Annotated in this window: 74 protein-coding genes, 1 tRNA gene and 1 pseudogene; 63 read left to right on the forward strand and 13 right to left on the reverse strand. The window is 47.8% G+C overall.

Annotated elements, in window-relative coordinates; genetic code table 11:
* From ACR0QT_RS07925 to ACR0QT_RS07940, 4 genes are all read left to right on the forward strand, one after another.
* Nucleotides 1-451, forward strand: a 451-nt coding sequence (locus ACR0QT_RS07925; RefSeq protein ID WP_432630281.1) for a MarR family winged helix-turn-helix transcriptional regulator, incomplete at its 5' end; no start/stop codon positions are given.
* 94 nt (nucleotides 452-545) lie between these two features.
* Nucleotides 546-1,901 (forward strand): MATE family efflux transporter, encoded by a 1,356-nt coding sequence (locus tag ACR0QT_RS07930; RefSeq protein ID WP_432630282.1) that lies wholly within the window; start codon nucleotides 546-548, stop codon nucleotides 1,899-1,901.
* Between the two features lie 14 nt (nucleotides 1,902-1,915).
* Nucleotides 1,916-2,779: an aldo/keto reductase gene (locus ACR0QT_RS07935; protein ID WP_432630283.1), complete on the forward strand. Its 864-nt coding sequence runs from the start codon at nucleotides 1,916-1,918 to the stop codon at nucleotides 2,777-2,779.
* A gap of 15 nt (nucleotides 2,780-2,794) precedes the next feature.
* A complete protein-coding gene (locus ACR0QT_RS07940; protein WP_432630284.1) occupies nucleotides 2,795-3,595 on the forward strand; it encodes an SDR family NAD(P)-dependent oxidoreductase in 801 nt (266 codons plus the stop codon).
* Nucleotides 3,596-3,683: 88 nt separating this feature from the next.
* Here ACR0QT_RS07940 and ACR0QT_RS07945 read toward each other — a convergent pair whose 3' ends face one another.
* On the reverse strand, nucleotides 3,684-3,920 hold the full coding sequence (locus ACR0QT_RS07945) for a DUF6061 family protein (protein WP_432630348.1): 237 nt from the start codon (nucleotides 3,918-3,920) through the stop codon (nucleotides 3,684-3,686).
* A 278-nt stretch (nucleotides 3,921-4,198) separates the two neighbouring features.
* Here ACR0QT_RS07945 and ACR0QT_RS07950 point away from each other — a divergent pair, with 278 nt between their 5' ends.
* Nucleotides 4,199-4,645 carry a GNAT family N-acetyltransferase gene (locus ACR0QT_RS07950; RefSeq protein WP_432630285.1) on the forward strand — a complete coding sequence of 149 codons (447 nt, stop codon included), beginning with the start codon at nucleotides 4,199-4,201 and terminating at the stop codon, nucleotides 4,643-4,645.
* A 117-nt stretch (nucleotides 4,646-4,762) separates the two neighbouring features.
* Here the strand turns inward: ACR0QT_RS07950 and ACR0QT_RS07955 are convergent, their stop codons facing one another.
* Nucleotides 4,763-5,818 carry a Gfo/Idh/MocA family protein gene (locus tag ACR0QT_RS07955; RefSeq protein WP_432630286.1) on the reverse strand — a complete coding sequence of 352 codons (1,056 nt, stop codon included), beginning with the start codon at nucleotides 5,816-5,818 and terminating at the stop codon, nucleotides 4,763-4,765.
* Nucleotides 5,819-6,077: 259 nt separating this feature from the next.
* On the opposite strand from ACR0QT_RS07955, the gene spoIIIAA reads away from it, so the two are divergent.
* From spoIIIAA to ACR0QT_RS07990, 7 genes are all read left to right on the forward strand, one after another.
* Entirely contained in the window at nucleotides 6,078-7,067 is a 990-nt protein-coding gene (gene spoIIIAA, locus ACR0QT_RS07960) for a stage III sporulation protein AA (protein ID WP_432630287.1), read from the forward strand.
* Between the two features lie 105 nt (nucleotides 7,068-7,172).
* Nucleotides 7,173-7,730 carry a stage III sporulation protein AB gene (locus ACR0QT_RS07965; protein ID WP_432630288.1) on the forward strand — a complete coding sequence of 186 codons (558 nt, stop codon included), beginning with the start codon at nucleotides 7,173-7,175 and terminating at the stop codon, nucleotides 7,728-7,730.
* 35 nt (nucleotides 7,731-7,765) lie between these two features.
* Nucleotides 7,766-7,960, forward strand: coding sequence for a stage III sporulation protein AC (spoIIIAC, locus tag ACR0QT_RS07970; RefSeq protein WP_432630289.1), 195 nt, complete (start codon nucleotides 7,766-7,768; stop codon nucleotides 7,958-7,960).
* A 21-nt stretch (nucleotides 7,961-7,981) separates the two neighbouring features.
* On the forward strand, nucleotides 7,982-8,368 hold the full coding sequence (locus ACR0QT_RS07975) for a SpoIIIAC/SpoIIIAD family protein (protein ID WP_432630290.1): 387 nt from the start codon (nucleotides 7,982-7,984) through the stop codon (nucleotides 8,366-8,368).
* Between the two features lie 47 nt (nucleotides 8,369-8,415).
* Nucleotides 8,416-9,633, forward strand: a complete 1,218-nt coding sequence (locus ACR0QT_RS07980) for a stage III sporulation protein AE (RefSeq protein ID WP_432630291.1) — start codon at nucleotides 8,416-8,418, stop codon at nucleotides 9,631-9,633.
* A gap of 29 nt (nucleotides 9,634-9,662) precedes the next feature.
* Nucleotides 9,663-10,466: a stage III sporulation protein AF gene (locus tag ACR0QT_RS07985; RefSeq protein ID WP_432630292.1), complete on the forward strand. Its 804-nt coding sequence runs from the start codon at nucleotides 9,663-9,665 to the stop codon at nucleotides 10,464-10,466.
* Entirely contained in the window at nucleotides 10,432-11,106 is a 675-nt protein-coding gene (locus tag ACR0QT_RS07990) for a stage III sporulation protein AG (RefSeq protein ID WP_432630293.1), read from the forward strand. The genes ACR0QT_RS07985 and ACR0QT_RS07990 overlap by 35 nt, the downstream gene beginning before the upstream one ends.
* Nucleotides 11,107-11,278: 172 nt before the next feature.
* Here ACR0QT_RS07990 and ACR0QT_RS07995 read toward each other — a convergent pair whose 3' ends face one another.
* From ACR0QT_RS07995 to ACR0QT_RS08020, 6 genes are all read right to left on the reverse strand, one after another.
* Nucleotides 11,279-11,686, reverse strand: coding sequence for a PTS sugar transporter subunit IIA (locus ACR0QT_RS07995; protein ID WP_432630294.1), 408 nt, complete (start codon nucleotides 11,684-11,686; stop codon nucleotides 11,279-11,281).
* Between the two features lie 149 nt (nucleotides 11,687-11,835).
* Nucleotides 11,836-13,059: a hypothetical protein gene (locus ACR0QT_RS08000; protein ID WP_432630295.1), complete on the reverse strand. Its 1,224-nt coding sequence runs from the start codon at nucleotides 13,057-13,059 to the stop codon at nucleotides 11,836-11,838.
* Between the two features lie 294 nt (nucleotides 13,060-13,353).
* Nucleotides 13,354-14,187 carry a PTS system mannose/fructose/sorbose family transporter subunit IID gene (locus ACR0QT_RS08005; protein WP_308450369.1) on the reverse strand — a complete coding sequence of 278 codons (834 nt, stop codon included), beginning with the start codon at nucleotides 14,185-14,187 and terminating at the stop codon, nucleotides 13,354-13,356.
* Nucleotides 14,180-14,950 (reverse strand): PTS mannose/fructose/sorbose/N-acetylgalactosamine transporter subunit IIC, encoded by a 771-nt coding sequence (locus tag ACR0QT_RS08010; RefSeq protein WP_432630296.1) that lies wholly within the window; start codon nucleotides 14,948-14,950, stop codon nucleotides 14,180-14,182. Before ACR0QT_RS08010 ends, ACR0QT_RS08005 begins: the two co-directional genes overlap by 8 nt.
* 18 nt (nucleotides 14,951-14,968) lie before the next feature.
* A complete protein-coding gene (locus ACR0QT_RS08015) occupies nucleotides 14,969-15,454 on the reverse strand; it encodes a PTS system mannose/fructose/N-acetylgalactosamine-transporter subunit IIB (RefSeq protein ID WP_432630297.1) in 486 nt (161 codons plus the stop codon).
* A 9-nt stretch (nucleotides 15,455-15,463) separates the two neighbouring features.
* On the reverse strand, nucleotides 15,464-18,232 hold the full coding sequence (locus ACR0QT_RS08020) for a PRD domain-containing protein (RefSeq protein WP_432630298.1): 2,769 nt from the start codon (nucleotides 18,230-18,232) through the stop codon (nucleotides 15,464-15,466).
* 343 nt (nucleotides 18,233-18,575) lie between these two features.
* On the opposite strand from ACR0QT_RS08020, the gene ACR0QT_RS08025 reads away from it, so the two are divergent.
* The 3 genes from ACR0QT_RS08025 to ACR0QT_RS08035 are packed head-to-tail and all read left to right on the forward strand — an operon-like array spanning nucleotide 18,576 to nucleotide 20,726.
* A complete protein-coding gene (locus ACR0QT_RS08025) occupies nucleotides 18,576-19,436 on the forward strand; it encodes a Cof-type HAD-IIB family hydrolase (RefSeq protein ID WP_432630299.1) in 861 nt (286 codons plus the stop codon).
* 15 nt (nucleotides 19,437-19,451) lie between these two features.
* Entirely contained in the window at nucleotides 19,452-20,306 is an 855-nt protein-coding gene (locus tag ACR0QT_RS08030; protein ID WP_432630300.1) for a histidinol-phosphatase HisJ family protein, read from the forward strand.
* 51 nt (nucleotides 20,307-20,357) lie between these two features.
* Complete coding sequence (locus ACR0QT_RS08035; protein WP_432630301.1) at nucleotides 20,358-20,726, forward strand: ACT domain-containing protein; 369 nt, start codon at nucleotides 20,358-20,360, stop codon at nucleotides 20,724-20,726.
* Between the two features lie 105 nt (nucleotides 20,727-20,831).
* On the opposite strand, the gene ACR0QT_RS08040 is transcribed toward ACR0QT_RS08035, so the two are convergent.
* Entirely contained in the window at nucleotides 20,832-22,580 is a 1,749-nt protein-coding gene (locus tag ACR0QT_RS08040; protein WP_432630302.1) for an ABC transporter ATP-binding protein, read from the reverse strand.
* 266 nt (nucleotides 22,581-22,846) lie between these two features.
* Here ACR0QT_RS08040 and ACR0QT_RS08045 point away from each other — a divergent pair, with 266 nt between their 5' ends.
* From ACR0QT_RS08045 to ACR0QT_RS08065, 5 genes are all read left to right on the forward strand, one after another.
* Nucleotides 22,847-23,794 carry a helix-turn-helix domain-containing protein gene (locus ACR0QT_RS08045; protein ID WP_432630303.1) on the forward strand — a complete coding sequence of 316 codons (948 nt, stop codon included), beginning with the start codon at nucleotides 22,847-22,849 and terminating at the stop codon, nucleotides 23,792-23,794.
* Between the two features lie 65 nt (nucleotides 23,795-23,859).
* On the forward strand, nucleotides 23,860-24,516 hold the full coding sequence (locus tag ACR0QT_RS08050) for a DNA-3-methyladenine glycosylase family protein (RefSeq protein WP_432630304.1): 657 nt from the start codon (nucleotides 23,860-23,862) through the stop codon (nucleotides 24,514-24,516).
* A gap of 99 nt (nucleotides 24,517-24,615) precedes the next feature.
* Nucleotides 24,616-25,506 (forward strand): SpoIIIAH-like family protein, encoded by an 891-nt coding sequence (locus tag ACR0QT_RS08055; RefSeq protein WP_432630305.1) that lies wholly within the window; start codon nucleotides 24,616-24,618, stop codon nucleotides 25,504-25,506.
* 57 nt (nucleotides 25,507-25,563) lie between these two features.
* Complete coding sequence (locus tag ACR0QT_RS08060) at nucleotides 25,564-25,998, forward strand: Asp23/Gls24 family envelope stress response protein (protein WP_432630306.1); 435 nt, start codon at nucleotides 25,564-25,566, stop codon at nucleotides 25,996-25,998.
* Between the two features lie 563 nt (nucleotides 25,999-26,561).
* Nucleotides 26,562-27,380 (forward strand): hypothetical protein, encoded by an 819-nt coding sequence (locus ACR0QT_RS08065; protein ID WP_432630307.1) that lies wholly within the window; start codon nucleotides 26,562-26,564, stop codon nucleotides 27,378-27,380.
* A 113-nt stretch (nucleotides 27,381-27,493) separates the two neighbouring features.
* Here the strand turns inward: ACR0QT_RS08065 and ACR0QT_RS08070 are convergent, their stop codons facing one another.
* Entirely contained in the window at nucleotides 27,494-27,922 is a 429-nt protein-coding gene (locus ACR0QT_RS08070; RefSeq protein WP_432630308.1) for a DMT family transporter, read from the reverse strand.
* A 214-nt stretch (nucleotides 27,923-28,136) separates the two neighbouring features.
* Between ACR0QT_RS08070 and nusB the strand changes: the two genes are divergently transcribed.
* The 9 genes from nusB to recN all read left to right on the forward strand — a co-directional run bounded on the left by nusB (nucleotide 28,137) and on the right by recN (nucleotide 37,323).
* Nucleotides 28,137-28,595, forward strand: a complete 459-nt coding sequence (gene nusB, locus ACR0QT_RS08075; protein ID WP_177977680.1) for a transcription antitermination factor NusB — start codon at nucleotides 28,137-28,139, stop codon at nucleotides 28,593-28,595.
* A gap of 214 nt (nucleotides 28,596-28,809) precedes the next feature.
* Nucleotides 28,810-30,048: an exodeoxyribonuclease VII large subunit gene (gene xseA, locus ACR0QT_RS08080; RefSeq protein WP_432630309.1), complete on the forward strand. Its 1,239-nt coding sequence runs from the start codon at nucleotides 28,810-28,812 to the stop codon at nucleotides 30,046-30,048.
* 50 nt (nucleotides 30,049-30,098) lie between these two features.
* On the forward strand, nucleotides 30,099-30,329 hold the full coding sequence (gene xseB / locus ACR0QT_RS08085) for an exodeoxyribonuclease VII small subunit (RefSeq protein WP_432630310.1): 231 nt from the start codon (nucleotides 30,099-30,101) through the stop codon (nucleotides 30,327-30,329).
* Complete coding sequence (locus tag ACR0QT_RS08090; protein ID WP_432630349.1) at nucleotides 30,322-31,221, forward strand: polyprenyl synthetase family protein; 900 nt, start codon at nucleotides 30,322-30,324, stop codon at nucleotides 31,219-31,221. The genes xseB and ACR0QT_RS08090 overlap by 8 nt, the downstream gene beginning before the upstream one ends.
* Nucleotides 31,222-31,263: 42 nt before the next feature.
* Nucleotides 31,264-33,156 (forward strand): 1-deoxy-D-xylulose-5-phosphate synthase, encoded by a 1,893-nt coding sequence (gene dxs, locus ACR0QT_RS08095; protein WP_432630311.1) that lies wholly within the window; start codon nucleotides 31,264-31,266, stop codon nucleotides 33,154-33,156.
* A 179-nt stretch (nucleotides 33,157-33,335) separates the two neighbouring features.
* The gene (locus ACR0QT_RS08100; RefSeq protein WP_432630312.1) at nucleotides 33,336-34,145 is read left to right on the forward strand and encodes a TlyA family RNA methyltransferase; all 810 of its coding nucleotides are present in this window, start codon (nucleotides 33,336-33,338) and stop codon (nucleotides 34,143-34,145) included.
* 42 nt (nucleotides 34,146-34,187) lie between these two features.
* Nucleotides 34,188-35,051, forward strand: a complete 864-nt coding sequence (locus ACR0QT_RS08105; protein ID WP_432630313.1) for an NAD(+)/NADH kinase — start codon at nucleotides 34,188-34,190, stop codon at nucleotides 35,049-35,051.
* 118 nt (nucleotides 35,052-35,169) lie between these two features.
* Entirely contained in the window at nucleotides 35,170-35,622 is a 453-nt protein-coding gene (argR, locus tag ACR0QT_RS08110; RefSeq protein ID WP_432630314.1) for an arginine repressor, read from the forward strand.
* Nucleotides 35,623-35,646: 24 nt separating this feature from the next.
* Entirely contained in the window at nucleotides 35,647-37,323 is a 1,677-nt protein-coding gene (gene recN, locus ACR0QT_RS08115) for a DNA repair protein RecN (RefSeq protein ID WP_432630315.1), read from the forward strand.
* A 97-nt stretch (nucleotides 37,324-37,420) separates the two neighbouring features.
* On the opposite strand, the gene spoIVB is transcribed toward recN, so the two are convergent.
* Together spoIVB and ACR0QT_RS08125 are read right to left on the reverse strand one after the other, a co-directional pair.
* Entirely contained in the window at nucleotides 37,421-38,836 is a 1,416-nt protein-coding gene (gene spoIVB, locus ACR0QT_RS08120; protein ID WP_432630316.1) for a SpoIVB peptidase, read from the reverse strand.
* 454 nt (nucleotides 38,837-39,290) lie between these two features.
* Complete coding sequence (locus ACR0QT_RS08125; protein ID WP_432630317.1) at nucleotides 39,291-40,058, reverse strand: ABC transporter ATP-binding protein; 768 nt, start codon at nucleotides 40,056-40,058, stop codon at nucleotides 39,291-39,293.
* Between the two features lie 262 nt (nucleotides 40,059-40,320).
* On the opposite strand from ACR0QT_RS08125, the gene rimP reads away from it, so the two are divergent.
* The 28 genes and pseudogenes from rimP (at nucleotide 40,321) to ACR0QT_RS08265 (ending at nucleotide 74,932) form a co-directional block, all read left to right on the forward strand.
* Nucleotides 40,321-40,785 (forward strand): ribosome maturation factor RimP, encoded by a 465-nt coding sequence (gene rimP, locus ACR0QT_RS08130; protein WP_432630318.1) that lies wholly within the window; start codon nucleotides 40,321-40,323, stop codon nucleotides 40,783-40,785.
* A 238-nt stretch (nucleotides 40,786-41,023) separates the two neighbouring features.
* Nucleotides 41,024-42,202, forward strand: a complete 1,179-nt coding sequence (gene nusA, locus ACR0QT_RS08135; protein ID WP_432630319.1) for a transcription termination factor NusA — start codon at nucleotides 41,024-41,026, stop codon at nucleotides 42,200-42,202.
* A 60-nt stretch (nucleotides 42,203-42,262) separates the two neighbouring features.
* A complete protein-coding gene (gene rnpM, locus ACR0QT_RS08140; protein WP_432628787.1) occupies nucleotides 42,263-42,532 on the forward strand; it encodes an RNase P modulator RnpM in 270 nt (89 codons plus the stop codon).
* Entirely contained in the window at nucleotides 42,525-42,848 is a 324-nt protein-coding gene (locus ACR0QT_RS08145; protein WP_432630320.1) for a L7Ae/L30e/S12e/Gadd45 family ribosomal protein, read from the forward strand. Before rnpM ends, ACR0QT_RS08145 begins: the two co-directional genes overlap by 8 nt.
* Nucleotides 42,849-42,892: 44 nt before the next feature.
* Nucleotides 42,893-45,883, forward strand: a complete 2,991-nt coding sequence (gene infB, locus ACR0QT_RS08150; RefSeq protein ID WP_432630321.1) for a translation initiation factor IF-2 — start codon at nucleotides 42,893-42,895, stop codon at nucleotides 45,881-45,883.
* Nucleotides 45,884-46,065: 182 nt separating this feature from the next.
* Entirely contained in the window at nucleotides 46,066-46,434 is a 369-nt protein-coding gene (rbfA, locus tag ACR0QT_RS08155) for a 30S ribosome-binding factor RbfA (protein ID WP_177976807.1), read from the forward strand.
* A gap of 58 nt (nucleotides 46,435-46,492) precedes the next feature.
* Nucleotides 46,493-47,452 (forward strand): DHH family phosphoesterase, encoded by a 960-nt coding sequence (locus ACR0QT_RS08160; protein WP_432630322.1) that lies wholly within the window; start codon nucleotides 46,493-46,495, stop codon nucleotides 47,450-47,452.
* Nucleotides 47,449-48,447 (forward strand): tRNA pseudouridine(55) synthase TruB, encoded by a 999-nt coding sequence (gene truB / locus ACR0QT_RS08165; protein WP_432630323.1) that lies wholly within the window; start codon nucleotides 47,449-47,451, stop codon nucleotides 48,445-48,447. Before ACR0QT_RS08160 ends, truB begins: the two co-directional genes overlap by 4 nt.
* 5 nt (nucleotides 48,448-48,452) lie before the next feature.
* A complete protein-coding gene (locus ACR0QT_RS08170) occupies nucleotides 48,453-49,445 on the forward strand; it encodes a bifunctional riboflavin kinase/FAD synthetase (RefSeq protein WP_432630324.1) in 993 nt (330 codons plus the stop codon).
* 539 nt (nucleotides 49,446-49,984) lie between these two features.
* On the forward strand, nucleotides 49,985-51,166 hold the full coding sequence (gene nifS / locus ACR0QT_RS08175; protein WP_432630325.1) for a cysteine desulfurase NifS: 1,182 nt from the start codon (nucleotides 49,985-49,987) through the stop codon (nucleotides 51,164-51,166).
* Between the two features lie 695 nt (nucleotides 51,167-51,861).
* A complete protein-coding gene (gene mnmA / locus ACR0QT_RS08180; RefSeq protein WP_432630326.1) occupies nucleotides 51,862-52,938 on the forward strand; it encodes a tRNA 2-thiouridine(34) synthase MnmA in 1,077 nt (358 codons plus the stop codon).
* Nucleotides 52,935-54,182, forward strand: a complete 1,248-nt coding sequence (locus ACR0QT_RS08185) for an N-acetylmuramoyl-L-alanine amidase (RefSeq protein ID WP_432630327.1) — start codon at nucleotides 52,935-52,937, stop codon at nucleotides 54,180-54,182. The genes mnmA and ACR0QT_RS08185 overlap by 4 nt, the downstream gene beginning before the upstream one ends.
* A gap of 278 nt (nucleotides 54,183-54,460) precedes the next feature.
* Nucleotides 54,461-55,795: an enolase C-terminal domain-like protein gene (locus tag ACR0QT_RS08190; protein ID WP_432630328.1), complete on the forward strand. Its 1,335-nt coding sequence runs from the start codon at nucleotides 54,461-54,463 to the stop codon at nucleotides 55,793-55,795.
* 388 nt (nucleotides 55,796-56,183) lie between these two features.
* On the forward strand, nucleotides 56,184-56,903 hold the full coding sequence (locus tag ACR0QT_RS08195) for a GntR family transcriptional regulator (RefSeq protein ID WP_432630329.1): 720 nt from the start codon (nucleotides 56,184-56,186) through the stop codon (nucleotides 56,901-56,903).
* 556 nt (nucleotides 56,904-57,459) lie between these two features.
* Nucleotides 57,460-58,857 carry a glycoside hydrolase family 1 protein gene (locus ACR0QT_RS08200; RefSeq protein WP_432630330.1) on the forward strand — a complete coding sequence of 466 codons (1,398 nt, stop codon included), beginning with the start codon at nucleotides 57,460-57,462 and terminating at the stop codon, nucleotides 58,855-58,857.
* A gap of 81 nt (nucleotides 58,858-58,938) precedes the next feature.
* Nucleotides 58,939-60,246: a PTS sugar transporter subunit IIC gene (locus ACR0QT_RS08205; protein ID WP_432630331.1), complete on the forward strand. Its 1,308-nt coding sequence runs from the start codon at nucleotides 58,939-58,941 to the stop codon at nucleotides 60,244-60,246.
* Nucleotides 60,247-60,376: 130 nt separating this feature from the next.
* Nucleotides 60,377-60,676: a PTS sugar transporter subunit IIB gene (locus tag ACR0QT_RS08210; RefSeq protein WP_432630332.1), complete on the forward strand. Its 300-nt coding sequence runs from the start codon at nucleotides 60,377-60,379 to the stop codon at nucleotides 60,674-60,676.
* Complete coding sequence (locus ACR0QT_RS08215) at nucleotides 60,676-60,996, forward strand: PTS lactose/cellobiose transporter subunit IIA (protein ID WP_432630333.1); 321 nt, start codon at nucleotides 60,676-60,678, stop codon at nucleotides 60,994-60,996. Before ACR0QT_RS08210 ends, ACR0QT_RS08215 begins: the two co-directional genes overlap by 1 nt.
* A gap of 67 nt (nucleotides 60,997-61,063) precedes the next feature.
* Nucleotides 61,064-61,151: transfer RNA gene (locus ACR0QT_RS08220), tRNA-Ser, on the forward strand.
* Nucleotides 61,152-61,255: 104 nt separating this feature from the next.
* Nucleotides 61,256-62,038 (forward strand): HAD family hydrolase, encoded by a 783-nt coding sequence (locus tag ACR0QT_RS08225; RefSeq protein WP_432630334.1) that lies wholly within the window; start codon nucleotides 61,256-61,258, stop codon nucleotides 62,036-62,038.
* Between the two features lie 107 nt (nucleotides 62,039-62,145).
* Nucleotides 62,146-63,135, forward strand: a complete 990-nt coding sequence (locus tag ACR0QT_RS08230; RefSeq protein ID WP_432630335.1) for a peptidylprolyl isomerase — start codon at nucleotides 62,146-62,148, stop codon at nucleotides 63,133-63,135.
* Nucleotides 63,136-63,326: 191 nt separating this feature from the next.
* Nucleotides 63,327-63,827, forward strand: a complete 501-nt coding sequence (locus ACR0QT_RS08235) for a DUF5721 family protein (protein ID WP_432630336.1) — start codon at nucleotides 63,327-63,329, stop codon at nucleotides 63,825-63,827.
* A 273-nt stretch (nucleotides 63,828-64,100) separates the two neighbouring features.
* Nucleotides 64,101-66,101, forward strand: a complete 2,001-nt coding sequence (htpG, locus tag ACR0QT_RS08240; protein WP_432630337.1) for a molecular chaperone HtpG — start codon at nucleotides 64,101-64,103, stop codon at nucleotides 66,099-66,101.
* Between the two features lie 469 nt (nucleotides 66,102-66,570).
* A complete protein-coding gene (gene aroE / locus ACR0QT_RS08245) occupies nucleotides 66,571-67,437 on the forward strand; it encodes a shikimate dehydrogenase (protein ID WP_432630338.1) in 867 nt (288 codons plus the stop codon).
* A 590-nt stretch (nucleotides 67,438-68,027) separates the two neighbouring features.
* Nucleotides 68,028-69,554 carry a WYL domain-containing protein gene (locus ACR0QT_RS08250; RefSeq protein ID WP_432630339.1) on the forward strand — a complete coding sequence of 509 codons (1,527 nt, stop codon included), beginning with the start codon at nucleotides 68,028-68,030 and terminating at the stop codon, nucleotides 69,552-69,554.
* On the forward strand, nucleotides 69,541-70,581 hold the full coding sequence (locus ACR0QT_RS08255) for a WYL domain-containing protein (protein ID WP_432630340.1): 1,041 nt from the start codon (nucleotides 69,541-69,543) through the stop codon (nucleotides 70,579-70,581). Before ACR0QT_RS08250 ends, ACR0QT_RS08255 begins: the two co-directional genes overlap by 14 nt.
* 157 nt (nucleotides 70,582-70,738) lie before the next feature.
* Nucleotides 70,739-71,944 (forward strand): annotated as a pseudogene (locus ACR0QT_RS08260) (RtcB family protein); the annotation flags it as partial.
* A gap of 534 nt (nucleotides 71,945-72,478) precedes the next feature.
* Nucleotides 72,479-74,932: an ATP-binding protein gene (locus tag ACR0QT_RS08265; protein WP_432630341.1), complete on the forward strand. Its 2,454-nt coding sequence runs from the start codon at nucleotides 72,479-72,481 to the stop codon at nucleotides 74,930-74,932.
* Between the two features lie 140 nt (nucleotides 74,933-75,072).
* Here ACR0QT_RS08265 and ACR0QT_RS08270 read toward each other — a convergent pair whose 3' ends face one another.
* A complete protein-coding gene (locus ACR0QT_RS08270; protein WP_432630342.1) occupies nucleotides 75,073-76,431 on the reverse strand; it encodes a hypothetical protein in 1,359 nt (452 codons plus the stop codon).
* A 401-nt stretch (nucleotides 76,432-76,832) separates the two neighbouring features.
* Here ACR0QT_RS08270 and ACR0QT_RS08275 point away from each other — a divergent pair, with 401 nt between their 5' ends.
* The 6 genes from ACR0QT_RS08275 to ACR0QT_RS08300 all read left to right on the forward strand — a co-directional run bounded on the left by ACR0QT_RS08275 (nucleotide 76,833) and on the right by ACR0QT_RS08300 (nucleotide 82,336).
* Nucleotides 76,833-77,207: a hypothetical protein gene (locus ACR0QT_RS08275; RefSeq protein WP_432630343.1), complete on the forward strand. Its 375-nt coding sequence runs from the start codon at nucleotides 76,833-76,835 to the stop codon at nucleotides 77,205-77,207.
* A 42-nt stretch (nucleotides 77,208-77,249) separates the two neighbouring features.
* Nucleotides 77,250-77,924, forward strand: coding sequence for a hypothetical protein (locus ACR0QT_RS08280; protein WP_432630344.1), 675 nt, complete (start codon nucleotides 77,250-77,252; stop codon nucleotides 77,922-77,924).
* Between the two features lie 253 nt (nucleotides 77,925-78,177).
* The gene (argS, locus tag ACR0QT_RS08285) at nucleotides 78,178-79,950 is read left to right on the forward strand and encodes an arginine--tRNA ligase (RefSeq protein WP_432630345.1); all 1,773 of its coding nucleotides are present in this window, start codon (nucleotides 78,178-78,180) and stop codon (nucleotides 79,948-79,950) included.
* Between the two features lie 199 nt (nucleotides 79,951-80,149).
* Nucleotides 80,150-80,704: a biotin transporter BioY gene (locus ACR0QT_RS08290; protein WP_432630350.1), complete on the forward strand. Its 555-nt coding sequence runs from the start codon at nucleotides 80,150-80,152 to the stop codon at nucleotides 80,702-80,704.
* 310 nt (nucleotides 80,705-81,014) lie between these two features.
* Nucleotides 81,015-81,926: an AEC family transporter gene (locus tag ACR0QT_RS08295; RefSeq protein ID WP_432630346.1), complete on the forward strand. Its 912-nt coding sequence runs from the start codon at nucleotides 81,015-81,017 to the stop codon at nucleotides 81,924-81,926.
* 230 nt (nucleotides 81,927-82,156) lie between these two features.
* Nucleotides 82,157-82,336, forward strand: coding sequence for a hypothetical protein (locus ACR0QT_RS08300; RefSeq protein ID WP_432630347.1), 180 nt, complete (start codon nucleotides 82,157-82,159; stop codon nucleotides 82,334-82,336).
* Nucleotides 82,337-82,456 lie beyond the last annotated feature (120 nt).

An 82,456-nucleotide genomic window follows, 5' to 3' on the forward strand; every position in this document is an offset into this window, starting at 1 on the left:
GGAGAATATGATAATGGACACAATTAAGGAGCAGATTGATACATTTGTGACAGAATGGCAGGCAATCACAATGGCATACAGTGATTATGCCAGATCCATAGGAATTAATTATACAAGTTTACAGGTATTAAAATATATAACAACCATAGAGTGCTGCACACAGAAGGACATCTGTGAACGTTCTTTTTTGCCCAAGCAGACTGTTAATTCCATTATTACCGGTTTTTACAAAAAAGGTTTTGTGGAATTGAGGGAGTTAAAGGAAGACCGGAGAACAAAAAGCATCCATTTAACGGAAACAGGACAAAAATATCTTGATTCTTTTTTTCCGCATATAGATGAGTCAGAATATCAGGCAATGGCTTCTTTAAGTGAAAAAGAACGGGAAAACCTGATTCACTGTATTCATTCTTATGGAGAAAAATTTCGTGAAATGCTAATGAAAGAATAATAAGATTTACAGACTGCATACCGGAAAATTTTCGGTATGCAAAAAATACTTTATATAGTCCGAAAATAGTACAATCTGAAATAAGGAGAAAATGATGGAGCATCCATTAGGGAGAGAAAAATTATCAAAACTGATTATTCAGTATTCTATTCCAAGTATTATATCGTTTGTTGTAAATTCACTGTATAACATGGTGGATCAGGTATTTATCGGGCAAGGAGTCGGGTATCTTGGAAATGCAGCAACTAATGTTATCATGCCATTGACGACGATTATGCTTGCACTTGGGCTTATGATCGGAGACGGAGCTGCTGCATTTATGAGCCTGAATCTTGGACAGGGAAATAAAGAGGAGGCAAGGAAAAGTGTAGGAAATATGTGTGTACTTACACTGATTGCAGGAATTCTTCTGATGACATTATTTGAACTGTTTCTTCGCCCATTGGCTTTGATGTTTGGTGCAACAGAAACTGTTATGCCGTATGCATTAAATTACGGAAGGACTATCGTTTTAGGATTTCCTTTTTATGCAGTAAGTATTGCATTTGCCAGTATCATCCGTGCAGATGGACGACCAAACGAAACAATGCGTGGGCTTTTAATCGGCTGTATCACAAACATAATTCTTGATCCTGTATTTATTTTTACTTTCCATATGGGTGTGCAGGGGGCAGCTCTGGCAACAATTATCGGACAATTTTTGAATACTGTTTATTTTGTGGTATGTATTTTCAGATTTAAAACATTTGACCTGAAAGCCGAAGATATAAAACTGGACAGAAAAATCAGTACAAAGATCATTACATTGGGAACATCCAGTTTTATTACACAGATTGCAGTCGTGCTGGTGATCGGTGTTATGAATAATCTGTTAGTAAGCTATGGCGGACAGTCAAAATATGGTGCAGACATTCCGCTGGCTACGTTTGGAATTACTATGAAAGTATGTCAGTTAGCTTTTGGGATTGCTCTTGGAATTGCAACGAGTGTCCAGCCAATCTACGGATTTAACTATGGATGCGGACAATATGGCAGAGTAAAAAAGACATTTAGAATTACAATGTTTACAAGTGTTGTAGTTATGCTTCTTGCACTGGTGATATTTCAGATTTTTCCGCAGAATATCACTGCATTATTTGGACAGGAATCTGATTTGTATATGGAATTTGCCGTTAAATCATTCCGTATATTTTTATTGGCGTGTTTCTTGCAGCCAGTTGCATCGGTCACAGGAATCTTTTTTCAAGCTATAGGGAAGCCGGTACTTTCTGCTGTCTGTTCTATGTCAAGGCAGATTGTTTTTATGATCCCGTCAATGATCCTGTTAGGAACACTTTCAGGAATTGAAGGGATTCTTTGGGCAGGACCTGTTGCGGATACCTTTTCCGCTGTGATTGCAGGAGCAATGCTTATGCTGTTCTGGAAAAAAATATTCAAAGAAAAAGTATAAATATGGAGGTATCTATGAAAAATTATATTTTAAACAATGGAAATGGAATCCCTGCGTTGGGACTTGGTGTATGGCAGGTAAATGATGCAGTACAATGTAAAGATGTAGTCAGTTTTGCATTAAGAAACGGTTATCGTCTGATTGATACTGCAACTGTTTATCAGAATGAAGCTGCTGTCGGAGAGGGAATAATGGATTCCGGTATTCCGAGAGAGGAAATTTTTGTGTGCTCGAAGCTCTGGATACAGGATATGGGATATCAGGCTACAAAGGATGCCATTGACAGACTGCTTAAGAGAATGAAACTGGATTATCTGGATATGTATCTAATCCACCATCCGTTAGGTGACTATGTAGGAAGCTGGGCTGCAATGGAAGAAGCTGTAAAAGCGGGGAAAATTATAAACATTGGTGTAGCAAATTTTGGCAAGAAGCAGTTGACTGAACTGATTGAGAACAGCAGTACTGTTCCGGCGATTGATCAGATGGAAATACATCCTCTTTGTCAGCAAAGATATCTAAGAGAATTTTTAAAAGAAAAAGGAATTGCACTGGAAGCATGGAGCCCTCTCGGAAGCGGAAACAGTGCAGTCCTCGAAGATGCAGATATTTTGTCAATGGCAAAGAAATATAGTAAAAATGCCGGTCAGATCGTTTTGCGGTGGCATATACAGGAAGGCGTGATTGCCATTCCGAAATCAGTTCATCAGGAACGATTGGTTTCTAATATAGATGTCTGGGATTTTGAACTGACGGAGCAGGAAATGAACATCATTAGAAATAAGGATACAGGGAAAAATATCCTTGGATATGATCTGGAGCATCCGGAACAGGGAGAATGGACAGATTTCCTCTTAAATCTTAAAGTAGAAAGCTAAAGGAGCGTAAGGAGTATGAGTACAATTTTTATTGTTGGTTCCTCATCAGGAATAGGAAAGGCAACCGCTAAATTATTTGCAGAAAAAGGATGGACAGTAATTGCTACCATGCGTTCACCGGAAAAAGAAACAGAATTAACATCTTATGAAAATGTGTTCATCTACCCGCTTGATGTAACAAAGCCGGAAGTAATTGAGAATACAGTGTCAGAAGTGCTTGGAAAATATGATGTGGATGTGTTGTTCAACAATGCAGGTTATGGAATGAAATCACGTTTTGAAGATATGACGGAAGAAGCAATGCAGAGGTCTTTAAATACGAACCTGCTTGGAATGATTCGTGTAACGCAGAAATTTATTCCATATTTTAAAGCAAAGAAAAGCGGAATGATTTTGACAACCACTTCTCTTGCCGGTGAAATGGGACTGGTGTTGGATGGCATCTATGCAGCAGACAAATGGGCTGTTACCGGAGTATGCGAGATGCTCTATCATGAACTTTATCCGTTTGGTATTCAGGTAAAAACCATCGTTCCGGGAGTAGTTAAGACCGGATTTAAGATGGAGATGTCAGAAATGCCGGGGTTTGATAATCTGATAAAAAATCAGACAGAAATGTTAATGCCGGACATGGATGATCTGGAATTACCAGAGGAAGTGGCACAGGATATTTATCATGCTGTAACCGATAAGGATAGTGATCGTATGTGTTATGTGACAGGAAAAATCACAAAAGAACTGTACCAGAAACGACAGGAACTTGGGGATGAAGAATTCCGTAAATATATTCGTTCATCCCTGATGAAGAATAAATGATTAACCAAAAATCAAATCAGATGATAATAGATTTTTAGAAGTAATAACAGCGTGGAAATTCATAAAAATGAAATCCACGCTGTTAGACTTACAGTTCAAGTGAATCCTCCGCATCTACCCACATCTGCAAATTTCCATCAAGATACAATCTTGCATATTCAAGTGGCTCATCAATGGCGAGTGCGTTTAATGCACAGTCTGATCCTGGTGTGGTTTTTAAGTCCTTCTCAGCTTCCCAACAGTCAATGCGGAGCATATAGCCAACAGAGGTGTAAACATCAATGCTGTTTCGCTGTGGATTGTATTCTGCAAATATTGTTCTCATCATATCCTATCTCCTTATCATTCAATCAATCATCGGTTACAAAAATCAGAAGCATTTCAATCAGTTCACCATGTCATTTTCATTTTGTGTTATAATGTGTTATCAGATTTTTTTGGTCTCCGCTGCCGCTTCGGTCGGCACAGAGCAGATGTCCACTGGACATCTTGTGCCCTTGTATTTGCCCTTATCAGAGTTCGTAAACACTGATGGGACGATATAACAGCTATTAAATCTCTTAAAACAGGTGAAATCTCAATCGGAATTTGCGAGGATAAAAAATGTGGCTTCGAGAATATAAGACCGCTGATTGTGATCAGTTGGCGGAACTGTTTTATAATACGGTTCATAGCATAAATGCAAAGGATTATGCGGAAGAACAGTTAAATGTCTGGGCAACAGGCAGGGTAGATTTACAGGAGTGGAATCTTTCTTTTCTAAAGCATAAAACGATTGTTGCTATCAAGAATGATGAGATAGTTGGTTTTGGAGATATCGATGATTCAGGTTATTTAGATAGATTATTTGTCCACAAGGACTATCAGGGAATGGGAGTTGCGTCTGCAATTTGCAATGAACTGGAAAGTTCTGTGCAGGGAAAGACTATCACAACCCATGCATCTATTACGGCAAAGCCATTTTTTCAACAGCGAGGATATCGAGCTGTGAAAGAACAGAAAGTTATTCGGCAGGGAATTGCTTTGACGAATTATGTAATGGAGAAGTAGACAACTTCCAGTTTATGGAATTACTTAAGATATAAAAACATGCAGGGATTTTTGCAATGAGAGATTGCATTGTCCCTGCATGTTTTTGTTTTTTTATTCCAATCTAATTCCCAATCCCTAATCCCAATTTTCGCCTGGATATTTCATTCCCCAGTCTTTTCTGAGTCTGGTCATGATCTCCATAACGTCTCTGGTGTATGCAAGATGCATCTCATCTTCTTCATTCTGCTTGTTCTGCTCATTATTTTTATCAGCAGAGTTTTTATCGACACCATTTTTATTCGCGCAGGTTTTGTTTTTCACTGCCTCTTCCATATCTGTCATCTCATAGTACAGGGCATTGGCGGTGTCTCCGCAGGCGAGTTCTGTCTGTTTTCCGGTCTCGGCGTCAACGAGGACAGCCTTGCTCGCACGCGGATATTCCATGATCTCGATATAACCCTTTTCACAGCTGATCATCGCGCGTTTTGGCTGTTTGGAATGCATCGAGAGTGCGACGGTTGCCATCTGTCCGAGACGGTTCTTTAAGAGGATCGTCGCCTGCTCATCCGAGCCGGTCGGGGACGGCTTCCACTGGCTTACGATCTCATCCGGTGTCTCGTCCATGAAACTTCTGACAATCGACAGTGCATAGACTCCGATATCGAGCATTGCACCGCCGGCAAGATCCATGTTAAAGAAACGGTTGTTCATGTTGTATTCCTTGAAACTTCCGAAATTCATTGTGATGATCTGAACCTTTCCGAGATCTCCGTTTTTCACGATTTCCCAGAGCTTCTTGTAAATTGGCATGTGCCAGATCGTCATTGCCTCTGCGAGAACCAGATTTTTCTTCTTCGCGAGATCGATCATCTCCTCAAGCTCCCGACTGTTCAAGGTGATAGACTTTTCGACGAGGAGATGTTTGCCGTGCTCAAGTGCCTTTTTCATGAATGCGTAGTGAGTATTGTGTGGACTTGTGAGGTAGATGATGTCCACGTTCTCATCCTCAAACATGTCATCGATCTGGTCATACACTTTTTGGATTTGATATTTTTCTGCAAAGTCAACAGCCTTCTGGTGCGTCCGGTTTGCGACCGCATATAAAGACTTTCCCATTTTTTGCAGTGCCTGTGCCATCTCGTTTGCGATAACACCAGTGCCGAGCACTGCCCAGTTTAAATCGTCATGCATAAAAATTTCCTCCGTCCTGAATCCATTTTTTAACAATTTTTTTCTGCGAGTTTCGAGTTTCAAGTTTCCCGGTTGTTTCTTGCTTGGTCGTTTGTGGGAAATCCCCTCAGTGATTCCATTACCATTATAAAAAGTCGTGGATTTTCCGTCAATATTCCTTTTCAATCCTTCTCAAAACATTCGCACATTCGCGCATCCACATATAATTGCGCATAATTTATGGTGGCTGTCTCATATATTCTAGCAGGAGGAGATGGACATGGTAAGGCGGGAGGAAACGTTGCTGAAAATGTTTCCGGAGGAGATTCGGAAGCGGATTGTGAAGATCCCGGAATGGTTTGAGCAGGTTCAGGAGATTCGGCTTCGGACGGGAGGTCCGCTTCTGATTCAGTATGGAAACCGCGAGTTTTTTGTCCGGTCAGATGGGGGCGGACTTTGCAGGGAGCAGAGGGAGGCTTATCTGGTCTCACAAAAGCAGATTCGGGAGACGCTCGAGCACATGGCTTCCTACTCACTCTACGCATTTGAGGAGGAAATTCGTCAGGGATATCTGACGATTCCAGGGGGACACCGCATTGGGATTGCGGGGAAGACGATTGTCCAGAGTGGGGAGATTCGGAGTATGAAGTTTCTCTCGTTTCTCAATATTCGTCTCGCTCATGAAGTTTTGGGATGCGCCGATGAAGTTCTGCCGTATCTGTTTGATCATGATCAGGGGAAACGAAAACTCTGCAATGCGATGATTCTGTCCCCACCTCGATGCGGAAAGACGACGCTTTTGCGGGATCTTGTGCGACAGATTTCTGATGGGAGTTCGCAGATAGAGGGGATGACGGTCGGGCTTGTGGATGAGCGTTCCGAGATTGCCTCCTGCTATCAGGGAGTTCCGCAGAACGATGTCGGAATTCGCACCGATGTCTTGGATGCATGCCCGAAGGCGCACGGGATGATGATGCTGATCCGCACGATGGCACCGCAGGTCGTGGCGGTGGATGAGATTGGAAGCAGGATGGATATGGAGGCTGTGGAGTATGCGATGAACTGCGGGTGTCGCGTGATTGCAACGGTGCATGGAAACGGGATGGAGGACATTCGCAAAAAGCCGGTTCTCGATCGGATGATTCAGGAAAAATGGTTTGACCGTTATCTGATTTTGAAACACACGATAACAGATGGAATGACGGCAAGGGTGTGTGATGCAGAGGGAAATCCGATCGGGAGGGCATCTCTCACAGTCAGGGCAGGATGATTTGGCACAACCTAGATGGTTTCGCAGGAAAATTTGAAGAGATTTTGAAGAGATGGAGAATTAATTTCTTTTCCGTTTCTTGTCGGAGAAGGAGGTATAAGGCGGATGAGCAGTAAAACCATTCTTCTGGGACTTCGGTGTCTCGGCGCTGTGCTTGTGGTTCTCGGGGCATCTGGATTTGGAATCAGTATGGCAGTCCAGTATACGAAGCGTCTCTCGCAGTTGGAACAGCTTCGCAGGATGATTTTTTTGCTCAAGGGTCAGATTGTCTATGCGAATGCCTCGCTTCCGGAAGCCTTTGAAGCCGTTGGAAAGCGAGAACAGGGACCGCTCAGTGCTTTGTTTCTGCGTGTGGCAGAGCAGGCAGAGACGCTCGAAGAAGAGAATTTTTCTGCGGTCTGGGAGCAGGAGATCGGGAAAATGGAAGAGAAAAATGGAAGGGAACAAAGCGCACTCAGCAGATCGGACAGGCAGTCGCTTGCCGGGCTTGGGCGTCATCTGGGATTTCTTGACCGCGAGATGCAGGAGAGAAATCTTCTTTTGTATCTGGAGGAACTCGATGAGCAGATCGCACAGCTGAGAGGACATCGCCAGGAGACCTGTCGCCTGTATACAAGTCTTGGGGTGATGGGAGGAATTTTTCTTGCGGTGATTTTGATTTGAAATAATTTATCTGGGGACGGGAGGCAGGATGCCAAATGGGGGTAAATCTGATTTTTAAAATAGCAGCGGTTGGAATTCTTGTCTCCGTTGTCTGTCAGGTCTTAAAGCACAGCGGGCGTGAGGAACAGGCATTTCTGACGAGTCTCGCGGGGCTGATTCTGGTACTGTTTTGGATGGTTCCCTATATCTATGAATTGTTTGAGACGATCAAAGATCTGTTTTCTCTATGATTTGGAAGGGGATGGGCGGGTATGACAATCATAACGATCGGAATTGCCGGAATCACAGCGGTATTGCTTGCAGTCCAGATGAAAGGTGTGAAGGGCGAATATGCGATGTATCTGGCGGTTGCGACCGGATGCTTCCTGTTCTTTTATGGGATTACGAAACTTCAGACCGTTCTCGATGCCCTGCGCCGGGTGCAGGATTTCATCCAGATCAGCCCGCTTTATTTAGCGACTCTGCTCAAGATGACGGGGATCAGCTATGTGGCGGAGTTCTCTTCGGGAATCTGCCGGGATGCCGGATACGGGGCGATTGGAAAGCAGATTGAGATCTTCGGAAAGCTCTCGATTTTGGCGGTCAGTATGCCGATTGTGCTCGCCCTTCTTGAGACTTTGGAGCGTTTTTTGTCATGAGAGTGTGGACGGCATTGAGAACGATATTGCGGAAGTTTTTTCTCTTTTTGAGCTGTTTGGTTTTCTTTGGTTTCTCGGTCGGAATCGTCTCGGTGCGGGCAGGATGTTATGGAGCAGTAGATTATGGGGCGGTAGATTATGGGATGGAGCGTGTCTGTGAGAGGGCTTATGAGACAGGAGCTATCGGGCAAATCGATCAGAATGAGGATCTGGCGGAGCAGTGGCAGGAGATCGATCAATTTCTAAGGCGGGAAAAGCTGTCAGGGTCGGGAAATGGCGCGTTCAGTTTTTCGGAGCTGATGAAAACGATTCTTGCGGGAGACAGCAGGGCGACGGGCAGGATGCTGATCGATGCCTTAAAGCAGGGGATTGTCGGAAATCTCGATGAGGACTGGAGACTTGCAGGTCAGCTTCTCGGACTTGGAATTGTCGGGGCAGTGTTTGTCACGTTTTCCAATATCTTTTCGGAAAATCAGATTTCCGATACCGGATTTTTCATGACCTATCTTTTGATGTTTGCGCTACTTGTGACGTCGTTTCTTGAGAGCGTGCGCTTTGCCGGTCAGGTCTTGGAACAGCAGATTGAATTTATGAAGGTGCTGATGCCGGCGTGTCTGATGGCGACGGCATGGGCGGGGAGCGGGATTACGGCAGTCGCCTGGTATGAGGTGGTATTTTTTTTGATTGCGGTGGTTTCGTGGCTGTACCAGCGTTTATTTCTGCCTCTTGTGCAGATGTATCTGTTGATCAAGCTGGCGGGAAATCTGGGAAAGGAAGCGATGGTTTCCAAAATGACAGATTTGATGAAGTCAGGAGTTCATCTCGGGGTGACGTCTCTGTTTGCGATGGTGATCGGGTTTCAGCTGATTCAGGGCATGGTCCTGCCCTATGCGGATGCCGTGAAAACTGCCGGTGTGTGGAAGATGATTCAGGTGATTCCGGGGATCGGAAATGGGGTGGAAGCGACGGCAAAACTCGTGCTGGGATCGGGAGTTCTGATCAAGAATACGATGGGAGCAGTTGCAATTTTTCTGCTGATTTTGATTAGTTTAAGTCCGATCATTCGCCTTGGAATTCTGTTTTTTTCCTATCGCCTGATTTCGGCAATTTTGGAGCCGATCGCCGATCGTCGCCTGACCGGATGCATCGGCACAGCGGGGGATGCGCAGAAAATGTTGTTGGAAATGCTCTTATCCGCAGTAGTCCTCTTTATTCTCACGATTGCGCTGATCTGTGCCGGGACAAATGCGACGTATCTCGCGTAGTAAGTTTGTGTGAATGGGAAAAAGGGGGGATGATCACGGAAGGGCTGATGCAGGCAGTTTTTGGGTGGATACGCAATCTGACCGGCTTTTTCCTGTTTATGTCTGTGATGGATCATCTGATGCCGGAAAAAGCCTATGCATCGTACATAAAGTTTTTTTCGGGCATGGTTTTTATTCTTCTCGTCTTGCAACCGATCACGGGAAAGCAAAAGTTGGAAGAGCGAATCGCGCAGTACTATGAGAGCAATCTTTTTCGCTATGAGACGGGAGAGTTGAAGCAGAATCTTCTCGGAATAGAGGAAAAGCGAAGAAGTCAGATCGCAAATCAGTATGAGACGGCACTTGGACAGGAAATCGTGAAAATGGCTCAGGCTGATGGATTTGAGGTAAACAGTTGTCAGGTAGAGATCAACCAGAATACGGACTCGGAGCAGTTCGGAGAGGTGACGGGAGTCAGGGTGGAGGTTTGTTCGGTTTTGCCTGCACAGAGTGTAGAAAGTTCCCGGACGGGGACCGGACAGAATGGCAGTAGTTCCAAAACAACGGAGAGTTTGAAGGGGACTTCGGAGAGCACAAAGAAGGAAAGTGCAACAAGTGAAACGGAGATTCAGATTCCAAAGATTATAATAGAAAACCAAAATGAAAATCCAAATAAAACACAAGGGCAAAGTCAGAACACAATTCAGGGGGAAACTCAGGCGGAGGAGGACACAGCAAGGGCAGTCTCCGGTCCGGTTTATCAGAAGATTGGAGAGCTGAGAAGCAGAATATCATGGTATTGTGGGGTGGAGGAGCAGAATGTGGAAATCGGAGTTGTGGAAGCGGAAAGATAAATGGCTGTTTGTGCTGACGATCGGGGCGATTCTCTGTATTCTCGCAATTCCATCCGGAAAGCAGGCGGGAAAGAGTCAAAATAGCGTGTCGGAGAGTTTCGCGAAAAGCTTGTTTCTGAAAAATGAGAGTTCGGGTTCGGCGGAGCTGGGGAATGGCGGAAATGCGACAGGGGCAGGAGTAGGAGCTTTTGGCGAGACTGGAGTGGAGGATGGTCTTGCCGTGTCCTCGAGTTCTGTCACACGAACTTACGAACAACAGCTTGAGACGAGGGTCAAAAACATTTTAAAAAATGTGGATGGGGTGGGAAAAGTCGATGTGATGATTGCGCTGTATGCCTCGTCGGAAAAAGTGATCCGCAGTGACACAAACAGCAGTGGTTCGCTGACCGAGGAGACGGATTCTTCGGGCGGAACGAGGAGAAGCGAGAGCAGTGCGTACAGCACGACAACCGTCATGGAGGACAGCAATGGAAACTCAGCTCCAGTCATTGAAAAAGAGGTCTATCCGGAGATCTCGGGGATTGTGATCAGCGCTGAGGGCGGGGATGACCCGAAGGTGCGCTCCGAGATTTCAACGGCGATGGAAGCACTGTTTGGACTGCCTGCGCACAAGATCAAAGTCTTGAAGCGAGCCGGATAAAAAATTGCAAAGTATAAAGTATAAAAGAATAAAAGAAAAGAATAAAACAAAAAAGTAAAATAGTTACAAAAAACCGCTTTCCGGAAAATTTTCAGAATGCGAAGTTTCCAGAGAGCGGTTTAAAGGGTTGGGTTTTGGGATTGATTATCTTGTTGAGACGAGGACGATAATCTTATTCATCCTCCTCGCTTGCCGTAGCATGGTACTCATTTACATAAATCAGATGGCTTCTTGACTCTTCCACGATGTTTCGCACGGTTTCCGCGGTCAGAGGTGTGTCCTGAGGCTGTAATACCAGACTCAGAGCACAGGGAAGGTTGATTCCACAGATCAGGTGGCGGTGGTCATTTACATACGGGCAGAACTGCTGGTTCACACTGCCACCTAACATGTCTGTCATGATGACGACTTCGTCTTCCGGATCAAAGGAATCAAAGAGATCCTTGATCTGGGTGGGGAGATCGGTGTCGTCCATATAGGCACTGATGTCGATGATGCCGTCCATAGAAGTAAGAAAATTTAAGGTGTCTTTCAGACCGTGGGCCAGTAAATGATGGGAGGCGATAATATATTTTCTCATAGCGCTTCTCCTTGTAATTCGTAATGATATTCAAATAATATTTATAAATTTATAATATTAATATTTAAAATCTTTCAAATAATCCTAAAGATAATACTTAAAAGCATGCAATTACATTCAATTATTATAACGGAAAAATCGGGGGATTGTTACAGGGATTGAATCAAATGATCCACATAAAGTTCCGCCTCTCTCTGTGGGAATGGGGTCTGCATGCTTTCATAGCCCTTGCCGAATTCCTCTTTCTCTACGATGTAACCGGCACTGTAATTTGCGTAGCCCCAGACAATGCGCATAGGAGCATCAAAATGTTTTTTGATTTCCATTCCGAATGTGGAGAACAGCTCTCCCGGGACTGTGATGATTTCCAGATCGCCGAGGTGGAAGATTACGGAGCGAAGTGTGACGTTGACACCGCCCGATGCAATCTTTCTCTTTAAATGGCGGACACCGGACCAGAGCAGTTTCTTGTCATCCTCGGTCACTGCGTTAGCCAGTTTCTCTTCATCCTCTGCAAGCTGTGCCTTCATCGCTTCAAGGTCGTAAGTCTGATGGATCGTGTATTCGGTGGTTTTTACGGATTCTACTTTTAATTCCATCGGAGTTTCGGTTTCTGCGAAGACATCGACCTGCTTCATGATCTCATCGCGGACACGCCAAAGTTCCTTTTCGTCGTTTCCTTTGCGGTACTGGCGGTTACCCATATCTCCGCAAGCGCCCTGCATCGTGATGAAGATCGTGTTGTATTTCGCGTCGAGTGCTTTTCCGACATTTCCGAGAAGGTCAGAGCTGATCTTCATGTTGTGGATACCAAGGACGGTTGGGTGACAGGTGAACTGGAACATGCCGGCAACCACATGGTTTTCATTGCGGAAGAGGATCATGTTGATGTCCTTATCGCTTGGCTTGTCGAGGTAATTGCGGTTGCCATAGACGCCGTCTACCGTGCCTTTTACCATATAAGGCGTTACCTCCAAGAAGCCACGGTCGAAACATTCGTCCACAGCGTCAAAAAGCTGTTTCATCACCAGCTCGCGGTAAACTGCCTTGCGGTGATTTCGGTCTTCTCCCTCATCCTCAAAGCTGATGTCAGGACCGGAGTGTGTGTGGATCGTTCCGATGATGATATTTTCTCTTGGAACAGAGTATTTTCCGGCGAGAACCGTGCGGGCATAATCCGAGATCGGTTCCTCCAACCGGCAAAGATCCAACGTGGACCATATAAAAATCTCCCCGTCAATGCGAAGAACCAAAGTTCTGCAATAAAGTTCGTCTAAAACTCCAATCGATTTTCCGGTTCTCATCGCGTAACCGCGCATGTACATGGGAAACGGCGGTGTGATGACGCGTTTTGCTGTGCTTACTTCAACCATATGATAAATCTCCCCTCAGTGCCTGAGTGATCGTTCAGGTCAAATTTAATTTGTTGATCGTTGTGTTTGTATCCGTTGATTCTTGAAATGTGATTTTTGATGAATGAAAAAACGGCTCTGCCTGCCGGATAAAGACAGGGCAGAACCGTCATTTACAGATTGCTTGTAACGTGTCGATCGTTTCGTCTGTTAAGCCAAAATCGCAAAATTGTTTGTTTCGTCTGTTAAGCCAAAATCGCAAAATTGTCTGTTTTGTCTGTTAAGCCAAAATCACAAAATTGTCTGTTTTGTCCGTTAAGCCAGAATTCCGAGTGCAGAGCAGATCATGGAGAAGACGATCACGATGAGGATCAGGGTGGTGATCTTCATGCCTTTCTTTCCAAGGAGCTTGTACAGAACAAGGACAGTAGCGACAGAGATCATGGAAGGCATGATCTTGTCTAACAGATCTGCAACTGCCAGATTGACATCGCCCATCTGGAATGCCAGAGGTGTCTTTGCCGTTACAACCGTAGCGGACAGAGCACCGACAACGGTCAGACCGAGAACAGAAGCAGCATCTGTGATGCGAGCCAGTTTTCCGCCGACTTTGGTGATGAGTTTGGTACCTTCGCGGTATCCGATCCACATCAACTGGGTACGGATGCCGATGAAGATAAGGTTTACAATGAGCCACAGGATGACACCGATCGGGTTGCCTTCAAGAGCCATATATCCTGCGATCGAGCCCATGATCGTCGGAAGCAGTGTCCAGAACAGGGTATCACCGATACCTGCCAAAGGTCCCATCAAGCTGACCTTGATGTTCTGTACCGCATCGAGGGAGGAGATTCCCTCCTTATCTTCGAGAGCCAGGGTAGCACCGAGAACGATGTTTGCGAGCCACGGCATCGTGTTGAAGTATTTGAAATGGTTGTTCAATGCTTCAACGTACTCGTCATCATCCTTGTAGATCTTGCGCAGGAGAGGTCCAATACCGAAGACAACGGCGGGAGCGAGCTGGGTATCGTAGTTAAAGGTTGTTACTGCCATTAAGGACCAGCGGATGGCACCTTTCACACAGTCTTTTTTCGTTAAAACGGGAGCTTTCTCCATTCCTTCATTCTTTTCCATAATCTCATTATTCATCTTCAAGTCCTCCTGCAAATCCTACATTTTCCTTTGCTTCCTCATCCATATAGAACTTGTAAGCCAGTGCGACACCAAGGAAGGCGATACCAAGAATCGGAACACCCATGTATGCGCTGAGTACAAAGCCGATCAGAATGTAGTTGAAGTATTTCTTTGCCGGCATGTAGTGGAGCAACATTGCGATACCAAGACCCGGAAGAAGTTTTCCGGCTACCGACAGACCACCTGTTACCCATGCCGGAAGGACATCCAGAATCGCCTGAACAAGAGGAGCACCGGCAGTCAGAGCAACTGCGGTCGGGAATGCCATGAAGACAGCTACCATGATCGGGCAGAGATAGAGGATGGCGTACATTTTGCCAAACTGTTTCTCATTTGCATATTTCTGAGATTTCTGTGCGATGAAGGAGTTGCAGATCTTGTATAAAACGTCCATCTGCACACCGAGCATACCAACCGGAAGACCAATCGTCATACCAACTTCCGGTCCCTGTCCGGTTGTCTTTGCGAACGCGCAGGCGATAATCGTTGCAACGCCGTAATCCGGTACCGAAGAACCACCAAGAGCAGCAACACCCAGGGACATCAGGGTGAACGTACCACCGATGTAAAGACCACTGTTCATATCACCGAGGATCAGTCCACACAGGAAACCGACGATAACAGGTCTTGCGTGTGTCAGAGACAATCCACGACGGTCGACGTTGATCTCAGCAGCCACCAGGACAAGCAGTACAATTTGTAAAGCGCTTAATTGCATAACAATTCCCCCCTTTTGTTATTTTAAAAATTCATCCATCGAAATTACCGCGTCAGCAGGTACATACTGTGCATAAATCTTGGTTCCAGTCGCCTTTAATTTTTTGTAAGCCTCGATGTCATCCGGCTTTGCAAAGGCTCTCTGGGAGATCTTTACAGCTTCCTCGCCTTCCGCAGGTTTTACGGTTCCGCCGACTACCAGCTCCGGAACCTTTACACCGATCTCTGTGAGCTTAACCAGAGTTTCCGGTTTCTTGACCAGAACGAAGACCGTGTGATCGTTGTACTTTCCGGCTTTGAAGTTGTTCAACGCGGTTTCTTCGGTGATAATGGAGATTGCCATTCCGGTAGGTCTGGCAAGCTTCATACTTGCTTTGGTCAGCTCGTTGTTGGCAACCGTGTCATCGATGATCATGATGCGCTGTGCGCCAGAACGACCAGCCCACTGTGTTGCCACAATGCCGTGAAGAAGGCGGTTGTCAATTCTTGCAAGTACAATACCCATATTTCCCTCCTATTCGTCCTCGCGGACGACCGGACTTTCAGCTTGTCCGGAAAGCTTATTTTTTGAATTCAGATGTATGTAATCGTAAATGTAAGCGATCTCACTCACAGGAAGAGCCACCCGGTAGTGGCGGGAGATATCCTGAAAGCTGTCTCTTACCTGTCCGATAAATTCGGCGTGTTTTTCTTCAAAGTCTTTTAAATCCTGATAATTGTCAATCGGAGTCTTTGTGACCAGACGCTCCACCAGACAACACAGGTGGACGTAAAGTCCGATCATAATTCGTCCCGCAATCTTTCTTCCGGTGATTTTCTGGAGCCGTCCAACTGCCTGTTCCACTTCGTCTAAAAGTTTGTCCGGATTCAGGATCGTGATGGACTCCACGACATTCTGCAAAGAGAAATTCTTTACCAGATTTTGATTGAAGACTTCCATCTGTTCTTCGTTCAGATACTCGGAAAAAATGTTGGTCAGCTTTTCCGCGGAATTCATCGAGATGATGTCCTCCAGGGAGATAAAGGGGATTCCTTCGATCTCCGGATTGAAAACTCCGATGATGCATTTTACATGGTACTGTTGGAAGATCTCATCGTGACTGCCGTTTTTCACCAGTCGGTAATAATCGTAAGCCACAAATTTTAGCGGGATCACAGTCTCGGAAGTTTTCAGGATCAGTTCTTTCAACTTCTCGGTCGTGTCTATGCCGTTTTCTCCGCTGAAGATCACGGCGTCTTCCTTCTGCACGTTGTGGATGATGCGATAGGTGCAGACATTGCTTTCGCTGGCGCGTTTTAGAATATCTTCCAATTTCTGGTTTCCACAGATGCCGAGACCAATGTCGACGGCGAGGGCAGTGGAAATGTTGTTGATGATGCCAATGTTTAAATTCCTTAAGTCACGCATCTGACTGTGAATCTGCTCCAAAGAACCCATATCTACCAGAAGGATGATGTCCTGACAGGTGATAAATCGTTCAATGTGTTTTTCTAACAGATCGGTGATGTCGCTCATCTGCATGTCGAGTGGCATGTCGATCGCGTCAAAGACTTTTCTGCCGATGATCTGATTGGCGGCGTCCGCGATACTCGAAGCGGTTGCATAGCCGTGGCTTAAAATGATACCGGCTGCGGAAAGTCCCTGAATTTTCTGGTTCTGATTTTTGATATCCAAGAGCAGGAACAGTTGATTTAAACTGTCTGTCTCAATATCCAGATTCAGTTTGATCAGGTTTACGATCCTGGAACAGATGACTGCCTCTTTTTCGAGGACGGTGCTGACTGCCTGAAACATTTCCTCGATCTCATCGTGATTTTGTTTCATCCAGTTGTCAATCAGGTGATCGCCCTGAAGCTGGATGTAAAGGCAACGGGCAAGCAGGTGACTGTATTTTTTGGAAAGGCTGATGCCATACATTTCGCCCACATTTTCAAAAATCTGATTGATCAACTGTTCATAAGTGGAGATCTTAATGTTTACCAGTTTCTGTCCGTAGATCAAGTAGTCATAGTAGTCGTTTAACTCTTTCCGAAATTCACTCATCAGACCATCAAAGTTGATGGCATCCTGACGGTAATCTTCAAAGGCATCCAACATGATCTGGAAAAACTGTACGGTCTGTCCAAGCGAGGTGTCCCGACTGTAACTGTTTAAATGGATCATCCGTTTGTCTTTGTCCTTGACTTCCAGTTTTAAGGAAGAGAGCATGTATTCCGGAAGGTGGTAGCTGTAAATTGCGATCCCATCGTTGCTTTTTTCCAGATAAGCTCCGGCACAACTGCTGGTAACGCAGGTCTTTAATTCGTCGATGTTGTTTTCGTAGGAAAATTCCAGCATGCAATGGAAGGCGTTCTGGCTGATGCTGACGTCAACTCCCATGCGCCGTCCTTCTGCTTTCAAAAAGGAGACGAGCATTTCCTCTTTCTCATCGCCGGTGCGTTCATGTAAGCTGGGAACAGGGATCACAATGGGGATCATCCTTGCAAGTGGCTTATAAAGCGTTTCTCCGGGTGATTTTGTGGTGGAGAAAACCAGTCTTGCATTGGATTCAAAAATATGTTCTTCATCGTGATAACTTTTGTACTGTCCCGAGATCAGGTAAAAATAAATCAGTTCCTGACCTGAAAATGGAAGACGGTCAATCTCATCAAAAAACAGGATACCGTCTTTGGCTTTTGCGAGCCAACCTTTCCCATCTGCTCCGCCACAGAGGGCAAGAGCGAATTTTTCTTCGTTCTGAGCGTATTCCGAGCAGTCTACGGTAAGGTAGGGCGGGAGAGAAGTTGCACCCGCAGTTCCAATAACCCGTTCGTTTACTGCGTATTCATACATCAGCCGGGAAAGAAAGGCCTTTCCGGTTCCACCAGCGCCGTAAAACAGGGCTGGAAGACCATTTGGTGGATATTTGATTGCTGCCTTGCACTGCTCGATACAAGAACTTAAACTCAGGTAATAACCGATGGCTTTCTGAAAATCTCTTTTCTTTTCATCGCTTCGGCACTTACGCTGAAACTCATCCATGCCGGAGAATACGCAGGTTTCCAGAGTAACCTGGGTCTCGCGTTCAACATTTTTCTTGTGAAAGAAATAAACAGGGCGGGAGTTGACCTTGATGGCCCGCTCTTCTTTTACCAACTCATTCAGATACTGACTGGCTAAATTACGGGAAATGTTCAGAGATTCGCTGATGTGATTCGCCGTAAAATATTTCAGATCTTTCAGAGTAAAACCCCGACTTATTTTTTCCAAGTAAAGATATAATTCCTCTTTGGTGCTGAGCATGTACATGATTCTCCTGTTTGTAAATTTGAGCTTGTTTCTTCGCGCGTTTTCTTGTCTACCTGATTACAAGCATTATTATACAAAAAATCTTTTTTAATGGAATAGGTTTTGGATGATTTCGCCAGTTGTGGCGGGGTTTCGTCAGTAGGGAGACATAAAATGGGGGTGTGGAGAAAGCAGAGGAAAGGAGTTCGACACTAGGATTGACACTTTTAGGAGTGGGAGTTGTGGTATACTGGAACTACGAGAAGTGGGAAGTTGGAGAATTGGACAGAAGAAAATGAAACAGAAAAGTAACGGAAAAAACGTATTAGCTAGTGTATGAAATGAGGAGGAAAGGATTATGCAGAGTGAGAAACAAGAGATTCGTCTGGTAGCCGTAGATTTGGATGGAACGCTTCTCCATGAGGACAAGAGCATATCGGATTATACATTAAAGGTATTGAGAAATATCGTGAAAAAAGGTGTGATCCTGGTGCCGGCGTCCGGTAGACCGCTCGAAGGAATGAAGAAGGCGGTGTTAAATCAGATCGATGGCATCAAATATGCGATCTGCTCCAATGGTGCGATGCTGATGGATGTGCCGGAGGAGAGATGCATCTGTGAAGCTGGAATTCCGACTGAAAAAGCGGTAGAAGCGCTTGCGTTTCTGGAGCAGTTTCCAACCGCGGTGTATGCACATACCGATCAGGGAACATTTCGGGAAGTGGGCTGGGAAAAGACGGGTTTATCAGAAAAATACCCTTATATAAAATTCAGTGACGGAAATGTCGAAAATCTGAGGGAGTTCTTGAAGACCAGTGGGGTGAAAGTACTGAAAATGGGGGCGTTTGCCCTGGAAGATGGACTGGCACAGAAGATTTTGGCAAAGGGAAGTCCGACTCCCGGAATCGTATTTTTGCGGACCGGCGACGGAATTGTGGAGGTAAATTCCGTCGATGCCTCAAAAGGAAATGCACTGCGCACACTTTGCAAAAAATTAAAAATAAGTATGGAAAATGTGCTCGCAATAGGCGATAATGAAAATGATATTTCGATGCTCCAGTCAGCCGGTGTTTCGGTCGCAATGGGAAATGCCGAGGAGGATGTGAAGCAGGTCGCAAAGTATGTGACTGGAAACAATGAGGAGGATGGAGCAGGGCATTTTCTCGATGAGTGGGTGCTGAATAACGGGGGAAAAGATGAGTATGGAGGAAATCTGTGATTACGGGAGGATAAAATGATGAGGGCTGATTATCATGTACATACGGAATACAGTGATGATTCCGCCTACGAGATGGAGCAGGTTGTCCGGGATGCGATTGAGAGAGGCATTGACGAGCTCTGCTTTACGGATCATGTGGACTATGGAATCAAGAGGGACTGGGATGAGCCGGGGGAGTTGATTTATCGTGTGGGCGGATCGGGGGAGCCGGACGCAATGGTTCTGAACAATGTGGATTATCCGAAATATGTTGCGCAGATTCGGGAGCTTCAGAAAAAATACGGGGACAAGATTTCCATAAAACTGGGATTGGAATTTGGCATGCAGGCGCACACGATTGATCGGTATGAGAAGTTGTTCGCGAGGTATCCGTTTGATTTTATCATTCTTTTCGTTCATGAGGTTGAGGACAAAGAATTCTGGAATCAGGATTTCCAGAAAGGCAGATCTCAGCAGGAATACAATGAGCGGTATTATGAGGAATTGCTGTATCTGGTCAAGCATTATCACAATTACAGCATTTTGGGTCATGTGGATCTGATCACAAGATACGACAACGCGGGCGTTTATCCGTTTGAGAAAGTAAAACCTGTGATCACAGAGATCTTAAAGACAGTGATTGCGGATGGAAAGGGAATTGAGGTCAATACTTCCAGCCACAGATATGGGCTCAAGGATCTGACGCCGTCGCGTGACATTTTGAGATTGTATCATGAACTTGGCGGGCGGATTATCACGATCGGAAGTGACAGCCACAAGCCGGAACATCTCGGCGCGTATATTGACGATACAAAACAGGAATTGCGGGCACTTGGGTTTACGGAGTTTTGTACGTTTGATCAGATGAAGCCGGTTTATCATCCGCTGTAAAAATTGCAGAGTGAATTTGGAAATTTGCGGGAAATTTGGAGGAGACCTGTGATGGAGATAAAAAAGATTGAGCATGACTTTTCGGTGTGCAAGGTGAAGGATTATTCCCTTGTAAATCTGGATGCACCGTACTGTTTTATCGAAAAGACGGAGGAAGAAAATTCTCTGGTCTGCATGACGGAAAATGTGCCGTCCAATACGGTTGAGCGCGATGATGGATGGAGGGCATTTCGAATTCAGGGAATCCTTGATTTTTCGTTGATCGGAATTCTGGCAAAGATTGCGGGAATTTTGGCAGAGAATCAAATCTCTATTTTTGCAGTTTCAACTTACAATACCGATTATGTTTTTATTAAGAAAGAGAATTATGAGAAGGCGCTGGAGGTTCTTGCGCATGAGGGTTATACGATTGTGGGATAAGAATCCGTATCGGAGCATTTGAAAATTTCAGTTTGATTAAAAAATATTGCGGAAGTGCCAGTAGCACTTCCGCAAATTTGTATGACTCATTTTGAGCAGATCAGGTTACTCTTTCAAAAGCTGACTGTGCACGAGGGCAGAGTATTCGCCATCCTTTTGCATCAGTTCTTCGTGTGCGCCAAGCTCGGTGATTCTGCCGTTGTCGATCACGGCGATGCGGTCAGCATTCTTGACTGTCGACAGGCGGTGGGCGATGACGATCGTGGTGCGTCCCGCGGAGAGCTTTTCAAATGTCTTTTGGATCTTTGCCTCGGTTACGCTGTCGAGGGCGCTGGTTGCCTCATCGAGAATCAGGACGGGTGGATTTTTCAGGAAAATCCGCGCGATCGAGATGCGCTGTTTCTGTCCGCCGGAGAGCAGGACACCGCGCTCACCGACATTTGTGTCAAAGCCCTGTGGCATTGCACAGATATCGTCATAAATTTCAGCCAGTTTGGCTGCCTCAATGATCTCTTCCATCGTCGCGTCGAGTCTGCCGTAGCGGATATTTTCTGCGATCGTGTCCGCAAAGAGAAAGACATCCTGAGAGACGACGCCGACGTTCTGGTGCAGGGATTCCTGTGTGACCGTGCGGACGTCCTGTCCGTCGATGCGAATAGCACCGTCTGTCACATCATAGAAACGTGGGATCAACTGGCTTAAAGTCGTCTTTCCACCGCCCGAGGAGCCGACGAAGGCAACCATCTCACCCGGAGCGATATTCAGCGTGACATCGTGGAGAATATCGCGTCCCGGCTGGTAGGCGAAGGAGATATGATTGATCTCGATTTTGCCTTTGACATCCGTCAGAGCTTTGGCATTCGGGGCATCGGTCAGAGACGGCTCGGTTCGCATCAGCTCGACGAAACGGTGTAGACCGGCAGTGCCGTTTGCGATCAACTCACTCGTCACAGCGAGACGACGAATCGGGCTGACAAATGTTGTGATATACAGGCTGAATGTGATGAGGTCAATTGTGTTGAGTTCACCCCTCATGATCAGCGCACCGCCGATTGCGATGACAACGACGGAGAGCGTGCAGAGGAAAAATTCCATCACGGAGTTGAAGCGTCCCATTGCCTGATGATACTCATATTTTGCATTTTTGTAACTGCCATTTGCAGAATCAAACTTGTGAAGTTCGGCATTTTCATTTGCAAATGCTTTTGCAGTGCGGATGCCGGAAAGACCGGACTCAAAGTCGGTGTTGATGCTTGCGGTCGTCTTTTTGACCCGTCGGGAGGCATTTCTCATTCCGGCTTTACAGCGCCAGACGACAGCCAGAAAGACAGGAACCATGATTGCGATGACAAGAGCAAGTCGCCACTGAATTGTGAACATGATGATCAGTGCGCCGATGATCGTCACGAAGGAGACGAAGATGTCTTCCGGACCGTGGTGGGCAAGTTCTGTGATGTCAAACAGATCGGCGGTCAGACGGCTCATGAGCTGACCGACGCGGTTGTTGTCAAAATAGTCAAAACTCAGACTCTGGATGTGGCGGAACAGGTCGCGCCGGATATCGGTTTCGACGAGGACGCCGAAATTGTGTCCCCAGTACCAGATGATGTAAGTAAATACCGATCGCAGAACGTAGGCGCAGAGGACAGCGATCATCACGAACCAGAATGTCTGCCATGCTTTCTGCGGGAGCAGGGTGTACATGCACCAGCGGGACACAGCAGGGAACGTCAGGTCAATCAACGCGATCCCGAGCGCACAGAGCATGTCCAGTAAGAAAAGTTTGATGTGTGGTTTGAAGTAGGACAGAAAAATCTGAAATTCTGTCTTGTTTTGAAAATCTTTTGTGTTCATACAAATCCCCTTTTTGAAAATGAAATTGATTTTTATGCCCGGCATATCACGTAACTGTCTTTGCAAGATCGGATAGTGGAAGATCTGTGCTTGATGCTTGACGGCTTTTCTTTTTTGCAATATGATTTTATCATATAAAAATTAGAATTTATATCGAATTATTCTCATATTTTATCATTATATCGTCAATTAAAATAAAATTTTGGAAGATCATTGTCCGCGAAATGCGAGAAGCCAAAAACGTCGGGAGGTGTACAGGAAGAAAAATGGAAGGGATACATGGGAACAAGACTTTTGCAAAACCGGAAATGGAACAGAAAAATCGGGAGCAGAAAATTAAGGAGCGGGACAATATTTTAAACTCGGTCAATCTAAATGCAGGGACAGACTTCCCGTATCTGGTGTTAAATGTTGTTGACCAGAACAGTGTTCCGCGCAAGCCGGGTTTTCGCGTTTTTCACTGGCATGAAGATTTTCAGTTTATCATTGTGCATCGCGGAAAAATTGAATTTGACACGATCGATACCTCCGTTTCTCTGAATGTGGGAGAAGGTGTGTTTATCAACAAGAATGTTGTGCATCGCGTCCGCCAGAATGGACCCTGCCATTATCACAGCATCCTGTTTCCAGATTATTTTCTCAAATTTTATTTTGATTTTCCGGGGCGGGGACTTGTGGACAGCGTTATCACAAACGACAGTCTTCCGTTTGTTGTCTTTCAGCCTTCTGTTTTGTGGCAGAAGGAAATTCTTGAAAGGCTTCGGTCACTGTTAGAACTGAAAACGGACAGCGAATTTTATGCATATGAAGTGATGGTACAGTTGACAACGATCTGGCTGACTCTGCGGAAAAATCTTTCCCTGCCCGCGGGGGAGAGTCCTCATCCACTCAACGTTCGGATGCAACAGTTTTTGCATTACATTGCCCTGAATTATGCACAGGAGATCTCGCTTGAAGCTCTCGCTCAGAGCGCGAATGTCAGCAAATCGGAGTGTCTGCGCTGTTTTAGGGTCAGTCTCGGGACAACGCCGTATCAGTATTTGATTGAATTTCGGCTTGCGCGGGCGGGAGAACTTCTGTGCAGTACGGATTTGCCCATCGGGGAGATTTCCGAGGAGGTTGGATTCCATCAGGTCAGCCATTTTGGGAAATGCTTTAAAGAAAAGACGGGATGCACACCGAAAGAGTACCGAAAAAAGAAACGAACAGAATAAAAAAATAAGAGAACATAAGAGAAAAGAAGAGAGAAGAAGAGGAAAAGCGGATAGGAGGAAAAAACGTGTATTTCTTATACGGAGAGACGGAAATCGCATATTTAAAGAGAAAAGATAAAAAACTGGCGGAGGTGATGGAGCGAATTGGTCATATCGAGAGGGTGACAGATACAGATTTGTTTTCTTCCGTCGTTCATCATATCGTCGGACAGCAGATTTCGAGCAAGGCGCAGGCAACAATCTGGAAGCGACTCCAAGATACGTTGGGAGAAATAAATGCGGAGACGATTTCTGCGAGAGAATGTTCGGAATTGCAAGCGCTTGGGATGAGTTTTCGCAAGGCAGAGTACATCAAAGAATTTGCGGACAAGGTGCAAAGCGGTGAGTTTGACTTGCAGAATGTGGAGCAGATGTCCGATGCGGACGCGATCGAAGCCTTGTCCTCTCTGCGAGGGATCGGAGTGTGGACAGCGGAGATGATTTTATTATTCTGTCTGCAACGTCCCGATGTATTTAGCTTTGATGATCTTGCGATTCAGAGAGGACTTCGCATGGTTTACCATCACCGAAAGATTGACCGGAAACTGTTTGAGAAATATCGCAGACGGTTCCATCCTTATTGTAGTGTCGCAAGTCTTTATTTCTGGGCGGTTGCAGGTGGTGCGATTCCCGACATGAAGGATTATGCGCCAAAGAAGAGTGGGAAAGATGCAAAGAGATAGAAAAACTAGAGAAAAATAGAAGAAAAAGGATTCGGCATAAAATAAAATCAATCGCATAGAATAAAAGTGTCAAAGCGGGTGGAATAAAGGAGTGGCGTCATGAAGTTGAAGAAACCGGAAATACGTCCGCAGAAGGATGGGGACGGAAAAGTCAAACGAATGTTCCGCAGAAATCAGATGATTATCACGACACTTGCGATCATGATTGCGGCAGCCGGATACTTAAACTATGCGGGGAAGCGGGAGCTTGAGGCGAGCACGAACACAGGAAATCAGATTTATCAGGCGGGAAGCCTTGATATTTCAGACGAAGATCTGCTTGCGGAGAATCAGCTCGCGGGGGACAAGAACAGGCAGGATGGGCAAAATGTGGCAGACGGGACGATGCTCGGACAGACAGGAAATGAGAATGGTCTGACGGACAATCAGGTAAGTGGCGACAATCTGCAACCGCAGGCGGAGGGAAGTCTTCTTCAGGCGGAAGCAGGGGGAGAGCAGGCTGACGGGAGCGGAAATTCGGGTGCAGATCCTGACACTGCGGGAACTCAGCTTGCCGAGATTGACAGCTGGGACGCGGAGGAGAGCGGACTTGAAAATCCCGGGGAAGCCGTGCTCACAAGCGGAATCACGGTGTCGGACTACATAGCCGGGGTGCAGATGAATCGCGAGCAGATCCGTGCGAAGAACAAGGAGACGCTCAACAGCATCATCAACAACGCCAATATCGCAGAATCGGCAAAGCAGGAAGCGATTCAGAATATGATTCAGATGACGGCGATTGCGGAGAAGGAAAATGCGACGGAGACGCTTCTTCAGGCGAGGGGATTTTCTGACCCGGTTGTGAGCATCACGGATGGAAAGGTGGACGTTGTGATCAATGCGCCGTCGATCACCGACCAGCAGAGGGCGCAGATCGAGGACATTGTGAAACGCAAGACGGAAATTCCGGTGGACGGGATTGTGATTACGCTGATGAAGCTCGAAGAGTAGGTAAAAAACAGCCCTTTGCAAAACTGCCGTCATTTGCTATAATAACAGCAGAACGAAATGCAGAATACAACTCTGAATGTACAGAGTGATCGAGGAGGGATAAACGTGGCAGAACTGGAAGGAAGAAATACTCACAAGGTATATGAGAAGGATAAAATCGGAGAAGTTCGCATCGCGGATGAGGTGGTTGCGATCATCGCAGGTCTGGCAGCGACAGAGGTAGAGGGTGTTGACTCGATGGCAGGCAACATCACGAATGAGCTTGTCGGAAAGCTTGGCATGAAGAACCTGTCAAAAGGTGTGAAGGTGGATGTGACGGAGGAGCATGTGTCCGTAGATCTTTCCCTGAATCTGAAGTACGGATACAACATTCCGGATGTCAGCGAGCGTGTGCAGGATCGCGTGAAGTCTGCGATTGAAAACATGACTGGTCTGACTGTTCTGGATGTCAACATTCGGATCGCAGGTGTGAATCTGGCAGAGGAAAAGTAAGCAAAAAGAAACGTAAGTTTTGCTGATTTTGCTGAGAATCAAACCGAGTTTTATAATTTGAGATTTGTTTTGTGTGGAGTCTGGCATTTGCCGGGCTCCTGTTTTTATCTTCTGTTTCTGATATTTTTTATACTCTTTTTCTTGAGTCTTTTTCTGGTATTGCTTTTCTTTTTGTATTGTTTTTCTTTTTCCTTGTCCTATTTTTTTCCATTTCCTTGTTCTTTTGCCTTTATCCCATTGCTTTTGTTTTTTTCTTTTCACATTTTCTTTTGTCTTTTTTGTTCCCTCTCTCTTTGCATGGGTGTTAATTGAAAAGTTGCCAAGTTGCACACAGAAAAGACACACAAAAAACACCGTTTGCAAATATTTTTTTCATAAAATGATGGAGTTGAGTCGTTCAGAGTTATTTATGCGACAGAAAAATAAAAGCATGAATAAAAATAAGAAGTGTGCAAATGTAAATGGATAAGCGTGTGGATAAGCATGTGGTCGGATAAGAGAGTGAGAGGAGAGAAAACTATGAATTTGAGACGAGTGATTTTGAGAAGGCAGTTTCCGGTCTGATGGCATCGGAGTATGTCGACTATATCAACAGTCTGGGACTCAAAGATCCGCAGACCGGAGAAACGCTGACACTCGGAGAGGACGGACGCAGTGGAAGTTTTTATGAGTATATGGAAAAACAGGTGGAGGACTCTGCAACGAAGTATCTGACGAAACTTGCGGATGGTTCCCTCTCTGCGACCTACTCGGTGGATGATTATCTGAACGGAAATTATACGAAGGTTGGACGAGGCAAAAGACCGGGAGAAGCCGGAAACGAGGAAGCGGGCACCGATCTGAGCAGTTTCTTAAGCTGGGATGGCACAACGGCAACGATTTCGAGTCTTGATGACTATCTGAGTGCGTACAATCCGAGAATGAAGACCGTGATGGCATTTGATAATCTGGAGATGACGGAAAATTCCGGTGAAAATCTGGAGTTTGGAGATGCCGATCACCAGTATATGCACTTTGATTCTTACATGTCAGGAGTTCTCGAGAAGCTGAAAGAGAGTTTCCCGAGCGAGTATGAACAGTATGCCGAAGCGTACTCGGCTGTGGACGGGGATCAGGATCTTGCAGAGCGCAAGAAACTGCTGAACCCATTGACCTACATCGGCAATCAGGAGACAGATGCGGATACTGCCAAATATATTCGAATTCGAGTCGGCACACAGGATGCGGACACCTCCCTGTCAATCTCCGCCGAGCTTGCACTTGCCCTTGAAAATCACACCGATGCACAGGTTGATTATGCCCTCGTCTGGGATCAGCCTCACGGCGATGCCGATTACGACGGAGAGCTGATCGAGTGGATTGATCAGATTTGCCAGAAGTGAGAGTCAGGTACGGAGCCTTCATGAACGGACGGGGCGTGACTTGGTACCCTGATTGGAAGATTGATGGTGTAGAAAACTGGCACGTAACAAATTGATATTATATTTAATTTATATTATAAATGAAAAATCACAATCCCCGCGATTGCGATTCCGGCGCCGAGGAGTCGGCGCCATTCAAACGGAACTTTTTCCACGCCAAAGAGTCCAAAAAGCTCGATCCCGTAGGAGACGAGAATCTGAGTCACCACGATTGTGAGCGTCGCGCGGGCGGGACCGAGACGGTCCATGCCTTTTACGACGCTCCAGGTGATAAATGCCCCGAGGACACCGCCGATCAGCAGGTACCAGGGGCGAATCTGAAAAAGAGAAGAGAACGGAGCACGGTCTCCGAACAACCAGAACAGAGCGCAGGTCGCAAGCGCCGTCAGCTGAACCCAGACGGCACAGAGCCAGACCCCGCTCTGTTTTGTCGCTTCGGTGTTTAAGACACCCTGCAAGCTCATCAGTGCGCCAGAGAGAAGCGCAATCAAAAATCCCCACATCACAAAGACCTCCAAATGGATTTCCAAAATACAGGAAATAAAAAGATATTGGAAAAATTGAGTCATTTATTTGCCAAATCCGGGAAATAAACAGTAACAGTATGCGAAAATCAGGAAAATTTTATACGAAAACCACCCATTGAGTATCTGAAAAAAATGTGATATGATAATATCCAACTATGCAGATATGTATGTGCCAGGAGGAAAAGGAAGAATGACCAGAAGAGAAATGCGGGAACACTGTTTTAAAATGTTATTTGGGGTAGATTTTTACCCGGCAGAGGAGACCGCAAAGCAGGTAGAACAGTATTTCGGTTCACCTGATGAAGATGATACAACAGCAGATGGAACCTTGGAGATTGTTCACCAGGTGGAGATGGCAGACAAGGACAGAGAGTTCCTGATTGCCCGCGTGGAGGAGATCGCACCGATGATTCCACAGCTTGATGAGGAGATCAATAAAGTTGCTCAGGGATGGAACACAAAGCGTATGGGTCATGTGGAGCTGACGATTCTGCGTCAGGCAGTCTACGAGATGCGCTATGACAGCGATGTGCCGGATAAGGTAGCAATCAATGAGGCAGTTGAGCTTGCAAAGAAGTTCGGTGGAAACGATTCCCCGGCTTTCATCAACGGTGTGCTTGCAAGACTGGTGAAAGAGCAGGCAAACTAAAAACTCAGAGTGGATGTCCCCCTCCTTTATAGGTAGGGATATCACAAGATTTCTCAGGAGGGGAGACAATCCACTTCTGAGTTATACGCTCCGCGAGCATGCGCAGTGATTTTGATGGGAAGATGTCAGCAGAGCTGACCAAAATCACGCGCCAAGTCTCCGCGAGCGTCGACTTGAACTCTAAGACCGGAAGGGATAGCAAAGGGCGATTGAGATGGCGAGTGTTTATTCCGTTGCACAGGTAAATTCTTATATAAAAAATATGTTTGCACAGGATTTTGTCATGAACAGGATTTCTGTTCGCGGAGAGATTTCCAACTGCAAATACCATCCGTCCGGACACATCTATTTTACGATGAAGGACGGGGGAGGAACTCTGAGTGCCGTGATGTTTGCCGGAATGCGCGGAGGGCTTTCTTTCCGGCTGGAGGAAGGGCAGAGCGTGGTCGTGACCGGAGCCGTGGATGTGTATGAGCGGGACGGGACGTATCAGCTGTATGCAAAGAAAATAGAACTCGACGGGCGGGGCGATCTCTATGAGCGCTTCTGCCGTTTGCGCGAGGAACTCGAAGAAATGGGGATGTTTGCTAAAGAGTACAAACGCCCCATTCCGCGTTACGCGCAGAAAATCGGGATTGTGACCGCGAGCACGGGCGCGGCGATTCGCGATATCATGAATATCACGGCGCGCAGAAATCCGTTTGTTCAGCTGATTCTCTATCCGGCTCTTGTGCAGGGAGAGGGTGCCGTGGCGAGCATCTGCGCAGGTATCCGCACACTCGATGAGATGGGACTTGACGTTTTGATTGTCGGGCGTGGAGGTGGCTCGATCGAGGATCTCTGGGCATTCAATGAGGAGAAAGTCGCGAGGGCGATTTTTGAATGTCAGACACCGGTGATCTCGGCGGTTGGTCATGAGACGGATGTGACGATCGCGGACTATGTGGCAGATCTTCGTGCGCCGACTCCATCAGCGGCCGCAGAGCTTGCGGTATTTGAATGGAATCGCTTTGAGAGCGATTGTCAGGCATATGAGAAATCGCTGGTGCGCGCAATGAGTCAGCAGATTCAGAACCGTCGAAATTATTTAAGTTGGTGTCGGACGCGCCTTCTCGTTCAAGATCCGCACTTCAAGCTCAGCGAAAAACGGCGGAGACTTGCAGAGATGGAAGGCAAATTAAACACGGCGATGGAGAAACGCTTCACCGAGGCGAAACATCGCCTTGCGCTTGCAAGTGGAAGGCTTCAGGGACTCTCTCCACTCGAGAAGATCAGCAAGGGCTTTGGCTTCCTGACCGATCAGAATGAGCACCGGATTGAGAGTGTTTCTGATGTCAAAGTGGGAGATCCGATCACGATCCGAGTCCTTGATGGACGGGTTAAGGCGGTTGTCACCGATGTCAGTGATCCTATCGATGTCAGGGAAAATGAAGCGCCGGTCAGAGAGGACTGAGAAAACTGTCATGGGGAGAAATGGCAAGAAAGGGAGGCTTAGGAGGAAAGATGAAGAAAAAATCGTCCGAGGAAGCATTCGAGGAGTTGACCGTGGAACAGGCATTTTCACAGCTTGAACAGGTTTTGCAGAAGCTGGAGGATTCAGATACATCGCTTGAGGAGGCATTTACCTTCTATGAGAAGGGAATCCGGCTTTTGAAGGGCTGTACGGAGAAATTAGATCGCGTGGAAAAACAGATGATTGTTCTTCGGGGAGGAATGGAAGATGGAAATGAATGACAAAGAGATGTTGAAAGCGGAGCTCAAGAAGCGCACAGCTGAGGTAGAGGCAGTTGTGGAAGCGTTTCTTCCGGAGGAGACCGGGCATCAGAAAACGATTTTTGAGGCAATGAATTACAGCGTGCGTGCCGGTGGAAAGCGCCTGCGCCCGATGCTGATGGAGGAAACCTATCGCCTTTTTGGCGGAAATGGAGAGGAGATCCGTCCGTTTATGGCAGCCATGGAGATGATTCACACCTCCTCCCTGATTCATGACGATCTTCCATGTATGGACAATGACACGCTCAGAAGAGGTCTTCCGACGACGTGGGTGAAGTTCGGATATGACATGGCAGTTCTCGCCGGAGATGCCCTGCTGATCTATGCGATTGAGACGGCTTCCAAGGCATTTGAGAAGACGACCCGCCCGGATCTTGTCGGACGTGCGATCGGAATTCTCTCACAGAAGACGGGAATCTACGGAATGATCGGCGGTCAGGTTGTCGATGTCGAGCTGACCGGAAAGCCGATTCCACAGGAAAAACTCGATTTCATTTACCGGTTGAAGACGGGCGCCCTTCTCGAGGCATCGATGATGATCGGTGCTGTGCTTGCGGGAGCAAATGAGGAGGAGATCGCACTCACGGAGCAGATCGCGTCGGCAGTAGGTCTGGCATTCCAGATTCAGGATGACATTCTGGATGTGACGAGCACGGCAGAACAGCTTGGCAAGCCGGTTCTCAGTGATGAGAAGAACAATAAGACGACGTATGTGACTCTCGTCGGAATTGAGCAGGCACACAAGGATGTGCAGGAAATCTCGGAGCGCGCAGTACAGCTTCTTGAGAAACTGCCGGGGAAGAATCCATTCCTCGCAGGTCTGATCGAGATGCTTGTCACGAGAGAAAAGTAATTAAGAGGAATAAGAGATGTACGGAAGGGCACAGGAAGAGTTATGATTCTGGAACGGATAGAAGGACCATGGGATGTAAAGAAACTGACTCCGGAGCAGATGAAGACGCTCGCAGCAGAGATTCGCCAGTTCCTGATTGAGAAGATCAGTGTGACGGGCGGACATCTGGCGTCGAATCTCGGAGTCGTGGAGCTGACCATTGCCCTGTATCGGGCTTTTGACCTGCCGAAGGATAAGGTAATCTGGGATGTGGGTCATCAGTCCTATACGCACAAGATTCTGAGCGGACGCAAGGAGATGTTCGATGAACTGCGTCAGTATGGAGGAATGAGCGGATTTCCGAAACGCAAGGAGAGCCCGTATGATTCCTTTGATACGGGACACAGTTCGACTTCGATCTCAGCGGGGTTGGGAATTGCTCAGGGCCGGGATCTTCTGGGGGAAACTTACTCGGTTGTCTCTGTGATCGGAGACGGAGCACTCACCGGAGGAATGGCTTATGAGGCGCTGAACAACGCAGCGCATTTGAACAAGAATTTTATTATTGTACTGAACGACAACAACATGTCGATCTCGGAGAATGTCGGAGGAATGTCGAAGTACTTGAGCGGACTTCGCTCGGGAACCGGATACAACCGATTGAAGAAGCAGGTGTCGAACACGCTTCTGAAGGTTCCGGTTGTCGGGGAGGGACTTGTCGACAAGATCAGCCGGACGAAGAACAGCATCAAGCAGTTGATGATTCCGGGTATGCTCTTTGAGAACATGGGAATCACCTACCTTGGACCGGTCGACGGTCACGACATTTCGGAGATGACGAAGATTTTCAAGGAAGCAAAGAAGATGGACCACGCGGTTTTGATCCATGTCCTGACGAAGAAGGGAAAGGGATACAGACCGGCGGAGGAGAATCCATCGCGCTTTCACGGAGTTGAGCCGTTTGATATCAAGACCGGAAAAGCACTTCGCACGAAGCAGTTTCCGACCTACACGGATGTCTTTTCGGGGGAGCTTTGTCGGCTTGCCGAGAAGAATCCGAAAATTGTCGCTGTGACGGCGGCAATGCCGGACGGTACGGGACTGACGGCATTTCGGAAGGCGTATCCGAAACGGTTTTTTGATGTGGGAATTGCGGAACAGCATGCGGTGACTTCGGCGGCTGGAATGGCGGCAGCGGGTTTAAAGCCTGTCGTGGCGGTCTATTCGTCGTTCATGCAACGCGCATTTGACCAGATTCTTCATGATGTGTGTATTCAGGATCTGCCGGTTGTCTTTGCGCTTGACCGCGCAGGACTTGTCGGAAGCGACGGTGAGACCCATCAGGGAATCTTTGATTTGTCTTATCTGACTTGCATTCCGAATATGAGCGTGCTTGCACCGAAGAATCTGTGGGAGCTTGAGCGGGATTTGCAGTTTGCGATGACGTATGACCGTCCGATTGCGATCCGTTATCCGAGAGGACAGGCGTACCGCGGACTCGAGGAATTCGACTCGCCGATCGAGTACGGAAAGGGCGAGATTCTGATGCAGGGCGAGGAGATTGCACTTCTCGCAGTCGGAAGTATGGTCAGCACCGCGGAGCATATCAGAAATAAGCTCGGCGAGGAGGGCTGGAACTGCACCCTCGCAAACGGTCGTTTTATTAAACCGATCGATAAGGAGCTGGTCTGCAATCTTGCCGATCACCACAAACTGATCGTGACGCTTGAGGAAAATGTGCTTCAGGGCGGTTTTGGTCTTGAGGTGACTGCGTTGGTTCACGAGTACGCACCGAATGTAAAGGTGCTCAACATCGCGCTTCCGGATGCGTATGTCGAACACGGAAATGTCTCCGTGCTCAGGGAGACCGTGAAGATTGACAGCGATTCGATTATCCGCACAATGCGGGAATTTTATCCGGCGCTTCGAGCAAACGAACAGACACATAACATATAGGAAAATAAAACTGTGAGATGGAATTAAGGCAGAATTGTGAGATAGAATTAAGACAGAATTAAGATAAAATCGTGAAGTAACACAGTGAAACAGCACAGTGAAACAGCACAGGGAAAGAAAATTAAAATAGTGAAATAAAACAGTGAAAGTGAAATAGAACAGAGAGGAACAAGACAGAGATGAAAGAGAGACTCGACGTAATGCTTGTAAACCGGGGACTTGCAACTTCCCGGGAGAAGGCAAAGGCGATCATCATGTCCGGAATCGTCTATGTGGACGGACAGAAGGAAGACAAAGCCGGATCGATGTTTGAAGAGAAGGTAAATGTGGAGGTGCGCGGAACGACATTAAAGTATGTCAGCCGTGGCGGTCTGAAACTGGAGAAGGCAATGACGCATTTTGGCGTTCAGCCACAGGGAAAGGTCTGCATGGACGTGGGATCTTCAACGGGTGGATTTACCGACTGCATGCTTCAGAACGGTGCAGTCAAGGTCTATGCGGTTGATGTCGGTCACGGACAGCTCGACTGGAAACTCCGCAACGATCCGCGTGTAGTCTGCATGGAGAAGACGAACATCCGCTATGTGACTCCGGACGACATTGAGGATAAGATTGGTCTCTCCTCGATCGATGTCTCCTTCATCTCTCTGACGAAGGTTCTCGGACCGGTCAAGGCACTCCTCACAGATGATGGACAGGTTGTCTGCCTGATTAAACCGCAGTTTGAGGCGGGACGTGAGAAGGTTGGAAAGAAAGGCGTTGTCCGCGAGAAGAGCACCCATCTTGAAGTTATCCGCAAGGTTATGGAGTTCGCTTCCGAGATCGGATTTGAGATTTTGAACCTGGAGTTCTCCCCGATCAAGGGACCGGAGGGAAATATCGAGTACCTTCTGCATTTGCAGAATCACACGGACGGACAGATCCGCAGAGAATTCCCGGTTGATGAGGAGGCAGTGGTAGAGTCGGCACATCAGACACTCGATAAATAAAAATGCGTGAAAACGCAGGAGAGCAGGAGAAAGTAGGCAGGAATGAAGCATTTTTACTTGATCGCAAATCCCACCAAGGAAGGGGCGGTGGAGACCGCAATCCGAATCCGTGACTATCTGATCTCCCGAGGTGCAACCTGCACCGGAGGTGTGGAGGAAGACCCGGAGAAATCCGGAAAAAAACATCGGAATGGCTACACCGATCCGGACGATGTGCCGGATGAGACGGAGTGTGTGATCACGCTTGGAGGAGATGGAACACTGATTCAGGCATCGAGAGATCTTGTCGCGCGCCAGCTTCCTCTGATCGGCATCAATCTCGGCAATCTCGGGTATTTGACTCAGGTTTCGAGAGGAGAGGACATTCGTCCGATGCTCGAGGCACTTCTCAACGACAATTATACGCTTGAGAATCGAATGATGCTTGAGGGGCGGGTGACCGGGGAGGATGGAATCCGCACCGGAGTCGCCCTCAACGACATCGTTCTCGCGCGAAAAAACGTGCTTCAGATGTTGAAATTTCGCGTCTTTTTGAACGGCGAGTATCTGAATGAGTATCTCGCGGACGGCATGATCGCCGCGACACCGACCGGTTCCACGGCATACAATCTCTCTGCCGGAGGACCTGTTGTGACGCCGGGAACGGAACTGATTGTCATGACTCCGATCTGCCCGCATACGCTCGGAGCACAGAGTATTGTGCTCTCCTCGGAGGATCGGATTGGGATTCATCTGATGGAGTACCGCGACAAGGAGCAGACAGCAGTCTTTGATGGAGATCAGGTTGTGGACTTAAAGCCGGGAGATACACTCGAAATTTTCCGTTCCCGCAACCACACGGTATTGATTAAGCTGAAAAACATCTCATTTTTGGAGACACTGAGAAATAAGATGGAGCGGATGTAAGCAAAGCGTAATTTTGAGAACAATTCAGAGATTTTCGAGATTTCAGAGATCGATTTAAACAAATCTGAGAAGATCGATTCAGAAACTGGAATATTTTTAGACATTCTGGAGGGGAAAAATGAAACTGGAACGTCACAGCAAGATTGTAGAATTAATTGGGAAATATGAGATTGAGACGCAGGAGGAGCTTGCACAGAAGTTGCAGGAATCTGGATATCGCGTGACGCAGGCAACGGTATCGAGAGATATTCGAGAACTTCGCCTGACGAAGGTTCCGTCGGAGAGCGGACGCCAGCGCTATGTCGTGATGCAGAATCCGACGACGACATTTAGCGACAAGTACATCCGGATTTTGAAGGATGGCTATGTGTCAATGGACATGGCTCAGAATATTCTGGTGATCAAGACGGTGTCCGGCATGGCGATGGCAGTTGCAGCGGCTCTTGATGCGATTCATTTTCATGAGATCGTCGGCTGTATTGCCGGAGATGATACGATCATGTGTGCAGTCCGCAGTGTGGACGACACGATTCTTGTGATGGATAAGATCAAGAAACTCGTAGCAGAATAGATAGCAGAATAAGGAGGACGCAGGATGCTTCTGGAACTGCATGTGAAAAACCTTGCGCTGATTGAGCAGGCGGATGTGGAGTTCGGAGACGGACTGAACATTTTGACCGGTGAGACCGGAGCGGGAAAGTCGATTATCATTGGGTCAGTCAATCTGGCCCTTGGGCAGAAAGCGCCGAAGGAGATGATTCGCAGTGGCAGTGATTACGCCTATGTGGAACTGATTTTTTCGGTTGAGGAAGAAAAGAGGGCGCTTCTTGAGCGGATGGATGTCTATCCGGACGACGACGGCACCCTGATTATTACAAGAAAGATTATGCCGACGCGCAGTGTCAGCAAGATCAATGATGAGACGGTGACAATCGCAAAACTCAAGGAGGTTACCAGTCTTCTGATTGATATTCATGGTCAGCACGAGCATCAGTCTCTGCTTCACGCATCAAAACATCTGGAAATTCTGGATACTTACGCAAAATCGCAGATCAGTCCAATTAAAGAAAAAACAGCGGGCTTGTACAAAGAGTATGGGATGTGGAAGGCGCGCCTTGAAGAGCTGTCCGGGGATGAGGAGAGCAGACGCAGGGAGTATGATTTCCTCCAGTTTGAGGTGGATGAGATTGAGCAGGCGGGACTTAAGGATGGCGAGGAAGAGGAGCTGACCGAACGCTATCGTTTCTATTCCAATAGCCGAAAGATCGCGGAGAGCCTTTCTGTCGCCTATGAGGCGGTGAATTCTGAGCTGATCGGACGTGCGATTCATGAGGTCGGTGAGGTTGTGGACTACGATCAGGCGCTGAAGCCGATTCAGGATCAGCTCTATGACGCAGAGTCCCTGCTTGACGATGTGCATCATGCGATCGGAAGCTATCTCGAGGATATTTCGTTTAATGAGGAGGAGATGAGACAGACCGAAGAGCGCCTCGATCTGATTCACAATCTTCAGGCAAAGTACGGGAGCACGGTTGCAGAGATCTCACGGACTCTTGAGGAGAAGCAGAAGCGTCTTGAGGAGTTAGAGCATTTTGATGATTACCGCAGAGAAGCGGAAACAGGGCTTAAGAGAGCGGAAAAACAGCTTGAGACTGCCTGTGAAAAACTTTCGGAGGCGAGAAAAAAGGCAGCGGTGATTCTGACAGAGAAGATTCGCGAGAGACTTCTCGATCTGAATTTCCTCGATGTGAAGTTTTCGATGAATTTTACGCGCCTGTCCCATTACACGGCAAATGGTTTTGATGAGGCGGAGTTTGTGATCTCAACAAACCCCGGAGAGCCGGAGCGTTCGCTCGGACTTGTTGCCTCGGGCGGTGAGCTCTCGCGAATCATGCTCGCGATCAAGACCGTGCTTGCGGATACGGATGAGATTCCGACATTGATCTTTGATGAGATCGACACGGGAATCAGCGGACGCACCGCACAGAAAGTCTCGGAACAGCTCGCGATCATTTCGAAGAATCATCAGGTAATCTGTATCACGCATCTTCCGCAGATTGCGTCGATGGCGGATGAGCATTTTGAGATTGCAAAGTCTGCAAAGGATGGAAAGACGCGGACCGTCATCCACGAGCTTGATGAGACGCAGATGATTGCGGAACTTGCGCGTCTCCTCGGCGGTGTCGAGATCACCGGAGCAGTGCTCGAGAATGCGAAGGAGATGAAGCGTCTCGCCCAGGAGACGAGAGAGGAAAAACGTCGTACTTTTTAATTTAAGTCGACGTTTGCGCATCCTCTCTGAGGGATTTAGGTATTTAGGGATTTAGGGGTTTTCTGGGCTTTTATTGGGAAGATTCTATTGGGAGATTCTATTGGGCGGTGGAATCATCGGCTTCGAGCATCGTTTCGATAAAGATTCCATATCCTCTTGTTGAATCTTGAACAAAGACATGAGTGACGGCTCCGATCAGTTTTCCGTTCTGGATGATCGGGCTTCCGCTCATGCCCTGCACAATTCCGCCGGTCAGTTTTAAAAGTTCCGGGTCTGTGATGCGGATGACCATACTCTTGTTTTTCTGGAGCGGATTCAGCTCAATTTTCTGAATTTCAATTTCATAATCCCGGATCTGCCCGGAGACGTTGCTTCGAAGAAGGGCGGGGCCTTTTTCGATATCCTGACAATGCCCGATCGGGATTGCGGTGGAGAGCGTGCGGGAGCGCAGGGTTTCATTGGCATTTCCGAAAATTCCGGCATCCGTGTTGGCGTTTATCTTGCCGAGGAGACAGCCGGGACCGTAGTAGATCACGCCTGCCATGATGCCGGGATTTCCGACGCTTCCCTTTTCAATTCCGAGAATTTCTGTCTCGTAGAGGGAACCTTCATGGCTCTCCATCAGATGTCCGGTATCTGAGTCGCTGATGCCGTGACCGAGAGCGCCGAAGTTGCCATCTGGTTCTAAGTAGGTCATTGTGCCGATTCCTTGCGTATCGTCGCGGACCCAGGCGCCGAGCATGCAGGTTCCGTCGGAAGTTCGCACGGGGCGCACGGAGACTTCAAGTTCTTTATCGTCACGCCGGATTTTTAGGAACACGTTCTCTGCGCCTCCGACATGGCGAAGTTCGGTGATCAGGGCTTCCTTGCTTGTCAGGGGATGTCCGTTGATTGCCTCGATGTAGTCGCCGGATTCGAGAATGCCGAGTGCGGGTTCTGTCTCATTTCCGGTTTCGTCCGTAACTTTTCCGGTTCCGACGACGAGGATGCCGTCTGATTTGAGATAGATTCCGATCGGGAATCCGCAGGGGATCGCATAGCGCTGTTCGACGACGTCGAGCTGGATGTTTTTGAGGCGAATTGCACCGAAAAGTTTTAAGCCGAGCTGGTAGGTTCCGGATTTTGTCGCGGAGAGCGAGAGTGGGGAGTCGCTGGAAATTCGCACGGAGTTTTCCGGAATGTTGGAGGCATTTCGCAGGGAGACTTCGGAAGTCTCGTCGAGAAGTGTCACCTCGAGCGGGAGTCCGCCAAATGTAAAGGAGCCGGTCTCGTTTCGGGTGAGGCTGAGTCGATCGGGGATCTGGCGGTCAAAGGTGTACCAGGTGAAGCCGATTGTGAAGAGGAGGCTGATCCAGAAGGTGCGGATGAGGATGTGGCGGAAGCGGGGGTTGGCTTTGCAGAGTTTTTTGGATGGTTTGGCGCTGTTGTCAGAAGTGTTTTGATCGTGAAGATTGGTATTACGAGAGGGTGAATTTGAATCAGAGTGAGTCGGTATGTTCGTCTTTGTTTTCATTGTTGTGTCCTCCTCAATTTTTCAGATGTGTGTTTGAATGGAATAAGGGTATGTCGGTGAGTTTTCTGATCTTAGTATGTGAAAGATTGGAGGATTCACACTGTCAGTTTTTTGGTTTCGCGCCAAATTTATCTTTGCGTATTTTTTTATGAGAAAAGTCGTTTGAGATGTTTTGAATTTTTTAGAGAATTTTATTTACTACTTGCGACGCTCCGACGGCGGAAGAAAGTCATGCAAACACGCTCGCGCTCCGGCTTCCAACGTAGCGGTGCATAAGGTCGCAGAATACGCGACCTAAGCACCGACGTTTCCAACGGGTTTGCATGTACTTTCCCGCCTTTCGTCGCTGAACATTGGTTATATCGATAAATATTTGTAATAAATGTTGAGATACTAATTTTATCATTTACTCTTTTTAGTATTCTTACATCTTTTTTTAATCTGTTAAAATAGATTAGTGTTCTGTTTGTAAATTTCCCCATACCTCATTAAAATATCCAGCGAACTCGGGGGCGTTTCGTCGTTTGAGCGGGGTGTCTGCTTCTGGAGAAAAATGAATCGAGAGAGAAGCCTTAATTGTGCCGGGGCGGGCGGTGAGAATCAGAATTCGATCAGCAATGCTGATGGCTTCGGCGAGATCATGAGTGATTAAGAGGGCAGTTTTTCCGGCAGAGCGTAAGATTGCGCTGATGTCGTCACAGACGGAGAGGCGGGTCTGGTAGTCAAGGGCGGAAAATGGTTCATCAAGGAGCAAAAGATCGGGTTTCAGGGCGAGGGTGCGAATCAGCGATGCGCGTTGACGCATACCGCCGGAAAGTTCCGATGGATGAGCAGATTCAAATCCGCCAAGTCCATAGGTGTCGAGCATTTTTCTGAGTTCGTCCATTGTCTCGGAAGTTTTCTGTTTGCGAATTTCAAGTCCGAGAGCAACGTTGTCGAGGATTGTGCGCCATTCAAGCAGATGATCCCGCTGAAGCATATATCCGATTCGGATGTCGGGACCTGCAATGGGACTTCCTTTTAAGAGGATTTTTCCTTCTTCTGGAAATAAGAGTCCGGAAATCAGGGAAAGAAGTGTGGACTTTCCACAGCCGGAGGGTCCAACGATTGCAACAAATTCGCCTGTGTTGATTTGAAAAGAAATATTTGAGAGCGCTAAAGTTGCACCGTCCATATTATGATAGGAATAACTGAGATTTTGAACATCAAGGATAGGAATCATGATCTTTCACCAATCTAACATATACGGTAAGATATGCGGAAAATTTGGTATTTGACCCTTGCAATTCTAAACAAGGGGTGTTACAATACAAATGATAACATGATGAACTGACGTTGAAGAGTGGGCTTTTGGTCCACTCTTAATTTATGCTTCAGTTACAGAGCGAACAGAGAGAACATACAGCTGGATCGCAAAGGTATTATGATAAAAAGAATGAATGGATCGACGACAGCTGTGAAAAATGAGAAAAAGAGGTGACATCATGACAAGAAGGGAAGAATACGAGGCAAAGACCGAACAGTTCCTGCTCCCACTGCTTGCAGAGCATCAGTTTGAACTGGTGGATGTGGAGTATGTCAAGGAAGCCGGAAACTGGTATCTGAGATCGTACATCGACAAGCCGGGCGGAATTACCGTGGACGACTGCGAAGTGATCAGCCGACTTTTAAGTGATTGGCTTGATAAGGAAGACTTTATCGAGGACAGCTATATTATGGAGGTAAGTTCTCCGGGACTGGGACGTCCGCTGAAGAAAGATAAGGATTTTGAGCGCAGTCTGGGCGAGGAAGTTGAGCTTCGTCTTTACAAGCCACGCAACCGTCAGAAGGAATTTACCGGAATCCTGAAAGCATACGATAAGGATACGGTGACTCTGGAGATGGATGGAGCCGAGGAAGTCTTCGAGCGCGGAGAGATCGCTTTGATCCGTCTGGCGTTTGATTTTTAATCGGGCACAGAAAAAGGAAGACAGCAAGACAGTAAAACAATAGATAGAATCCGTTGCTGGTTATAGAGGATAGGAACTGTGACGAGCAGGCAGATGAGAATCGAGAAATCGTTGCTGTACGCGGGGAGGCATTTGCTGAACGGAAATGCCGTAGGACACAATAAAGTGACATAGTAACCTGATACAATAACGAAGAATCTGCACGAAAGGGAATTGATTTTAGGAGGATAAACAAATCATGAACAAAGAATTAATTGAAGCATTGGATTTGCTGGAAAAGGAGAAAAATATCAGCAAGGCCACTCTGCTGGAGGCGATTGAGAATTCACTGCTCACTGCCTGCAAGAACCACTTTGGAAAAGCAGACAACGTGAAGGTAAACATCAATCCGGAGACCGGTGATTTCGCTGTATATGCATCAAAAGAGGTTGTTGAGACCGTGGAGGATCCGGTTACTCAGATCAGCCTTGCAGAGGCAAGAATCCGTGACCCGAAGTACTACCTTGGCGACACCGTTCATGTGCCGATCGAGTCCAAGTCTTTCGGAAGAATTGCAACTCAGAACGCAAAGAACGTGATCCTTCAGAAGATCCGCGAGGAAGAGCGCAGTCAGCAGTTTAGCGAGTGGTATCAGAAAGAGAAAGATGTCGTTACCGGTATCGTTCAGCGCGATAACGGACGCAACATCAGCATCAACCTGGGTCGTGTGGACGCTGTCCTGAACGAGACCGAGCAGGTTAAGGGCGAGGTATTCAAGCCGACCGAGAGAATCAAGGTATATGTTCTGGAAGTTAAGGATACAAATAAGGGACCGCGCATCACGGTTTCCCGTACTCATCCGGACCTTGTAAAGCGCCTCTTTGAGGAGGAAGTAACCGAGGTGAAGGACGGAACTGTTGAGATCAAGGCGATTGCACGTGAGGCTGGTTCCCGCACGAAGATTGCTGTTTGCTCCAATGATCCGAACGTAGATCCGGTAGGCGCATGTGTCGGCATCAACGGCGCTCGTGTTGGTTCTGTCGTAAACGAACTGCGCGGTGAGAAGATCGACATCATCACCTGGGATGACAACCCGGCAATCCTGATCGAGAATGCACTCAGCCCGGCAAAGGTTATCTGCGTTCTGGCAGATGAGGAAGCAAGAGAGGCTCAGGTAATCGTTCCGGATTATCAGCTGTCTCTGGCAATCGGAAAAGAGGGTCAGAATGCAAGACTGGCAGCAAGACTGACCGGTTACAAGATCGACATCAAGAGCGAGTCTCAGGCAAGAGAGCTTGGACTGTTCGAGGAAATGGGAATTGATTATCAGGAGGACGGCGTTTACGACGACTTCGAGACCGATTATGAGGTTTCTGCTTCCGGCGAGGAGTATGATTCTGCTGATTTAGCCGATTTATCATCAGAAGAAGACAAATAATTACAATTAATTACAGTTCACAGGTAGGAATTTTCGGAACAGATGGGATGTGAAACGCGAGTGAGTACAAAGAAATTTCCCCAGCGTCAGTGTATCGGATGCGGGGAGCAGAAGAACAAGAAAGAGATGATTCGTATTCTGAAGACTCCGGAGGGAGAATTCACTCTGGACGCAACTGGAAGAAAGAACGGCAGAGGTGCTTATCTGTGCCCGTCTATGGAATGTCTGAAGAAGGCTGTGAAGGGAAAAGGACTGGAGCGCTCATTCAAGATGGCGATTCCGAAGGAAGTGTACGAGGCACTGGAAAAGGAGATGGAAAATCTTGGATAACAGACAGAAAATTCTGAATCTGATCGGTCTTGCCACGAAAGCCGGAAAGACGGCGAGTGGTGAGTTCTCGACAGAGAAAGCGGTAAAGACAGGAAAAGCCCGGCTGGTTCTCGTCTCGGAGGAGGCATCCGACAATACGAAGAAAATGTTTTCCGACATGTGTACTTACTATAAAGTTCCAATCGGTTACTTTGGCACAAAAGACGAGCTGGGACACGCGATGGGAAAAGAAATGCGGGCATCTCTGGCTGTGACAGATACCGGTCTTGCCGGTGCAATTCAGAAGCAGATGAATGGCAACGAAAACAGTCATTAGTTGCGAAGAGCGTAATTCATGACACATAATCGGAGGTAGTAGGTATGAATGTAAAGGAACTGGCAAAAGAATTAGGAAGGACGAACAGGGATATATTGAATATTTTAAATCATAATCATCAGAATGTAGCAAATGAGACAGAGAACCTGAGCGCAGAGCAGGTGGAGATCGTAAAGAACACCTCCGCTTCTCAGGCAGGACGTGCGGTGGCAGCAGATGCTCCGAAGAAGAAGATCGCAGCAGTATTCCGCACCCAGAATTCCCAGCAGAAGCCGGCACGCCCGAAGACTGCTGGAGAGAATGGCGAGCAGGCTTCCAAGCCGGCAAGCGCACAGGAGAGCAAGCCGTCCGCAGACAGCAGTGACCAGGCTACCAAGCCGGCACAGGCTACTGCTTCCACTCAGGGCGGATTTAACGGAAACCGCGAAGGTGGAAATCGTCAGGGCGGATTTAACGGAAACCGCGAGGGCGGAAACCGTCAGGGCGGATTTAACGGAAACCGCGAGGGCGGAAACCGTCAGGGCGGATTTAACGGAAACCGCGAAGGCGGAAATCGTCAGGGCGGATTTAACGGAAACCGCGAAGGCGGAAACCGTCAGGGCGGATTTAATGGAAACCGCGAGGGCGGAAATCGTCAGGGCGGATTTAACGGAAACCGCGATGGTGGAAATCGTCAGGGCGGATTTAACGGAAACCGCGAAGGCGGAAATCGTCAGGGCGGATTTAACGGAAACCGCGATGGTGGAAATCGTCAGGGAGGCTTTGGCGGAAACCGTGAAGGCGGAAATCGTCAGGGAGGCTTTGGCGGAAACCGTGATGGTGGAAATCGTCAGGGAGGCTTTGGCGGAAACCGTGATGGTGGAAATCGTCAGGGAGGCTTTGGCGGAAACCGCGATGGTGGAAATCGTCAGGGAGGCTTTGGCGGAAACCGCGACGGTGGAAATCGTCAGGGAGGCTTTGGCGGAAACCGTGATGGTGGAAATCGTCAGGGAGGCTTTGGCGGAAACCGCGACGGTGGAAACCGTCAGGGCGGATTCGGTGGAAATCGCGCAGGACAGGGAAGCCGTCCGGGTCAGAGAGATTCTGCAAAGAGCAGTAGCGGATTTGATACGCTTCAGACCAAGCCGACGAGCAACCGTCAGGCTACAAAGAACAGCCACAAGAACGACCGTTACGACAAGAACCGCATGGTAGAGGACGGACCAAGAAACAAGAACGGCAAGGTATCGAAGCATCCGTTTATCATGCCACAGAAGCCGGTTGAGGAGAAGGTTGAGGAGACGATCAAGGTTATCACGATTCCGGAGGTTCTGACGATCAAGGAACTCGCAGATAAGATGAAACTTCAGCCGTCCGCTATCGTTAAGAAGCTCTTCTTACAGGGTGAGATCGTAACTCTGAACTCTGAGATCAGCTTTGAGAAGGCTGAGGAAATCGCAATGGAGTACGAGGTACTCTGCGAGAAGGAAGAGAAGATCGATGTGATTGCAGAGCTTCTGAAAGAGGATGAGGAAGACGAGAAGGATCTCGTTCCGAGACCGCCGGTAGTCTGCGTAATGGGTCACGTTGACCACGGTAAAACTTCCCTTCTGGATGCAATCCGTAAGACAAACGTAACCGCAAAAGAGGCAGGCGGAATCACCCAGCACATCGGTGCATACACCGTTGATGTAAAGGGTCAGCAGATCACCTTCCTCGATACCCCGGGACATGAGGCGTTCACCGCAATGCGTATGAGAGGTGCACAGTCCACCGATATCGCAATCCTCGTAGTCGCAGCAGACGATGGCGTTATGCCACAGACTGTTGAGGCAATCAACCATGCAAAGGCAGCAGAGGTCGAGATCATTGTTGCAATCAACAAGATCGATAAGCCGAGCGCAAACATCGACCGCGTAAAGCAGGAGCTTGCTGAGTATGAGCTGATCCCGGAGGATTGGGGCGGAAGCACGATCTTCGTTCCGGTATCTGCACACACGAAGGAAGGTATCCCGGAGCTTCTTGAGATGATCCTTCTGGCATCTGAGGTGAAGGAGCTGAAGGCAAACCCGAACCGCCGTGCAAGAGGTCTTGTCATCGAGGCAGAGCTGGATAAGGGAAGAGGTCCGGTTGCAACGATCCTCGTACAGAAGGGTACCCTTCGCATCGGTGACAACGTAACCGCAGGTCCGTGCTACGGTAAAGTCCGTGCAATGATGGATGATAAGGGTCGTCGTGTCAAAGAGGCTGGTCCGTCCATGCCGGTTGAGATCCTCGGTCTGAATGACGTTCCGGGTGCAGGCGATGTGCTGATGGCAACCGAGAACGAGAAGGAAGCAAGAGGAATGGCAGAGACCTTCGTTGCAGAGAGCAAGAACAAACTGCTTGAGGAGACGAAGTCCAAGATGTCCCTCGACGATCTGTTCAGCCAGATCAAGGCAGGTAACGTTAAGGAACTGCCGATCATCGTCAAGGCAGATGTACAGGGTTCTGTTGAGGCAGTGAAGCAGAGTCTCGTGAAGCTGTCCAACGAGGAGGTTGTCGTAAAGGTAATTCACGGCGGAGTTGGTGCAATCAACGAGTCCGATGTCAACCTCGCAGCAGCTTCCAGCGCAATCATCATCGGTTTCAACGTTCGTCCGGATGCAACTGCAAAGTCCATCGCAGAGCGTGAGAAGGTTGATGTACGTCTCTACAAGGTTATCTATCAGGCAATCGAGGATGTAGAGGCAGCAATGAAGGGAATGCTCGACCCGGTATTCGAGGAGAAGGTAATCGGTCACGCAGTTGTCCGCCAGACCTTCAAGGCTTCCGGTGTCGGCACGATCGCTGGTTCCTATGTAACCGACGGAAAGTTCCAGAGAGGATGTTCCTGCCGTATCACGAGAGAGGGCGAACAGCTCTTCGACGGTGCTCTGGCTTCCCTGAAGCGTTTCAAGGACGATGTGAAGGAAGTAGCAGCAGGCTACGAGTGTGGTCTTGTATTTGAGAAGTTCAACGATCTGAAGGAAGATGATCAGGTCGAGGCATATATTATGGTTGAGGTACCGCGCTAGGGCGGAGCAGGAGAGAGTCGCAAAGACGCTTTCTACAACCGGTGAGTCAGAGCTCAAAAATCTGAGATTTCCCAGTGAAAACGGAGATTTCCCAGTGAGATCTGAAAAATTCAGATCTGGAAAACTTAGATCCGGAAAACTCAGAATGAGCTCTGGCTCACAACCTGAAAGGAAAGAAAAGCATGCGTAAAAACAGCATTAAAAACACAAGAATCAATGCAGAAGTTCAGAAGGAACTCAGCGAGATCATCCGCTCTGAGATCAAAGATCCGCGTGTAAACGGAGCGATGACGAGCGTAGTTTCCGTTGAGGTAACTCCGGATCTGAAGTACTGCAAGGCATATATCAGTGTTCTCGCAGATGAGGAGCGTGCAAATGCAGTGCTTGCAGGTCTCAAGAGCGCAGAGGGATATATCCGTCGCGAGCTGGCTCGCAGAGTCAACCTGCGCAACACCCCGGAGATCACGTTCAAGCTGGATCAGTCCATCGAGTATGGCGTAAACATGTCCAGACTGATCGATGAGGTGACAAAAGATTTAAAAGAAGACTAAAAAACGGATGATTACAAAAATAAATATGATTAATTACGAAGACAAAGGGGGACCACAGATGAGCAGACTTATAGAAATGATTGAGACGGCTGAGACGATTGCAGTTCTGGGACATATCCATCCGGACGGTGATTGTGTTGGGTCCTGCCTTGCCGTTTGCAATTACATCAGGGAGCAGTATCCGGAGAAGACTGTTCAGGTCTATCTGGAGAAGCCTCCTGTAAAATTTAATTATCTGAAATATTTTGATGAGATCTGTCAGGATGCACATACCGGAAAGACGTATGATCTGTGCATCTGTCTCGACAGTGCGGCGCTTGATCGTCTGGGTGAGTTTGTGGCATATCTTGACAGTGCACAGGCGAGCATCTGTCTCGATCACCATGTGACGAATTCCGGATACGCACAGGAAAACTTTGTGCTTGATGCGAGTTCCGCAAGTGAGGTGGTCTATGGCTTCCTTGATCCGGAGAAGATCAGCAAGGAGACCGCAGAGTGCATTTACACTGGTATTCTGCATGACACCAACGTATTCAAGAACAGCAACACGACGGAGCACACGATGGAGGTTGCCGGAAAGATGATGAGCAAGGGGATCAACTTTGCAAAGATCATCGACGAGAGCTTTTACCGCAAGACTTATGTGCAGAACCAGATTCTCGGAAGAGCCCTTCTTGAGAGTGTAGTCTTCCTTCATGGAACCTGCATTTTCAGCGTTGTGCGTCGAAAAGATATGGAGTTCTACGGAGTAGAGTCCACCGATCTCGACGGAATTGTTGACCAGATGCGAATCACTGAGGGCGTGGAAGTAGCGATTTTCCTCTATGAGATCGAGAACCATGTGTTCAAGGTGAGCATGCGCTCGAACAATTACGTCAATGTGAGCAAGGTCGCAAGCTATTTTGGCGGTGGCGGTCACGTTCGCGCATCCGGATGTACGATGAACGGAAGCGTTCACGACGTGATCAACAACCTCTCCGGACAGATTGAAGCACAGATGAAGGAACACAAATCATGATGGATGGCATCATAAATGTATACAAAGAAAAGGGATATACCTCTCACGATGTGGTCGCAAAGCTGAGAGGAATCCTCAGAATGAAAAAAATCGGTCATACCGGGACGCTTGATCCGGATGCGGAGGGCGTACTTCCGGTATGTCTGGGAAAAGCGACGAAGCTGTGTGATCTTCTGACTGACAAGACGAAGACGTATCAGGCTGTTTTGCTTCTCGGACAGGAGACCGATACACAGGACACGACGGGAACGATTCTTGCAGAGTATCCGGTCAATGTGACGGAGGAAGAAGTTCGGGAGGCAGTGGAAAGCTTTCTTGGACCTTACATGCAGGTTCCGCCGATGTACTCTGCACTCAAGGTCAACGGCAAAAAGCTCTATGAGCTTGCGCGTGCCGGCAAAGAGGTCGAGCGGGAAGCTCGTCCGGTTGAGATCCTTGAGATCCGTGTCGATTCGATCGAGCTTCCGCGCGTGACGATGACTGTGACCTGTTCAAAGGGAACCTACATTCGCACGCTCTGCTACGATATCGGACGAAAACTCGGCTGTGGAGGCTGTATGGAACACCTTCTGCGCACCCGCGTAGATCGGTTTGAACTTGCGGACAGCCTGAAACTTTCACAGATCGAGGAACTTCGCGATCGCGGTGAAGTAGAAAGTCATGTAATCGCAGTTGATGAGGTCTTTGCGGGGCTTCCGGCTTACATGGCAGTGCCGGGGGACGGGGATAAGCTCGTCCACAATGGAAATCCGCTTCCGCCAGAGCTTGCGCTTCGCCGTGAGGATGGAGAGGCAGAAGATCAGGGAGCAGAGCAGAGTGCAGACCATTCACATCGGTTGAGTTCGCACATCGAAGAGGGAGATTTGGGGAAAGCGTTGTTTGATCCGCAGAAGAATATCCGCGTTTATGACAGCGAGGGAAGATTCATCGGAGTTTACGGGTATGAGAAGAGCAAGAGGCGCTATAAGCCTCTGAAAGTATTTCTGGGAGGTTAAGCAAGATGCAGGTTATCACCGGAACGAGAGAGTTTCAGATCAACGAGCCGACGGTTGTGACCATCGGAAAATTTGACGGACGCCATAAAGGACACCAGAAACTTCTGCGAAAGATGCAGGAGCTCAAGGAAAGCGAAGGGCTTCGCATTGCAGTGTTTACATTTGATATGGCGCCGATGGGAGTTGTGACGGGTCATTCGGTGACGGTGATTACGACGAACGAGGAGCGTCGTCGAAAATTGGAGCGCATGGGTGTCGATTATCTTGTGGAGTATCCGTTTGACCGGGAGATCGCCCATATGGACCCGGAAACTTTTGTGAAAAAGATTCTTGTGGGACAGATGCATGCGAAGGCGATTACCGCGGGACCGGATTGCAGTTTCGGCTACATGGGTGCCGGAAATGTGGAACTGCTTCGGATTCTCTCAGACCAGTGCGGATTTAAGGCAGTGATCATCGAGAAGGAGCAGGATGAGCATCGCGACATCAGCAGTACCTATGTGCGCGAGGAGCTCACGCTCGGCAACATCGAGAAGGCAAATGAGCTTCTCGGGGAGCCTTACACGATCGGCGGGACGGTCGTGCATGGCAATCATCTCGGAGGTCCGGTTCTCGGATTTCCGACGGTCAACCTGCTTCCACCGCCAGAGAAACATCTCCCTCCGTTCGGGGTCTATGTGACCCGCGTTCTAATCGATGAGGAGGAGCAGACTGCCAGAAAGCAGACTGTGGGAAATCATCAGAAAGTTTTCGGCGGAATCAGCAATATCGGCAGAAAACCGACGATCAGCGGGGACAATCCGGTGAGTGTGGAGACCTACATTATGGGATTTGACGGAGATCTGTACGGAAAACGGATCGAGGTTCAGTTCCTGAATTTTGAGCGCCCGGAGACGAAGTTTGATTCGCTTGAGGCACTTAAAGAGCAGATCGGAAAAGACCGAAATTACGGGGAGAGGTATTTTCGGGAACATCCGGAGTTCCTGCGGGAGATTTAAGTCGGGGTAGTTCCCGCGTTAGAGTTAGAACTAGATTTGGATTTAGAGATTGAGTTTGTTTTGCGTTTGGGTCAGTGTTGAGATGAATTTCAATAAAATGAGTTTCAATTTCAATAAAAAGCGATAAATCGGGAAGGAGTTTGACGTGCGCAGGGCATGTCGGACTCCTTTTTGCGATTCTACTGTGGGGCAACACGGGAAGGGTAACGCAATGCATAAACGGTGACATATAATGGAGTACGGACAGATTGAAACTCAATCCTTCAGATGATATAATGAGCGTTAACGAGGGGGAACAAGTTTACTTGTTCATCCCGAGTGGCGAATGGCGATCACGATAGCTACGAAGTAGCGTCAAGTACCGAAGGTACGAATCGTGATATAATGGGAGAATGAGTATGTATTTAATACTGTAAAGCGTAAAACAGTTACCGTATGGATGGGTTACTGCATCGGTTACCGTATGGATTACGGCGTAGATAGTAGTAGGTTGTAGATTACAGAAGGTTTGAAGATTTTCCGGAAAGGCGGAGAAAAGAATGGAAAGAAAGAATATTTATCTGGATCATGCGGCGACGACGAGAACAAGACCGGAAGTCGTGGAAGCCATGTTGCCGTATTTTACAGAATTATATGGAAATCCTTCGTCTGTGTATGATTTTTCGGCACCGTGCAAGCAGGCGGTTGCAAAGGCGAGGGAGACGATTGCAAAGTCGATCGGGGCAAAGCCGTCTGAGATCTATTTCACAGCAGGTGGAAGCGAGTCGGACAACTGGGCACTCGAGGCGACCGCAGATGCACTCAAGGACAAGGGACGCCATATCATCACGAGCAAGATTGAGCACCATGCGATTCTTCATACCTGCAAGTATCTCGAGGAGCATGGATTTGAGGTGACTTATCTCGATGTCGATGAGAACGGAGTCGTGAAGCTTGACGAGCTTGAGAAGGCGATTCGCCCGGACACGATCCTGATTTCCGTGATGTATGCGAACAATGAGATCGGCACAATTCAGCCGATTTCTGAGATCGGAGCAATCGCAAAGGCGCATGGAATCTGGTTCCATACGGATGCCGTGCAGGCTTACGGTCATGTCCCGATCGATGTCAACGAGAGCGGGATTGACATGATGAGTGCGAGTGGACACAAGTTTGGCGGACCGAAGGGGATCGGTTTTCTCTATATCCGGAGCAATGTGAAAATCCGTGCATTTATTCACGGGGGAGCGCAGGAGCGCGGACGTCGTGCGGGCACGGAGAATGTGCCGGGAATCGTCGGCATGGGAAAGGCGTCGGAGCTTGCGATCGAGACGATGGAGGAGCGCGCAGAGCGTGAGGTGGAGCTTCGCGAGTACCTGATTGAGCGTGTGATGGAGAGAATTCCTTACACCCGCGTCAATGGTCACCGGACGCTTCGTCTGCCGAACAATGTGAACTTCGCATTTCAGTTTATTGAAGGGGAGTCTCTGCTGATCGTGCTCGACAGCAAGGGAATCTGTGCTTCAAGTGGATCGGCGTGCAGTTCCGGTTCTCTCGAGCCGTCCCATGTGCTGATGGCGACGGGACTTCCAAAGGACATTGCTCATGGTTCCCTTCGTCTGACTCTTGGAGAGGAGAACACGAAGGAGGAGCTTGACTATGTGGTTGACTGCATGGAGGAAACCGTGAAGCGTCTTCGCAAAATGTCCCCGAAATATGAAGCATTTATAACTGCTCAGTAGGTCTGCGCACTTGCTGCGCTGACCGTAAGAAAACATAAGCTAGAAGGCAAAAATCCCATCGGCGTAGCCGATTTAGAATGGATTTTTGCTCGTAACTATGAAGGTACTGAATAGTTATGAAGCATTTATAACTGCTCAGTAGGTCTGCGCACTTGCTGCGCTGACCGTAAGAAAACATAGGCTAGAAGGCAAAAATCCCATCGGCGTAGCCGATTTAGAATGGATTTTTGCTCGTAACTATGAAGGCACTGAATAGTTATGAAGCATTTATAACTGCTCAGTAGGTCTGCGCACTTGCTGCGCTGACCGTAAGAAAACATAGGATAGAAGGTACTGAATAGTTATGGGGCATTTGTAAAAGAACAGGAAGGGGCATGCAGATAGTCTGCACGCCCTGTTTTCATATGATAGGAAATTGCGTCCCATCATACAAAATGGCGCCATTTGGAAGAAATAGATGCGAATGGATGCGAATTTATACAAAATTGTAAAAAATTGTAAGAGATAAAAAAGGACAGAAACGCAAAAAAAGTGTAAAATAGAGACAGATTACTTGTTGGTAAGATTTATTCGGGATTTCCTGAAGCTGACAAAGAAGGAGAGTCCGGGATTTCTTAATAGATAGATTCAAAAAGAACTGCAAAAGAAATGTAAATGTGAAAAATGTGGAAGAGGAAAAAGAAAGGAAGACACGATTGGCAAAGAAAGTAGTGGTAGGAATGTCAGGCGGAGTGGACTCCTCCGTGGCGGCATGGCTTTTAAAACAACAGGGATATGACGTGGTTGGTGTGACGATGCAGATCTGGCAGGATGAGGACAGCAGTGTCGTTCAGGAAAACGGAGGGTGCTGTGGTCTCTCTGCCGTGGATGATGCGAGACGGGTCGCATGGGAGATCGGAATTCCCTATTATGTGATGAATTTCCGTGACGAGTTCAAGCAACATGTGATGGATTATTTTGTGGCGGAGTATTTGAGAGGTCACACCCCGAATCCGTGTATTGCGTGCAACCGCTATGTGAAGTGGGAGTCTCTGCTTCACCGCAGTCTTGCGATCGGGGCGGACTATATTGCGACTGGTCACTATGCGCGCGTGGACAAACTGCCAAATGGCAGATATGCGCTCAAGAAGTCTGTGACATCGGCGAAGGATCAGACGTATGCGCTCTACAACCTGACACAGGATCAGCTCGCGCGGACGTTGATGCCGGTCGGAGATTACACGAAGGATGAGATTCGCCGAATCGCGGATGAGGCAGGACTTCCGGTCGCTCACAAGGCGGACAGCCAGGAGATCTGTTTTATTCCGGATCACGACTATGCGAAATTTATCGAGGAGAATGCGCAGAATGTACCGGGACCGGGAAATTTTGTGGACAAGAACGGGGCGATTCTCGGTCGCCATGAGGGCATCACGCACTACACGATCGGTCAGAGAAAGGGACTCAATCTTGCGATGGGTCATCCGGTGTTCGTGACCGAGATCCGTCCGGAGACGAATGAGGTTGTGATTGGAGAGGGAACCGATGTCTTCACCGATTACCTTGTCTGCGACCGCATCAACTGGATGAGCGTGGACGGACTGCACGGGGAAGAGCGGGAGATTGTCGCAAAGATCCGTTACAGCCATAAGGGGGCGCCGTGTGTGATCCGCGAGATCGGGGAAGATCGCGTGGAGTGTCGCTTCCTTGAGCCGGTGCGCGCAGTGACACCGGGACAGGCGGTTGTGTTCTACGATGGAGATTATGTAATGGGGGGAGGAACTATTTTATGAGAAAGAAAGGAATTTGTGCCGTTGCGGTGATGGCTGTTGCGGTGATGGCGAGTGGATGCCAGAAGCAGGAGCCGGCAAGGAGTGCTTCAGAGGTCGTGGCGGAGGCTTCGGTTTCTCAGGTTCAGGAGGCAGAGACATCGACGCTTGTGCAGACAGCAACGACTACGCTTGAGATGCAGAAGAGCGCACATGAGACGGCAACGACGACGATGCCAATGGAGACGAGGAATGAGACGGTTTATGTCAATGCCGATCAGCTCAATGTGCGCAGAGAGCCTGGAACGACGGCAAAAGTTGCCGGGAGAGTTAACCGGGGAGATACGCTTACGAGAACCGGATATAGCGATGAGTGGAGCCAGGTGATGTACAATGGCTCTGTGTGCTATGTTGCGACCACCTATCTGAGCACAGAAAAGGTGGAATCGACTGTGACGAAGGCGGTTTCTGCTAATTCGACAACTTCCACAACGTCTCAGAATGTTCCGGAAAATGCAGTCGTTGTCTCTCTGAATCCGCAGTGGACGTATGCGGGATTTGCGAAGATTGCGTCGGGTTCTGCCCTGCTGTACCAGTCCACCTCTGTCTCAAGAAATGGAAAGGTAGTCTGTGTCAATGCAGGACACGGAACAAAGGGAGGATCTTCGGTCAAGACCCAGTGTCATCCGGATGGAAGCGCGAAGGTGACCGGAGGAACGACAAGCGCCGGAGCGACATCCGCAGTCGCAGTCTCAGGAGGAACGACGTTTCAGGACGGAACAGCAGAGGCAAAGGTGACGCTTCAGATGGCACAGAAACTCAGAGACAAACTTCTCGACAAGGGATATGATGTGCTGATGATCCGAGACAGCGACGATGTTCAGCTCGACAACATTGCGAGAACCGTGATTGCAAACAATATGGCAGATTGTCACATTGCGCTTCACTGGGATTCCACGAAGAATGACAAAGGCGCATTTTACATGAGTGTTCCGGATGTGGCATCCTACCGCGCAATGGAGCCGGTTGCGTCGAACTGGCAGAAACACCACGCGCTTGGTGACAGCCTGATTACCGGACTGAGAAGTGCCGGAGTCAAGATCTTTTCAAATGGAACGATGGCGATGGATCTGACCCAGACTTCCTACTCTACAATTCCGTCTGTCGATATTGAGCTTGGCGATACGGCATCGGATCACTCGGCATCTACGCTGAATACGCTTGCAGATGGACTTGCGGAGGGCGTTGACCAGTTCTTTGAGAGATAGTTTTGCGAACGTCGACTTGAACTCTGCGAGAGTAGACTTGAATGTATTTGAGAGGTTGCCGGGAAAAAAGACGAAATCGCAAATGAATCATGGAAAAAAGTTTGAAAAAAGATTAAGAAAAATAATTAAGAGAAATCTAAATTCTATTAATTTTACTTATGATTCTTCCTGTGATATGATGGTGTCAGTGAGAGATACAAACACTTGTGAAAGACCTATAAAGGATTTGTGAGAAACAGAAAAAACAAACAGGCATTCAATATAAGGAGGGTATTTACATGATTCCAACAATCACAAAAATGGAAGTTTTCCCGGTAGCAGGTCATGATTGCATGGAGCTGAACCTGAGCGGTGCTCATGCTCCGTATTTCACCCGTAACATCGTCATCCTGACGGACAGCGAGGGCAATGAGGGTATCGGCGAGGTTCCGGGCGGTGAGAAGATCACCGATGCTCTGGAGAAGATTAAGGACATCGTGATCGGAACGAGCATTGCTGATTATAAGCAGACCTTAAACAAGATCCGAGCATGGCTGTCTTCCAACGTAAAGGATGACAAGCGCGGTCTTCAGACCTTCGATCTGCGTGTCGGCGTACATGTAGTGACCGCAGTAGAGGCTCCGCTTCTTGACCTTCTCGGAAAGTTCTTAAACGTTCCGGCAGCTGCTCTGATGGGCGATGGCATTCAGCGTGAGAAAGTACGTTTCCTGTCCTACCTCTTCTATGTTGGTGATCGCAAGAAGACCGATCTGGAGTACGAGGAAGAGCCGGATGCAGATTGCGACTGGTATCGTCTGCGCCATGAGGAGGCTCTGACTCCGGAGGCAATTGTTGCTCTGGCAAAGGCAACCAACGAGAAGTACGGTTTCGAGGACTTCAAGCTCAAGGGTGGTGTTTTCTCTCCGCAGGAGGAGTTAAAGGCTGTAACCGCAATCAAGGAAGCATTCCCGAATGCTCGTGTAGACCTTGACCCGAACGGTTGCTGGAGCTTAAAAGAGGCTCTCGAGGTTGCACCGGGACTGAAGAAGGTTCTGGCTTACTGCGAGGATCCGTGCGGTGCTGAGGATGGTTTCTCTGGCCGTGAGGTAATGGCAGAGTTCAGAAAGGCAACGATGATGCCGACTGCAACGAACATGATCAACACCGACTGGAGACAGATGTGCCATGCAATCGCTCTTCAGAGCGTAGATATCCCGTTAGCAGATCCGCACTTCTGGACAATGGAAGGTTCTGTTCGCGTTGGTCAGCTTTGCAACGACTTCGGTCTGATGTGGGGATGCCATTCCAACAACCACTTCGACATTTCTCTGGCTATGGTTGTACAGTGTGCAGCAGCAATCCCGGGCAAGATGAACGGCATTGATACGCACTGGATCTGGCAGGAGGGCCGTGAGCGTCTGACAAAGGAGCCATTACAGATCGTTGGCGGATGCATCGATCTGCCGAAGAAGCCGGGTCTCGGTGTTGAGGTTGACCGTGATCAGATCATGAAGGCTCATCAGCTGTACATGGACAAGTGCTATGGCAAGGGTGCTCGTAACGACGCTGTTGGCATGCAGTACCTGATCCCGGGCTGGAAGTTCGACAACAAGAAGCCGTGCATGGTTCGATAAGTAAGATTGGAAAGATTGATACAACTGCTGTAAACTCAGAAATCCTATAAAAAAAACTAAAATCCTGTATAGATAAAGAGGGGGGGAGCTTTCGGGCTCCTCCTTTTTTGTCGCTCTCTGTTTCATTGCCTTTTTTGTTCTTCTTTTTCTGTTTTTCTTTTTCTGTTCTTCATTTTCTATTTTTCTATTTTTTTATTTTCTTATTTCCTTAGTTCCTTTCCTTCTCCCTTGCGCTTGTCTCAAAAATATTCTTGAGAGTTTCGGCGAAATTTCTCTGTTGTAATTCTGTGAAAATCAATTTATAATAAAATAATAAAAAGATATAACAACTTTTGAAGATGGATGGAAAATAAAAGTCAATAACGGAAATAAGATATAGGAGCGGAAAATGTTTAAATACGAGAGCATAGCAGAAGATATTCAGAATAAGATTCAGGACGGAACGTATCAGCCGGATGAGAAACTTCCACAGGAGATGGAGTTGTGCCGGATCTACGATGCGAGCCGGATCACGATTCGAGAGGCGATGGATCTTCTCGTCTATCGCGGGCTGATCACAAAGCGCAGGGGAGCGGGCAGTTTTGTGAAGGCGGTGACGGGAAGTGCGCAGGATCAGGAGGGATTTGCGAGATCCCAGCAGTTCAGCGGTTTCAGCAAAGATCAGGCGGGAAAGAAAGTTTCCTCCGATGTGCACGTGCTGACGCTGATGAAAGCTCCGAAGGAGGTCGCTGAGAAACTTCAAGTTTCTGAGAATGCACTTGTGTTTTATGTGTGCCGGACTCGTTTTGTGGACAAGAAACCGTATGTTGTGGAGTATACCTACATGCCGACTGATTTCATCACAGGAATCACGGAGGATGTGGTCAAAGGATCGATCTATGCATATTTGGAGAATGATTTAAAACTCAAGATCAAGAGTGCGCATCGAACAGCGCGCGCCGATATGCCAACAGCTGAGGAGAGAAAGTGGCTTGAGATTGGGGACGATGAGATCCCGGTTTTGGAGGTGGAGCAGGTTGCCTATCTCGATGATGGAAGAATCTTTGAGTACTCCAAGTCCAGACACAGAGCGGACTGTTTTGAACTCAGAAGCATCAGTGTGCGATAAGATGTTACAGTGAACGGCTATGTATGGTAGGGTGTAGGATGTAGGGTGTAGGATGTAGGGTGCGACGAAGGTAAAGATATCAGAATTCATTGAATTACTAATAAAAAATAGAAAATAGCAAAAATATCAAAAAATGCGGTAAATATAAAAAATAGCAAAAAGAGAGAATCAATTATCAAAAATGGGATTGGTTCTCTTTTTTTGTTGGTTTTTTGCACAAAAAGAACGGATTAAAATTGTGCAAAATATAAGAAACGTTTATGGAAAGAAGAAAATATGAAAAAAACACTTGCAAAACAAACATAACATGATATTATATAAATATGTTATAACAAATTAATTAATAAACATAACAAAGAACACAAAACAACATACAACAAACGACAACAAGGGGTACAAAATCAAAGACAGAATCAAACAGACATCACGGGGAAACAAGTTGAAGACAGCATAGGAAACATCACAGGAAGACAGCATGAGAAGACATCAGAAGAAGACATCAAGGCAGACAGAATAGACGAGACAGAAATTGGGAGAGCAAAACAAGGAGGAGCATATGGAGAGAAAAATTCCAAAGAATTTTTTCATCGGCGCCGCAATGTCGGGTCCTCAGACAGAGGGTGCCTGGAAGACAGGCGGTCGTCTTGAGAGTATCTGGGACACCTGGTCACAGGAGCGCATTTCAGATTTTTACAATAAAGTGGGAAGCTACGTCGGAAACAATTTCTACGAGAAGTACGAGGAAGACATCCGACTGATGAAGAGCCTCGGGCTCGACTCATTCCGCACCTCAATGCAGTGGAGCAGATTGATGGATCAGAATGAGAAGATGAATCCGGAAGGCGCAGAGTTCTATCACAAGGTGATCCGCTGTGCCGAGGAAGAGAAGATCGAGCTGTTCATGAACCTGTATCACTTTGATATGCCGACCTATCTGTTTAAGAAGGGCGGTTGGGAAAACCGTGAGGTCGTCGAGGCCTATGTGAACTATGCGAGAACGGCGTTCCGTGAGTTCGGCAAGGAGATCCGCTACTGGTTCACCTTCAATGAGCCGATCGTCGAGCCGGACCAGAGATACCGCAATGGTTTCTGGTATCCGTTCTTGAAAGATGCAAAGCGTGGCATGCAGGTACAGTATCACATTTCTCTTGCTCATGCACTTGCAGTTCGCGAGTTCCGCAAGGCGAAGGAAGAGGGACTGATGCGCGAGGATGCAAAGATCGGACTGATCAACTGCTTCGCACCGCCTTACACGAAGGAGAATCCGACACCGGAGGATCTTGAGGCTCTTCGCATGGAGGATGGAATCAACAACCGATGGTGGCTGGATCTCGTCGCAGAGGGACATCTTCCGGAGGATGTGCTGAAAACGCTTTCCGAGTGTGGACTGATGCCGGAGACAAGACCGGGGGATGAGGAAGTCCTGAAAGAGGGCATCGTGGACTGGCTTGGATTTAACTACTATCATCCGTCGCGCATTCAGGCTCCGGCAGAGAAGACCGATGAGAACGGTTATCCGAAGTTCTCTGATCCATATGTCTGGCCGGAGGCAAAGATGAATGTCTGGAGAGGTTGGGAGATTTACCCGAAGGGCATTTACGATTTCGGAATGAAGATGAAGAACGAGTATCCGAACCTGAAATTCTTCGTCTCAGAGAATGGAATGGGCGTGGAACACGAGGATCGCTTCCGAAATGAGGCAGGCGAGATTCAGGATGATTACCGGATCGAGTTCGTTTCCGAGCATCTCGACTGGATTTTCAAGTCGATCGAGGACGGCGCACAGTGTCTCGGCTATCACTACTGGGGACTCATTGATAACTGGTCCTGGAACAACGCATTCAAGAACCGTTATGGAATGGTGGAAGTTGATCTGATGGGAAATTATCAGAGAAAACTCAAGAAGAGTGCCGGCTGGATCAAACAGCTGATTGCGGAGCGGGAGAAGAATTAAAAAAGTTTTCGGGTAGGAAAAGAAAAAATTTTAGGAAAAGAAAAAGGTTTAAGAAGAGAAAATGGCTTAGGAGGGGTAACCATGAAAGAGATATCCTTGGAAAATTCCAAATTTGTGGATAAATTTACCATGATTGCATCGAAGATGGGAAATGAAATTCATTTGAGATCTTTGAGAGATGCATTTGCAACGATCATGCCACTGTACATTCTGGCAGGTCTTGCCGTTCTTGTGAACAATACCATCTTTTTGTGGATTCTGTCCGGTGATGCATTGACAAATGCGCAGTACTGGGGCACACTGATTGTAAACGGAACACTCAACATCAGCTCCCTGCTGATCGCACCGCTTGTCGGATATATGCTGGCGAAAAACCGTGGATTTGATAACCCGATTTCAGCTGCACTGATTGCACTTGCCACACTCGTTGTGATGATGCCAAACATGGTCAGCATCACTCCGGATGGCGCAGATCAGGCAGTGATGGCAACCGGCGCGCTGACCTTCTCCAACATCGGAACGCAGGCAATGTTTGCAGGTGTCATCATCGGACTGCTCGCAACAGAAGTATTTCTGTGGGTGTCCTCAATCGAGAAACTCAAGATTGATCTCGGTGACAACATTCCGCCGTCCGTTGCAAAATCTTTCAACGTGCTGATCCCGTTCATCCTCGTTATGGCAGGATTTGCGATTGTATCCACTCTGTTAAATATGGCAGGAACGAACCTGATCCAGCTGATTACGAACCTGATTCAGGAACCGCTCCGCACCGTGACGACCGGTCTTGTCGGCTGTGTGATCCTGTACAGCCTTGGAAACTTCCTGTGGCTTCTCGGAATTCATCAGTCTGTCATTTACGGATCGATTCTGGAACCGCTTCTGATCGTAAATATGACGCAGAACATGGCAGCTTATGCAGCAGGTCAGGCGATCCCGAACATCATCAACGTTGCGTTTGTTCCGGCATTTGGAATGATGGGAGGTTCCGGTTCGACGATCTGTCTGTTGATTGCAACCTTCCTTGTAGGTAGAAACAAGGCGACAAAGAGCGTTTCCAAGATGGCATTTGTTCCGGGAATTTTCAACATCAATGAGCCGGTCATTTTTGGATACTCGATCGTGTACAACATCAGCTTGATTATTCCGTTCATCCTCGTTCCGGCGATGGGAATCATCATCGGATATCTGGCAACGGCACTGAACCTGATGAACACCTGCGTGGTTTACATCCCGTGGACGACACCGGTTCTGTTAAGTGGATATCTGGCAACTGCCGGTGATGTGAGAGCAATTCTTGTACAGCTCCTGATCCTTGTTCTCGGCGTGCTGATCTACATTCCGTTTGTCAAGATCAACGATGCAGTTATGGCGAAGACAATGGAGGAGTAAAGCGGGAAATCTCACAGGAGAGACGCGAGAATAAATAAAGGCTGAAGAAAATCATTTATAAAATTATTTATAGAAAACGTATCGTTCGTTATAGAGTGACAAAAAAGAAAAATAATAGGAGGAAATAATCATGAAGAAGATTCTCTTAGTTTGTAACGCAGGTATGTCCACGAGTATGCTGGTAGCAAAGATGAAGAAGGCAGCAGAGAAGGATGGCATTGAGGTTTCGATCGAGGCAAAGCCACTGTCTGACGCAAAGGCTCAGATTCAGGAGACCGACATCGTTCTTCTTGGACCGCAGATCCGTTATGAGCTTGACAACGTTCGCAAGATTGCGGGAAGCACTCCGGTTGAGGCGATTGACATGAAAGATTACGGCATGATGAACGGTGAGAAAGTGCTCAAGCACGCTCTGGAGGTGATTGGATAATGGATGAGCAAGCAATTCTGACCTGTATGGAGATTATCACGAATACGGGAAGTGCAAAGTCTTCCTACATTGAGGCAATCCATGAGGCAAAAAAGGGTGGCTTTGAGCAGGCTGAGGCGAAGATGAACGAGGGAGATGAGTTCTACGCAAAGGCTCATGAAGTACATACCTCGATGATTCAGAAGGAAGCTGGCGGAGAGAAGACCGAATTTTCCCTGATTCTGATGCATGCGGAGGACCAGATGGCAGGCACAGAAATGGCGAAAGTGCTTGCGACTGAGGTCATTGACGTTTACAAAAAATTACTTCTCGAAAAGTAAATTCTGATTTTGCTTTACAATTTTCATAAGATCGTATATAATGGAAAAGCTGGCAGATGCCAGCTACGGAGATGTACCCAAGTGGCTGAAGGGTCCGCACTCGAAATGCGGTAGGTCGGGTAACCGGCGCGAGGGTTCAAATCCCTCCATCTCCGTTGAAAACCGGACTCGGGCGACTGAGACCGGTTTTTTTCGTATTATGATTTAAAATGGGAAATGGAAATAGGTAGGAATTTTCAGGAAAAAGAGGAGGCGCGGAATGATCAAATTAGTAGTGTCGGATATTGACGGAACCCTTTTGCCGGACGGCGGACATGACATGAATCCGGAACTGTACGAGGTTATTTTGAAACTGCGCAAGGCAGGAATGCAGTTTGCAGCGGCGAGTGGCAGACAGTGGGCGAGTATTGAGCAGGTCTTTGATCCGATCAAGGAAAAGATTTTTTATCTGTCGGACAATGGCGCTTATGTGGGATGCTGTGGTCGTCGTCTTATCGTAAATCCGATTGACCGTCATCTCGTTGTCGATATGATTCAGGATATCCGTTCTGCTGGTTTGATTGCGATGTACAGTGGACCTGATATGGTTTACTTGGACGATCCTGACGAGGACTTTTATGACTGGCTGGTCAACGGATACAAGTTCCGCGTCCAGAGGGTCGAGGATGTGCTCAAGGTGGACGATCCGTGTATCAAGATTTCTGCATATAAAAAGTTCGGGATTGAGCCGGCGACGACGGCGATTCGTGAGAAATACAACGATAAAATGAAGATCACGATCTCCGGCGACATGTGGATGGACTGCATGAAGACCGGAGTCAACAAGGGTGCGGCAGTGAAACTGCTTCAGGACAGCCTGTCGATCAAGTCGGAGGAGACGATGACGTTTGGGGACCAGCTCAACGACATTGAGATGTTAAAGCAGGCCTATTACAGCTTTGCAGTGGCAAATGCACGTCCGGAAGTCAAGGAAGCGGCACGATTTGAGACGGATTCCAATGTGCAGGATGGCGTTCTGAAGATCTTGAAACTTCTTGTATAAATGAATTTTGATTTTAGATGGATCTTGATTTTGCGTAAATCTTGATTTTGTGTAGATCTTGAGCTTGCGTAGACGGGTAGAGAGGAGATCAGGAGAGAAAGAAAAGAATGAGAAGAGCAGGAACAGGAAAGCGGATGCTTCTGGCAATGGCGGTGGCAGTGATGCTGGCGGGAAGTGTGTCGGGATGCAACGGAAAGATTTCTTCTATTGTCTCAGAGAGCATGGGAACGGAGGGATTTTCCGATGCACAGATGATGTTGATTGTGGCATCGGAGCGGAACCGCTGTCAGAAGATTTATACCGATCAGATCTGGGACACCGTTGTCGACGATGCGGGGACGACGTTTCAAACTTATCTGTTAGAAGAGATCCAGAAGTTTTTGAAAGAACTGAAGGTCATGAACCTGCTTGCGGATGAGCGCCAGATCTCGCTCTCTGCGCGGGAGAAAGAGGAACTCAATGCGCTTGCAGATTCCTACTACGAGTCGATGAGCGATGCGGATCGTGCCTACACAGGTGCGACGAGGGATGATGTCTATACGATGTATGAGGCATATCACCGCGCCAATCGTCTCGTCGATGCATTGACCCAGAATGTCAATCTCGAGGTCAGCGACAGTGAGGCGAGGGTGATCACGGTTTGCGAGGCTTCTTTTTTGCAGGAGAGTGAGGCACAGGCGTTTTTTAATCGCGTGACGGAGGATGGAGTGGATTTTTCCACGGCAGTCAAGGAGAGCAATTTAGAGGGAACTGCCGAGAAATCGGTGGGTCGCGGAGAACGCTCAAAGTCGTATGAGGATGCCGTGTTTGCCCTTGAGAGCGGTCAGATCAGTCCGGTCTTTCAGGACGGGGAACGCTGGTACGTCGTGAAGTGCGTCAATGATTACGATGAGAATGCGACGCTTGATCGCAAGCAGAAGATGGCGCTTGAGCGGAAGAATCAGGCATTCCGCCAGATCTATGACAGCTTTGCCGAGGATCATCAGGTGGAATCAAACGGAAGTTTCTGGGAAAAACTTTCTTTGAAAGATGGAACGGAGTCGCAGACGGACGATTTCTTTGAGCAGTACCGTCAGGCGATGGATGGAGAAAACTAGGAGACTAGAAGACTAGAAAAGTAAAAGATTAGAAGTTCACAGGACGAAGGAAGACAGAAGAAAAGAGAAGCAGAAAAAAGAAGACAGAGAATAAATAGAAAAAAGTCAGAGTTAAAAAGACGAAAAATCTGGGAAACGAGAAGAAATAGCAGAGATAGCAGGGAAAAGACGAGGAGAAGGGAGCGGGAATTATGATTGCACTGAAGATAGAGGATCTCAAACATTTTACCGGTCAGCTCTTTGCCGGGGAGGCGTTTGATCACTGGCAGGTTCGCGAGGTTTCGATTGTGACGTTCAACACGTTTTCGATCGATGGGCGGATTCGTCCTGCCTACTACTCGGAGGAGGAGCGCAGGGAGAATGGGATCGGAACGTACTCACTTTGGAGCAGTCTGCGCCCGTTCTGTTTCTCACTGATTCGCGGAAAGCGTCTGCCGGAGAGCTTTCGGATCACGCTTCAGCTCGCATCGGATCAGACGGAGGATTTCTTAAAGAGCTCAGGCATCGGATTTACCGCAGACCAGATCGGAAGTCTCTGTCTGAATATCCGCTATGAGAATCGCGAACTTGTCTGTGTGACGGGTCTTTCGATGAACGTTTTTACGTTGGATAAGCAGGCGGAACATGCGTGGGATGAGGCGGTGCGCCGTTATTTTAAGGCAAAGCAGATCCCGTTCACCGAGGAGAATTGAGGAAAAGAAAATTTCTGAACTGCAATATGCAATCAATATGCAATATTTTATTAGCACTCATTTTAAATGAGTGCTAATTTTTTATTGACATTTGAATTCTGCTGTATTACAATACCATTTAGTGGTCTGTAAAGAATGAAAATTCCGTACAGGTGGAAGAATCTGCAAGAGAGATAAAAAGAAAATAGAAAGAAATATAAGAAAATTCAATTTTTGTGGAAATTTTGTAGAAGCAGATTGGATTTTGCAGAAATTCGATAAGGAGTGAGATTGATGAGCAGTAAGAGTGGCAATTTATCCATTAACAGTGAGAACATATTCCCGATTATCAAGAAATGGCTGTATTCCGACCATGATATCTTCTATCGTGAGCTGGTTTCCAACGGCTGTGATGCAATTACAAAGCTGAAAAAACTGGAGCTGATGGGCGAGTACACGAAGCCGGAGGATCTTGAGTACAAGGTTCAGGTCAGTGTCAATCCGGACGACAAGACGATCACTGTGACCGATAATGGTCTTGGTATGACCGCTGATGAGGTTGAGGAGTACATCAACCAGATCGCATTTTCCGGTGCACAGGATTTCCTTCAGAAATATAAAGACAAGGCAAATGAGGATCAGATCATCGGTCATTTCGGACTGGGATTTTACTCCGCATTCATGGTAGCTGACAAGGTGACGATCGATACCCGTTCCTATAAGGAGGGAAGCACCCCGGTACACTGGGAGTCCGAGGGCGGTCTGACCTTTGAGATGAAGGATGGCGACAAGGCAGAGCAGGGAACTTCAATTACGCTGTATCTGAATGAGGACAGCTATGAGTTCTCCAACGAGTATCGCGCAAGAGAAGTGCTTGAGAAGTACTGTTCCTTCATGCCGGTTCCGATTTATTTAAAGAATGAGAAGGCAGAGCCGGAGTACGACACGATCGACAAGGATCAGCTGACGGATAAGGATACCGTGGTTGAGACAGTGCTCGAGCCGGCAAAGACCGAGGAGAAGGAGAATGAGAACGGCGAGAAGGAGACTGTTGAGGTAGAGCCGGCAAAGGAGCGTTACAAGATTCTGAGACGTCCGGTTCCGGTCAACGACACGAATCCGCTGTGGAACAAGCATCCGAATGAGTGCAAGGATGATGACTACCGCGACTTCTACCGCAAGGTCTTCCATGATTACAAGGAACCGCTGTTCTGGATTCATCTGAACATGGATTATCCGTTCAACTTAAAGGGAATCCTGTACTTCCCGAAGATCAACACGGAGTATGATTCCATTGAGGGAACGATTAAGCTGTACAACAACCAGGTATTTATCGCAGATAACATCAAGGAAGTTATTCCGGAGTTCCTGATGCTGTTAAAGGGTGTGATCGACTGCCCGGATCTGCCGTTGAACGTATCGAGAAGTGCGCTTCAGAATGATGGTTTCGTGAAGAAGATCTCGGATTACATCACGAAGAAGGTAGCGGATAAGCTGACCGGTATGTGCAAGACCGACCGTGAGAATTATGAGAAGTACTGGGATGACATCGCTCCGTTCATCAAGTTTGGTTGCCTGAAGGACGAGAAGTTTGCCGAGAAGATGAACGACTACATCCTGTTCAAGAATCTTGAGGGCAAGTACCTGACTCTGAAGGATTGTCTTGAGGAAAACAAGGAGAAGCATGAGAACAAAGTCTTCTATGTGACCGACGAGAAGGAGCAGAGCCAGTACATCAACATGTTCAAGGAGGCTGGTCTGGACGCAGTAATTCTTCCTCACAGCATTGATTCTCCGTTTATCGGACATCTTGAGCAGAAGAATGAGGGACTCAAGTTCCTGCGCATCGATGCGGATCTGAATGACACCTTCAAGGAGGAAGTCAAGGAGGATGACGAGGCATTCAAGAAGAACGCTGAGACGCTGACTGCTGTCTTCAAGAAGGCACTTGGAAATGACAAGCTCGAGATCAAGGTTGAGAAGCTCAAGAACGAGGGCATTGCCTCGATGCTGACCGTATCTGAGGAGAGCCGTCGTATGCAGGATATGATGAAGATGTACAACATGTACGGAATGGACCCGTCGATGTTCGGTGGCGCCGGAGAGACGCTTGTGCTCAACGCGAACAACAAGCTAGTTCAGTATGTGATGGAGCACGGCGATGAGGAGAATACCTCAAAGATCTGTGAACAGCTCTATGATCTGGCACTTTTAAGCCATGGAACTCTGTCTCCAGAGCGTATGACGAATTTCATCAGCCGAAGCAATGAGATTATGATGATGCTTGCAAAATAACTTGCAAACAAAAAAGTGGAATAAAGTGTTTGTAAGATAATGCAAGATAAGCTGCCATACAGATATATTACTATACAGATATTAAATTGAATTAATTGAATTAGATCGGATCTCGAACTTTCGGGATTGATTGGACAGACAGCCCTGTGCGCGAATATGCGTGCAGGGCTGATTTGTTCAAGTCGACGCTCGCGGAGACTTGGCGCGTGATTTTGGTCAGCTTTGCTGACATCTTCCTATCAAAATCACTGCGCATCCTCGCGGAGCGTATAACTCAGGAGGGGAGACAATCCCCTTCTGAGTTATAAAATTTATGTAATCAGGATAGCCAAGCAGATGAAACTGGGGTAAAATGGAGTAACATGAAAAAATATGAAGTAGCATGAAAAACATGGAGTAGCATGAAACGGTATGAAAACACATGAAAAAACATGGAGAAACATGCAGGAAGATGAAGGAGGAGTGACATATGGAAATCAGCGGACACACTCGGATGCTTTGCCTGATCGGAAGTCCTGTGGGACATTCTGGATCTCCGGCGATGTACAATTACAGCTTTGAAAAATGCGGATTGGATTATGCGTATCTCGCATTTGATATCAAGGAAGATGAGACGGAGAAGGCGATCAATTCGCTTCGTCTTCTGAATGTCAGAGGATTTAATATCACGATGCCGTGCAAGACGAAGGCTCTGGCGTGCTGTGATGAGCTCTCAAAGGAGGCAGAGCTGATCGGCGCAGTCAATACGGTTGTAAATGAGAATGGAAAACTGATCGGTTACAACACGGACGGACGCGGTTGGGTCAGAAGTCTCAAGGAAGCGGGAGTTGATATTCACGGAAAAAAGATGACGATCGCGGGATCTGGCGGTGCGGCAACCTCGATTGAGATCACATCTGCGCTGGAGGGACTCAGAGAACTCACGATCTTTGCGAGAAAATCATCGGCTTCTTTTGCAAATGCAGAGCACACGGTTGAGAAAATTCGCAGTGCGGTTCCGGAGTGCAAGGTCAATCTCTATGATCTTGCGGATCGAGAGGTATTTGCGAGAGAGATTGCGGACAGTGATATTTTCACGAACGCGACGAGTGTCGGAATGAAACCGCATGAGGATCAGACTTTGATTGATGATCCGGCGATGTTCCATCCGGGTCTTGTGGTGTCGGATGTGGTTTACAATCCGAGAAAGACAAAACTGCTTGAGGATGCAGAGAAAGCCGGATGCAAGATCGTGCCGGGAATCGGGATGCTCTTGTGGCAGGGTGCGGAGGCGTTCAAGCTGTATACGGGCAAAGAGATGCCGGCGCATGAGGTGGAGGAGAAGTATTTCCGCTGAGAAGCGTGAGGCGCATGGGCGCAGGAAATGCTAGAAGAGTTAGAAATCAAGTCGACACCCACGGGTACTTGTCGTGTGGTCGTGTGATTTTGGTCGGCTCTGTTGACACTTTCCCATCAAAATCATTGCGCATCCACTTTGAGTTATAAATGGGATAAGAAATTTAAAAAATAATAAGAGAAAAAAGGGGGCTTCCCTGGCGAACAAAGTCACGCAAACGCGTTCGCACTCCGGGTTCGACGTAGCGGTGCATAAGGTTGCAAACTACGCGACCTAAACACCGACGTCTCACACGGGTTTGCTTAGACTTGTTCGCCGGGAAGCCCAAGCTCTCGTCTAGTCTTAATCTGGTTTTAAGTTCCGTATGTCTTTATATCATTTATTTTTTATTTCATATATTTTGTGAATCCAATAAGTTACTACATCAAAAGATCGCTGTTTCTTATGCCGGTTAGGTCTAAGCGTTTGCATTTTGGATAGAGAAACCATATCTTCGCATCTTTTTTTCCATGACAAAGCAGGTATACGATGCTATCATTTTGGTAACAGGAAAGAGTACAGATGAAGCGATAGAGGGCTGAGGTGGAAAGATGGCATACAACGAGCTGATCAAGAAATTCAATCGGACTCGCGATTATATGCGGGAATTTTACATATATGGATTTAAGAGCAGGGAAGAGTACACGAGAAAGAGTGCGCGTTCCTATGACGATGAGCGCAGGCGCATTGAGGCGTGGCTCGGAGATTATATGGGATTTCGCCAGACAGCGGACGGAAAAAATGTTTTTCTCTCGATCGACAGCCGTCAGTCCCGCCATAATCCGTTTTACCGTGCTTGGAAGATGAAGAGTTTTACGGACGGCGAGATCACGCTTCATTTTATCCTGATGGATATTCTCGCGTGTGCAGAGGAGGAACAGTCGCTTGCACAGATCACGACTGCGGTCGATGCTTATCTTGCAGAGTTTGAGACTCCACGGCTTTTTGATGAGTCGACGATCCGAAAGAAGCTCAAAGATTACGAAAAAGAGGGGATTGTCCGTGCTCGAAAGAAAGGTAAATTGGTTTATTATCGATTGGCAGAGAGTTGCTTAACGGAGGAAGGTTTGCAAACACATTTATCCGTGAAAAATCCGAGTGTGGGTTGGGATATTTCAGGAACACAGGGGTATCTGGATCTGCTCGATTTCTTCTCGGAAGTTGCGCCGTGTGGTGTCATCGGTTCTTATCTGATTGATCGCGCGGAGGAAAATTGGGAGTGCAGTCAGAGAGCAAATATAAAGGGTCAAAAGGAATGCAGGGAGAGAGACGGGGAGACAGAGAAAAGTAGGGATGAAAATAAGCGTGAGGAACATTTCGTGTTCAAGCACCACTATATCACGTCTGCGATGGACAGCGAGATTCTCGGGGAACTGTTTCTTGCAATACAGGAAAAAAAGAATATTACACTCGAGACGATCAATCGGAACCGGGATCGGATTGCAGAAAATCATGTTGTTCCGCTCCAGATCATGATCAGCGTCCAGAGTGGTCGCCAGTACCTGATGGCATATATGCCGAGATTTAAGAGGATCGCTTCGGTGCGGATTGATTCGATTGTGTCAGTTAAAATCAATGACAGAAATTCTCGTTTTGAGGAACTTCGCGGACGGCTTCGCGCGATGCAACCTCATATGTGGGGAGTCAGCACGCAGGGAAGATCCGGTCAACGCTTGGAGCATGTGGAATTTACGGTCTGCTACGGTGAGGGCGAGCAACACATTCATCGGAGACTTGAGCGGGAGAAGCGATGTGGGACGGTGAAAAAACTCGATGAGCACACGAGTCATTTTTCGGCAGATGTTTATGACGCGAGCGAGCTGATTCCGTGGATTCGGACGTTTCTCTGCCGGATTACACAGGTTCATTTTTCCGATCCGCGTCTCGAGGCGCAGTTTAAGCGGGATGTCGAGGAAATGTATCGTCTTTATGGAATTGAGGAAGAGAAGAAAGAGACAAAAGATAGCTGTCGTGATCAGACAGAAGTGATGGATATGGAGCAAAGATATGGAAATCGTGTGTGCCCCAAGGTAGGGGAATGTTTGGAGAGAGAGGGTGAGAGTGATGATGTTTCATGAAATTTATGGGAGTTATTATCAGACAGTCGCCCGTGTGCTGAGAACGGCGGTCGATCACCCGCTTGCGCCGAATGAACTAAAAGAAATCATCACAGGGCATGCGTTTGGGGAGAGTGCATGGAACATCAAGAGTGCTCTGCGCGAGGAGCGGTGGCAGTTGATCCGAAAGGATGGCACAACTCCGATCCGGAAAAAACCGTCTCTGCCGTTGACTCTGCTGGAAAAGCGTTGGCTCAAGGCAATTCTGATGGACCCGAGAATTCAACTTTTTATGGATATGGATTGTGATGCGGTTCCAAATTTTATTAAAGTTGCGGATGCTGGTACGGAGATCGAAGTGCTTGATTTATCAGAGGTGGAACCGTTGTTTTTGCCGGAGGATATCCGTGTGTTTGATCGGTATGAGGACGGCGATCCCTATGAAAATCCGGTTTATCAGAGAAATTTCCGCACAGTGCTCTCAGCGTGCAGAACGCACAGCCCGATCGTCGTTGACAGCATTAACCGAAAAGGGCGGATTCGGACGGAGACTGTGGTTCCGGAATACCTCGAATACTCCGAAAAAGATGATAAGTTTCGTCTGGTCGGCACGGGAAGCCGTTATGGCGGGATGATCAACCTTGCAAGAATCATCAGCTGTAAGGTCTGCGAAGAGGATGGAATATGGAAGGAAGATGGAGGAAAAAATCCGAAGAATCCAAAAGAAGATGGGAAGAAGCTGAGTGGTGAGAGATGGAAAGAGACAACGGAACGAAAGGGTTCTGGGAGTCGGACGGTCGAGTTTGAGCTTGTCGATCAGAGAAATGCACTTGAGCGGGCACTTCTCCACTTTGCCCACTTTGAGAAGCAGGCGGAGAAGATAGAAGGCAATCGCTATCGCATCCGGGTGTGGTATGACAAGGACGATGAGACGGAACTTGTGATTCGGGTGCTCTCGTTTGGACCGATGATTCGGGTCACTGCGCCGGACACTTTTGTCGAGTTGATTCGCAAGCGTTTGATCCGGCAGAAACATTGTTTCCTATAAAATTCGGCAGAGAAGAATGTTTGGGTGAAATGGGGAAACGGTTAGATGAAGATGTTGGAAAAGATTACTGTTCAGAGATAGGCACTTTTGAAACCGAAAGTGCCGTAAGATAACGTGAACAGTAACATGAACAGTAACGGGAAAGGAGGAGCGGAACATGCTGGAAATTAAGGGAAAAGTTAACACTGCGATCTGTTATGCGAAGGAGATTGAGGATGAGGCGATCGAACAGATTCGCCGGATGTGTGATTATGAGCTGACGCGCGGAAGCCGGGTGAGAATCATGCCGGATGTCCACGCCGGAAAGGGATGTACGATCGGGACGACGATGACGGTCACCGACAAGGTTTGCCCGAATATCGTCGGAGTCGACATTGGATGTGGAATGTACACGGTGCGCCTGAAGGAAACGAAACTTGATTTCGAGAAGATCGATGAAGCCTGTCATTTTATTCCGTCGGGAATGAATGTCTGGGAGGGCAGAATCGAGAGATTTCCGTTGACGGAACTTCGCTGTTACCGCGCTCTGCGGGATTCGAGACGACTTGAGCGTTCGCTCGGGACTCTGGGTGGTGGAAACCATTTTATCGAGATCGACCGCGCAAAGGATGGAACGAACTATCTTGTGATTCATTCCGGAAGCCGAAACCTTGGAAAGCAGGTGGCTGAGCATTATCAACAGCTTGCGATTGATCTTCATATGGGAAAAGAGGAGTATTTCAAAGAGAGGGAGGAGATCATCCGCACCTACAAGGAAGCAGGGAGACGGTCGGAGATTCAGTCTGCACTCGGAAAACTCAAGCGAGATTATGAGGTGCACGCCCTGCTTGTGCCGGAGGACATCTGTTGGCTCTACGGGACGTTTCTCGATGATTATCTTCACGATGTGGAGATCTGTCAGCAGTTTGCGCGCAGGAATCGCGAAAAGATGGCGGAGATCATTCTCGAGCGGACGGGGATGACGGGTGAGGAGAGCTTTCACACGATTCACAATTACATCGATGTGCAGGAGAGGATTTTGCGAAAGGGAGCGATTGGCGCGCATAAGGGCGAGAAAGTGCTGATTCCGATCAATATGAGAGATGGCTCGATTCTCGCAATCGGAAAAGGAAATCCGGAGTGGAACGACTCTGCACCGCACGGAGCAGGGCGCGTGATGTCGAGAAAGAAGGCGAAGGAGTCTCTGGATCTTGAGGCATATCGGGAATCGATGAGAGGAATCTACACGACCTCGGTCAACGAGGCGACGATCGACGAGGCGCCGATGGCGTATAAGTCCTTGGAGGACATCATCGATGTGATCGGAGAGTCCGTCGATGTGATTGAGGTGTTAAAGCCGGTCTACAATTTCAAGGCATCGGATGAGGAGCCCTGGGCGAAGAAAGCAAAAAAAGATGATAAAGAAAAAATGGACAGGGAGGAGACAAAACAGGAGCCGACTAAGCGCGCAGAGCAGGAGAGGGAAAGAAAGGCGTAAAAGGGATTGATAAGAAAAATAAATAAGAAAAACGGATAAAAAAGAAAAATCAGGAAAAAACGAATGAGACGAGAAGTCCGGTTGGGGATGCCAGAAATCTGGTGTTTTCAGCCGGATTTTTTTGTGTTCCTTCTTTTTTGGATATCGATCGCACATGAAGGTTGTTGAAATGGATGGTTACGCTACACGGATATGGAATTTCTTAGAAAAAAACATCGTGCAGTTTTTGCAAAAAGGTATTATGATTATAAGTAGGAAAAAATAGGAGAAAAGTCGTTGCGGAAGCGGGAGAAAGAAGGCATGGATAAAAACAAGAATGGGGAACGATCCAATGATCAAAAAATAAATGGAAAAAATGGATCGGAATGAGAAAAGCGTGCCGGGAAAGATTTGGATATTGAGGGAGTTAGAGACAGCAGAATGGAAAACACAAAAAACGACGTACAGAAGATTAGAGACGCATATCGTTTTCTCAACAGGCAGATGCAGAAATTTGAACAGACGACAGAACTGCAACTTGCGATCGATCATTTGATGGAAGGACTGGGGGAACATTTTTCGGCGGATACGGTTCAGCTCTATAAACGGGAAGAGGGACGTTACATCCTTGCGAGCATCTGGAGGGATCTGAATCCGAAGATCGACCACTGGATCAGGAAGACGATTCGGGAGACAGACGGTCAGGATTGTTCAGGAATTCGGATGTTTGATGGGGAGGGAGAGCATGAGGGCGACAAGTTATTTGCGCTTCCACTTTTGGACAATGGAAAGATCATTGCTTTGCTTGCGATTGCAAATCCGAAGGAAGATCAGGTCGAGTCTCTGATTGAGATCGCGGACATGCTTGACGGCTGGTTTGCAAACCGTCTGGCAAAGCGGGATTACTTAAATCGGGATAACCGTGTGCAGAAACTTTTGTCCGGTCTCGGCAATGATTACACTGCGGTTTATATGATTAATCTGGACACGGACACCTTTGAGATCATCATCAACCAGCAGTCGAACAATGTCGCGAGGGTGCAGAAGTTCAACGATTTTTCGACCTATCTGGACAATTATGCGGACAAATATGTGCTCGAGGAATCGAGAGAAGAGATGAAGCGGGTTCTGCGCTACAATTATCTGAAAAAGCATTTTGAGACAAATGGTGATTTTTATTTCCGTTTTCATACGGAACTCAATTCGATCGGACAGAGTTATTTTGAGGCGCATGCAGTCCGCCAGTATGAGCACAACGGTCATTTCGTTGTCATCGGTTTCCGCTGTGTCGATGAACTTGTGAGGAAGGAGAAAGAGTACCAGAGAGAACTCGATTTGGCGTACAAGAATGCTCAGCAACAGCTCGATGTGATTGCCTCCTCGATTCAGGGTGGAATCAAGATCAGTTACGATGATCCGTTTTACACGTTCAAATATGTGTCGAAGCAGTATGCGTCGATGCTCGGATATGACAGCGTGGAGGAACTGATGGAGACGTCCGGCGGGACGATCATCGGAATCGCTCACCCGGATGATGTGGAGCACGGAATCGCCGATGCGCTCGAGCAGTATTCAAAGAGCGACAGCTATGCGATCACTTACCGGATGAAGTGCAAGGATGGAAGCTGGAAGTACATTGAAGATCACGGTCATAAGGTGATCAATGTGAATGGCGAGGTCGAGCACTGGAATCTGATCCTCGATAAGAATGAGCTGATGCAGAAGACGATCGAGCTTGAGAGTGCGAAGCGGGCGAATCAGGCGAAAAACGATTTCCTCTCGAGAATGTCTCATGACATCCGCACTCCGCTCAATGGAATCATCGGTCTTCTCGAGTATGCAGACCGCCATCCGGAGGATCTCAAGGGGCTGATGGTCAACCGGAAAAAAGCGCATGTCGCGGCGAACCATCTGCTGTCGCTGATCAATGATGTTCTCGAGCTGAACAAGTTGGACAATGGGACGGTCAAACTTGTGACGGAGCCATTTAACTTTATCGATCTGATGCACGATGTGAAGACGATCTCTGACATGCGTGCATCGGAGGAGGGAGTCTCCGTCTTCATGGAGGACAGCTACTTCAATGTCAAAGATCCGTATGTGTTTGGAAGCAGTCTTCATGTGAAGCAGATTTTCATCAACATCATGACGAATGCGATCAAATATAACAAGAACGGCGGTTCTGTCTGGTGCAAGGTCATCGAGAAGGAGCTTGGAGATGGAAAGATCGCCTTTGTTGTCCGGATCACGGACAGCGGAATCGGTATGAGCGAGGAGTTTCTTCAGAGTATTTACGAGCCGTTTTCTCAGGAAAATTACGATGTGAAGAGTGTATATTTCGGAACCGGGCTTGGTATGCCGATCGTCAAAAACCTCGTTGACCGGATGGGAGGGACGATCACGATCAACAGCAGACTCAACATGGGAACGTCGGTTGAGGTGATGCTTCCGTTTCAGAAGGCGAGACGCTCCGATCTTCCGCCGAAGATGGAGCTGAATCAGAATCATGATCTGACTGGCGTCCGCGTGCTTCTCGTCGAGGACAATGATCTGAATATGGAGATTGCGCGGTGCATGCTTGAGGATGAAAACATGGTTGTCACAGAGGCGGGAAATGGACTAGATGCAGTCAAGGCGTTTGAAAACTGCGCGCCGGGTACCTTCGATGTGATTTTGATGGATATCATGATGCCGGTGATGGACGGTTTGAAGGCGACGGAGATGATTCGCAGTTTAGACCGGGAGGATGCAAAGACGATCCCGATTTTTGCGATGACGGCGAATGCATTTTCGGAGGATGTGGAGTCGGCAAAGCGTGTGGGCATGAATGAGCACATCGCAAAGCCGATTCGGATGAAAGAACTGATGACACAGATTGCGCGGTATTGCAAATAACTTTTCACGGAAACCGATTTTGGGGACGTCATATTTGGAGAAGTCACAAAAAAACACCACTGAAAAACAGATGTTATTTCTGCGTTTCAGTGGTGTTTTGTGGTTTTGTGATTTGAGTTTTGCAGTTTATGTTTTGTGGTTTAAGCTCCGAACTGTTTGATTGCGTCGAGGAGCGTCTGGATTGCGGAGTTGACTCCACTCGCGAGGTCAGCTCCCGGTCCGCTGACCGATGAGGTCTGGGCGGTGAACCGGCAGTTCATCATCAGCAGGTACTGTCCCTTCTCCAGAGTGATCGGGACTGGGGTTGTGTCGATGTATTTCATCGAAATCATATCTTTGTATTGGCGTCGCGTCGCGGACATCACGAAGACGATTCCGGTGTTGTCCGGGTCATCTGTCACGAAATACCAGGTGCCTGCCGGAATGTGAACACCGACTTTAAATTCGGTTGCACTGCGATAGTCGAGCTCCGGAACCTCCTCAATCGGGGAGGCAGTGGCATTTTCAAAGGTCAGATATTCTCCATCCTCGACCTGCACAATCGCGTCCGTCTGGATTCCGCCATAGTCAACGAGATCATCATGTTTGTCTGGATCTGCCTTGTCAGAAATCATATAGACACCAGGTTCTTCGCCGGTGGAGAGCAAAACATACTCTCCGGCAGGAAGGTCGGAACCGACGAGATAGGTATCGGCTGGATAGATCGTCTCTGGTTTGGAGGTTGAGGTTGAAAGTCCGGCAACGAGATCACCCGATACAAGGATCGGAGAGGTCTGCTGGCGTTTCAGTGCTTCCTCCTCGGCAATCGCGGTCTCTGATGCAGTTGGGATGCGGTAGTGTTTGATATCCTCCGCAGAGGCAGTCGAAGCGAGCAGGCAGTCCTCAAGCTGGAGATATTCCCCCTCGTGAACAGTAATCACCGCATTGTCTTTTACTTCCATGTAATCGATCACGCAGTCGTAGGTGTTGCTCGGCCATGCGAGTGTGAATGCAACACCTGCCTGTGCGTTTTTCGCACGTTTGAGCCGGTAAGTGCCCGCCGGAATGTGGTAGCCGATCTTGTACATATTTCCGTAAAAATGATCGATCTGCGGAACCTCGGCAATCGGGGAGGCACTGCATCGCGTGAGCTTGAGCACCTGTCCTTCGCTCAACGTCACGATTGAATTGTACGGAAATGAGGCGTGATCGAGCACCTGAGCCTCATCACTCAAGTCAGACAGAACCGAGTAGGAACCCTTGATTCCGTTCGTCAGCGTGAAGATCATGTATTCTCCGGCAGGAAGATCGGTTCCGACCTGGTAGATTCCCGGTCGGTAGACAGTCTCCGGGATGGAAGTGGATGTGCTCAGGATGTCTTTCGGTTTCAGAATTCCGCGACTGCTCGTGATGACCGGTGAGGTCGGGACAGCGGTCGCATCGGCATCCGCCCCGTAAGCGGGGGTGAGGACGGAAATCGAGAGGAGAAGAGCACCAAAAAAAGTATGGAGTGGTCTCATGATGTCCTTTCTTAAAAAGGTATGGTCAGCAAAGTGCGAGAACCGTACCTCTTGAAGTTTCAAATTAAAAAAATCAGGGTCTTTAAAAACAGACCTTTAGATTGTACTATATAATTGAGACAACTTCCATAGGAAATCTGAAAGATTTATGGGGAGAAAACAAAAATAATTTCGTGAGTGTTTTTTCAGGTGTACGTTTTTTGCTATTCAAGTCGACGCAAGCATCGACTTGGCGCGTGATTTTGGTCGGCTCTGCTGACATCTTCCTATCAAAATTACTGCGCATCCACGAGCTTCTTGACATTTGATGAAATGCGCGATATATTGAACCAAATTCGTTCTTGGAACGTGTTGTTTGAAACGTCTCGGAGCGAAGAACTTAGGAAAAGGAGCCGATCATTATGGTTTGTCCGAGATGTGGACGAAAATCATCAGGAAAAATATGTGTCTGGTGTCGGAGCGGGCGAAATTTGTCCGAGTATTCGATCAAAGACTATGATAAATATAGCGCTGAGATCCCGGAAGAGGATTACAGAAGAGAGCTTGAGGAGAAGATCAGGCAAGAGCAGGAACGTGCTCAGAACGGGAAGTCGGATCCGGCTTTGGAGAATCAGGAGAACAGAGAAAGTCAGGAAAACGGAGAGGAGGAGATGAGAGAGGCGCAGAGCGGGCGCGGGCGTTCGCGAAAAAAGGCGACAACGACGCAAAAGCGGTCTTGGCGTAATGCAGACGCAGATCGCAGTGAGCGAAAGGAAAAAAAGCAAAAAGAGAAATAAAGAGAAAAACAAAAGGAAAAGAAAGATAAGCGAATTCGGGCGATGCAGTCGGAGCTTGAGGATCTTCGGGCGCGCCAACAGGTGCACGAAGATTTAGAGCGGGAGCGGAAACGTCAGGAAAAAGAACAGAGTCGCAAAGATAAATTTCAGGAGAATGCCCCAATTCATCCGGATAAATTTCGAGAAAAAGCGCAGAATCATCCGGAAAGATCAAAGGAAAAAACGAAACCGGCAGTTCTCGCGGTTGTGGGATTTTCCCGCCTGCTTCAGCTTGCATCAGCGGTTCTGATGGCACTTTTGACGGTGATGAGTGTATTTTCATTCTGGCAACACCGGGAGGGACTCGGAGGAATTATGACGCTTCTCGATGAGCGAAACTATGCACTTGCGTTCTATCTCGCGTCAGCCGGAGCTGTGGTCTTCTTCGGGATGATCTGGACGCTCTGGATCATGAGCCGAAAGGGAGCCGGCGGAGAAGTTCGGATGAAGACTTACGATACCGGTCGAGGTTTTTTGCCGTTTCTTCTGTGCCTCGGAGCGGTTTTGGCGGTGACTCGCCTGTCAGGGCTTGTGCCGGAGGATGGAGAAATGTGGCACGGGATGGCAAAGGCGGTCAGTGCGATTGTGACGGCCGTGCAGGAGGAGAGCCGTCAGCTGATGCTTGTGAGCACTGCGGGAGCCATCTTTTCTCTGATCCGCAAAATCCTTCGTGTGTAGAAAGGGAGAAAATAAAAGTATGTAAGCACTTTTGGAACCGAAAGTGCCGTAAGATAACATGGTGGTAGCAGATTTTGCCGATTTGGAATGCGAAGCATCGGCAAAATCAGTTACTGTTTGCGCAGTGCGTGAACAGTAACGGTAGGATAAACCTGAGAGAAGCGGGTTGTATTTTCCCATGAAATCCATTATAATAAGAAATCAGTCTGAAGAAATCTGAAGAACATTGAAGAAAAAAGGAGAGTTTGAGAACGTGAAGAAGATTCTGAATCTGATCGAAGAAAAGATGCGCACCGCGTTTGAGACCTGTGGCTATGAAGCCTCTTACGCGAGAATCGTGCTGTCAAACCGCCCGGATCTGTGTGAGTACCAGTGTAATGGTGCGATGGCGGCAGCAAAAGCATACAAGAAAAAGCCGATTGACATTGCAACGGCAGTAGTGGAGAATCTGACCGGAGATGAGATGTTTTCTGAGATCACCGCAGTGATGCCGGGATTCATCAACATCCGTCTGAATCCGCAGTACCTTGCAGATTACCTTGACGGTATGCAGAAGGAAGAAAAGCTGGGTCTTGAGGAAACCGGACACGGTGAGACAATCATCGTCGACTACGGCGGTGCAAACGTAGCAAAACCGCTTCATGTCGGTCATCTGCGTTCCGCAGTAATCGGTGAGGCAGTAAAGCGCATGGGTAAATTCCTCGGTTACAACATGATCGGCGATGTTCATCTCGGCGACTGGGGTCTCCAGATGGGTCTGATCATCGAGGAACTGCGCGACCGCAAGCCGGATCTTGTATACTTTGATGAGTCCTACACCGGAGAGTATCCGACAGAGGCTCCGTTTACGATCAGCGAGCTTGAGGACATCTATCCGACCGCAAGCGGAAAGGCAAAAGAGGACCCGGCATTCAAGGAGCGCGCTCAGACTGCAACCTTCAAACTGCAGAATGGCTATGCACCGTTTACCGCAATCTGGAAGCACATCATGTCCGTTTCCCTTGCAGATCTGAAAAAGAACTACGGTAATCTGGATGTTCACTTCGAGCTCTGGAAGGGCGAGAGCGATGCACAGAAGTATATTCCGTGGCTGATTCAGGATCTTCAGGACAAGGGACTCGCTCATGAGAGTGAGGGTGCTCTTGTTGTTGACATCGCAGAGCCGACCGACAGCAAGGAGCTTCCGCCATGTATCGTCCGCAAGTCTGACGGTGCTGCGCTGTATGCGACCTCCGATCTCGGAACAATCATTGAGCGTGAGAAAGATTTCCAGCCGGTAAAATACATCTACATCACGGATAAGCGCCAGGAGCTTCACTTTGTTCAGGTCTTCCGTGTTGCGAGAAAGGCTGGCTATGTGAAGCCGGAGACTGAGATGATCCACATCGGATTTGGTACGATGAACGGAAAGGACGGCAAGCCGTTTAAGACGAGAGAGGGCGGAGTTATGCGTCTCGAGCGTCTGATTGCAGACATCGATTCTGCTGTTTACGATCGTATCATGGAGAACCGCACCGTATCCGAGGAGGAGGCAAAGGAGACCGCAAAGACGGTTGGACTTGCTGCTCTGAAGTACGGCGATCTGACAAACCAGGCATCCAAGGATTACGTTTTCGATCTTGACCGCTTCATCTCCTTCGAGGGAAATACCGGTCCGTACATCCTGTACACGATCGTTCGTATCAAGTCGATCCTGAACAAGTATCAGGAGACTCAGGCACAGAATGCACCGGCAGACGCAAAGATTCTTCCGGCTGTGGGAAATGCAGAGAAGGATCTGATGCTTCGCCTTGCACGCTTCAACGATGTGATGGAGAATGCGTTTGCAGAGACCGCACCGCACAAGATCTGCCAGTATATCTACGAGCTGTCCAATGCGTTTAACAGCTTCTACCATGACAACCGAATCCTCGCTGAGGAGGACAAGGCTCGTCAGGCAAGCTGGATTCAGCTGATCACGCTGACGAAGGATGTTCTGACGACCTGTATCCACGTTCTCGGGTTCGAGGCTCCGGAGCGTATGTAAGCAGATCAATAAAATGAAATGAAACGGAAAAAGCACTTTGCAGTTCGTGCGTTGCGCAAACTGTAAGGTGCTTTTCTTTAAGAAAAAATAGTAATTGTAATGGAATAAGCGCGAGAAACCTGTTATAATGAGATTGTTAAATACGAAACGGAACAGGGAAGGAGATATTGGGTTGATTAAACAAAAGAGGGGGGCGTCCATGAACCTTGCGGTTTGTGGATTGTTTGCAGCACTGATTGCGGCAGGTGCATTTATTAAGATTACGATTCCGATGCCGTTGACGGATATGCATTTCACAATGCAGTGGTTCTTTGTTTTGCTTGCGGGACTTTTACTCTCATCGAATCAGGCATTCATGAGTGTGGCAACATATCTGATCGTTGGTCTGATCGGAATTCCGGTGTTTGCGTCCGGCGGTGGACCGGCATATCTGCTGAAACCGACATTCGGATTCCTTCTGGGCTTTGCGTTTGCAGCTTGGGTGATGGGATTTTTGAATGAGAGAATGCATACGACGCGCGCACTTCCGATGATGATTCCGGCGACGGCAGGATTTGTGGTATATTATGGAATGGGTCTGATCTATTTTTACATGATCGCGAACTTCCTGCTTGCCAATCCGATCGGCTGGAAGGAGATCTTCGTTGTGTACTGTGTAGGCACAATGGCACCGGACTATATTCTCTGCGTACTTGCGGTGGTTGTAGCAGGACGGCTCAAACCGGTGATCTCGCAGATGATGATGTATTCATAATGAGTCATAGTTATTTATAATGTGATTCCGAGCAGAGGTCCTTTTTATTTGCGGATGAGGAGATCACAGGATGATACAGAATGATCCGCATCATCATAAATAAGAGCATAGAGAGCATACAAATAACAGAAAATCCCGCTTGCGGGATTTTTTGCTGTAAAAAAGGGCATCTTCTACGCGGTGCGCCAAGTCGATGAAGGCGTCGACTTAAAAGCAATACAACAAGAGCAATAAAAAGAAAGCAGTACAAAAAGAGTAGTACAAAGAAAAAAGAGAAAGAGTGAGAGGAAAGGAAAAGGGAGACAAAGTTATGGGAGAGATACTGGTTCATGCAGGCTGTTTTGTGGGAATTATTCTTCTGGGATATGTTCTGCGAAACATCGGATTCTTTGCAGAGGATGACTTTCATGTTTTGAGCAAGATTGTGGTCAAGATCACGCTCACCGCAGCGATCATCACGAATTTCTCAGGAAGAGAGATGGAGACTTCGATGTTGCTTCTGATGGTGATGGGCTTTTTGTTCGGTGTCTTCATGATCGGAGTCGGCGCAGTGCTTTACCGCAGAAGAGGGCGCGAGCATCAGTCGTTTGCGATCCTCAATATTTCCGGATGCAACATTGGAAACTTTGCGATGCCGTTTGCACAGGGATTTCTCGGACCGGTCGGCGTCATGGCGGTCAGCCTGTTTGACTGCGGAAACAGCTTCATCTGTATGGGAGGCTCATGCAGTGTTGCAGATATGGTAAAGTCCGGAAATGGAAAATTTGACATCCGTCCGATTCTCAAGAGACTGTCAAAAAGTATCCCGCTCTTGACCTATGTGTTCATGACCATTCTGGCATTCTGCCATCTGTCCCTGCCTCAGCCGATTATCGAGTATGCAGGGATTATCGGAAACGCGAATGTCTTCATGGCAATGCTGATGATCGGTGTCGGCTTCCATTTAAGTGGGGATCGGGAGCAGATCGGAGACATTGTGAGAATTCTCTCTACTCGCTATTTCGTGGGAATTTGTTTTGCTCTGGCATCTTACTTTTTCCTTCCGTTCCCGCTTGAGTACCGCCAGGCACTTGTGATCACCTTCCTTGCGCCGATCGCAAGCATCGCCCCGGCATTCACCGCAGAGCTCGAAGAAGATTTCGGACTGTCGAGTGCGGTCAATTCCTTATCGATTTTGGTCAGCATTGTGCTGATTACGATAGCGCTTGTGGTGATGCTGTAAAGCCAACATGACAGGGAACACCCTATGTGAGAGCGAAAAGAAAAACAGAAAACATAGAAGAATCAATCATAAGAACCAATTATAAGAATCAATCATAAGGATCAATTATAAAGATCGGTCATAAGGATCATAAGGACATTTGGAAAGGATAGACAACAGGTAAGAGAACCATGGATTTACACCAGGAAAAACGGACACAGGTACAAAACGAATCCCACATGGAAAATCCAATGCTTACCGGATCAGCAAACCGTCAGATCATTCGTCTGGCACTGCCCCTTCTCTGCGGAAATATTCTTCAGCAGGGGTACGGGGTGGTCGACTCGATGATGATCGGGCGGTTTCTTGGTTTGGACGCATTTGCATCTGCCGGAGTTGCGGGGACCGTGGTCAACTACTCCCGCTTATAGAAGCGGGAGCTTGTAAGTCAGAGAAGCATAGGTAGTAACGACATCGCAAGATGTCTCCCTCATTCTGCCTACATCATCGGGCAGTTGACAATGCCCGTTTTACCAAAGAGATTTACTCTA

Origin of the sequence: Brotaphodocola sp., from assembly GCF_050873365.1 — a bacterium.
GTDB lineage: Bacteria > Bacillota > Clostridia > Lachnospirales > Lachnospiraceae > Brotaphodocola.

Coding starts and splice junctions, on each gene's coding strand:
- spoIIIAA (WP_432630287.1), top strand. CDS start 6,078: ATGGTAAGGCGGGAGGAAACGTTGCTGAAAATGTTTCCGGAGGAGATT.
- aroE (WP_432630338.1), top strand. CDS start 66,571: ATGGAAATCAGCGGACACACTCGGATGCTTTGCCTGATCGGAAGTCCT.
- ACR0QT_RS08255 (WP_432630340.1), top strand. CDS start 69,541: ATGATGTTTCATGAAATTTATGGGAGTTATTATCAGACAGTCGCCCGT.
- spoIIIAC (WP_432630289.1), top strand. CDS start 7,766: ATGGGGGTAAATCTGATTTTTAAAATAGCAGCGGTTGGAATTCTTGTC.
- ACR0QT_RS08065 (WP_432630307.1), top strand. CDS start 26,562: ATGGCATCGGAGTATGTCGACTATATCAACAGTCTGGGACTCAAAGAT.
- nusA (WP_432630319.1), top strand. CDS start 41,024: ATGAACAAAGAATTAATTGAAGCATTGGATTTGCTGGAAAAGGAGAAA.
- ACR0QT_RS07950 (WP_432630285.1), top strand. CDS start 4,199: ATGTGGCTTCGAGAATATAAGACCGCTGATTGTGATCAGTTGGCGGAA.
- rbfA (WP_177976807.1), top strand. CDS start 46,066: ATGCGTAAAAACAGCATTAAAAACACAAGAATCAATGCAGAAGTTCAG.
- truB (WP_432630323.1), top strand. CDS start 47,449: ATGATGGATGGCATCATAAATGTATACAAAGAAAAGGGATATACCTCT.
- ACR0QT_RS08055 (WP_432630305.1), top strand. CDS start 24,616: ATGAAGTTGAAGAAACCGGAAATACGTCCGCAGAAGGATGGGGACGGA.
- ACR0QT_RS08200 (WP_432630330.1), top strand. CDS start 57,460: ATGGAGAGAAAAATTCCAAAGAATTTTTTCATCGGCGCCGCAATGTCG.
- argR (WP_432630314.1), top strand. CDS start 35,170: ATGAAACTGGAACGTCACAGCAAGATTGTAGAATTAATTGGGAAATAT.
- ACR0QT_RS08225 (WP_432630334.1), top strand. CDS start 61,256: ATGATCAAATTAGTAGTGTCGGATATTGACGGAACCCTTTTGCCGGAC.
- ACR0QT_RS08025 (WP_432630299.1), top strand. CDS start 18,576: ATGCAGAGTGAGAAACAAGAGATTCGTCTGGTAGCCGTAGATTTGGAT.
- ACR0QT_RS08205 (WP_432630331.1), top strand. CDS start 58,939: ATGAAAGAGATATCCTTGGAAAATTCCAAATTTGTGGATAAATTTACC.
- ACR0QT_RS08250 (WP_432630339.1), top strand. CDS start 68,028: ATGGCATACAACGAGCTGATCAAGAAATTCAATCGGACTCGCGATTAT.
- infB (WP_432630321.1), top strand. CDS start 42,893: ATGAATGTAAAGGAACTGGCAAAAGAATTAGGAAGGACGAACAGGGAT.
- ACR0QT_RS08035 (WP_432630301.1), top strand. CDS start 20,358: ATGGAGATAAAAAAGATTGAGCATGACTTTTCGGTGTGCAAGGTGAAG.
- ACR0QT_RS08030 (WP_432630300.1), top strand. CDS start 19,452: ATGATGAGGGCTGATTATCATGTACATACGGAATACAGTGATGATTCC.
- xseA (WP_432630309.1), top strand. CDS start 28,810: ATGGCGAGTGTTTATTCCGTTGCACAGGTAAATTCTTATATAAAAAAT.
- ACR0QT_RS08015 (WP_432630297.1), bottom strand. CDS start 15,454: ATGGGTATTGTACTTGCAAGAATTGACAACCGCCTTCTTCACGGCATT.
- ACR0QT_RS07945 (WP_432630348.1), bottom strand. CDS start 3,920: ATGAGAACAATATTTGCAGAATACAATCCACAGCGAAACAGCATTGAT.
- spoIVB (WP_432630316.1), bottom strand. CDS start 38,836: ATGAAAACAAAGACGAACATACCGACTCACTCTGATTCAAATTCACCC.
- nusB (WP_177977680.1), top strand. CDS start 28,137: ATGACCAGAAGAGAAATGCGGGAACACTGTTTTAAAATGTTATTTGGG.
- ACR0QT_RS08190 (WP_432630328.1), top strand. CDS start 54,461: ATGATTCCAACAATCACAAAAATGGAAGTTTTCCCGGTAGCAGGTCAT.
- ACR0QT_RS08040 (WP_432630302.1), bottom strand. CDS start 22,580: ATGAACACAAAAGATTTTCAAAACAAGACAGAATTTCAGATTTTTCTG.
- rimP (WP_432630318.1), top strand. CDS start 40,321: ATGACAAGAAGGGAAGAATACGAGGCAAAGACCGAACAGTTCCTGCTC.
- ACR0QT_RS08125 (WP_432630317.1), bottom strand. CDS start 40,058: ATGATTCCTATCCTTGATGTTCAAAATCTCAGTTATTCCTATCATAAT.
- ACR0QT_RS07930 (WP_432630282.1), top strand. CDS start 546: ATGGAGCATCCATTAGGGAGAGAAAAATTATCAAAACTGATTATTCAG.
- ACR0QT_RS08060 (WP_432630306.1), top strand. CDS start 25,564: ATGCAGAATACAACTCTGAATGTACAGAGTGATCGAGGAGGGATAAAC.
- ACR0QT_RS08160 (WP_432630322.1), top strand. CDS start 46,493: ATGAGCAGACTTATAGAAATGATTGAGACGGCTGAGACGATTGCAGTT.
- htpG (WP_432630337.1), top strand. CDS start 64,101: ATGAGCAGTAAGAGTGGCAATTTATCCATTAACAGTGAGAACATATTC.
- ACR0QT_RS08295 (WP_432630346.1), top strand. CDS start 81,015: ATGGGAGAGATACTGGTTCATGCAGGCTGTTTTGTGGGAATTATTCTT.
- ACR0QT_RS07985 (WP_432630292.1), top strand. CDS start 9,663: ATGATCACGGAAGGGCTGATGCAGGCAGTTTTTGGGTGGATACGCAAT.
- ACR0QT_RS07935 (WP_432630283.1), top strand. CDS start 1,916: ATGAAAAATTATATTTTAAACAATGGAAATGGAATCCCTGCGTTGGGA.
- ACR0QT_RS07940 (WP_432630284.1), top strand. CDS start 2,795: ATGAGTACAATTTTTATTGTTGGTTCCTCATCAGGAATAGGAAAGGCA.
- ACR0QT_RS08280 (WP_432630344.1), top strand. CDS start 77,250: ATGCAGTCGGAGCTTGAGGATCTTCGGGCGCGCCAACAGGTGCACGAA.
- ACR0QT_RS08070 (WP_432630308.1), bottom strand. CDS start 27,922: ATGTGGGGATTTTTGATTGCGCTTCTCTCTGGCGCACTGATGAGCTTG.
- ACR0QT_RS07955 (WP_432630286.1), bottom strand. CDS start 5,818: ATGCATGACGATTTAAACTGGGCAGTGCTCGGCACTGGTGTTATCGCA.
- ACR0QT_RS08105 (WP_432630313.1), top strand. CDS start 34,188: ATGAAGCATTTTTACTTGATCGCAAATCCCACCAAGGAAGGGGCGGTG.
- recN (WP_432630315.1), top strand. CDS start 35,647: ATGCTTCTGGAACTGCATGTGAAAAACCTTGCGCTGATTGAGCAGGCG.
- ACR0QT_RS08010 (WP_432630296.1), bottom strand. CDS start 14,950: ATGCAATTAAGCGCTTTACAAATTGTACTGCTTGTCCTGGTGGCTGCT.
- ACR0QT_RS07990 (WP_432630293.1), top strand. CDS start 10,432: ATGTGGAAATCGGAGTTGTGGAAGCGGAAAGATAAATGGCTGTTTGTG.
- ACR0QT_RS07965 (WP_432630288.1), top strand. CDS start 7,173: ATGAGCAGTAAAACCATTCTTCTGGGACTTCGGTGTCTCGGCGCTGTG.
- xseB (WP_432630310.1), top strand. CDS start 30,099: ATGAAGAAAAAATCGTCCGAGGAAGCATTCGAGGAGTTGACCGTGGAA.
- ACR0QT_RS08170 (WP_432630324.1), top strand. CDS start 48,453: ATGCAGGTTATCACCGGAACGAGAGAGTTTCAGATCAACGAGCCGACG.
- ACR0QT_RS08000 (WP_432630295.1), bottom strand. CDS start 13,059: ATGGTTGAAGTAAGCACAGCAAAACGCGTCATCACACCGCCGTTTCCC.
- ACR0QT_RS08270 (WP_432630342.1), bottom strand. CDS start 76,431: ATGAGACCACTCCATACTTTTTTTGGTGCTCTTCTCCTCTCGATTTCC.
- ACR0QT_RS08275 (WP_432630343.1), top strand. CDS start 76,833: ATGGTTTGTCCGAGATGTGGACGAAAATCATCAGGAAAAATATGTGTC.
- ACR0QT_RS08265 (WP_432630341.1), top strand. CDS start 72,479: ATGGAAAACACAAAAAACGACGTACAGAAGATTAGAGACGCATATCGT.
- ACR0QT_RS08230 (WP_432630335.1), top strand. CDS start 62,146: ATGAGAAGAGCAGGAACAGGAAAGCGGATGCTTCTGGCAATGGCGGTG.
- ACR0QT_RS08005 (WP_308450369.1), bottom strand. CDS start 14,187: ATGAATAATGAGATTATGGAAAAGAATGAAGGAATGGAGAAAGCTCCC.
- ACR0QT_RS08235 (WP_432630336.1), top strand. CDS start 63,327: ATGATTGCACTGAAGATAGAGGATCTCAAACATTTTACCGGTCAGCTC.
- ACR0QT_RS08020 (WP_432630298.1), bottom strand. CDS start 18,232: ATGCTCAGCACCAAAGAGGAATTATATCTTTACTTGGAAAAAATAAGT.
- ACR0QT_RS08045 (WP_432630303.1), top strand. CDS start 22,847: ATGGAAGGGATACATGGGAACAAGACTTTTGCAAAACCGGAAATGGAA.
- ACR0QT_RS08210 (WP_432630332.1), top strand. CDS start 60,377: ATGAAGAAGATTCTCTTAGTTTGTAACGCAGGTATGTCCACGAGTATG.
- ACR0QT_RS08300 (WP_432630347.1), top strand. CDS start 82,157: ATGCTTACCGGATCAGCAAACCGTCAGATCATTCGTCTGGCACTGCCC.
- ACR0QT_RS07995 (WP_432630294.1), bottom strand. CDS start 11,686: ATGAGAAAATATATTATCGCCTCCCATCATTTACTGGCCCACGGTCTG.
- ACR0QT_RS08090 (WP_432630349.1), top strand. CDS start 30,322: ATGAATGACAAAGAGATGTTGAAAGCGGAGCTCAAGAAGCGCACAGCT.
- ACR0QT_RS08195 (WP_432630329.1), top strand. CDS start 56,184: ATGTTTAAATACGAGAGCATAGCAGAAGATATTCAGAATAAGATTCAG.
- nifS (WP_432630325.1), top strand. CDS start 49,985: ATGGAAAGAAAGAATATTTATCTGGATCATGCGGCGACGACGAGAACA.
- ACR0QT_RS08185 (WP_432630327.1), top strand. CDS start 52,935: ATGAGAAAGAAAGGAATTTGTGCCGTTGCGGTGATGGCTGTTGCGGTG.
- ACR0QT_RS07975 (WP_432630290.1), top strand. CDS start 7,982: ATGACAATCATAACGATCGGAATTGCCGGAATCACAGCGGTATTGCTT.
- ACR0QT_RS08100 (WP_432630312.1), top strand. CDS start 33,336: ATGAAAGAGAGACTCGACGTAATGCTTGTAAACCGGGGACTTGCAACT.
- ACR0QT_RS08215 (WP_432630333.1), top strand. CDS start 60,676: ATGGATGAGCAAGCAATTCTGACCTGTATGGAGATTATCACGAATACG.
- dxs (WP_432630311.1), top strand. CDS start 31,264: ATGATTCTGGAACGGATAGAAGGACCATGGGATGTAAAGAAACTGACT.
- ACR0QT_RS08290 (WP_432630350.1), top strand. CDS start 80,150: ATGAACCTTGCGGTTTGTGGATTGTTTGCAGCACTGATTGCGGCAGGT.